We start from the raw sequence: 111,924 nt of genomic DNA on the forward strand, positions 1-111,924 counted from the left end.
TTGCGATGGTTTTTTTGAAACCGGCTTATCCATTTGGGATGTCGCCGCCGGCAGCTTGCTGGTCACCGAAGCAGGTGGCCTGATCGGCAACTTCACCGGCGAAGCCGACTTCCTGGAGCAACGCGAATGCCTGGCCGGCAACCCCCGCGCCTACGGGCAGCTGGTCAGCATCCTGGGTAAGTACAGTAAATTTGCCACCACCGAAAACAAAATGCTGGTCGATCAAGAAGCGAAAACCGACAACGATTCAGAAATCACCGACTAAATTTTTCCCAATAAAAAAGCCGCTACGCAAACGCTAGCGGCTTTTTTATTCTAGGCACTGCTGGGCTGCACAAGGCGCTTTCATCAGCCTCGGGGGCTGTTGAGACCCCTTTGGTTTCGCGAATCTGCATTTTTTGATTTTGTCTTGCTGTGCTGCTTGCCCGGTTTTGATTGTGGCTGCTGCAAATGCCCGTTTGCGGCACCCTCGCTATAGTTTTGCGGGGGAAGTGATGCCCCATTGCTCAAAAACAAAAAACCCCGCTATCTGACAGATAGCGGGGTTTTTATTTTATTTGGGGTGGCTGATGGGGCTCGAACCCACGACAACAGGAATCACAATCCTGGACTCTACCAACTGAGCTACAGCCACCGTAGAAAGATTGAATTATAGCGTGTTTTTTGGCACTTTTTAGAAATTGTTCACTTAAGGTTTGCTAATTTTGAATTGAACGTTGAATTTCTTCTTCAACATTTCGTAGTAGGCCGCGCCTTCGGCTTGGCTATGTAGTTGTTCATATTGAATTAAAGCCATCTCGGACAATTCTTTAGGCTTGTCTTCAGTGGGCAAAACAGCGTTGATCTTGGCAATCGCGTAGCCCGCAGCACCCAGATCCACACCGACAAAAGTGGGCAGCTGGCTGACCGGCGCCTGCAGTGCTGCAGCGATCACAGTGGGCGAAATATTGTGCGTTTCAGCGCGGGAGACTACGACCGGGGCCTGCAGCTGCTTACCCGCTTTGGTGGCATCTGCCTGCCAGGCAGCAAGCTCAGTCGCACCCTGTTTTTGGGCCAGCTTGGCAGCTTCTTGTGCAATGTACTGGGCACGCACCTGATCGCGCACTTCATCCAAGCCCAATTGTTTGGCCGGGGTATAGGCAACGATGCGTCCAGACACCAGCTGGCTGCTGCCGAACTCGACGGCGTCGGTATTGCGCTGGTTGCTCAAGCTGTCGCTGGAGAACAAGGCTTCTAAGAAGCGTTCGTTGTTCAGCGGTGCGACTGCGTTGGGCCCAGGGATGCGCTGCACATTGTCGGCACGCTGTATTGTCAAACCGAGTTTTTCAGCGGTGGGGCTCAGGCTTTCGGACTGTTCGTACACGCTGTTGGTAAAGTTTTCGGCTGCTTCTGCAAACTGGCGCTGGGCTTGCTGGTCTTTCAGGGCTTCTTCGATTTTGGGGCGCAGCGCGTCAAAAGAGGGAATCGCCGGCTCTTTCGTATCCGTCAGCTGAATGATGTGGTAGCCAAATTCGGTCTCCACTACGTCACTGATTTCGCCTTTGTTCAAGGAAAAAGCGATTTGTTCAAACTCTGGAACCATCGCACCACGGGCAAAAAAGCCCAAATCACCGCCCTGGGGAGCAGACCCTGGGTCTTGCGAATGGGCTTTGGCCACGCTGGCAAAGTTGGCCGGCTCGGCTTTGACTTGGGCCAGTAATTCATTGGCTTTGGCTTTGGCGGCCTCGCGCTCGGCGGCGGGCATGGTTTTGGGAGCGTTGATCAAGATATGGCTTGCGCGGCGCTCTTGTTGTACCCCGGCCAGGCGTGCGCCGTTTTCTTTGTAGTAGGTGCGCAAATCATCTTCATTGATGGTGATGCGTGCGCGCACTGCTGGCAAATCAAGCACCAAGTATTCAATGCTGGCTTGCTCGGCCTGCTCGTACTGGGTTTTGTGCTGCTCGTAATAGGCTTGCAGGTCCGCGTCGGTGGGCTGCACCTGGTCGCTGTAGCGGGCCGTATCAAACAACGCGAGTTGAATTTCACGGCGCTGCTGCAGTGCATCCAAAGCCAAATCAGCAATCGGCTGGGTGGCCAAGGCGGAATTCATCACCCCGCCCAGCACTTGGCCCAAAGAGATGTCTCGGCGCACGGAGGCTTCAAAGCCCTCTGGGGTCATGCCTTGGGCAGCCAAAAGATTGCGATAGCCTTCCGTATCCAAAGAGCCATCGGCCTTGCGCAGATTGGCAATAGCCGGGATTTTTTGCAATTCACGGGCTAACGTGGCATCGCTGGCAGCAAGGTGGAGTTTTTGTGCCGCCACCTGTAAGACGCGATCACGCACCAGCCGCTCCAGCGTGGCATAGCGGGCCTCAGGGGTATCCAATAGCTTGGCATCCAAGCCCGGCTGCTCTGCACGCAGGCGATCGGCTTCCATCCGGTGGGCATTGTCCCAATCGTCTTGGGTGATGTCTTTGCCATCCACCCGCGCGACGACGGGGCTGGAGCCAGAGAAGTAGTTGCTGTCAATTCCAACAAGAATAAACGAAGGGATGATGAGCAAAAACAGCAAAATCATCACAAATTTGGAGTGCTTGCGGATTGATTCCAGCATAGGCCATCTTTCTCAAACGGGCAGGAAGTAGTACTTGGACAAACTGCGGATTCTAACGCGGCCTTGTAGGCAGCCCCTGGCCCGGCGCCATGCCGGGCAGCAGCGGTGATTAGGCTTTGCGCTGCTGATCGGCCATGCAAGCCGCAGCGGTAAAGATGATGTCGGTCGAAGAGTTGAGCGCCGTTTCTGCCGAATCTTGCAGCACGCCAATGATGAAGCCCACGGCCACCACTTGCATGGCCACATCATTGGAAATGCCAAACAACGAGCAGGCCAAAGGAATGAGCAACAGCGAGCCGCCGGGCACCCCCGAGGCACCGCAAGCGCAAACGGCCGAGACCACACACAGCAAAAGCGCCGTAGGAACATCCACCACCATGCCCATGGTGTTCACAGCGGCCAGTGTCAGCACGCTGATGGTGATGGCCGCGCCTGCCATATTGATCGTGGCCCCCAGGGGGATGGCCACGCCGCTGGTGGTGGGATCCAGGTTCAGGCGCTGGGCAATCGCCAGATTGACCGGAATATTGGCGGCGGAACTGCGGGTAAAAAAGGCGGTTACGCCGCTTTCGCGCAGGCACATCAGCACCAGCGGGTAGGGATTGCGGCGAAGTTTCCACCACACGATGGCGGGATTAACCACCAGCGCAATAAACAGCATGCAGCCGATCAGCACCAGCAGCAAATGGGCATAACCGGCCAGCACTTGCGTACCGTTGGTGGCAATGGTCGAGGCCACCAGGCCAAAAATACCCACTGGGGCCAAACGAATGACAGCTTGAATGATCAAGGTGATGCCGTGTGAGAAATCGGTCATCACTTGGCGGGTGTGCTCCGCCCCTTGGCGCAGGGCAATGCCCATGCCAACGGCCCACACCAAAATGCCAATGTAGTTGGCGTGCAGCAGCGCATTGACGGGGTTGTCCACCATGTTCTTCAAAAGCTGTAGCAACACTTCGCTGATGCCACCCGGGGCGGTCATGCCGGTGGAGGCATCTTTGAGCACCAAGGTGGAGGGAAACGCCATGCTTGCGACCACGGCGACCATGGCCGCGCTCAAGGTGCCCACCAGGTACAGCCCCAAAATGGGCTTGAGCTGGGTGGTTTGGCCTGGCTGTTGGTTGCTGATGGCGGCAATCACCAAAATTAACACCAGGATTGGGGCCACCGCTTTCAGGGCCGAAATGAACAAAGTTCCCAGGATTTCGACGTGGACGGCCGCATCGGGCCAGACCAGGGCAAAGATGGTGCCCGCAACCAGGCTGATAACAATTTGCGTAACGAGGCTGGTGCGTTGCAGCCAGCCAAGCAAAGGACGGTGAAGCATGATGGGGGTGCCAATCAAAAAAAGCCCGCCCAACGGGTAGCCGGGCAGGTTTGAAAACAATCAAAACGCGCGAGTGTAGGGGGTAAGCGATGCCCTAAATATGGGTTGGCATATTTTTCTATGCCCTTGTCGGCAGGGCCACACCAAGGGAAAAATGCACGGGCAGCACCACCGCCAATCGGGGCAGGCCTGATAATCCGGCCCCTATGTCTTCCCCTAAAGTTCTGTTTGGCTTTCATGCCGTAGGCGTTCGCCTGAAAACTGCTCCACACACCATTGTGGAGGTCTATTACGAAGCGACCCGGCGCGATGCCCGCATGCGCCAATTTTTAGAGCGTGCCCGCGAGGCAGGCGTGCGCTTGATCGAGGCCGATGCCCTGCGCATTGCAAAATTGGCCGGTAGCCATGGCCACCAAGGCGTGGCTGCGCGGGTTGAAGCCCTGGCCCAGCAGCATTCACTGGATGATTTGCTGGATGACTTAGAAGCCCAAGGCGTGCGCAACCCCTTGCTGCTGGTGCTCGATGGCGTGACCGATCCGCACAACCTGGGCGCTTGCTTGCGCGTGGCCGATGGCGCTGGGGTGCATGCCGTGATTGCGCCCAAAGACCATGCGGCTGGCATCAACGCCACCGTGGCCAAGGTGGCCAGTGGGGCCACCGAGACCGTGCCCTACTTTATGGTGACCAATCTGGCGCGCACCTTGAATGAACTCAAAGAGCGCAACATTTGGATCATCGGCACCAGTGGCGATGCCCCACAAAGTTTGTTTCAGGCCGATTTCACCGGCCCCGTGGCCCTGGTGCTGGGGGCCGAGGGCGATGGCATGCGCCAACTCACCCGCAAAACCTGCGATGGCCTGATCCACATTCCCATGTGCGGCGCGGTGGAGAGCCTGAACGTCTCGGTCGCCAGCGGCGTGTGCTTGTACGAAGCGGTGCGCCAGCGCAGCGCAGCGGCTACCACCACAACCACAACCACCACGGCGGGCAGCGTTCAGCCCGCCCAAGCATAAAGGGCCACGCCATGCTGATGTACCCACACATCGACCCCGTGGCCTTGCAACTGGGGCCGCTGGCCGTGCACTGGTATGGGCTAACGTACCTGGCAGCGTTTGGCCTGTTCATGCTGCTGGGGCTGCGCCGCTTGCAGCACCCCGCGTTTGCCCACTTGCCCGCCAACCAGTCTTGGAGCCGCAAGGATGTGGAGGACATCCTCTTTCTCGGGGTGCTGGGGGTGATTGTTGGCGGGCGCTTGGGCTACTGTCTGTTTTACAAACCCGGTTATTACCTGAGCCATCCCCTGGAAATCTTTGCGGTCTGGACGGGGGGCATGAGCTTTCACGGCGGCCTGCTGGGTGTAATTGCTGCCATGCTGTGGTTTGCCCATTCGCGCCAGCGCCCGTGGCTGCAGGTGGCCGATTTTGTCGCGCCGTGTGTGCCCACCGGCTTGGCTGCAGGGCGCATTGGCAACTTTATCAATGGCGAGTTGTGGGGCCGCTTTAGCAGTGCTGACTTGCCCTGGGGCATGGTTTTTCCGCACAGCGGCAGCATGTTGCCGCGCCATCCTTCGCAGCTGTACCAGTTTTTGCTGGAAGGCTTGCTGCTGTTTGCCCTGCTGTGGTGGTATGCCAAAGGGCCGCGCAAAACCGGGCAGGTGGCCGCTGCGTTTTTAGTGGGCTACGGCAGCCTGCGCTTTGTGGCCGAGTACTTTCGCGAGCCCGATGATTTCCTGGGCCTGCTCTCGTTGGGCATGAGCATGGGGCAGTGGCTGTGCGTGCCCATGGTGCTGGCCGGGGTGGGTTTGTGGGTGTGGGCCAGTCGGTCACAAAAATAATAAGAGCTGCTGGCGCTTGTAGAGCCTGGTTTATTGATTGTTTTTTAATAATTGCGACTAAAAACAAGCGCCAACAGCTATCTTTTTAGGATAGCGCCCGCCCCACGCGGCCCAGGGCCTGCAGCGGGCCGGTCTGGCGAATCAATTCCACCTGCTCGGGCTGGCGCACATAAATCGTGCCGCCAAACGACAGGGCGTTGATCGACACCCCTTCAAAGTGCTCTTGGCTGCGCGGCACCAACAGCAGCCAACCGCTGCCCACCAGCATGTTGAACGACGGCAGCAAGCCATCCGCCCCGGGCACCAGCCCCAGGTCGGCACGCGCCTGGTGGTAGGCGGCCAGCATGGCGGCGGCGCTGGCGTTCTGGTCTGCACCCAGGCCGACATCCACCTTGAGCAAAGCGTGCGCCATGGGCAAGGCCGGGTGGCGGTACACCACGCCCGGTTGGGCATCGGCCGACAGGCCCGCCGCCAGTTGCGCCAGCGAGGCATTGCCGGGCTCGGCCGGCACCCATTGCACGTGTTTGTGGCGCTGGCTGGCCCCGGCCGGGGCACCGCCGTTGTAAAAACCCAAGCCGCCCAGGGTGCAGAGCAGCTGTGCCAGCACCTCAAAATCGCACAGCTCCAGCGGGGTGAGCTGCTCGGCAAAATCGCGCCGCGCCAGCACCAGGTGGTGCAAGCAGACGGGAAATTTATTCAGCACGATGGTGTGCTGCGTGCCGATAGGGCCCACGGTCAGGGCCGGATCGGGGTTTAAAAAGGGATTGAAATTGGGGTCGCGCGGGCCACCGGGCAAGATCACGGCATCGGCCCCGGCGGCAGGTGCTGGTGCAGTGGCCGGGGCGGCGGCTTTGGCAGCATCCTTGCGGGCCAGGGCTTCGGCCCAGCGCACGATAAAGCGCAAGCCGTTTTGCTCCACCACCGTTTCGCTGGTTTCCAGGGGGCTTAAATCGCCACTGGCCAAGGCACGGTCGGTTTTGCTGCGAATGGCATCGAGCAAGGCGGTCATAGCTGTCTCCTTCTTTGAATTACAAATTTATCGAATGATTCTAGGAAGCAAAATCCATCCCAATTTTTTGCTTTCCTAGCGTAAACCCTAGTGCAGCAACCCGCCTTGTCGGCCCTCCTGGCGCTGCCATCCCACGCGCTGGCTGCTGGAATCGAGCGCCCGCCCACCAGCCCACAGGCCGGGTCGATACAATTTGCCCGGTTTACGATATTGACCGCTGCCCAGCAGCCAAGGGCTTTTTTAGCATGAGCGAACAGACTATTACCATCCACCGCCAACGGCCCACTTCGGGCTCCAAAATCGTCACCCCGGAAGGCACCAAGGCGGTGCTCGATGGCATGAAGCCCAACGCCCTGGCTGCCATTGCCGATGCCGAGAAAAAGCCCGATTGGCTGCGCATCCGTGTGCCCAATGGGGCCAAATACGAAGCGGTGATGGACATTGTTCGCTCGCACAAACTGCACACGGTGTGCGCTGAATCCAAATGCCCCAACATCACCGAATGCTGGGGACGCGGCACGGCCACGCTGATGCTGATGGGCTCAGTCTGCACGCGGGCATGCAAGTTCTGCGCCGTCAATACCGGCAACCCACGCGGCTGGCTCGATCCCCAAGAGCCAGCCAACGTGGCCGATGCCGTGGCGCTGATGGGGCTGAAATACGTGGTGCTGACTTCGGTGGACCGCGATGACCTGGACGACCTGGGCGCAGGCCACTATGCCGCCTGCATTCGCGCCATTCATGAGCGCATGCCTGAGACTGCGATCGAAGCGCTCACGCCCGACTTCCAAGGCCGGCACCACCTGGTGGCCCAAGTGCTGGATGCCGGGCTGGCCACCTATGCCCAAAATTTAGAAACCGTGCAGCGCCTGACCCACCCCGTGCGCGACGCGCGGGCCAGCTACGAGGTCACGCTGGACGTGCTGAAATTTGCCAAAAGCTACGCGCCCCAGACCGTCACCAAGACCAGTCTGATGCTGGGCCTGGGCGAGACCGACGAAGAGGTGGTGCAGGCCCTGACCGACATCCGCGCCGCCAATGTGGACGTGGTCACCTTTGGCCAATACATGCGCCCCACAAAAAACCACCTGCCGGTGCAGCGCTTTGTCACCCCCGAGGAGTTCCTGCGCTACCGCGACATCGGCATGGATATGGGCTTTTTAGAAGTCGTCTCCGGCCCGCTGGTGCGCTCCAGCTACCGCGCCGAGCGTGTGCTGGAGCACAACAACGCCGGGCTGGATCTGAACGTGCTGCAAGGCCTGCGCGATTCGGCCACCAGCGCGATGCGTTGCTGATCTAGCCCAAACTTGTGCCGTTTTTCCACAGCCCGCAGCCACCCCAGGCCAGCGGGCTGTGCTGTAATTACCGCTCTACGGACGAAACAGGGGTGTCCCGCTGTTTGCAACAACAGCTGCGCGACTGAGAACATACCCTGGGGCCTGGCCCCCAAGACCCGATCCAGATCATGCTGGCGTGGGGAGTTTCTATCAGCAGGCGCCATTGCGCCCGGTTTTGTCCTGGTTTTGCCCTTGACATTCTGGAGCTGCACCCTGCCATGTTCACACTGACCAAACCCTCCCGCATCACCGTTTTAGGCGCTGGCCTGATGGGCCGCCTGCTGGCCCTGAGCCTGGCCCGCCAAGGCCACCAGGTCGAAGTGTTCGATGCCCACGGCCCCAGCGCCGACGGTGCTGCCGCCCCGGTGGCCGCCGCCATGCTGGCGCCGCTGGCCGAATCGGCGGTGACCGAACCCAACGTGGTGCGCATGGGCCAGCACAGCCTGGAGCGCTGGCCGCAGCTGCTGCACAGTCTGGCAACCCCGGTGTACTTTCAGCGCAACGGCACCCTCATCGTCTGGCACCGCCAAGATGGGCCCGAGGCCCAGCGCCTGGCCGGTCTATTCGACAAAAACTACCACCTCAACACCACCCTGCCGCGCCCCGAGCAACTCGATGCCCAGCGCCTGGCCGCCGTTGAGCCTGCGCTGCAAGGGCGCTTTCAGGCGGGCATCTTGCTGCCGGACGAGGGCCAGCTGGACAACCGCCAGCTGCTGCCCGCCCTGGTGGCCGAACTGCACACCCTGGGCGTGGCCCTGCACTGGCACAGCCCCAAAGAGCTGAGCGATTTTGCCCCCGGCCAACCCGGTCAGCCCGACCTGGTGCTGGACTGCCGGGGCCTGGGTGCCAGCACCGCCTGGCCGCAGCTGCGCGGCGTGCGCGGCGAGGTGATTCGCGTGCATGCGCCCGAAGTGACCCTGCAGCGCCCCACGCGCCTGATTCACCCGCGCTATTCGCTCTACATCGCACCCAAGGAAAACCACGTTTTCGTCATCGGTGCCACCGAGATCGAATCCAGCGATGCCGGCCCGGCCAGCCTGCGCTCGACGATGGAGCTGCTCAGCGCCCTCTACACCGTCCACAGCGGCTTTGCCGAGGCGCGCATCCTAGAACTAAACACCGGCCTGCGCCCCACCCTGCCAGACAACCTGCCCGCCCTGCGCTGGGTGGGCGAGCGCGTGCTGCAGGTCAATGGCCTGTACCGCCATGGCTTCATGATCAGCCCCACCATGCACGACATCACCCTGCAGGTACTGGCCGACGGCACCAGCCCTCTGGCCGCACAGATGCAGGTGCCGGTGCTGCAAGGCTAAACTTTGCCGTTATGCACATCCTGATCAACCAACAACCCGTGGTACTGGCCGCAGCCAGCGCCACCGTGGCCGATGCCCTGGCGCAGTGGAATGCCCAACCACCCTACGCGGTGGCGCTGAACACCCGCTTTGTGCCCAAAAGCCAGTACGCCCACCAACCCCTGCAAGAAGGGGATCGGCTGGAAGTGATTGCCCCGGTAACGGGAGGTTAAAACAATAGCTGCTTGCGCTTTTATTTATTTGCTTTCAGCCTATAAATAGTCTTAAACATAGATATATCGTACGCAAGCAGCTCTCAATTTAATGAATACCATGCCAGATACACCCTTGACCCTGTATGGCCAGTCCTTCAGCAGCCGCTTGCTGCTGGGCACCTCGCGCTACCCCTCGCCCGCCATTTTGGAAGCCGCCGTGCGCCGCGCCCAGCCGGCCATGGTCACCGCCGCGCTGCGCCGCCAGGGCAGCAACACCGCCCAGGTGCAAGATGCCGGGGCCAGCTTCTGGCAATTGCTCAAGCAGCTGAACGTGCCGGTACTGCCCAACACCGCCGGCTGCATGAGCCTGCAAGAAGCCATCACCACCGCACAAATGGCCCGCGAAGTGTTCGACACACCCTGGATCAAGCTGGAGCTGATCGGCGACGACTACACCCTGCAGCCCGACACGCTCAACCTGGTGCAGGCGGCGGACATCCTGATTAAGGATGGTTTCAAAGTGCTGCCCTACTGCACCGAAGACCTGGTGCTGTGCCAGCGCCTGGTCGATGTGGGCTGCCAAGCCGTCATGCCCTGGGCCGCGCCGATTGGCACGGGCCGTGGCCCGGCCAACCCCTACGCCATGCAGGTGCTGCGCGAGCGCCTGGACGTGCCGCTGATCGTTGATGCTGGCCTGGGCCGACCCAGCCACGCCTGCACGGTGATGGAGTGGGGCTTTGACGGCGTGCTGCTCAACACCGCCGTCGCCTTGGCGCAAGACCCCGTGGCCATGGCCGGTGCTTTTGCCGATGCCACCCAGGCCGGGCGCAACGCCTACCGCGCCGGGGCCATGGCCGAGCAAACCGCCGCCCAGCCCAGCACCCCCACCCTGGGCACCCCCTTCTGGCACCACGCATAGACCACACCGCATGAACGACGCATCCATCGCCACCCTACAGGCCGCCATCCTGGCCGCGCACCGCACCCGCTTTGCCGGGCAGGACGGCCTGCCCGCCCAGCCCACGCCCGCCACTGGCGGCAATGCTGACCCCATCTACCAGGCCGCCCTCAGCGCCTGCAGCCAGCTGGGCTTTATCGCCTGCGATGCCCACACCCTGGCGCTGGCCTGGCAGCGGCAAAGCCAGCGCCTGGGGGCGTTTGATGCCAGCCTCTGGCCCAGCCATGCGGCAGATTTCGGTCTGAGCGCCCCCGACCCGGCCCACGCCTTTGCCCCCTGCCCGCAGCAATTGGGCCTGTACGCCGTGCTGCCCGATGCCGACTGGGTCGGCCGCATGGCCCGCGCCGGTGTGCCCACGGTGCAACTGCGTTTTAAAAGCGACGACCCCACCGCCATCCACGCCCAGGTGCAGGCCGCCGTCGCTGCCGTGCAGGGCACAGGGGCCCGCTTGTTCATCAACGACCATTGGGAGGCGGCCCTGCACGCCGGTGCTTACGGCATCCACATCGGCCAAGAAGACCTCGATGCCCTGCCCGCCGGTGCGCTGCAGCGCATCCGCAGCAGCGGCACCCGCCTGGGCATCAGCACCCACGGCTATGCGGAAATGTGCAAAGCCCACGCGGTACACCCCAGCTACATCGCCCTGGGTGCCGTTTTTCCCACCACACTGAAAAAAATGGCCACCGCCCCGCAAGGCTTGGCCCGGCTGGCGGCCTACGCCCAGCTGCTGCGCGGCACGCCACTGGTGGCCATCGGCGGTATCGGTGCCGAGCAGTTCGCCGCCGTGCGCGCCACCGGCGTGGGCAGCATTGCCGTGGTGCGGGCGCTGGTGAACGCCCCCGACCCAGAGGCCGCCGCCACTTTGCTCAAGGAACAGTTCAGTACATACCCTTAATTTATTGCAACAAAAGCGACATGATTGGTCAAATCGTCAATGTTTTATGATGAAAAACATTCAATAAGACACTATCCGTGCAAACCGCAATAAAAGCCCGAAAGCAAACTCTTACAATGCCACGCACCCCCGCCCTTGCGATGGCAAGGGGGGATCACAGGAATCTTGTCCATCCAAGGAAGGTAAATTTATGAGCAAAAAACTGCTGGGGCTGGCCTTGTTGGCGGCCTGCACCTTTACCGCACAGGCCGCCGATCTCAAACCCCTGAAGGTGGCCATTGACCCCACCTACGAACCCTTTACCTTTAAAACCGCCGACGGCAAACCCACCGGGTTTGATGTGGACATTGCCGAAGCCCTGTGCGCCGAGATGAAGCGCAAGTGCGTCTTCGTCGAACAGGTGTGGGACAGCATGATCCCCGGCCTGCAAGCGCGCAAGTACGACATCATCGTCAGCTCCATGTCGATCACCGACGAGCGGCGCAAAGTGGTCGATTTCTCTGACCGCTACTACAAAACCCCCAGCGCCATCGTGGTGAAGAAGGGCACGGAATACACCGGCCCGGCCTCCCTCAAAGGCAAGTCCATCGGCGTGCTCAAAGGCAGCACCCAAGAGAAATGGGCCATGGGCGAATTGAAACCCGCTGGCGTGAACGTCGTGCCCTACGAAGCGCAAGACCAGGTGTACCTGGACATCAACGCTGGCCGCCTGGATGGCACTGTGGCCGACAAGGTGGAAGTACACGGCGGCTTCCTGCGCAAGCCCGAGGGCAAGGACTACGGCTACGTTGGCCCTGACCAGTACGACACCAAGTACTACGGCGATGGCATTGGCATTCCGGCCCGCAAAGGCCAAAAAGAGCTGATCGGCCAGATCAACGCGGCCATCAAAACCATCCGCGCCAATGGCACCTACGACAAAATCGCCAAAAAATACTTCGACTTTGACCCCTACGGCAACTAAGCCCGCTCTGCAGGCCTGATTTGCCGCTCTCACCAGCCCGCCCATTTGATTGCAAGTGGGCGGGCTCGCTGTTTTCTTAGCTGTACTGCGCATGAGCCATTACTACATTTCCATTTTGCAAGGGGCGCTGCTGACCGTGGCCGTCTCGCTGGCCTCGCTGCTGGTCTCTACCGTACTGGGTTTGCTGGGGGCCACTGCCAAGCTCTCGGGCCGCCGCCCCCTGGTCTGGCTGGCCACGCTGTACACCACCGTGGTGCGCGGCATCCCCGAGCTGGTGCTGATGCTGCTGGTCTTTTACGGTGCCGCCATCGGCATCAACAACCTGTTCGAGGCCATGGGCTCAGACTATGTGCTGGATTTGAACCCTTTCATCGCCGGTGTGGCCACCCTGGGTTTTATCTACGGGGCCTACATGACCGAGACCTTTCGCGCGGCCATCCTCTCGATCCCCAAGGGGCAGATGGAAGCAGCCTGGGCCTTTGGCATGGGGCCGGTGCGCACCTTTTTGCGCATCACCCTGCCGCAAATGGTGCGCTACGCCCTGCCCGGCTACACCAACAACTGGCTGGTGCTGATCAAGGCCACCGCCCTGGTCAGCCTGATCAGCCTGCACGACATGACCTATATGGCCAAGCAGGCCAGCGCCGCCACACGCGAGCCGTTTATCTTTTTAATGTTTGCCGCGGCCTTGTACCTGGTTTTCACCAGCGTCTCGCTCAGCGTGCTCAAGCGCATCAACGCCCGCTACAGCCTGGGCACCGAAAAAGTCCAACTCTAACCAAAGGAAGCATTCACCATGAGTTGGGAAATCATTTTCGAGACCGAACAACTGCTGGCCTTTTGGCACGGCCTGCTCACCACCTTATCGCTGCTGCTGTCCAGCCTGGGCATCGGCGCGGTGCTGGCCGTGGCCTGCGCCCTGGCATTGACCAACGGCCCTTGGGTGCTGCAAAAGCTGGTCGGCAGCTTTACCTATTTTGTGCGCGGCACGCCGCTGCTCATTCAGGTGTATTTGATTTATTACGGCCTGGCACAGCTCGATTGGATTCAAGAGCGCTGGGATGCCGTCTGGCCCTGGACGCACTTTAAAGAGCCCTTCTTCTGCGCCCTGCTGGCTTTTGCGCTGAACACCGGCGGCTACACCGCCGAAATGCTGGCCGGGGCCATCCGCGAGACCGACCCCGGCGAGGTCGAGGCCGCCCGCGCCATGGGCATGGGCCGCTGGCAGATCATGGCCCGCATCGTGCTGCCCAGCGCCATCCGCCGCACCCTGCCGCCCTACAGCAACGAGGTGGTGATGATGTTGCACTCCACCAGCCTGGCCAGCACCGTCCCGGCGCTGACCGACATCACCGCCGTGGCCAGCCAAATCTACTCGGACTACTACCTGCCGTTTGAGGCCTACCTGGCCGCCGCCGTCCTCTACCTGTGCGTGACCTTTGCCCTGATCGGCTTTTTCCGCCTCCTAGAAAAACGCTATCTGGCCTACCTGGCCCCACGCAGCAATTAAGTCTTTATTTCAGCCCATGACCGATACCACCGCCTTCAAACTCCAGGCCGAAAACATCCACAAAAGCTACGGCAGCAACCAAGTGCTCAAAGGCGTGACCCTGCATGCCCGCGCGGGCGACGTGATCAGCCTGATCGGCAGCTCCGGCTCTGGCAAATCGACCTTGCTGCGCTGCATCAACCTGCTGGAAAAGCCCCAACAAGGCCGCATCATCGTCGCCGGGGAAGAGCTGCAGCTCAAGGCCGGGCGCCATGGCGAGCTGGAGGCCGTTAACCCCAAGCAACTGCAGCGCCTGCGCACCAAGCTGGCCATGGTGTTCCAGCACTTCAACCTGTGGGCGCACAAAACCGTGCTGCAAAACATCATCGAAGCGCCCATCCACGTGCTGGGCCTGCCCAAAGACGAAGCCATCACCCGCGCCCGCAAATACCTGCAATTGGTTGGCCTGGAAGGGCGCGAAGACGTTTACCCTAACCACATGAGCGGCGGCCAGCAGCAGCGCGTGGCCATTGCCCGCGCCCTGGCGGTCGAGCCCGAGGTGATGCTGTTTGACGAGCCCACCAGCGCCCTCGATCCCGAACTGGTCGGCGAAGTGCTGCGCGTCATGCAGGTGCTGGCCCAGGAGGGGCGCACCATGGTCGTCGTCACCCACGAAATCGGCTTTGCCCGCGAAGTCTCCAACCACGTGGTCTTTTTGCACCAGGGCCTGATCGAAGAGCAAGGCGACCCCAAGCAGGTGCTCATTCACCCGCAAAGCGAGCGGCTGGCCAAGTTCTTATCGGGCAGCCTGAAGTAAAAGATAGCTGCTTGCGCTTGAATCAAAAAGGTCTCAGCCTGTTTAGCTGCTGAAATATTGATTTTTCGTGCGGAACAAGCTCTTTTTTATGAGGAAAATTTTTTCTTCTCGGCGCATTTTTTCTGGGAACTCTGGCCCCACCCCTCCCTCCAAAGCAGGCCCTAAGAACGTGTTCATGATCTCGAATGAAGGTGAGGGGGATGCGGTTCGGGATGGGTTGCGAGGCGCAAACCACAGCAATAGCTTGGCTATTGCGAGGATTTGCAACGACGCAGACCGCCCGAAGCCGCGCCCGCACACCCATGAGGAGATCGTGAACACGTTCTACATCCTCTCCAACCCCAAAGAAAGTAATCCGTATGACAACGACTTCCCTGCGTGCAACCGCCTCTGTCCTGGCCGTCACGATCGCAGCCTTTGCCATCCCTTCCGTTGCCCAAGCCAAACGCCTGGGGGGGGCGAAAAAGCCCATGGCACGCCCCGCAGCAGTCAGCAAAGCACCGACCAGCCCCGCAGCCCCTGCCGCTCCGGCCGCTGCCCAACGCCCGGCAGCCGCCACACCCGCCACACCCGCCACCCCGGCAGCACCGGCCAGCGCTGCGGCGGCCCCAGCGCCTGCCGCTACCGCAGCGGCTCCAGCGGCCAGCGCTGGCTCCGGCATGATGGGCACCGTTGCCGGCGCTGCAGTGGGTGCAGTGGTGGGCACCATGGCCGGCAATGCCTTGGCCAGCACCTTCCAAGGTGACAAGGCAGAAGACCCCAATGCCGCCGCCAAAGCCCAGGCTGCAGCCGATGCCAAAGCCGCCGAGGCCGAAGCCGCCGCCCTGCAGCAGTAACTCGAAGCCGCCCAGGCCAAAGCCGCCAGCGCACGCGCTGCAGCACAGTAAGTAAGCATCAAACTCCCAGTCGCGCGCTGCCCCCTTCCTGCCCGCATCCTGCCGGATGGCGCTGGCAGCGACGCAAAGCGGGGGGCGGGGGCCAGCGCCGCTACACCGGCAGCGCAACCCACTGCCCCTGCACCGCACACACCCGAATTCGCTGATCAAACACCGCCTCCAGTGCCGCATGGGTCACGGCATCATCGCTGGGCCCGTGGTGTACGAGCTGCCCGGCCTGCAAAATGATCAAGCAGTCAGATTGCAACGCCACCCCCAACTCATGCAACACGCTCACCACCGTGCCCCCTTGGGCAGCATGGCGGCGCACTGTGGCCATCCAGTCACTTTGGTGGGGGGGATCCAGATTGGCCAAAGGCTCATCCATCAGCAAAACCGGGGCCTGGGTGGCCAAAGCCCGGGCCAGCAGCACGCGCTGGCGCTCGCCACCGGAAAGCTCCCCCAAAGGCCGATCGCGCCAATCCCAGGCCTGGGTGGCCTGCAGCGCCTGGGCCACGGCCGCATGGTCGGCGGCACTGGGGGCCGCCAGCCAGTTTTGGTGCGGCAGGCGGCCCAGCATGGCCACGTCGTAACTGCTTAAGTCAGCGGGGGCGGCCTCGCCTTGGCCCAACCAGGCCAGCTGCCGGGCTTGGGCCTTGCGCGGCCACTGGGCCAGGGGCTGGCCCAGCAATTGCACCTGCCCCTGGGCCAGCGGTTGCAGCCCAGCCAAGGCGCGCAGCAACGTCGATTTGCCCGCACCATTGGGGCCCACAATGGCCGTCCATTGCCCGGCAAAAATCGCCGTATCCACCCGGTTCAAAATACATCTATTTTTGGCATTAACGCTGATAGATTCAGCGCTAATAGCTATCTTTTTCATGATGCCAAGTCCCGCATTCTGCGCTGGTACATCAGCACCAGCAGATAGCTACCCCCCAGCAAGGCGGTGACCACACCGACGGGCAACTCCTGGGGGGCCAGCAAGCCCCGCGCCAAAATATCCGCCGCCAACAGCAACGCCCCCCCCATGGCACTGGCCAGCACCACGCTGGTGCGGTGGGGCACCCGCACCAGGCTGCGCACCAAATGCGGCGCAGCCAGACCGACAAAAGCAATCAACCCCGTTTGCGCCACCGCCGTGCCCGTGGCCAGTGCCAGCACGGCCAGCAGCCCCAAGCGCATCGCCGTCAAAGGCAGGCCTAAACTGGCGGCCGTGGCCTCGCCCAGGGCCAAGCCATCCAAGGCCCGCGCCAGACTCCAGGCAGCGGCCAAACACAGCAGCCAGGCTGCGGCCATCACAGCGCACGCGGCCCAGCCGACCAATGCGGTGCTGCCCAGGCCAAAGGCTTTCATGGGCTGCAAAATCTCGGGGTAGCGCAGCTCCAACCCATCGCGCACCGCGCCCAGCACCACCCCCACCACCACCCCGGCCAGCAACAGGCGCAAGCCCTGCTGACTGCCTTGGGCCAAAACCAGCGCCAAAAACACCGCACCGGCAGCCCCCATAAACGCCATCCCCGTCATGCCCAGCCGCGGCAGCCACAGCAAGCCCAGCGGAGCACCACCGGCCAACAGCAAGGCCAGCGCTCCGCCCAACGCCGCCCCGGAAGCACTGCCCAGCAGGTACGGATCGGCCAAAGGGTTGCGAAACAATCCTTGCGCAACCGCTCCAGCCAAGCCCAGCAGCGCCCCGGCCAGCCAAGCCCCCAGCGTGCGCGGCAAGCGAATCTCCACAATGATTTGCTGGGCAATGGCATCGTGCGGCCAGCGCCACACCGCCTCCAGCCCGGTGCTGCCCACCGCCACCCCCATCACCAGCAACCCAAGGCTGAGCAGCAACAAAGCCAGCCCCAGCCAACGGGCGGCGGGCGCGGTGTTACAAAGAGGATGGCTTGGCATGGCGAGGGGCCTTGTCGATCAAACACTGGGCCAGCAGCTGCGCAGCCTGTGCCATGCGCGGGCCGGGGCGCACCAAAATATTGATTTGCTCCGCATCAAAACGGCAAATGCGCTGCTCGCGCACCGCGGGCAATTGCCCCCACCCAGGAAAAGGGGGCGCAGCGGCCGCGGCCGCGCCTTGAATCACCACTTGCGGGGCCGCACGCAGCACAAACTCGGGGCTCACCAAGGGGAAAGGCCCCATTTCTGCCGGCACCACATTGACCATGCCCATGCGGGTCAAAATTTCACCCAGATAAGAACTGGCCCCAGCGGCATACGGCCCTTGCCCCACTTCAACATACACGCGGGTGCCAGCAATCGTCGGTGGCAAGCGCTGCGCCACGCCATCCAGCCCTGCTTGCAGCCGCTGCCACAGTTGCGCCCCCGCTGCAGGCTGGTGGACCAAAGCGGCGATGGTGACGATCATGTGCTGCACCTCGGTCAGGTTTTGCGCATCCAGCACCACCGTGCGCACACCCAAAGCCCGCAAACGCTCCCCCACCGGGGTGGCACGCGACAGCAGCACCACATCGGGTTGCAGGGCGATGATGGCCTCCAGGCTCGGATCCAGGCCGCCCCCCACCTTGGGCACATGGGCGAGGGCCTCAGCCGGCCAGCTCGAATAGCGGTCTATGCCCACCAGGCGCTGGCACTGCTCTAAAGCGCACAGCACCTCGGTCAATGTCGGTTGCAAACTCACAATCCGCTGGGGAGCACGCTCCAGCGCAGGGGCCGTCTGGGCCTGAATTTGAAGCGGCAAGCCACTGCAAAACCATACAAGCCATAGCATGAACCGCTTTGCTGACATATTTTTAAGATTCATTCACTAGTTTTTATTGATTAAACAAGCGGTACGCGCTATTTTTTTAGAATATTGCACCACCACCAGGATTGTAGAAGCCCTGACCAATTCACCATCTGTTGCATTTGCTGCGCCGCACAAAAATCAGCGCAACGCCTACAATCGACCCCTGCATGACCACCACTTTTTCCCTTGACGATCTGGCCGCGCGTACCGAGGCCTTGCTCAGTCGCTACGAAGCGCTGGCGCACGCCCACACCGAGCTGCAGGCGCAACTCAACGCCACCCTCCAAGAGCGTGACTCGCTGCGCCTGCGCCTGCAAGCAGCCCGCGCCCGCATTGATACCTTGATCGCACAATTGCCCGTCAATCAAAGCACACACAGCGCTGACCAGGAGGAGGCATGAGCCAAGTTTCCGTAAAAATTTTGCAGCAAGACTATGTTTTAAGCTGCCCCGATGGGCAAGAAGCGGCCTTGCTCGAAGCCGTGGTCAAAGCCAACCAGGCCATGCAGCCCTTGTGTGAATTGGCCAAAGTGCGCACCCGCGAACAGGCTGCCGTGTTGGCGGCCGTGAACTTTGCCTTCCAAAACCAGGCCTTGCAAAAGCACATTCAGCAGCAGCTGCTGCAACCGCAGCCAACCCCCATCTGCACCGCACCCACCGCCGCCGAGCAGGCTCGCCTGAACGCCCTGGTTGAGCGCCTAGACCGGGTGCTGGCACCCTCACCAACAATTTAATTATTTTCTAAGCCCTGCCCCTGCAGGCTTGCTAAAATCGCGCCGTCTGCAATTCTGTCGGGCTTTATATTGCCTTGAACCAATGCTCATTGAGCACGGGCTTGGTACATTGCCTGGGGAGCGTGATCGTCTCGCGTCAGATGAACCCAACGCCAGGCTGCCCTCGCCCACCTGAACCCCCGGTTCAGGTTGACGGCCCGGTAGTTTTGCAGACACCTTATGCCTTCGGCCTTATGCGCAGGGCTGGCACCCGCCAACGCTTGGCTAGGTCGCACACCACAGCTCTGGCCCATGCACCGCATCCAGCCACAGCGCCCACAACGCAACCCCCACCAGCATCGCCCCCGCCGCCCGGGTGCCCCAATCGCTGCGCCAACGCCCCACGGTCCCTTGCAGCAAACGCCAAGCCAGCGGAGCCAGCCACAGCCACAGGCCCGACCCCACGCCAAAAGCCAGCATACTCAGCGCCCCAAAGCCAGGATTGGCCGCCAAGGCGGCGGTCAGCACTGCCGAATACAACAACCCGCATGGCAAAAGTGCCCAGGCCATACCCGCCAAAAAGCTACCACTGGGTTGCGTCACCAAAGGCTGCACTTTGCGCCACACAGCCCGCCCACCAGCCTCCAGCCAGCGCGGCTGTTGGCCCTGGAGCAGCATTAGCCCACCCCAAAACAAAATGGCCAAATGCATGCCCGTCCACACAGGGCGCAGCCAAGTGGTGGTGCTGGCCAGCCAGGCCATCTCGCCCATGGCCCAGGCGGCCAAAGCCCCCAAGGCGCTATAGCCGAGCAAACGCCCAACGTGAAAACTCAGCCACCGCCAACGCGATACGGCCTGGTCAGAAGCACCACCAGAGGCAACCAGCGCACAAGGCGCTGCGCACATGACAAGACAATGGGGCCCCCCTACGAGCCCCATGAATAAGGTTGTCCACAGTAAAGAGATCAGCATGGATCAGATGATCCGCGAAAAGCGCTCCCGACTGCGCGCGGCTTGCAAATAGCGGTCAAACACCAAGGCCACCCCACGGACAAAAAACCATCCCTTAGAAGTGACACGAATACAGTCATCCAACACTTCAACCAAGCCCTCTTCTTGCTGGCCGCGCAGCAACTCAAACTCAGCGGCAAAGTACTGCTTGCAATCAATCAGCCAGGCGTTGTTGATGGATTCAAACAACAGCTCGCCTTGGCACATGATGGCCATGATCACGGCGCGACGAATCAAGTCGTCTTTAGACAGCGCCAAACCACGCACAATGGGCAGCAAACCTTGGTCGATCAAATCGTAATACTCGTCCAAAGTTTTTGCATTTTGGCTGTAAGTGCCGCCAATGCGGCCAATGGCCGACACGCCCAAAGCAATCAAATCGCAATCGGGCTGGGTGCTATAGCCTTGAAAGTTGCGGTGCAAGCGCCCTTGGCGTTTGGCAATCGCCAAGGCATCGTCCGGCAGGGCGAAGTGGTCCATCCCCACGTACACATAACCTGCATCAATAAAGCTATCAATGGCCGCCGAGAGCATTTCCAGCTTGTCACCCGCTGTGGGCAAGTCAGGCCGCACAATGCGCCGCTGCGACTTGAAGCGCTCAGGCAAGTGGGCGTAGCCATACAAGGCAATGCGATCAGGCCGCAACTCGCCCACTTGCTCCAGCGTACGGGCAAAGGATTGCGGATTTTGTTTGGGCAGGCCGTAGATCAAATCGACGTTCAGCGATTTAAAACCGATTTTGCGGGCCGCCTCAACCAAGGCAAACACCTGTTCAGCCGGCTGAATGCGATGCACGGCTTGCTGCACATCAGAGTCAAAATCCTGCACGCCAAAGCTCAGGCGGTTCAGGCCAATATCCCATAGCACTTGCAAACGCTCAGGTGTGACCGTGCGGGGATCCACCTCAATCGAATATTCACCATCGGGGGCAAACTCAAAACGTGCCCGCAGTACCTGCATCAGGCTGACAAGCTCTTCATCGGACAAGAATGTCGGTGTTCCCCCCCCAAAATGCAGCTGACTCACCACCTGCCCACGCCCCAGGTGCTGCACATGCAAATCGAGCTCACGCTCCAGATACTGCAAGTACTTTGCCGCCCGATCATGGTGCTTGGTGATGATTTTGTTGCACGCGCAGTAGTAGCACAGCGATTCACAAAACGGGATGTGGATGTACAGCGACAGTGGCTGCACTGCCGTGGCAGATAGCACTTTGCGCTGCTGCAGCGCAACGATGTAATCTTTTTCGCGGAAGGCCTCAACAAAGCGGTCAGCCGTCGGGTAGGAGGTATAGCGTGGCCCTGGCACGTCATAACGGCGCAGCAAATCGGGCGTGACAATACTCATGGGCAATCTTCTCCTTGGTAAGCCCTTTATTTTCGGGTAAATAACCAAGCTACCGACTTGACGTGCGTCAATTATTTATTTAAAAAGAAACGGGTGATAATTTGACCTAAGTCAGCGCAGCACGGGCTTACCCCAAATGCCCCGTGTTTTTCTTTGTTTTCTCTCTTTGCCCCGGGCAACGGCGGTCTTGGCTCAATGACTCCTACCACTGCATCCATACAAGTTACCTGCTCCAATTGCAATCTGCGCGAACTGTGCATGCCCGTGGGCCTGGACTGCCAGCAAATGCAGCGCATTGAAGAGGTGGTCGCCACCCGGCGCAAGATCAAGCGTGGCGACATGCTGTTTCAAAACGGTGAAGATTTCACCTCGCTGTACGCCATTCGCACCGGATTTTTCAAAACCTGTGTCGCCACCGAGGACGGTCGCTACCAAGTCACCGGCTTTCAAATGGCGGGGGAAATCATTGGCTTGGATGGCATTGTTCACAATCACCACACCTGCGATGCGATTGCGCTAGAGAACGCCGAAGTGTGCGTGATGCCGTTTAACCGCATCGAAGAAATCTCCCGCGAAGTCACGGCGCTGCAATCACATGTGCACAAAGTCATGAGCCGTGAAATCGTGCGCGAGCACAGCGTCATGCTGCTGCTGGGCAGCATGCGGGCAGAGGAACGACTGGCCGCATTTATTTTGAATTTGGTGCAACGCCTGCATTCACGCGGTTTTTCTTCTTCGGAGCTGATTTTGCGCATGACGCGCGAAGAAATTGGCAGTTACCTGGGCCTCAAACTCGAAACTGTCAGCCGCACCTTCTCCAAATTTGTCGAAGATGGCATGGTGGAGGTCAAACAGCGCCATATCCGCATCCTCAACCAAGAGGCACTGCAGCGCTTGGTGAACAATTCCCGCGAAGGGCGCTGACCTGGCCCCTTGGCACCAGCCACCCAACATCCAATATTCAACCCCCAGGCCTGCGCAAAGGCCTGCTCTTTCCCAAACCTCTTGGCACTATCCAGCACCACGCAGGTGCAGCAAGCCTATAGTGCGCCCCCTATGCTACGACTTTCCAACTTTGGCCCCCACGCCCGCATGCTAGGCATGGTCATTCTGTGGGGGGCCTCCTGGCCCGCCGGGCGCATCGTGGCCCAGGCCATGCCGCCGCTGGCCGCTGCCAGCCTGCGCTTTGTGCTGGCGCTGCTGGTGTTGCTGCCGTGGATGTACCACAGTGGCGGTTTTGCACAACTTAAAAACTGGAGCACAAAGCGCTGGATGGGTATGGCTTTAGGCGGTTTTGTTGGGGTATTTGGCTATGCCAGCTTGTTCCTGTCGGGGCTGCAGTACCTGCCGGCGGGCAAGGCGGCCTTGCTGATCACCCTCAATCCGGTGGTCACGCTGCTGCTGGCGGTGTGGCTGTTCAAAGAACGGCTCAATGCCATCATCGGCCTGGGCATGACCATGGCGTTTTGCGGCGCCATCATCGTGATTTCCCAAGGCAACCCCTTGCACATTTTGCAGGGGCAGCTGGGCTTGGGCGAGTGGCTGATTCTGGGTTGTGTGGCCTGTTGGGTGGGCTACACCTTGCTGGGGCGCTGGGTGATGAATGGGGTGGATGCGCTCTCGGCCACGGCGGTGACGGCCAGCTTTGGCACGCTGTTTTTGATTGTGGCCAGCTTGCTGGTGGAAGGCCCTGCCGGAGTGCAAGCTGCCCTGCACAGCGGCTGGAGTGCCTGGGGGGCTTTGTTGTTCTTGGCCTTTGGTGCCACGGCCCTGGCCTATGCCTGGTTCTTTGATGGGGTCAAGCGCCTGGGTGCAGGCGCGGCAGCCGGCTACATCACCCTGGTGCCGGTGGTGGGGGTGGCGGTGTCGGCGCTGCTGCTGCACGAGGCACTGGATACCAGCCTGCTCATTGGCGGCACTTTGGCGGTGCTGGGCACCGCCATCATGCAACGCGGGCGGCGCTAAAAAAGCCCCAGCGCCACGAGCGGCTAGGCCTTTGCAGCCCTCGGGCATTTGCAGTGCATATAGCCCGCCACAGTGTAACCCAACACCGTGGTGCCCACAGCCCCCAGGCCAAAGACCAGGGCAATCAAAAACCAGTCGGCCGGGCCGCCTGCATCGGTAAAGCCCGAGGACGACACCTTGGCCATCACCACTAGGGCCAGCGCACCGCCGAGCAATCCTATTGCTTGAGCACCTACCATGCGCCTAGCAACGATTGTGCGCTCTTTGAATAGTAAAAATAAGAAGGCCAAAGTGCCTCCAGCTATCAAAATAATGAGCAACCACAGCAGCGGTGCGCCCAGCATCTCTTGAAAGACGTACCAGAAAATCAGCGGATCGAGTTCTTTCATGACGGGTTTCCTTCTTGGGGTTCGGGGTTCTGGGAATCAAGCCTGGCCACGCAGCATGCTGATGTAGGTGGGCTTGAGGGCCATGGTCTTCATGACCCAGCTGATCCACAGCTCCTCCAGCGGCGCAATGACCCCGGGGAAGGAGGGCGTGAGATTATTTTCGTAATCAAACTCCACCAGCATGGCCTGGCCTAGGCGGGTGATCAGGGGGCAGGAGGTGTAGCCGTTGTACAGCGCATCGGACTGCTTGCCCTGGATATCGGCCACCAAGTGATCGATGGCCACCGGCACCTGCCACTTCACGCTGGCCGCTGTCTTGCCCTTGGGCACGCCGGCAATGTCGCCCACACCAAAGACGTTGGGGTAGCGCACGTGGCGCAGCGTGCCCTTGTCCACCTCCATCCAGCCCTCGGCAGCCCAGTTGCCGCTTTGCCAGGGCAAAGGGCTGTTGCGCACGGCCTCTGGGGCCAGCATGGGCGGGATGATGTGAATGAAGTCCCAGTTCTGCTCTTCGGTACCCTCTTGGGTCTTGAAAGTGGCAATGCGTTTGCCAGGGTCAATGGCTGTCAGCACCCGGTGGTACTTAGTTTGGATGTTGCGCTCTTTGAACAGCATGCGCACCTTCTCCGAGACGATGGGCACGCTAAATAAGGCCGCGTTGTTCGAGAAATAAACAAACTCTGCCTTGCTGCGCCCGCCCTGGCGCGTGGCGCGGTCTTCGCTGAGAAAGGTGTATTTGAGCGGCGCACCGGCGCACTTCATCTCGGTGTCGGGGCGGGTGAACACACCGCGTCCGCCCTGGGTGGCAAACTGGCTCATCAAGCCCCAGGTGGCGGCTGCGGCATCCGGGCCGTTGTAGATGCTGCCAATGCCATGCTGGCCAATCAGGCCCGGCTCCATGCCTTCGATGCGGCCATATTCCAGCTGCAGGCCGGTGGCGACAATTAAAAAGTCATACGGCAGCACCTGGCCCGATTGCGTAACCACCTTGTTGCCCTCGGGGTCGATTTCGGCAACGCGCTCTTGCACCCACTGCACCCCAGAGGGCACGTAACTACCCGTTTGTGACACCACATAGTCCGCCGGTTTGATGCCCGCGCCCACCAGGGTAAAACCAGGCTGGTAATAGTGCTCTTTGCGCGCGTCCACCAGCGTAATTTGGGCACCCGACAACTGCTGCGCCAGACGCGAAGCCGCCGCCAACCCCGCCGCCCCGGCCCCGGCAATCACGATGCGGGCAGCCGTCTTGACCGGCTGTGCTGCCTGGGCCTGGGCACTGTGCGTGGCGCAAGCGGCGGCTGCACCCGCCGTCAGCAGCTTGAGCCAGTCTCGGCGGTTGAAGTTGTTGATGCGATCCATGCTTGTCTCCTGGAGTAAGAAGCGTCAATTAATTTATTCAAACACAATCTATTTTTAAATAAATTATAGAGTACTGACTGCCACCCTTGCCCAAAAAAACGCCAGGGTTTGCCCGCAGGGCCCTCACTGTCCCACGCCGTACGGCACAAAGCTGCTCTCATCGGTATTGACCCGCAGCGGCTTGCCCGTGAAGGGAAACGCCCGCTGCGGACAAGCGGTGCGCTCGCACACCTTGCAGCCCATGCCAATGGGGGTGGCCGCCTGCAGGTTGCGCAAATCCAGTCCCTTGGAATACACCAGCCGCTGCGCATGCTGCACATCGCAGCCCAGGCCAATGGCAAAGGTTTTGCCCGGCATGCCCCAACCGCGCCCTTCGTGGGTGATGCTGCGGGCAATCCACAAATACACGCGCCCATCGGGCATGCTGGCCAGCTGCGGCAGGATGCGCCCGGGCTGGGCGAAGGCCTCGTACACATTCCACAGCGGGCACGAGCCACCGGTCTTGGAAAAGTGAAAGTGCGTGGCCGACTGGCGCTTGCTGATGTTGCCCGCGCGATCGACGCGGATAAAGAAAAACGGCACCCCCGGCGCGTCCGAGCGCTGCAGGGTCGAGAGGCGGTGGCACACCATCTCGTAGCCCACGCCAAAGCGCTGGCCCAGCAGCTCAATGTCGTAGCCCAGGCTTTCGGCCGCCTGCAAAAACCGCCCATAGGGCAGGATCAGCGCCCCGGCCACGTAGTTGGCCAGGCCAATGCTGGCCAGGCGGCGCGTGGCCTCGTCTTGCCAGTGGTGGGTGGCCAGCAAGGTTTGCATTTGCGGCTGCAGCTCCAGCAGCGCCAGCTGCGTGGCCAATTGAAAGGCTTGCTGGCTGGGCTGTAAATCGGCCGACAGATGCAAGGTGCGGCTGGCGGCATCAAAGCGGCGCAGGGGGGCATCACCGGCTTCGCTGCGCAGCACAAACACGCCGTGCTGGTGGCGCAAATGCTGGGTCAGCCACTCGGGCAGCGCCCCGCCTTGGGCTTGGGCCTGCTGGGCCAGCGCCTCGGCGGCGCGATCCAGGCTGTCAAAGTAATTGCGGTGGGCAAAAAAGAAATCCCGCACGGCCTCAAACGGCATCTGGCCTGGGGGCAAGGCATCGTCCACCCAGCCCGGGGCTTCATCCATGCCAACGCGGCTGAGCCGATCGGCCAGGGTGTGCAACCGCTGGGTGTCCTGCTGATGCCGCCGGTGCAGGGCCAGCAGGGCTTGCGACAGCTGGGGCAACTTGGCCGCCAGCTCGCGCAGCTCGGCCTGCGGCACGGCGGGCAGATCCGGGACTGCGGCCACCGCATCGGACAGCTGGGCCACCAGCCGCGCCTGTTCGTCTTCGGAAAACTGCTGAATATCCACCCCCAGCACACGGTGGACTTTCAGCAGCACCGACACCGTAAACGGCCGCTGGTCTTGCTCCAACTGGTTCAAATAACTGGGCGAAATACCCAAGGCCTGCGCCAGCGCCACCTGCGTCATGCCGCGCTCTTGGCGCAGGGAGCGCAGGCGCACTCCCATAAAAATTTTGGACATCGTCGTACTTACTACGGTAGAAATTCGCAAAATTTGCAAATTAGCGACGTGCAATTTACTATGTTTTGCAAATTCAGTGTTTTAGAAGCGCCTGGTTTTGCGTAAATTGCAAATCAAGCTTGTGCAGCCTCCTCGGTCCATCCAGAAAGAAACCGCCTTTTATGAACCAAAACGCCTACCGCAAAACCCTGCCCGGCACTGCCGATGTGCAGTACTACGACACCCGCGCCGCCATTGATGCCATTGAGCCTGGCGCTTACGCTGGCCTGCCCTACACCAGCCGCATCCTGGCCGAACAACTGGTGCGCCGCTGCGATCCGGCCCTGCTGACCGATGCGCTCAAGCAGCTCATCTACCGCAAGCGCGATCTGGACTTTCCCTGGTACCCGGCCCGCGTGGTCTGCCACGACATCCTGGGCCAGACAGCGCTGGTCGATCTGGCCGGTCTGCGCGATGCCATTGCCGAGCAAGGCGGCGACCCGGCCCAGGTGAACCCGGTGGTGCCCACCCAGCTCATCGTCGATCACTCGCTGGCCGTGGAATACGCCGGCTTTGACCCCGATGCGTTCGAGAAAAACCGCGAAGTCGAAGAGCGCCGCAACGCCGACCGCTTCCACTTCATCGACTGGTGCAAAACCGCGTTCAAGAACGTGGACGTGATCCCTGCGGGCAACGGCATCATGCACCAGATCAATCTGGAAAAAATGAGCCCTGTCATCCAGTTGCGTGACGGCGTGGCCTTCCCCGACACCTGCGTGGGCACCGACAGCCACACCCCGCACGTCGATGCGCTGGGCGTGATCGCTGTGGGCGTGGGCGGCCTAGAGGCCGAAACCGTGATGCTGGGCCGCGCCAGCATGATGCGCCTGCCCGACATCGTTGGCGTGGAGCTGACCGGCCAGCGCCAGCCCGGCATCACCGCCACCGACATCGTGCTGGCGCTGACCGAATTCCTGCGCAAAGAGCGCGTAGTGGGCGCTTACGTGGAGTTTTTCGGCGAGGGTGCCGACAGCCTCTCCATTGGCGACCGGGCCACCATCTCCAACATGTGCCCCGAGTACGGTGCCACGGCGGCGATGTTCTACATCGACCAGCAAACCATTGACTACCTGAAACTCACCGGCCGCGAGCCTGAGCAGGTGGCCTTGGTCGAGCAATACGCCAAAGAAACCGGCCTGTGGGCCGATGCGCTGAAAACCGCCCAGTACGAGCGCGTGCTGCGCTTTGACCTCTCTACCGTGGTGCGCAACATGGCCGGCCCCAGCAACCCGCACCGCCGCCTGCCCACCAGCGACCTGGCCGAGCGCGGCATTGCCGATGCCGCCAAGCTGCAAGCGGGCAAGGGCGAAGAAGCCCAAGGCCTGATGCCCGATGGCGCGGTGATCATTGCCGCCATCACCAGCTGCACCAACACCAGCAACCCGCGCAACGTGGTCGCTGCTGCCCTGCTGGCCAAAAAGGCCAACGCCCTGGGCCTGGTGCGCAAACCGTGGGTGAAAACCTCGTTCGCCCCCGGCTCCAAAGTGGCCAAGCTGTACCTGGAAGACAGCGGCCTGCTGCCCGAGCTGGAAAAGCTGGGCTTTGGCATCGTCGCCTACGCCTGCACCACCTGCAACGGCATGAGCGGTGCGCTCGATCCCAAGATTCAGCAAGAAATCATCGACCGCGACCTGTACGCCACCGCCGTGCTCTCGGGCAACCGCAACTTTGACGGGCGCATTCACCCCTATGCCAAACAGGCCTTCCTGGCCTCGCCCCCGCTGGTCGTCGCCTACGCGTTGGCTGGCACAGTGCGCCTGGACATCGAGCAGGACGCGCTGGGCTTTGATGCCCAAGGCAAGCCCATCACCCTGAAAGACCTGTGGCCCAGCGATGCGGAGATTGATGCCATCGTTGCCGCCAGCGTCAAGCCCGAGCAATTCCACGCGGTGTACGAACCCATGTTCAGCATCCACCGCAGCAAAGGGGAAAAAACCTCGCCCCTGTACGCCTGGCGGCCCACCTCCACCTACATTCGCCGCCCGCCCTACTGGGATACCGAAGGCGTGGGCGCACTGGCCGCCTTCCCCCGCACCCTGAAAGGCATGCGCCCGCTGGCCATCCTGCCGGACAACATCACCACCGACCACCTGTCGCCGTCCAACGCCATCCTGCCCGACTCGGCTGCCGGTGAGTACCTGGCCAAGATGGGCCTGCCCGAGGAGGACTTCAACTCCTACGCCACCCACCGCGGCGATCACCTGACCGCCATGCGTGCCACCTTTGCCAACCCCAAGCTGTTCAACGAAATGGTGAAAAACCCGGACGGCACGGTCAAACAAGGCTCGCTGGCCCGCGTCGAACCCGAAGGCCAAGTCATGCGCATGTGGGAGGCGATTGAAACCTACATGAACCGCCGCCAGCCGCTGATCATCGTCGCCGGGGCCGACTACGGCCAAGGCTCCAGCCGCGACTGGGCCGCCAAGGGCGTGCGCCTGGCCGGGGTGGAAGCCATTGCGGCCGAAGGCTTTGAGCGCATCCACCGCACCAACCTGATCGGCATGGGCGTGCTGCCGCTGGAGTTCAAACCCGGCACCAACCGCAACACCTTGCAGCTGGATGGCACCGAAACCTATGACGTGGAAGGCGATCTGGCCCCACGCGCAGACATGACCCTGGTCATTCAGCGCAAAAACGGCGAAGTGGTGCGTGTGCCCATGACCTGCCGCCTGGATACGGCGGAAGAGGTATCCATCTACGAAGCGGGCGGCGTGCTGCAGCGCTTTGCGCAGGATTTCCTAGCTGGTACCGCTTAATACATAAGGGTTTCAAGGTATTAATGCCTTGAAACCCTTTATTTAACAGCGCAACAAGCTATGAAAGGTTCAATCTTTATGCCACAACCCCAACTTCGCATCCCTGCCACCTACATCCGGGGCGGCACCAGCAAGGGCGTGTTCTTTCGCCTGCAAGACCTGCCGCAAAGCTGCCAAGTGCCGGGCCGCGCGCGCGACCAGCTGTTTCAGCGCGTCATCGGCAGCCCCGACCCCTACAGCGCCCACATCGACGGCATGGGCGGCGCCACCTCCAGCACCAGCAAGTGCGTGATCCTGTCCAAAAGCACGCGCCCCGACCACGACGTGGACTACCTCTACGGGCAAGTGTCCATCAACACCGACTTTGTGGACTGGAGCGGCAACTGCGGCAACCTGTCCACCGCGGCGGGCGCGTTTGCCATCCACGCCGGGCTGGTCGATGCCAGCCGCATCCCAGGCAATGGCACGGGCAGCGGCACCTGCGTGGTGCGCATCTGGCAAGCCAACATTGGCAAAACCATCATTGCCCACGTACCCATCACCAACGGGCAGGTGCAAGAAACGGGCGATTTTGAGCTGGACGGCGTGACCTTCCCCGCTGCCGAGATCGTGCTCGAATTCATGGACCCCTCGGACGATGGCGACGACGGCGGCGCGATGTTCCCCACCGGCAACTTGGTCGATACGCTGGACGTGCCCGGCGTGGGCAGCTTTCCCGCCACCATGATCAGCGCCGGCATCCCCACCGTGTTCGTAAACGCAGCCGACATCGGCTACCAGGGCACCGAACTGCGCGAAGACATCAACAACGACCCCGCGCAGCTGGAGCGTTTTGAAAAAATCCGCGTCGCCGGGGCCCTGCGCATGGGCCTGATCCAAACCCCGGAAGAAGCCCTCAAGCGCCAGCACACGCCCAAGATTGCCTTTGTCAGCCCACCCAAGAGCTACACCGCCTCCAGCGGCAAAGCCATCGCAGCGGGCGATGTGGATTTGCTGGTGCGTGCCCTGTCCATGGGCAAGCTGCACCACGCCATGATGGGCACCTGCGCCGTGGCCATTGGCACCGCCGCCGCTGTGCCCGGCACGCTGGTGAATCTGGCCGCCGGTGGCGGTGAGCGCGAAGCCGTCCGTTTTGGCCACCCCTCGGGCACGCTGCGCGTGGGCGCAGAAGCCAAGCAGGTGAATGGCCAGTGGCAAGTGACCAAGGCGGTCATGAGCCGCAGCGCCCGCATCCTGATGGAAGGCTGGGTGCGCGTACCCGCCGAAACCCTCGAATAACCCCTTCTTTTCCCTTTCCCCTTTTTTCATTCCAAGGAGCGACACGATGACCACTGAACAAGCAGCCCCCACCTTCAAGCCCAAAAAGTCTGTGGCCCTGTCCGGCGTGACCGCTGGCAACACCGCGCTGTGTACCGTCGGCAAGACCGGCAACGACCTGCACTACCGTGGCTACGACATTCTGGAACTGGCCGACCAGTGCGAATTTGAAGAAGTGGCCCACCTGCTGGTCCACGGCAAGCTGCCCACCCGCGCAGAACTCAAGGGCTACAAAGCCAAGCTCAAGGCCCTGCGCGGCCTGCCTGCCAACGTCAAGGCGGCGCTGGAGCAGCTGCCCGCTTCCAGCCACCCCATGGACGTGATGCGCACCGGCGTGTCCGTGCTGGGCTGCACCCTGCCGGAAAAAGACGACCACAACATCGCTGGCGCGCGCGACATCGCCGACCGCCTGATGGCTTCGCTGGGCTCCATGCTGCTGTACTGGTACCACTTCAGCACCAATGGCCGCCGCATCGAAGTGGAAACCGACGACGACAGCATCGGCGGCCACTTCCTGCACCTGCTGCACGGTGCCAAGCCCGCCGACAGCTGGGTCAAGGCCATGAACATTTCGCTCAACCTGTACGCTGAGCACGAGTTCAACGCCTCCACCTTCACCTCGCGCGTGATTGCCGGCACGGGCAGCGATATGTACTCGGCCATCACCGGCGCGATTGGCGCGCTGCGCGGCCCCAAGCACGGCGGTGCCAACGAAGTGGCTTTTGAAATTCAAAAGCGCTACGACAACCCCGATGAAGCCGAAGCCGACATCCGTGCCCGCGTGGAGCGCAAGGAAGTGGTCATTGGCTTTGGTCACCCCGTGTACACCATCAGCGACCCGCGCAACGTGGTCATCAAAGGCGTGGCCAAGCAGCTGTCGGACGAGGCTGGCTCCACCAAGATGTACGACATCGCCGAGCGCCTGGAATCGGTCATGTGGGAAGTCAAAAAAATGTTCCCCAACCTGGACTGGTTCAGCGCCGTGAGCTACCACATGATGGGCGTGCCCACCGCCATGTTCACGCCGTTGTTTGTGATCGCCCGCACCAGCGGCTGGGCGGCGCACATCATCGAGCAGCGCATCGACAACAAGATCATCCGCCCCAGCGCCAACTACACCGGCCCGGACGATCTGAAGTTTGTGCCCATCGACGAGCGCAAGTAATCATTGAACAACGTAGCTGCTACCGCTAATAAATAAACGATTTCAGCCATAAAACATGCTGAAATCCTTATTTAGCAAGCGCAACAAGCTATTGAAACCATGAAGGCTGGCCCTCGCTATTTGGGGCCAGCTTTTTTCACTTGCACAGCAAAGGATTGTTATGAGCACCACCCAACAACAACTGCGCTCCCTGATCGCCCAACGCCGCGGCGTGATCGTGCCCGGCGCGTTCAACGCCATGTCCGCCCGCCTGGTGGCCGACATGGGCTTTGAAGCCATTTATGTGACCGGCGCTGGCGTGACCAATATGTGGTTTGGCCTGCCCGACCAAGGCTTTATGGGCCTGACCGACATCGCCGACCACACCGCCCGCATCCGCGACGCGGTAGAGGTGCCGCTGATCGTCGATGCCGACACCGGCTTTGGCAACGCGCTGAACACCTACCACGCCGTGCGCACCCTGGAGCGCGCCGGGGCCGACTGCATCCAGCTGGAAGACCAGGTCAGCCCCAAGCGCTGCGGCCACTTCAACGGCAAAGAAGTGATTGAAGCCAGCGAAATGATCGGCAAGATCAAGGCCGCGTGCGATGCACGCCGCAACAAGGGCACCATCATCATGGCCCGCACCGATGCCGCCGCTATCCACGGCTTTGACGCAGCGGTGGAACGCGCCCAGCAATACGCCGAGGCCGGTGCCGACCTGCTGTTTGTCGAAGCCGTCACCAGCGCCGAGCACATCGCCGCCCTGCCCCAGCGCCTGAAAACGCCCCAGCTGATGAACATGGTCATCGGCGGCAAAACGCCCATCACCAGCACCGAAGAGCTGGCCAAAATGGGCTACGGCATCGTGCTGTACGCCAACGCCGCCCTGCAAGGCGCGGTGGCCGGCATGCAACGCGCCCTGGGCGTGCTGAAAAACGAAGGCCACATCCAAGAAGACCCCAACCTGGTCGCACCGTTTGCCGAGCGCCAGCGTTTGGTCAACAAGCCCATCTGGGATGCGCTGGAGAAAAAATACCAGTAAAGTTCAGCCCCACACGGTTGTACCTTCCACGCGAAAACCGCCGCACCCGCTGGCGGTTTTTTTGCGCCCCTGGTTGGTTGCTTTCTTTTTTCACCCCCATTTTCCAGCGCCCCCATGAGCACTGTTCACCTGATTGACCACCCCCTCGTCCAGCACAAACTGACCCTGATGCGCCGCAAAGAAGCCAGCACCAACAGCTTTCGGCGCATGCTGGGCGAGCTGTCCACGCTGATGGCCTACGAGCTCACGCGCGACATGCCGCTGCAAGAGATCGAAATTGAAACCCCGCTGGAGACCACCACCGGCAAAGTCATCGACGGCAAAAAACTGGTGCTGGTGTCCATCCTGCGCGCGGGCAACGGCTTTTTGGACGGCATGCTCAACGTCGTGCCCGGCTCGCGCATCGGCCACATTGGCCTGTTTCGCGACCCGCAGACCCTGCAGCCGGTCGAGTACTACTACAAAATGCCCGACAAAATGTGCGAGCGCGATGCCATCGTCGTCGATCCCATGCTGGCCACGGGCAACTCGGCCGCCGCCGCCGTCAGCCACCTGAAAAACCGCAGCCAGCCCAAAAGCATCAAATTCATGTGCCTGCTGGCCGCCCCCGAGGGCATCGCCACGCTGCAGGCCGCCCACCCGGATGTGGACATCTACACCGCCGCCATCGACCGCCAGCTGGACGATCATGGCTACATCCTGCCCGGCCTGGGCGATGCGGGCGACCGCATTTTTGGCACCAAGTAAGCTATTTAAAATAGCGCCTTGCGCTTAAATAAGCTTAAAAATACTATCTAACCATCTAAAAGCACTCTGTGCCATTGCGCAGAGTGCTTCTTTATTTTTATCTGCCATGTCTGCTGAAATCACCGTCCTGCCCGAACTCAAAGCCTATATCGACCCCCTTACCCCGGATGAACACGATGCCCTGGAGCGCAGCATCCTGGCCGAAGGCTGCCGCGATGCCTTGGTGCTGTGGGGCAATATCTTGGTGGACGGGCACAACCGCTACGGCATTTGCCAAAAACATGGCCTGCCCTTTCAAACCGTGCAAAACACCCAGTTTGCGAGCATGGAAGACGTGCACCTGTGGATGATTGACCAGCACCTGGGCCGGCGCAGCGTCTCGGACTTTCAGCGCGGCGTGCTGGCCCTGCGCAAGCGCGAAATCATCGCCCAGCGCCGCGCCACCGCCGCCACCGCCGTGCAGCAAGCCACCCAGCACGACGCAGCCGACGACCCCACCGAGGCCAGCCAGGCCGCGCTGGCCAGCGTCCCCAAAGTGCCGGACCAGGCCCTGGACACCCGCGAAGCCCTAGCACGGGCCGCCCGCCTGTCTCCCGCCCAGGTCAAGCACATTGAAACCATCCAAGAAAAAGCCGCCCCCGAGCTGGTGGCTGCCATCAAAAATGGCGAACTCTCGCTCAGCACCGCCGCTGTGCTGGCCAAGCTGCCCGTGGCCGAGCAACAAACCGCCGCCCAAGACGGTGCCCAGGGCCTGAAAGAGGCCGCCAAGCGCATCCGCCAAGCCCAAAAAGTCGCCCGCCAAGAAAAAGCCAGCCAAGCCCTGAACCCAGCCGAGCACGATGATGCGCCACCCCACGCACCCGCCGACACCCAGGCCCTGCAAGCGCGCATCGCCACCTTGGAAGAAGAAAACCAGCGCCTGCGCCTGCAAGTGCAAACCCTGCAAGAGCTGCTGGCAGAGCAAGGCCAGTAACCCCCCGGTGCGCAGCATCCGCTACTAAATAAGGCTTTAGTTTTCCCTGCGCCTGCCGATAAAAGGGGCACCCTCTCTCACAAGCGCAGGAGAACACCATGGTTGCACCCACCGCCAGCCTGGCCCCAAGCCAACCCACCACCCCATCCCCCGCAGCCAACGATGCGCTGACCCAAGCCAAAGCGGCCAGCCAAAGCCGCCCCCAAGGCCAGCGCGACACGCTGAACGCCCAAATTTTGCAAGCATCGCTGCAAGTGTCACTGCAAGCGGGCAACAACAGCATGGCCTTGCTGTACCGCACCGCCATTGACGGCATCAACGAATATTTAGCTCCCGAACTGGGCCCCGATGCGATTGGCCAAGCCATGGGCCAGGACAACAGCCCCGAGGGCACCGCCAGCCGCATCTTGAGCATGTCCACCGCGTTTTTTGAAGCCTATGCCGCCCAGCACAAAGACGATGCACCCGAGGATGTCATCCGTAATTTTGTCGGGCTGATTCGCGGTGGTTTTGAACAAGGCTTCAACGAGGCCAGCGACATCCTGAATGGGCTGGGCGTACTGGGCGAAGGCAGCCCGATTGCCCAAGGCATCAACCAAACCTTTGAACTGGTGCAAAAAGGCTATGACGAATTTTTAGCCGCCAAACTGGCCGCGCTCACCCCAAAAGAGGCCCCAAAAGACACCCCCGAAGCGGCCCTCCGAGCCTAAGAACGTGTTCACGATCTCCTCATGGGTGTGCGGGCGCGGCTTCGGGCGGTCTGCGTCGTTGCAAATCCTCGCAATAGCCAAGCTATTGCTGTGGTTTGCGCCTCGCAACCCATCCCGAACCGCATCCCCCACACCTTCATCCGAGATCATGAACACGTTCTAAGCAACACCGCCGCACACCCTGCTGTGCTGCGTTGCAACCCCAAGCACCCCAAGCTGCCAGTTGGCCTGGGTGCTATTTTTTTTGCACCGTTTTCTTCCCCCCAAGAACCGTAGCAGCGAAGCAACATTTTTTAATCAATTGCACCCTTTTGACGCGCATTTTGTTGCCGCCCCAACTCTAGAGCTACTAAACTTGTAGCGTAATGACGCGCCACCACGGCGCAGCACTAGGAGAAGCACCCATGAGTTTGAAAGACAATATCGCCATTCATCAACTGTTTGACCAGCTAGAGCGCCGCTATGCCCTGCGCATTCTCTGGGCCTTGCGCGATGGCTACCCCCAAACCTTCCGCCTGCTGCAAGACAGCGTGGGCGGCATCACCCCCAACACCTTGAACACCCGCATCAAAGAACTGCGCGAAGCTGGCTTCATGGAGCACGGCAGCGATGGCTACACCGTCACCTTGCAGGGCCAAGACCTGCTCAAACGCCTGAACGACTTGCAGGCTTTTGCCAATCGTTGGGTCAAGAACAAAGACTAACCCCAGCGCTTCGACTTCCCTTTAGCCCCCTACACAACGACGAAAACGAAAGCATTTATGGCTCTGCAACAAACCGCCTCTGGCTTGCAATACGAAGACACCGTGACCGGCACGGGTGCCACCGCTGTGGCAGGTAAACAAGTCACCGTGCATTACACCGGCTGGCTGTACCAAAACGGGCAGCAAGGTGCCAAATTTGATTCCAGCAAAGACCGCAACGACCCCTTTGTGTTTGCCCTGGGCGCAGGCATGGTCATTCGCGGCTGGGACGAAGGCGTGCAAGGCATGCAAGTGGGTGGCCAGCGCACCTTGATCATCCCCCCTGAGCTGGGCTACGGCGCTTACGGTGCCGGTGGCGTCATTCCCCCCAACGCCACCCTCAAATTTGACGTAGAGCTGCTGGCGGTTTAAATCGCCAGTCCGGGAAGGCTGACCATAAAAAAGCGCTCCTATGAAAGGAGCGCTTTTTTTATCTGGCTTTATCTGGCAACACTGCCACCGCAGCTTGCCACTGCAGGGCCATGGCCTGGAATCTAACGGTAATACGCCTCCACCGTGCCTTTGAGCTTCATCAGCAAAGGCCGCCCTTTGCGATCCAGGGTTTTGCCGGCCGGCACCTTCACCCAGCCTTCGCTCACGCAGTACTCCTCCACATCTTGGCGCTCTTGGCCATTAAAACGAATCCCAACATCGTGCTCAAACACCGCCGCCACAAAGTGCGGGCTGCGGGGGTCTATCGACAAGTGATCGGGCAGTGCGGGGCGCTCAGTGGATTGCGTCATAACAAAAAAACAAAGAAAAGTTGCAAAGGCGCGATTGTAGAAAATTCCCTGAAACCCTTGATTGCCCAGCAGCACCACCCCTGCGCAGGCCCCAAACCCGCAACCCCCTTGTGCGCTTTGGTTTGGCGCATCTTGTTAAACGCTTTAAATCCGGTATATAATTTCAGTCTTGTCGGCGTGTAGCGCAGCCTGGTAGCGCACTTGCATGGGGTGCAAGGGGTCGCGAGTTCGAATCCCGCCACGCCGACCATTGATTCCAAAAGGCCAACATTTTAAAATGTTGGCCTTTTTTGTTTTTTACCTATTTTTTTGATTCGCCACGAAAGTTTTATTCCATGATTGAAGGCTTGATCACCGGACGCCTGACCACCGACCCCAGCGAGCGCACCGACCGCTTTGGCAAAACCTTCATGGTGGCCCGGATGCGTGCCACCGTCGGCGACGGCAACTTGCGCCCCAACGCAGCCGCCGAAATCCCCAGCAGCCTGTTTGTGAATGTTGTCGCCTTTGACCCCGTCCCCTGCAAACAGCTACTGGATTTGCAAGAGGGCGATGTGGTGTCCATCGTCGGCCCCCTCACGCCCAAAGTCTGGACAGACAAGCAAGGTGCCAGCTACCCCGCCTTGGATGTTGTGGCCTACCGGGTGCTGGCCGTCCCAACCCAAATACATAGCGCAGAATTTGCTTAAAGCACTTTTCTGCCAATCAAAGCTAAAAACAAAAAGCCCTTGGATTGAAACAATCCAAGGGCTTTTAAATTGGTCGGCGTGGCGGGATTCGAACTCGCGACCCCTTGCACCCCATGCAAGTGCGCTACCAGGCTGCGCTACACGCCGAAGCTGCGGATTATAGAGGGGAAAAACCCGCAATTTTACAAACTTGCCAAGTTTATGTGGCGGCGTGCATCAATTCCTTGCATTTTGCGCTGGCGTGGAAGGTCACCACCCGGCGGGCAGCAATCGGCACCAACTCCCCGGTGCGGGGATTGCGCCCTGGACGGGGGGCTTTTTCACGCACCTGGAAGTTGCCCAGACCCGAGAGTTTGACGTCTTCACCACGCACCAGGCTTTGACAAATCAGGTCAAAAAAGCCATCGACCACCATCTTGGCTTCGCGCTTGTTCATTCCCATTTGCTCAAACAGCAAATCGACCAATTCGGCCTTGGTCAAGGCACCGGCTTCAAAGTTTTCTTCCATCATCTTCATCCTCGCAGCTTGGCACCGAGTTGCTCGGCCAAGGCAGCAATTACCGCCTGCATGGCAGCATCAATATCGGCATCGGTCAAGGCTTCGGCCTGGCGGCCCAAGGTCAAGCGCACGGCCAAACTTTTCTCATCGTGTGCCAACGCACCGGCACTGGCGACTTCACCCGGTTTGAGCTTTTTCGGGCGGAAGACATCAAACAGCACCGCCGAGCGTAGCGTCTGCGCCGGCACCGCCGCATGCACGGCCGCCATCAGCTGGGCATGGGTCACGCTTTCTTTGACCACCACCGCAATGTCGCGCTCCACCGCCTGGTGCTTGGGCACCGGAGTAAATTGCGGCACCGGGCGCTGCAGCACGGCCTGCAGCGCCAGTTCAAACATCACTGGAGCCTGCGGCAAATCCCACTGCTGGCACCACTGGGGGTGCAACTCACCGACATGGCCAATTTCTTGCCCGGCCAGCACCACCCGGGCGCAACGGCCAGGGTGCATGGCGGGGTGTTCAGCGGGCTCAAACTGTGCTTGCAGCGGGGCCAGCAGCGCTTGCACGTCGCCTTTCACATCAAAGAAATCGACGCGGCCATCCTGCACCCCCCATTGCAGCGGCGCATTGCTGCCATAGGCCAACCCAGCCACCCGCATCGGCTGGTCAAAGCCTTTGATGGTGGTGTCAGATTCTTCAACCGCAGCATCTTTAAAAAACACCCGCCCCAGTTCAAACACGCGCACGCGCGCGGCTTTGCGATCGAGGTTGAACTTGAGCACCTGCAGCAAAGAACCCAACAAAGAGGAGCGCATCACGCTCAAATGGCTGGCAATGGGGTTCAATAACCGGATAGGGTCTTTATTGGCGGCCAGGGTTTGCTCCCACTTTTCTTCAACAAAGCTGAAGTTAATGGTTTCCTGGTAGCCCAAACCGGCCAGCAAATGGCGCACGGTAAACGGGCTGCGGCGGTTTTCGCTCAGCAGTTTGGGCGCAATCGGTGCCAGCGGTTTGCTGGTGGGCAATTGCTCGTAGCCGATCATGCGGGCCACTTCTTCGATCAAATCCTCTTCCAGATTGATGTCAAAGCGGAAGGTCGGCGCCATCACCGCCACCGCCTCGCTGCCCACGGCCACTGCGGGCAAGCCCAGGCCGTTCAACGCATCCAGGCACTGCTGCTGGGTCACTGGCATGCCAATCACTTTGGCGGCACGCGCCACGCGCAGCTGCACTTGCTTGGGCGCGGGCACGTTGGGCTGGACATCGGTAATCGGGCCACAGGTGGTGTCGGCGGTGCCGCAAATTTGCAGCACCAGCTCGGTAATGCGCTCAATCACCTGCACCGTGTGGGCCGGATCGACACCGCGCTCAAAACGGTGCCCGGCATCGGTCGAGAAATTAAAGCGGCGCGAGCGGCCGGCCACGGCCTTGGGCCACCAAAAAGCCGCTTCAATGTAGATGTTCTGCGTGCCATCCGACACCGCCGTGGCATCGCCCCCCATGATGCCGGCCAGCGATTCCAGGCCATTGGCATCGGCAATCACCCCCACCTGCGCATCCACCGTGACGGTATTACCGTTCAACAGCTTGAGCTGCTCACCGGCCTGCCCCCAGCGCACTTGCAGGCCGCCGTGGATTTTGTCGAGGTCAAAAATATGCGTCGGCTGGCCCAGCTCAAACATCACGTAGTTGGAAATATCCACCAGCGGCGCCACCGAGCGCTGGCCACAACGCGCCAGGCGATCAACCATCCACTGCGGCGTTTTGACTTGGGTATTGACACCGCGCACGATGCGGCCGGAAAAGCGGCCACACAGGTCAGGCGCTTGAATCTCTACCGGCAAACTGTCTTGGTGCCCCACACTAGCGTGTGAAAATTCAAGCGCCGTCAGGGGGGCCCCGGTCAGTGCCGACAGCTCACGGGCCACGCCGTAAACGCTCAGGCAGTGCGCCAGATTGGGCGTGAGTTTGAGGGTGAACAGCGTGTCGTCCAGATTCAGGTACTCGCGCAAGTTCTGGCCCAGCGGCGCATCCAGGGGCAGCTCCAGCAGGCCACTGGCATCCTCATCCACCCCCAGCTCTTTGGCCGAGCACAGCATGCCAAAGCTGGGCACGCCGCGCAGCTTGCCCACCTTGATTTTGAACGGCTTGCCGTCCGGCCCGGGCGGCAACTCGGCCCCCACGGTGGCGCAGGGCACCCGGATGCCGACGCGGGCATTGGGCGCACCGCAGACAATGCTGAGCAACTCAGGGCCGCCCACATCCACCTGGCACACCCGCAGACGGTCGGCATCCGGGTGTTGCACGGCTTCTTTGATCTCACCAACAACAATGCCGGTAAAGGGTGGAGCCACCGGGTCCAGCTCTTCCACCTCCAGACCAGCCATGGTCAAGGTATCGGCCAGGGCCTGGGTGCTCAGCGGAGGGTTGCAGTATTGGCGCAACCAAGATTCAGGAAACTGCATGTTTTTTTCCATCGCATGCGCCGAGGCAGCCTCAGCGCACAATCATTAAAAGATAGCTGTTACCGCTTTACTTATCAACATTTCAGGCTAAAAACAATCTGAAATATCCATATAGCAGCGCAAACAGCTCACTTTTTACTTATTAAATTGGGACAAGAAGCGGATATCGCCATCAAAGAACAGGCGCAAATCATTCACGCCATAGCGCAGCATGGTCAGGCGATCGGGTCCCATGCCAAAGGCAAAACCGATAAAGCGCTCGGGGTCTAAGCCCATGTTGCGCACCACATTGGGGTGCACCTGGCCGCTGCCGGCCACTTCCAGCCACTTGCCCGCCAAGGGGCCGCTTTGGAACTGGATGTCCACTTCGGCCGATGGCTCGGTGAACGGAAAAAAGCTCGGGCGAAAGCGCAGCACCAGGTCATCGCTTTCAAAAAACGTCTTGCAAAAATCGGTAAATACGACCTTCAGGTCTTTAAAACTCACATTCTCGCCAATCCACAAGCCTTCGCACTGATGGAACATGGGCGAGTGCGTAGCATCCGAATCCACACGGTAGGTGCGCCCGGGGGCAATCACACGAATCTCGGGCATGCCCTGCCCTGCATCGAGCTGGTTGCGGTAGCGCTTGACGTGCTGCACCGCATGGCGCACCTGCATCGGGCTGGTGTGCGTGCGCAGCAAATTCGGGGCCTGCGGCGTGCCGCCTTCGACATAAAACGTGTCGTGCATCGAACGCGCCGGGTGGTCTTCCGGGGTATTGAGCGCGGTGAAGTTGAACCAGTCAGACTCAATCTCTGGGCCCTCGGCCACTTCAAAGCCCATCGAGGCAAAAATCCCCTCAATGCGCTCCAAGGTCAGCGACACCGGGTGCAAGCCCCCTTGGCCACGTTGGCGGCCCGGCAAGGTGACATCCAGGCGCTCGGCCTGCAATTGCACCTGCAACTGGGCCTCAGCCAGGGCATTGCGGCGCTCGGTCAGGGCCGCTTCAATGGCCTGCTTGGTCACGTTGATGGCAGCGCCCCGGGTTTTCTTCTCTTCTACGGACAGCTGCGCCATGCCCTTCATCAGCTCGGTCATCTTGCCGGCTTTGCCCAAAAACTGGGCTTTGGCGTTTTCCAACTCAACAGGGGTAGCCGCCTGCGCGAACAACTCGCGGGCGCTGGCAACCAGGGAATCCAATTCGTTCATAGCGACTTTGACTTTGCTTGCGACCTTGCTGTCGCATTTTCAATACTTCAATATTCAAATACAACAAGGGCTAGTGCCTTTTCAAGCCCTAGCCCTTGCTGATAGTGCGTCAGTAGCTATTACTTTATAACTACCGATCGTGAACTCAAGCAGCCAGCTTGGCTTTTACTTGTTCCACGATGCTGCCAAAAGCAGCCTTGTCATGCACAGCGATGTCGGCCAGCATTTTGCGGTCGATGTCGATGGCAGCCTTTTTCAGGCCATTGGTGAACTGGCTGTAGGTCAGGCCCAATTCGCGTGCAGCCGCATTGATACGGGTGATCCACAGACGGCGGAACACGCGTTTCTTGTTGCGGCGGTCACGGTAAGCGTACTGACCGGCCTTCATCACCGCCTGTTTGGCGACGCGGAAGACATTACCGCGGCGGCCGCGGAAACCTTTGGCTTGAGCCAGAACTTTTTTGTGACGGGCACGGGCCGTTACACCACGTTTGACGCGAGGCATATGTTTACTCCTTGTTCGTCTAAAAAATTACAGGCCAGCCATGGGCATCATCTTGGCAATAGAGGCCACATCGGACTCATGCACATTGACGATGCCACGCAGGTTACGCTTGTTCTTGGTGGTCTTCTTGGTCAAGATGTGACGCTTGAAGGCTTGACCGCGCTTGACGGTGCCACCCGGACGGACGCGAAAACGTTTCTTCGCGCTGCTCTTGGTTTTCATTTTGGGCATTGAATGCTCCTGTTACTTGTGCTCGCAAGGCGTTTGCCACCACAGCAAAACTTGTTGGCCCCGAGTCACTTATTTACCCCAGAAAAAATCCAGGGCAATACAAAAGCTTGTCTGGGGCACAAAGTGCTTCAGACAAGCTCCTGCAATGGGGTAATTACTCTGCTTTTTCTGGTGCGCCTGCTTCAGCAGATTTGCCAGCTCCTGGCTTTTTACGTGCTGGGGCAATCATCATCACCATTTGGCGGCCTTCCAACTTGGGAAACTGCTCCACCTGGATGGAGTCGGCCAGATCGTCGCGCAAGCGGTTGAGCAAATCCAAGCCCAGCTGCTGGTGCGTAATCTCGCGGCCACGAAAGCGAAGCGTGATTTTACACTTATCGCCCTCCCCCAAAAAGCGTCGGATATTACGCAGTTTGATGTTGTAGTCACCATCATCCGTGCCGGGACGGAATTTCACTTCCTTGATCTCAACAACCGCTTGCTTGGCCTTGGCCTCGGCAGCCTTCTTCTGCTCTTGGTATTTAAACTTGCCATAGTCCATCAACCGGCATACCGGGGGGCTGGCTGTGGCAGCAATTTCAACCAAATCCACATCCAACTCACCGGCCGCACGCAGCGCCTCTTGCAAAGGCACGATGCCCAAGGCTTCGTTGTCCGGCCCCATCAGGCGGATTTCTGGTGCGGAGATTTCACGGTTCAAACGGTGCTTGCGCTCTTCACGCTGGCGACGATCACGAAATTCTGTAGCTATGGCTCTCACCCTAAAATTTAAACGCTACGAAAAGGGTAGCTTCCTACACACAAAGCACGCGGGACAAGCCCGCGTTAATACTTTTAAGCTTTATTGGCAATATCTTGGGCTAGCAAATCGATGAAGGCTTGCACACTCATCACGCCAAGATCTTTATTCCCTCGCGCCCGCACAGCAACGGTGCCAGCAGCTTTTTCTTTGTCGCCTGCGACCAAGATATAGGGAAGCTTTTGCAATGCATGTTCACGTATTTTATACGTGATCTTTTCATTGCGAAGGTCTGCGGCAATCTTGAGTGCATGATCTGGCAGTACTTTTTGCACTTTTGCGACAATTTCCTGCACGTAATCACTTTGCGCATCGGTGATATTGAGTACCGCCACTTGCTGCGGTGCCAGCCATACGGGCAAAGCACCCGCATGCTGCTCAATCAAAATTCCGATAAAACGCTCCATCGAACCCACAATGGCCCGGTGCAGCATCACGGGGCGATGGCGATTGCCGTCTTCGCCGACATACTCCGCATCCAAGCGCTCGGGCATAGAAAAATCGACTTGAATCGTGCCGCACTGCCACTGGCGGCCCAAGGCATCTTTCAAGGTGTACTCAATTTTGGGGCCATAAAAAGCGCCATCACCCACAGCAACTTGGTATTCACAGCCCGAGGCTTTCAGGCTATCAAACAGCGCCGCCTCTGCTTTGTCCCAGCTCTCGTCTGAGCCAATGCGCGCCTCAGGGCGGGTGGCCACCTTGTAAATAATGTCGGTAAAGCCAAAATCTTGGTACACCTTTTGCAGCAAACGCGTGAAATTGAGCACTTCTTGCTGCACTTGATCTTCCATACAGAAGATGTGCCCATCGTCCTGTGTGAATGCGCGTACACGCATGATGCCGTGCAAACCGCCCGTCGGTTCATTGCGGTGGCATTGGCCAAATTCACCCATGCGCAACGGCAATTCACGGTAGCTTTTAATGCCTTGCTTGAAGATCAGAATGTGCCCTGGGCAGTTCATCGGCTTGAGCGCGAAGTCGTGCTTTTCGCTCTCGGTCGTGAACATGTTGTCACGGTACTTGTCCCAGTGGCCGGTTTTTTCCCAGAGCGTACGATCCAGAATCTGCGGGCCTTTTACCTCTAAATAACCGTTATCACGGTACACACGGCGCATGTACTGCTCTACTTCTTGCCAAATTTGCCAACCTTTGGCATGCCAAAAAACGGTGCCGGGGGAATGCTCATCAATGTGAAATAAGTTCAGCTCTCGGCCCAGCTTGCGGTGATCGCGTTTTTCAGCTTCCTCAATGCGGGTGATGTAGGCTTGCAGATCTTTTTCATCGGCCCAAGCCGTACCATAAATGCGCTGCAGCTGCTCATTCTTGGCATCACCGCGCCAATAGGCACCGGCCAGCTTGGTGAGCTTGAAGACTTTCAAAAAGCGGGTATTGGGCACGTGTGGGCCCCGGCACATGTCCACGTATTCTTGGTGGTAGTACAAGCCCATTTGCGTTTCATTGGGCATGTCTTCCACCAAACGCAGTTTGTACGCTTCGCCGCGCTGCTCAAAAACTTTAATCACCTCGGCACGCGGTGTCATTTTTTTAACGACATCGTAGTCTTGGGCAATCAGCTCTTTCATCCGCGCTTCAATGGCCGCCACGTCTTCAGGGGTGAAGGGGCGCTCATACGAAATATCGTAGTAAAAACCTTCTTCAATCACTGGGCCAATCACCATCTTGGCGGTGGGGTACAGCTGCTTGACGGCATGGCCAATCAAGTGGGCACAGGAGTGGCGGATGATGTCCACCCCTTCTTGGTCCTTGGGGGTGATGATTTGCAGCGTGGCATCTTGCGCAATCACGTCGCAAGCATCCAGCAAGCGTCCATTGACACGGCCAGCGACGGTGTTTTTGGCTAAGCCGGCACCGATGGACTGGGCCACCTGCATGATCGTGACCGGCCCATCAAACTCGCGCACGGATCCGTCGGGAAGGGTAATTTTCAACATAACTTCGTTTTAACTTTTAAAAATTCAAGCCACGCAAACAATAAAAAAGCGCGGAACCAGTCCGCGCCTAAAAGAAAGAAGAGGGAAGCTTTTGGGATGCGCGAACTCTCTGGCCCTAGCGGCGAGCAGTGATTGACGTTGTAGTTCGCGGTGTCATAACCAATGATGCCTTTCTCGCCCTTGTAAATTAGAAAAAATATGATTTTAGCGACTTAAAGACAAACGGGCTTGCAAAGCAAGCCCGTTTCTTTTTCTGAGTGCTAAGTTTGTGACCTAGCTACCACAGTGCTTAGTGGAACTGTTCTTCTTCGGTCGAACCGGTCAGGGCCTTCACGCTGGAAGAGCCGCCTTGGATCACGGTGGTCACGTCGTCGAAATAGCCTGCGCCCACTTCTTGTTGGTGCGACACGAAGGTGTAGCCTTGTTCGCGGGCTGCAAATTCAGGCTCTTGCACCATGTTCACATAGTGCTTCATGCCTTCGCCACGGGCGTATGCGTGGGCGAACTGGAAGGTGTTGTACCAGTTGATATGGATACCAGCCAAAGTGATGAACTGGAACTTGTAACCCAGCGCCGACAGCTCTTCTTGGAACGAAGCGATTTGGCTGTCGTTGAGGTTTTTCTTCCAGTTGAACGAAGGCGAGCAGTTGTACGACAGCAGCTTGCCAGGGCAGGCAGCGTGTACAGCTTGGGCAAATTCACGGGCAAAGCCGATATCCGGCACACCCGTTTCACACCACACCAGATCGGCGTAGGGGGCGTAAGCCACACCACGGCTGATGGCTTGCTCCAGGCCATTTTTCACGCGGTAGAAGCCTTCTTGGGTGCGCTCGCCGGTAATGAAGGGACGGTCGTTGGCATCGCAATCGCTGGTCAGCAGGTTGGCGGCTTCAGCATCCGTGCGGGCCAGCACGATGGTGGGCACACCCATCACGTCAGCAGCGAAGCGGGCCGCCATCAGTTTTTCAACGGCTTCTTGGGTCGGCACCAGCACTTTGCCGCCCATGTGGCCACATTTTTTCACAGCGGCCAATTGGTCTTCAAAGTGAACACCAGCGGCGCCAGCAGCAATCATGTTCTTCATCAGTTCGAAAGCGTTCAACACGCCGCCGAAACCAGCCTCTGCATCGGCCACGATGGGCAGGAAGTAATCGACAAAACCTTCATCACCAGGATTGACACCACGGCCCCACTGAATTTCGTCAGCGCGTTTGAAGGTGTTGTTGATGCGACGCACCATAGTGGGCACCGAGTCGTAGGCATACAGCGACTGGTCGGGGTACATGGTTTCGGAAGTGTTACCGTCAGCGGCGACTTGCCAACCCGACAGGTACACAGCCTCCAGACCTGCTTTGGCTTGCTGCATGGCTTGGCCAGCGGTAATGGCACCAAAAGCGTTCACATAGCCTTTTTTCGCACCACCGTTAATTTTTTCCCACAGTTTTTCCGCACCACGCTGGGCCAGGGTGTGCTCAGGCTGCAGGCTGCCACGCAGACGCACTACGTCGGCAGCGCTGTAGTTGCGCTTGACGCTTTTCCAACGGGGATTTTGGGCCCAGTCTTTTTCCAGGGCGGCAATTTGTTGCTCACGGCTCAGTTGCTGATTCAGGGATTGAGGCATGTGTGATCTCCAGTTACAAAGTTGAAAAACCGTGGTGCTTGCTTGAACACCTTGGCATCTAATGTAAGTCTTATAGAAGAGTTAATCAATCTCTTATGTCTTATATAAGACAAATTTTTATTTCTTTAAAAAACAAGTAGTTAAAAAGTTCAATGTTGAATTTTTTCTAAAAACTGCAGGCTTTCGTGCGCATTTGCTGCAAAGCAACATTTTTTTATTTCACCCAATGCAATTCATTTTTTGTAATGTGAAATTTAGCAATGGATCGCTGCAGCACTGACCACGATGCCATCGGCATCGGCATAGAGCCAATCGCCTGGACGCACACGGACACCAGCAATCTGAATCGCCAAGTCGGCATGGCCCTGGTTGCGCTTTTGGGTGGGCATAGGGTTCAAACCCAGGGCCCGAATCCCCAGCTGTTCGGCATTGAGCTCGGCGACATCACGCACACAGCCCCACACCACAATCCCTGCCCAGCCATTGCGGGCAGCTGCAGCGGCCAAATTGCCGCCCACCAAAGCCTTGCGCAAAGAGCCCCCGCCATCGACCACCAACACGGCACCATCGCCTGGGCTATCGAGCGCTTGCTTGACCAAGGTGTTGTCCTCAAAGCACTGCACGGTGCGCACGGGGCCGGCAAAGTGCCCTACTGCACCGTAGTGCTGAAACACCGGGGGCAGCACGCGCACAGCATCTGAGGTGTCGTCTTTAAAGGCATCGCACAAATCGCAAGTAGCAAATTTCATGGTGAAAACTCCGGCTAATGAAATAAGGAGTGCTGCACGCTGCAGCACAAACCGGCGCATTGAACACCCGAAACAAGCTCACTGCCAACATTTGCTGCGCCTTCGCTGACAACAACACAACACTTCAGATGAAAAAGTCTGTCAGCTTGCTTGAAACCCATGTTTTTCCCATTAGCATCTGCACCACTTTGGTTGGCACCAGGGCCTGCCAATGCAACAAGACCCCGAAGGAATACACATGGCAACTGCAAAAAAAGCCAGCACCACCGCCACGGCTGCTGAACCCACTAAAAAACGCGCACCCAATCCCGCCTTCATGAAGCCACTGACTCCCGATGCAGCACTGGCTGCCGTGGTGGGAAAAGCCCCTCTGCCCCGCACCGAAATCGTCAGCAAACTGTGGGTTTACATCAAGGCCAACAACCTGCAAGACGCTGCCAACAAGCGCAACATCAACGCTGATGCCAAACTCAAGCCTATTTTTGGCAAAGACCAGGTCACCATGTTTGAACTGGCGGGCCTGATCGGCAAACACGTCACCAAATAAATACCTTGCTGCTAGAAAACGCCGACCTTGGTCGGCTTTTTTAATCCCCATTGCACACAAGGATTGTGCAAATGCGAAAGATTTACATTTACAATCACATCATCAGCAAAAAAGGATGCCGTGATGATTGTCTGTGTTTGCCGCCGTATTTCGGACCGCGAAATTGCTCGCTATGCCCATGCCGGGATCAGCTTTGACGATATCCAATTTGAGCTAGGGGTCGCCACCCAGTGCGGCTGCTGCGAAAGTACCGCCCGTGATCTGGTTGCGCAATGCCGCTCCCAAGCACCGGTTGCGGCCTTGCACAAAGCCATCGACACTCCAGCGCCCATGCTGTAACCAGCGACCTCTTCTGCGCTGCCCCAGCCAGAAGCCACCCTCTCCTCATGCGTTCTTTCGAATCTTCTGCCGCTCACTCTGCACGCTCCAAAGTGGCCGTTACGGCCATGGTCTTGGCCGTGCATGCGCTCGCACTTTGGGGATTGCAGCGCCTCCCTGGTGCCACGCCGGCCCCAATGGTTATTCCTGCGCAGGTGATCGCCACCTTTATTACGCCCGAGCCTGAACCCATCGTCATGCCTGAGCCCATGCCCCTGGCCCCGCCAGAGCCGGTGGTGCAACCCAAGCCTGTGCCCAAGCCACAGCCCAAACCGCAGCCCAAACCCAAACCGCAACCCCTGCCCAAGGCGGTTGCCAGCCCCGATCCAGCCCCGGCCACCGCGCCCACCGGCACGCTGGATCCAGAGCCAACCGCGCCCGCCACGCCAACACCTGCACCAACGGCGGCCCAGGCCAGCGCCACCACCGATGCGCCTGCGGCCATCGTCATGCCATCGAGCAGCGCGGCATACTTGAACAACCCCCGTCCAAGCTACCCCTCCATCAGCCGACGCATGGGCGAGCAAGGCAAAGTCATGCTGCGTGTTTTTGTCAATGCGCAAGGCCAGCCGGAGCAAATTCAAATCCAACAATCAAGCGGCTTTGACCGCCTGGACAAGGCGGCCGTTGATGCCGTACGGCGCTGGAAATTTACCCCCGGCTCACGCAATGGCGTGGCTGAAGCGATGTGGAACATCGTCCCTATTAATTTCGTACTCGAATAAAACCACCTGGAGTTTTCATGGAATCGCAATTTGGTATTGCCCACGTCTGGGCGCAGGGCGACTTTGTTTCCCGCAGCGTCGCAATTTTGCTGCTGCTGATGTCAGTGGCCTCGTGGGCAGTCATCATCATCAAAGCTTTGGCACTGGTAAAAATGAAAAAATACGCGAGCAAGGCCGAAGGCTTTTGGCACAGCGAAGACTTTGGCATTGCCCTGGACAAACTGGGGATGGAGGCCGACAACCCGTTTCGCACCATGGCCCTGGAAGGGCGTGAGGCCGTCGCCCACCACCGCAAGACCTGCGACCACTTGCACGACACGCTGGACATCAGCGACTGGATCACCCGCTCACTGCGCTACTGCGTCGATGGCTGCACGCAGCGCCTGCAGTCAGGCCTGTCGATCCTGGCCTCGGTGGGCTCAACAGCACCGTTTGTCGGGCTGTTTGGCACGGTGTGGGGCATCTACCATGCGCTGGTGGCCATTGGCATGTCGGGCCAGTCGTCCATCGACAAAGTCGCCGGCCCCGTGGGCGAGGCGCTGATCATGACCGCCTTTGGCCTGGCCGTGGCCATTCCTGCCGTGCTGGGCTACAACGCCTTGGTGCGCGGCAACAAAAAAATCATCAACGCCCTCAATAGCTTTGCCCACGACCTGCACGCCTATTTTGTGACCGGGGCACGCATCAGTTCTGAAAAACACGGCAGCGACAGCAACAAGGTGCTGCCGCTGAAAAAAGGGGCGTAAACCATGTCCTTTGGCACCCAAGATGACAGCGATGAGGTGATGAACGAAATCAACATGACCCCCCTGGTGGATGTGATGTTGGTACTGCTCATCATCTTCATCATCACCGTGCCGGTGATGAAAGACTCGGTCAATATCGACCTGCCCCGCGCCAGCAATGAGCCGGAATTGATCAAGCCCGAAACCATCAACCTCAGCATCAGCGCCGACGGGCAATACCACTGGAACAAAGAATCGGTCTCTGACGACGAGCTGGCCCGGCGCCTGCACGCCGAAGGTGGCAAAGAAAATCAGCCCGACCTGCACATTCGGGGCGACAAGGACGTGCGCTACGAGCGCGTAGCCCAGGCCATGGCCGCTGCGCAAAAGGCCGGCGTGCGCAAGATCGGCTTCGTCACCGATCCGGCACAGCCGTAAAACGGCCCCGGTAATCCCTCCCCACATCGCACGCAGCACAAAAAAAAACCCGCTAGCCATTCAAAGCTAGCGGGGTTTTTGCTTTTCTGTCAGCGCTGACGGGCGCTCAGATTAATCGCGGCTGGCGCGTTTGCGCTCGTGCTCTTTCAGGTGGCGCTTGCGCACGCGCAGGCTGGTGGGGGTGATTTCCAGCAACTCATCGTCGTCGATGAATTCCACACCGTACTCCAGCGACAGCTCAATCGGCGGGGTGATTTTGATGGCATCTTCCTTGCCGCTGACACGGAAGTTGGTCAGCTGCTTGGTGCGGGTGGCGTTCACCACCAGATCGTTGTCGCGGCTGTGGATACCGATAACCATGCCTTCGTACACGGCATCGCCCGCTTTCACAAACATGCGGCCCCGATCGTCCAGCTTACCCAGGGCGTAGGTGAAGATTTCACCATCGTCCATAGAAATCAGCACGCCATTTTTACGGCCACCAATTTCGCCTTTGTAGGGCTCGTAGCTATCAAAAATGTTGCTAATCAGGCCGGTACCACGGGTTAAATTCAAGAATTCATTGGTAAAACCAATCAGACCCCGGGCAGGAATGCGGTACTCCAGGCGCACACGGCCCCGGCCATCGGACTCCATGTTCACCAGCTCACCTTTGCGCTCGCCCAGGGCTTGCATCACGCCGCCTTGGTGGCTTTCTTCGATGTCGGCGGTGACCATTTCGATGGGCTCGCAACGCTCGCCATCAATCTCTTTGAACACCACGCGCGGCTTGGAGACGGCCAGCTCATAGCCTTCGCGGCGCATTTCTTCCAGCAAGATGGTCAGGTGCAGTTCACCCCGGCCCGAGACTTCAAAAATCCCGTCCTCATTGGTTTCTTTCACGCGCAGCGCCACGTTGGAGCGCAGCTCTTTTTGCAGGCGGTCCCAAATTTGGCGGCTGGTCACAAACTTGCCTTCGCGGCCGGCCAGCGGCGAGGTGTTCACGCAGAAGTTCATGGTCAGCGTGGGCTCGTCGATTTTGAGCATCGGCAGCGGCTGGGGGTTGGCCGGGTCGGTAATGGTTTCACCAATACCCACGTTGTCAATGCCGCTAATAAGCACGATTTCTGAGGGGCCCGCCTCGGTCACTTGCACGCGGTCCAGACCCTGAAACTTGTGGATCTGGTTGATGCGGCCTTTGTAGCTTTTGCCATCGGGGCCGGCCATGACCAGCACGTCTTGCCCGGCCTTCAAGGTGCCCTGGTTGATGCGGCCTACGCCGATACGGCCCACAAAGGTGGAGTAATCCAGCGCGGAAACCTGCATTTGCACCGGCGCAGAGGCATCGCCTTTGACGGCGGGCACATGCTCCAAGATGGTGTCGAACAGGGCCGACATATCGGGGCCCCATTGCTCGCCGGGCACACCTTCGGTTTTGCTCGACCAGCCGTTGATGCCCGAGGCATACACCACGGGAAAATCCAGCTGTTCGTCGGTCGCACCCAGCTTGTCAAACAGGTCAAAGGCGGCGTTGATCACTTTGTCGGGATTGGCGCCGGGCTTGTCCACCTTGTTCACCACCACGATGGGCTTTAGGCCCAGGGCCAGCGCCTTTTTGGTCACAAAGCGCGTTTGCGGCATGGGGCCTTCTTGCGAGTCGATCAGCAGCACCACGCCATCGACCATCGACAGCGCGCGCTCAACCTCACCGCCAAAGTCCGCGTGGCCGGGGGTGTCCAGGATGTTGATGTGGGTGTCTTTCCAGCGCACGGCACAGTTTTTGGCCAAGATGGTGATGCCACGCTCGCGCTCGATGGCGTGGTTGTCCATCACCGTGTCCACCACTTTTTCGTGGGCGGCAAAGGTGCCCGAGGAGCGCAGCAGCTGGTCCACCATGGTGGTCTTGCCGTGGTCCACGTGGGCAATGATGGCGATATTGCGAATTTGTATGCTCATAGTGTTGCTCAAAGTTCCAAAGGCCGCGTTTATGAGGGGCGCGACATCCCTTCCAGAATTTGTTGAATTTCCAGGGGGCTGAGTAACCGATCCGGTATCAGCTCTCCGGCATGAATGTGCCCCACACCCAATAAGGCGCGGGGCTGGTCTGCGTACACGGCCACCGCATCCGCGTCGGCCCAGGGGCCGCGGCGGCGCAGCCCGGTCAGGAAGCGGGCGGCATCCTCGGCCCCCAGGGTGATGGGGGTGTGCCCTTGCAGCAGGTGATCGGCGGGCAGCACATGGGCCAGCCGCGCATCGCCCTCTAAGGCCTCCAGCTGCGCCAGGGTGACGCACTGCGCCAGGCCCAGGCCGCCCGTCTCGGTGCGGCGCAGGCTGCGCAAGTGGGCACCACAGCCCAGGGCCTGGCCAATGTCTTCGGCCAGGGTGCGGATGTAGGTGCCTTTGCTGCAGGTTACTTCTATTTCAATAGCTGGTTGCGCAGATTCATCTTGCGTTTTGGCTATTTTCAATCCGTAAATAAAGATATCCCGTGCGGGGCGCTCTATCGTTTCTCCAGCACGGGCATATTCGTACAGGGCTTTGCCGTCTTTTTTCAAGGCGCTGTACATCGGCGGTATTTGGCGAATCGCCCCGGTGAATCGGGCCGCCACCGTGGCCAGGTTGTCGGCAGTGAGTTGGGCGGCATCGACCGCGCGCTCTTGCAGCACCGCCCCCTCGGCATCGGCCGTGGTGGTGGTTTGGCCCAGGCGGGCGATGGCGCGGTAGGTTTTGGGGGCATCGAGCTGCAGGGCGCTGAACTTGGTCGCCGCCCCAAAGCACAGCGGCAGCACGCCCGTGGCCAGCGGATCGAGCGTGCCTGTGTGGCCCGCTTTTTCGGCGCGCAGCAGCCATTTGACCTTTTGCAAGGCATCGTTGCTGGACAGGCCCAGGGGTTTATCGAGCAGCACCACCCCATGCACGGGGCGCCGCTGCACCCGGGTGCGAGGGGCAGTCATCGTGTCAGTCCTGTTCGGGGCCACGCGAAGCGACTGCCTTGGCGATCAAGGCGTTCATGTCGGCAGCGCGCTCCTGGGTGCGGTCGTAGATAAAGTGCAAGGTCGGCACGGTGTGGATGTGCAAACGCTTGAACAAGGCATTGCGCAAAAAGCCGGCACCTTGGTTCAGCGCCTCTTGCGTGGCATCGGGGTCGCCCACCAGCAGGCTGAAATACACCTTGGCGTGGGCGTAGTCGGGCGTGACCTGCACCGATTGCAGGGTCACCATGCCCACGCGCGGGTCTTTCAACTCGCGGGCAATCAACTCGGCCAGATCCCGCTGGATCTGGTCGGCGATTTTGAAGCTGCGCTGCGGCGCAGCGGGTTTTGGTTTTTTTGCCATTAAAAGAAGAGTTATTCGCGCTGATTTACAAAGGATTTTTAAGGATTTATACCTAAAAATCCTTTTACACCAAGCGGCAATAGCTATTAATTACAGAGTACGGGCAATCTCGCGGATCTCAAACACTTCCAACTGATCGCCTTCGCGAATGTCGTTGTAGTTCTTGAGTTTGATACCGCACTCAAAGCCTTCCTTGACCTCTTTGACATCGTCCTTCATACGGCGCAGCGATTCGATCTCGCCGGTGTAGATGACCACGTTGTCGCGCAGCAAGCGGAAATGCGCATGGCGCGTAACGTGGCCCTGCAGGATGTAGGAACCAGCCACCGTGCCGATCTTGGTGGCGACGAACACGGTGCGAATCTCGGCCAGGCCAATGATTTCTTCGCGCTGCTCGGGCGCCAGCATGCCGGACATGGCCGCTTTCACCTCTTCGACCGCGTCGTAGATGATGTTGTAGTAGCGGATATCGACATCGTTGCCTTCGGCCGTCTTGCGCGCTTGCACGTCGGCCCGCACGTTAAAGCCGATGATGATGGCCTTGGAGGCCAGCGCCAGGTTCACGTCCGATTCGCTGATGCCGCCCACGCCGGAGTACACCACCTGCACCTTGATCTCGTCGGTCGAGAGCTTGAGCAGCGAAGCGGCCAGTGCCTCTTGCGAGCCTTGCATATCGGCCTTGATGATCAGCGACAGGGTCTGCACATCGCCAGCGGTCATATCGGAGAACATGTTCTCCAGCTTGGCCGCTTGCTGCTTGGCCAGCTTGGTGTTGCGGAACTTGCCAGCGCGGTAGGTGGCCACTTCACGGGCACGGCGCTCATCCAGCATGACCATGAAGTCGTCACCGGCTTGCGGCACATCCGACAGGCCCTGAATTTCGACGGGAATGGACGGGCCCGCTTCTTTGGCGGTCTTGCCGTCTTCGTCCAGCATGGCGCGCACGCGGCCATAGGTTTGGCCGGCCAGCACAATGTCGCCCACCTTCAAGGTGCCCGACTGCACCAGCACCGTGGCCACCGGGCCGCGGCCCTTGTCCAGCTGGGCCTCGATCACCAGGCCCTTGGCGGCGGCATCGGCCGGGGCCTTCAGCTCCATCACCTCGGCTTGCAGCAGCACGTGCTCCAGCAGCTCGTCGATGCCCATACCGGTTTTGCTGGAGACGGCCACAAAGGGCGAATCACCACCGTATTCTTCCGGCACCACCTGCTCGGCCACCAGCTCTTGCTTGACCTTTTCAGGGTTGGCATCGGGTTTGTCGGCCTTGGTCAAGGCCACCACAATCGGCACCCCGGCGGCCTTGGCGTGCTTGATGGCTTCGCGCGTTTGCGGCATCACGCCGTCGTCCGAGGCACACACCAAGATCACGATGTCGGTCGATTTGGCACCACGGGCACGCATGGCGGTAAACGCCTCGTGGCCCGGGGTGTCCAGGAAGGTGACGATGCCGCGTGGCGTTTGCACGTGGTAGGCACCGATGTGCTGGGTAATACCACCGGCTTCGCCCGTGGCCACTTTGGTGCGGCGGATGTAGTCCAGCAGCGAGGTCTTGCCGTGGTCCACGTGGCCCATGACGGTCACCACCGGGGCACGCGGGAGCAGCTCGCCGGTGTACTGGGCGGCATCTTCTTCGCTGAAGGCTTCCGGATCGTCCAACGCCGCAATCTTGGCGGTGTGGCCCATTTCTTCGACCACGATCATCGCGGTGTCTTGGTCCAACGGCTGGTTGATGGTAACCATCTGGCCCATCTTCATCAGCACCTTGATCAGCTCAGACGCTTTCACGGCCATCTTGTGCGCCAGCTCGGCCACCGTGATGGTCTCGGGCACCGAAATTTCTAGGGCGCGGAACTCTTGCTGCACCACTTGCTGCTGCTCATGGCGGTCGTTGCCGCCACGGCGGCCACCACGGCCGCCCTTGTTGCCGCCCGCACGCCAGTTGCCACCGCGGTTGCCGCTGTTGGTGTCGCCACGGGTTTTGATTTCTTTTTTCTTGGCGCTGTCGTCACCCGCCCAGCTGGAAGACAGCTTGGCCGATTTCACCTCTTTGGCATCTTTGCGCACACCAGCGCCGGCCTCCGCAGGTTTGGCACCAGGGGCCGCTTTCTTGGCCCCAGCGGCCGTACTGGCCACGGCTTTTTTCGCCTCTTCGGGCTTTTCGACTTTTTCCGGCTTCTTGGCAACCAGCACTTTTTTCGGCGCGGCCATCATGGCGCGAATGGCTTCGGCCTCGGCCAGCGCCTTGCGGCGCCGATCCACCAGGTCTTTGGCGCGATCAGCCTCTTCCTTGGCACGTGCCTGGGCTTCTTGCTCGGCTTTCAGGCGGGCTTCTTCCTGCGCTTTGATGCGCTCGGCCGCGGCTGCAGCGGCCTCGGCCGCGGCTTCTTTTTTGGCTTCTTTGGCTTGGCGCAGCTTGGCCGTTTCGGCCTGGGCATAGGCGCGGGCACGCTCTTCGGCCTCGCGCTCTTTGCGCTCACGCTCTTGGCGTTCCTGGCGCTCTTGCACCAGCTGCGCTTCTTCCTTGGCAATCACCGCCACTTCTTGGCGGGCCTGCTCCTCGCGGCGCACCAGCTCTTGGTTCTCTTGCTCAGCCTGGACGGCCTGGGCCGCACGGGCCGCTACCTCGGCAGGGTCTTCGCGCTGGATAAACGTGCGCTTCTTGCGCACCTCCACCTGAATGGTGCGGGCTTTGCCTGTGGCATCGGCCTGCTTGATTTCGCTGGTGGAGCGCGTGGTCAGCGTAATTTTTTTACGCTCCCCGTCACCCACGCCGCTGGTGTTTTTCAAGTGGGCCAGCAATTGCTGTTTATCGCTATCGCTCAACGCATCACTCGCCGATTTTTTGGCCACGCCTGCTGCGCGCAATTGCTCAAGCAGGTCTTGGGGGGATTTATGGAGTTCTTTGGCAAACTCAGCCACGGTATTCAATGACATATCTTGTTCTTTCCTCCCTTTATTCCTGATCCTGGTTCTGCTCTTGGTTGAACCAGTGGGCACGCGCCTGCATGATCAGTGCGGTGGCCTCTTCAGCACTTTGGCCGGTCAGGTCGGTTAATTCATCAATGGCCAAGTCGGCCAAATCGTCCCGTGTGCGCACGCCGCCCTCGGCCAATTTGGCCAAGATTTCTGGTGTGACACCTTCCAGGGTGCGCAGGTCTTCGGCAACCTGCCCCACGCTTTCCTGCTGGGCAATTTCTTGGGTCAGCAGGGCATCTTTCGCGCGGGTGCGCAGCTCGGTGACGGTCTCCTCGTCGAAGGCTTCGATTTCCAGCATCTCGGCCAGCGGCACGTAGGCCACTTCTTCCAAGCTGTTAAAGCCTTCTTCGACCAGGATGTCGGCCAGCTCAGCATCGACATCGAGTTTTTCCATAAACAGCTTGCGGGCCGAATCAGTTTCCTCAGCCTGCTTTTGCGCCGATTCGGCAGCGTCCATGATGTTGATTTTCCAACCCGTCAGGTCCGAGGCCAAACGCACGTTCTGCCCGCCACGGCCAATGGCGATGGCCAGGTTTTCCTCATCCACCACCACATCCATGGCATGTTTTTCTTCGTCCACCACGATGGATTGGACATTGGCCGGGGCCAGCGCACCAATCACAAACTGGGCGGGGTCTTCACTCCACAGCACGATATCGACGCGCTCACCAGCCAACTCGGTGGTCACCGCATTCACGCGCGAACCGCGCACACCGACGCAGGTGCCGATGGGATCGACGCGCTTGTCGTGGCTGACGACGGCAATCTTGGCACGGCTGCCAGGATCGCGGGCACAGCTTTTGATCTCAAGCAGGCCTTGCTCGATCTCGGGCACTTCGTTGCGAAACAGCTCAATCATGAATTCCGGCGCAGCCCGCGACAGCACGATGGGCGCACCACGCAGGGTCAAATCCACTTCCATGATCATGGCGCGAACGCGGTCACCACTGCGCAGATTTTCTTTGGGGATCATTTCGCTGCGCCGCAAGCGCCCTTCGATGCGCCCCACTTCGACGATGATGTCGCCCTTGTCCATGCGCTTGACGGTGCCGGAAAAAATCTTTTCCCCCCGGGCCATGTACTCATCCAGCAGCATTTCGCGCTCGGCATCGCGGATCTTTTGCAAAATCACTTGCTTGGCGGTCATCGCGCCAATGCGCCCAATGGGCACGGATTCGACCTGCTCTTCAATGTAGTCGCCCACTTGCACGCCCGGCTGGCGCTCTTCGGCATCCATGAGCAATTCTTCGGCATCGGGGTTTTGCAGCCCGGCATCATTGGGGACGACCAACCAGCGGCGGAACGTGTCGTAGTGGCCCGAATCGCGGTCAATCGCCACGCGAATATCCACATCGCCACCAAACAGTTTTTTGCTTGCCTGGGCCAAGGCTTGCTCAACAGCGCCCAACACCACGTCGCGCTCGACATTTTTTTCACGCGAAATGGCTTCTACCAACATCAATAGTTCGCGATTCATGCGACCACACTCCTTCGTTCTTGCATCTATAGCGTGCACAGTGTTTGCCTGTGTGCACTTTTACTTTTCTGGCTCAACGCGCTGGCCGTTGGCTTAATGGCCCTTGGCTGCACGCCCTTTAAAACTGACGACGGGCGCCAAACGCGCCTCTTGCAATTCATCAAACACAAAACCCAGTGCCTGCAGTGGTGCAGGCTCGCGTTTTTTGCTCACGCGCTGGCCGGGCTTGACCGGCGGCTCATCACTCCAGACGATTTGCCAATGCTCGGCATCGACCCGTTCCAAGGTGCCGCGAAATTTTTTGCGGTTGGCATGCACCTGGCCTTGGGCCGCAGCACCAATCGGGGCCTTGAGGGTGATATCCACCAGCTGCCCAGCAAAGCGCTCAAAATCGACGGTATTGCGCAGCAAGCGATCAATTCCGGGGGAAGAGACTTCCAGGCGCTGGTAATCGACCCCATCAACTTCCAGAGCAAATTGCAGCTGGCGTGTGACTTTTTCACAGTCTTCGACCGTGATGAACGCCTCTGGTAAATCCGCTTCCCCTTCGGTGGGCGCAGTCCAAGGCAAATCAATCGTGATACGAAGCAATCCGCCGGCGGTGCGTTCAATCTCTACCAGGTCGTAGCCCAGTCCGGTTACCGTTTGTTCAACAATTTGCTGCAATGCCACTGCGTTGAAATCTTTCTCAATTTTTCTCGGTGAAAAACAAACGACCAAAAAAAACGGGCGGTGAAAACCCGCCCGTTTGGTCGTGAAGCGAAGATTATAGCTTGCAAACCATTGATCTGCAACGCCACACTGGGCTAATTCGCCTGCAACGCCGTGCTATTTTGCGTCCGCCAAACGGGGCCGCAACTGCTGCCACAGGGCGGCCACCGCTGCATTCACCCCGACAGGGGCGGCACCCTCGTTTTTGTAGGACTGCACCAGCCGGGCAAGCACGGCGATCTGCGGTGGCAACACACCCATAAAAACGGGCTGATCCCCCTGGGCAATGAGCAGCGTGGGGAAGGTTTCAATATCCCAGTCGCCCAGCAAATCGTCGTGCGCCTCAACATCCACCCACAGGTAGCGCTCTGCCGGGTCGGCCTGCTCCAGCCCCGCTTGGGCTAAAAAATCTGGCGCATAGGCCCGGCACGTGCTGCACCACTGCGCACACAAACACACGACATACCAGGTTGTTGTTTCTGCGGTTGCCTGCACACCCTCATCCTCATAAATAAAAAGCCCCGAACTTGCGCACGGGGCTTGCTCGCAGCGAACTGCTGGCAGCAGCTGGCGCTGCCGATGCTTAGCCGTGGCGTTTGCCCGGGTTCTTCTTGAAGCGGGTGTGCACACCACGCTCCAGGCTCACGCGCTGGCCACGGCCACCGGTGGGCACAGCGTAGCCATTGGGGGGAACGGGACGGGGGGTGCGCTTGCGATCAGCTTCAGTAACGATCTTATTGCCCATGACAATTTCTCCAAAGGAAAGAGGGGGTGAGTTGAAAAAACCCTGCATTCTTTCATACTCAAGCGCCATTGACAGCCAAGCCGCCGAAAATTCCCCCACCTTTACCCACCAGGCGCTGCGCTATGCCCACGCTTTGTGCCGCGTTCAGCATGCATTGCGGCGCTGTGCAGTGCGGCACTTAATCAATTAAGTGAGCATGCACCGCTTGTATTTATTAGATTAACAGGATAAAAGCTTACTTAATCTATTTAAATCAAGCGCAAACAGCTATTAAAAAATTTACAACATGGCTTGCACCAAGGCCTGGGTGTACGGGTGCTGGGGCGCATCGAGCACGGCATCGACGCTGCCGGACTCGACCACCGCGCCATCTTTCATCACCAGCACCTGGTGCGCCATGGCGCGCACCACTTCCATGTCGTGGGTGATGAGCAAATACGCCAGCCCCCGCTCATGCTGCAATTGCTGCAGCAGCGCCAGCACCTGTTTTTGAATGCGGGCATCCAGGGCGCTGGTCGGCTCATCGAGCACCAACACCTGCGGCTGCAAGATCAAGGCCCGCGCAATCGCCAGGCGCTGGCGCTGGCCGCCCGAGAACGCATGCGGGTAGCGCTGCAGCAGGCCGGGGAACTGGTGGCTGTGCAGCCCCACCTCGGCCAGCGCCTGCACCACCCTGTGGCGCCGTGCGCTGGCATCGAGCTGCGGCGCATGCACGCGCAGGCCCTCGCCCACAATCTCTTCCACCGTCAGGCGTGGCGACAGCGCCGAGAACGGATCTTGGAACACCACCTGCACACAGCGGCGCAACGCTTGGTTGGCGGGGGTGTTGCGCGTCGCCGGTTGCTGCCACGCTTGGCCATCCACGGCCAGCGTCCCTTGGCTGGGCAGCAGGCCCAGCACCGCCTGGGCCAGCGTGGATTTGCCCGAGCCCGACTCGCCCACCACAGCCAGCGTTTGCCCTTGGCGCAGCTGGAAATTGGCACCCTGCACGGCAACAAACTCACCCTTTTTGAACCAGCCGCGCAGCCCCGGCAAAGGGGTGGGATAGACCACGCGCAACTGCTCGGCGGCAATGTGCACGGGCGCATCGTCTGGCACCGGATGCACATGGCGCTGCGGCGTGCTGTCGAGCAACTGGCGCGTGTAGGGGTGCTGCGGGTTGGCAAACAAATGCGCGGTGTGGGCCTGCTCAACGATGTGGCCGTGCTGCATCACCGCCACGCGGTCGGCAAAGCGGCGCACCAGATGCAAGTCGTGCGTAATGAGCAGCACCGCCATACCGGTTTGGCGCTGCAAATCGCTGAGCAGCTCCAGCATCTGCGTGCGCAGCGCCACATCCAGCGCCGTGGTCGGCTCATCGGCCAGCAGCAGCTTGGGGCGGCTGGCCAGCGCCATGGCCAGCATGGCGCGCTGGCGTTGCCCACCCGAGAGCTGGTGCGGCCAGGCCTGCGCGCGCTGCGCAGGCTGCGCGATGCCGGTGGCCGCCAGCAGCTCAATGGCCTGCGCCCAGGCGGCTTTCACCGCCAGCCCTTGCTTGAGTTGCAGCACCTCGGCAATCTGCTGGCCAATGCGCATCAAGGGGTTGAGCGCGGTCATCGGCTCTTGAAAGATCATGGCCACATCGCTGCCACGCACACTGCGCAATGCATGCTCCGATAAGGTGAGCAGATCGCGCCCATCCAGCAAGGCTGAACCGCCAATTTGAGCCCCATCGAGCAAGCGCAGCAGGCTGAGCGCCGTGACCGACTTGCCCGAGCCGGACTCGCCCACCAGGGCCAGTTTCTCGCCCGCATGCAGGGCAAAACTCACGCCTTGCACCACGGGCTTGCCACCGAAGGCGACGTGCAGGTCTTGCACCTGCAGCAGGGGGGGGATTGCGGTAGAGATCGTTTCCGACATAGCTATCCGTTTTGGCTCTCAGGCCCTGGCAGCTTGCCCGATTGCTTTTCGATTTTCTTGTCCTCGGCTTTCACCCGGCGCTCCAGCTTTTTGATGTCTTCTTCTGGTGGCAGCTGCTCTGGTGCAATGCCGCGCTGGCCCAGCATGGCACGCACGCTTTGGTTGTTTTGCACATGCTCTTGGGTGATGGAGCGCTCGCCCAGCAGGTTGGCCTGCTGCACGTTGTGGTTGGTCATTTCGGTGGCCAAGTTCTTGGCCGCAATGGTCAACGTGGGCAAAAAGTCGGCCAACGGGCGCGTCTGCACGATGCCGTATTTGTCTTTCATCATCTGCGTGGTGTGGCCACCAAACAGGGCTGCATCGCCCCTGGCCCGAATGCGGCCAAACCCAGCATCGTCCACACCGCGTTCGTAGATGTTTTGCGACAGCGCCTTTTCCGATTCGCGCAGGCGGTCGCGTGCATCGAGCCTGGCTTGCAAACGCATACGGTCTTCAATCAGCTCTTGCTTGCGCGTTTGCACGGCAAAGTAACTTTGGGCAAAGGCAATGGCCTGCTTGCGCGGATCGCCGTTTTGGGCGATCAGGTAACAGGCATAGCGGGTGAGCATGAAGTCTTCGACAGCACGCTGGGCACCACTGCCCAAAGTGACCATTTTCGTGACGCCACGAAAATGGTCTGATTCGTTATAACCCGTTGATTTACAAGACTCTATAGCCCGATGAATGGCCGTAGTGAAGTTCTCCCAGCGGGCGTAACCCAGGGGCTCCATCAGGTCGCGGGCAAACCAGAACTCGATGCCCTCATCAGGCAGGCGCTGGCTGAGTTCGTTAAAGCGTGCGGTAAGTTGGGGAACGATGGTGTCGGTCATATGCAGTCTTTTTGAGGCTTCACCAAATCCAGCATGGCCTCAATCATCCACGGTGGAGTGAAGACTTCGCTGTGGTCTGCTACGCGTTGCTTCGATTTCACAAGATTCATGGTTTGAAACAAATAACTTATTAAAAAAAGAAGCATCTAGCGCTTGGACAGCAAGGGATAGATGCCAAAAACATCAAAAAAATAGTTTTTTCATTGCGCCTTTCTGGGATCGAGCGCATCGCGCAGGGCATCGCCCATGAAGGTCAGCAGCAGCAGCGTGAGCACCAGCACGCCAAAGGTGGAGAGCGAAATCCACCAGGCATCGACGTTGTTCTTGCCCTGGGCCAGCAGCTCGCCCAGGCTGGGGGTGCCGGGGGGCACGCCCAGGCCGAGGAAGTCCAGCGAGGTCAGCGCCAAAATGGCGGCGCTCATGCGAAACGGTAAAAACGTGACCACGGGTGTGAGGCTGTTGGGCAGGATGTGGCGCCAGATGATGGCGCCGTTGGACACGCCCAGCGCGCGTGCGGCTTTGACGTAATCGAGCTGGCGGTTGCGTAAAAACTCGGCGCGCACGTAGTCCGACAGGCCCATCCAGCCAAACAGCGACAGCAGCACCAGCAGCAAGCCAATGCTGGGCGAGAGCACCGCACTAAAAATAATGAGCAAATACAGCTCGGGCATGGAGCCCCAAATTTCAATAAAGCGCTGGAAGGCCAAGTCGGTCTTGCCACCAAAAAAACCCTGCACCGCCCCGGCCAGCACCCCCAGCACCACGCCAACGGCCGTCAGCGCCAGGGCAAACCAGGCACTGACACGAAAGCCGTAGAGCAGCTGCGCCAGCATGTCGCGCCCGCGCTCGTCGGTGCCCAGCCAATTGGCGCGGGACGGCGGCGCGGGGTTGGGCTGGGTGGCAAAGTAGTTGATGGTGTCCGCGCCGTAGCGGTTGGGGGCAAACAGCGCCCAATTGCCGTTTTGCTGCAGTTGCTGCTGGATAAACGGGTCAAGGTAATCGGTGGGCGTTTCAAAATCACCGCCAAAGGTGGTTTCTGGGTAGTCCTGCCACAGCGGGGTGTAGAGCTGGCCTTGGTAGCGCACCAACAGCGGGCGGTCATTGCTGATCAGTTCTGCGCCCAGACTGAGCAGCACCAGGGCCAGAAAGAGCCACAAACTCCAGCGCCCCAGCCGATTGTCAGCAAAGCGCCGCCAGGCACGGCGGGCAGGAGAAACTCCTATTTCAGTAGCTGCTAGCGCTTGTGGGGTAAGCGTTTCAGTCGAATTTGACACGAGGATCCACCCAGACGTAACACAGGTCAGAAATCAGCTTGGTCACCAGCCCAATCAAGGTGAACAGGTACAGCGTGCCCAGCACCACCGGGTAGTCGCGGCGGATAACACTTTCATAGCTGAGCAGGCCCAGGCCATCGAGAGAAAACAGCGTTTCAATCAGCAATGATCCGGTAAAAAAAGCGCCGATAAAGGCCGCCGGAAAGCCGGTGACGATGGGCAGCAGCGCATTGCGAAACACGTGGCGGTAGAGCACTTGGCGCTCGCTCAAGCCCTTGGCCCGGGCGGTGAGCACGTACTGCTTGCGGATTTCTTCCAAAAAAGCGTTTTTGGTCAGCATGGCGGTGACGGCAAAGCTGCCTGCCACCATGGCCAGCACGGGCAAGGTGATGTGCCACAGGTAATCCACCACCTTGCCCATGAGCGATAAATCGGCCCAGTGGCTGGAGGTGAGCCCGCGCAGCGGGAACCACTGCAACTGCCCGCCAAAAATCACCAGCAGCGCCAGCCCCAAAACAAACCCCGGAATGGCATAGCCCACCAAAATCACCAGCGTGGTGAGCAGATCAAAGCGCGAACCAGCCCGCACGGCCTTGGCAATGCCCAGGGGCACCGCCACCAGGTAGCTGATAAAAAAGGTCCACAACCCCAGGCTGGCCGAGACGGGTAGCTTTTCTTGGATGAGCTGCCAGACATCTTTGTTCTGAAAAAAGCTGCGCCCCAAGTCAAAGCGGGCAAACTGCCCCAGCATCTGCACAAAACGCTCGTGCGCCGGTTTGTCAAAGCCGTACAGGGCTTTGATTTCGGCCAAGCGCTGGGCATCCACGCCCTGGGCCCCACGGTAGGCCAGCCCCCCACCTTCCCCACCACCACCGCCCGCGCCGGCCTTGGCCTCGGCCAGGTACTGCTCAACCGGGCCGCCGGGGACAAATTGAATCACCACAAAGGTCAGCAGCAGCACCCCCAGCAACGTGGGCAGCATCAGCACAATGCGTTTGAGTATGTAGGCCAGCATGGTGGGGGATTATGGCGGAGGCGCATGCACACCAAGGCAGTGCCGCGCCTAGGAAAACCGGGCCAGCAAGGCGAATCAGGCCAAGCTTGGTATGCTTGGCCCCCACCGCATGCATGCTATGAACTCCGCCCCCACCATGAACCCTTTGCCAGCCCCATCCGCAACCCCAGGCCCTGACCTGGCGCAGCTGCTACAAACCGCTGTCGAGCAGGCATTCAATGCGGTGGTCATCACCAGTGCGGGCAGCGATGGTGCGGGCCCACTCATCACTTATTGCAACTCCGCGTTTTGCCGCATGACGGGCTATGCCCTCCCCGAGCTGCTGGGCCGTTCACCACGCATGCTGCAAGGCCCTAAAACCGACCCTCAGGTGCTGCAGCGGCTGCGCGAATGCTTGCAGCAAGGGCGGTTTTTTCAGGGCTCTACGGTGAATTACCGCAAGGACGGCAGCAGCTACTTGGTGGAGTGGAACATTTCCCCCGTGCGCGATGCCCAGGGCTAGGTGCAAGCCTATGTGTCAGTGCAACAGGACATCACGGCACGGGTGCGCGCTGAGCAGCGCCAGGCCTTGCTGGCACGCGCGCTGAACGCCACGCAAGATGCCGTGCTGATCGCCGATGAGCAGGCGCAGATTTTGTTCGTCAACCAGGCTTTTGAAGACCTGACGGGCTACCGCAGCGACGAGGTACTGGGACGTACGCCCAAATTTTTGCAATCGGGCGAACACCCCCCCGCTTTCTACAGCCAACTGCGCGATGCCTTGGCACGCGGTGACAGCTGCCAGACCACTTTTGCCAATCGGCGCAAAGACGGCAGCATCTACCACGCGGCGCAGACCATTACCCCGCTCAGGGACGAGGCCGGAGCCACCCAGCACTACGTCAGTGTGACCAAAGACGTGACTGAGCTGATAGCGCGCACCCAAGAGCTGCGCGAGCAGGCCCACCACGATGCGCTGACCGGCTTGCTCAACCGCCGCGCTGGCGAGCAGCAGCTAGAGCGCTGCCAGCGGACGGCACAAATCGAGTGCCAAAGTTATGCCTTGATCCTGGCCGATATCGACAACTTCAAGTCCATCAATGACCGCTTTGGCCACGATGAGGGCGACCGGGTGCTGCAGCGCTGCGCCACGCTGCTCAGCCGCAAGGTGCGCAGCGGCGATGCGCTGATCCGCTGGGGGGGCGAAGAGTTTTTGATTGTGCTGCCCGGTTGCAGATTAGAGGCCGCCCAAGAACTGGCCGAGCGCATCCGTGCCGCCATGGCGCAGGAGCAGGATGCCGTGGTGGGCAGCATCACGCTATCTTTGGGCGTAGGCGCATGGCAGCCGGGCGAATGCAGCTCCACGCTGCTGCGGCGCACCGACCAGGCGCTGTACCGCGCCAAAACCAGCGGCCGCAACCAAGTCGCCGTCGCGCCGTAGCGCTGGCGCCAGCGCGTGCGGCTTCAGTCCTCAGGCCAGTGGATGGCGGGCAGCTGCTCAAACGCGGGCTTGGCAAACAAATAGCCCTGAAAGTAGTGAATGCCCAGGGCGCGTAGCGTGCGGTATTCGGCCAGCGTTTCCACGCCTTCGGCAATCACTTCGATCGACAGCGCCTTGCACACGCCCAAAATGCCCTGCACGATGGCGTGGCGCACCGGGTTGGTGTCAATGTGGCGCACCAGCTCCATGTCGAGCTTGATGATGTCGGGTTGAAATTCTGCCAACAGGTTCAGGCCCGAGTAGCCCGCGCCAAAGTCGTCAATCGCGGTTTTGAAGCCGCGGCGCCGGTACTCTTGCAAGATGCGCTTGAGGTGGTCTTTGTCCACCACACGCTCGTTTTCGGTGATTTCAAAAATCAAGCGGTCGGTGGGGAATTGGTGCTGCTGCGCGGCTTCCAGCGTGGTGCGAATGCAGGCGGCAGGTTCGTACACCGCATTGGGCAAAAAGTTGATGCTGACGTGGCAGCCCATGCCCAGCTGGGCGGCCAGGCGCACGGCTTTGACGCGGCAAGCCTGGTCAAATTGGTAACGGTTGTCGTCGTTCACCTAGCCCAGGATGTGGGCCGCGCCACTGCCATCCAAGCCCCGCACCAGCGCTTCGTAGGCAAACACCTCGCGGCTGCGCACATCAATGATGGGCTGAAACGCCATGCTGAACTCGAGCGTCAGCGGCGGCCGATCCTGGCAAGCTTTGCAAGGCGCAAGAGAAGAAATGCGATGTGTAACCATTCGCGCATCGTACCGCAGGGCTACCCCGCCCAAGGCCTTGGAGGGCAGCGTGAACACCCCCCCATGGAGTAGGTGAACATTCACCAGGCTGGCAGTACGGGCCCGCCCTTGGCAAGTGCCTGCTGGTAAGCCGGGCGGGCCTGTATGCGCTGCAGGTAGGCGTGCAAATGCGGCCAGGTGCTGGCCGCAGCACCACGCGCCAGCGCGGCCTCGACGGCAAAGCTCATTTGAAAGTCGGCCAGGCTCAGGTGCTCGCCCGCAAACCAGCGGTGCTGTGCGAAGTGGTTTTCCATGAAGGCCAGCGCGGCCTGTACGTTGGGCTGGATCAGCTTTTCTTGCACGCCAGCGCACAAAGCCCGCGCCACGGGGCGCACGAAAAATGGCATGGGCTGGCGTGGGATGGAGTCAAACACCAGCTGCATCACCAGCCAGTTCATCAGCGAGCCTTCGGCGTAGTGCATCCAGAAACGGCACTGGCGATGCGCGGGCGTGCCGCGTGCGGGCTCCAGGTGCGCCAGCTGGGCAGGCGCCTGCGCACCGTAGCACTCGGCCAGGTATTCCAAAATGGCACCCGACTCGGCTACGACCAGCTCGCCATCGGTCAACACCGGCGACTTGCCCAGCGGATGGATTTTTTTCAACTCTGGCGGGGCCAGACGGGTGGCCGGATCGCGCTGATAGCGGCGCAGCTCGTAAGGCACGCCCAGCTCTTCTAGGAGCCACAAAATACGATGCGAGCGCGAAGTCTCAAGGTGGTGCAGGGTCAGCATGGTGGCGAAGGTGGCAAAGGGGTGGAGCCGGCCTGGCGCAGCCAGCGCATCAAGCGCCCGAGCACGGGCAGCTTTTCGTAGAGTTCTTCGGCGGTGTCCCAATAGTCGCGGTGCAGCGTCACGCGGCCTTGGGCATCGAAATGTACCAGCGTGCCGCCGTGGATGCACTGCGGCACCTGCGCACGCCAGCGCTTCATGCGAAAGTGAAACTCCCACTGCAAAAAGGCCTGCTGCCCCTGCGCCACGTGCTGGGTGACGACAAAGCGCGGCTGCTCCAGGCTTTCAAACATGTGGGCAAAGATGGCGCGGATGGCGGGCACGCCCTGCACATCGTTGAACGGGTCTTTGAAGCGTGCATCGGGGGCGTAGTAGTCGTCCAGCTGCGCCAGCCGGGCGGGGGTGAGCTGCTCGTAGAGCTGGGCCAGCCGGGCGGCAGCGGCTTGGGCATCGGGCACACCGGGCAGATGGGGCGAATCGGGCAAGTGCGTCATGCGTTACAGCCCCGTCATGCGGTGCACCAAAGGGAAGTACCAGCGGTACGGCAGCACGCGCAGCAGCTTGAGCCACAGGGTGAAGCGGCGCGGAAAGTGCAGCTCAAAATCACCCCGCTCCCAGCCGCGCAGCATGGCCTGGGCCGCCTGCTCCGGGGTGAGCAAGGCGGGCATGGTGAAGTCGTTTTGCCGCGTCAGCGGGGTATCGACAAAGCCAGGGTTCACCACGCTCACCCCCACCCCTTGCGGGCGCAAGTCCAAAAACAAGGTTTCGGCCAAGTTAATGAGCGCTGCCTTGGTCGGGCCATAGGCCAGGCTCTGCGGCAGACCGCGCCAACCCGCCACACTGGCCACCAGGCTCAGGTGCGGCGCGCGCCCGGCCTGGGCCGAGGCCAGCAGGCCCGGCACCACAGCGGCCAGCAGGTGCAGCGCTCCGGTCAGGTTCACTTGCTGGTGGCGCAGCAGCTCGGGCAGGGCCAGCGTGTCGGCGCGCATGGGGCTGTAGTGGCCCGCGCAGTAGCACACCAAATCCAGCGGCGCCTGCGCCTGCAGGTGATGGGCAGCGCGCTGCACTGCCTGGGCGTCGGTCACGTCCAGCACCAGGGCCTGGCTACCGGGGTGCTGCTGCACAAACGCATCCAGCAGCGCCTGCTGGCGTGCCGAGACGATCACCTGCGCGCCCTGGGCGTGCAATTGCGCGGCCACGGCGCGGCCAATGCCGCTGGAGGCACCCACCAGCCACACACGCTTGCCGCGCCAGTTGGGGATAGCAGGGTTCAGAGGCATGGCGCCACTCCTTACTGTTTGGTGAACGAGAGCAACACCTCGCCCAGGGTGACGCCAAATTTGCTCATGGTGGCGCGGTTGAGCAGCACCCGGTCATCAACCAAGAACATCCAATCGTCAAACTGCACCTCGTACTCCTTGCCATCCACCGGCAGGCGCAGGGTGTAGTTCCAGCGAAAGGCGTTGCCCGAGGTCTGGCCCTGGGCCTCGCCCACCACATCGTCGGCCCGCCCGGTGTAGCGGCCATCGGCATGCTTGGTCAGGCGCCAGATGCGCCGCTCGGTGCTGCCGTCGGAATAGGTAAACGCCTCGTCAAGCACGCCCTGGTTGCCCTCCCAATGGCAATCCATCACCACGGTAAAGCGGCGGGCCACTGCGCCATTGCGCTTTTGGAAAACGCCATGGGCCAGGACGCGGCCAGTGAAATAGCGATCCAGCTCCAGCAGCGGGCGCTCCTGGGCGTAGTCGGTCACTTGGGGGCTGGCACAGCCGGTGAGCACGGCCGTACCGGCAAGCAAGGTGAATAAAGCGCGGCGGCGGGTTTTCATGGGGCAACTCCTGGGTCAGGCAACAGCGGAAAGGGGCGAATCAACAAGCGGTAGAGCAACGCTGCGGCCAGCAGCTTGAGGGCGCAAGGCAGCAGCGCATAGGCCCAAGCCAGGCGCTGCAGCCCCTGGGCATCGAGGGTGCCGGGGCTGTAGCCCCCCCACTGCAACAGCGGCAGCGCAGCCCCAGCGGCGCACCACGCGCAACCAGCCCGGCATAGAGAGCGCCCCGCTGACAAAGTACAGCACCAGAAACAGCGCAATCTGCTCTTGCGTGGCCTGCAGACGGTCCTGGGCAAAAAACAACATCAACGCGGCCGGAATGGCGCTGGCAATGCCGTTGCAGACAAACACCGCCAGCAAACGGCGAAACGCCATTTCGCGCAGCGGCTGCCAAATGGCCGACCAGGGCAAGCGGGCTGGCACACCCTGCGCCAGCGCAGCCACCGGGCGCGGTGCCCACCACAGGGCCAGCCACCCCATCCACAACGCCAGGGCAAACACCCACAACATGGGCTGCGCACCCCAGGCCACCGACAGCGCACTGGCCATGACCACGCCGATCAGCCCCGGCCCTTCGCGCCAAGCCACCACATGGCTGCGCTGCACGGCATCGCCACCCAGGCGCACACCCCAGGCCTGGTGGGCAATGACCAACTGGCTGTGCGCCAAACAGGTCAGCAGCAGGCCCGCCACCATCCAGGCGGCCAGCGCCTGCGGCCCCTGCACCGCAGGAAAGAACAGCCCGGCCAAGCCCAGCAGCTGCACCAAGGCCGAGCCACCCGCCACCCACAGCACCATGCGCAGCGGCCCCTGGTACAGGTGGTCGCTCCAGCGGCCAAGCAAAGGTTCTGCCGCAGCGTCGAGCAGGCGCACCAGCATCAACAGCGCCCCCACGCTGGCCAGCGGCAAGCCCAAGGTGGTGGCGTAGTGGTGCGGCAACACCACATACAGCGGCAAGGCCACAAAGGCCAACGGCAACCCCAGCAAGCCATAGGCCGGGCCCGACCACCAGCGTGGCAACGGCCCAGTGTGTGCAGATGCAGAGGTAGCCAAGAACGTCATGGCGCTGTCGCTCCCGGGCTGCGGGCCAGCAAGGCACTGCGCAGGGCTGGCTCGGACGTTTGCGGTGCCAGCCAAATGCCAAAAAACAGGCGGGCCAGTTCAGCGTCGTCAATCATGGCCAGCTCCTGGTTGCCACGCCACAAGCGCATCCCCTGGCCCGGCTGGTACAGGCCCGTGAGCCGGTCGCCCGGCTGCACATCGGGGAGCACCTCTGCCAGACGCTGCTGCCAACGCTGTGCTTGGGTGGGTGGCACGCTGGCCTGGCGCTGCATTTCTTCGACCGAGCGCTGGGCAATCGCCGCACCGGTGAAAGCCCGGTGGTAGGTCAGCTCCAGCGCCAGCGGGTGCGCGCCAAAGCGGCTGGCCTCAAACCCGGGGCTGACCCACAGCCACGCGTCATAAATGCGCAAACCGAAAAAGCGCATCTGCCCCTCGCCCGCCAGCGTGGCACCGGCCAGCGACTGGTCCAGCCACTGCGGCGCGGCACCGCCCTCCTGCGCGGCCACGGGGTGCAGCAACGCCAGGGCCAGCGCCCCGCTGGCGGCGACGGCACGCAGCCAGGGTTTTAAGCATAAAAATGGGCTGAACGGCATATACAGCAAGCGCAAGCAGCTATTAATTAAATACTACCCACTCAAGCCCCAGGCAAGCGCGGTGCGGCACTTGCAGCACGCCCGGGCACACCTGGGCGGCGCTGGGTGCTGGCATAAGCGTTGCTGCTGGCCTCGGTCGCTTCCAACCCCAAGCGGAACACGCTCACAGTTTCGGCCAGTTGCGCGGCCTGCTGCTTGAGCGTCTGTGCCGCGGCGGCACTTTGCTCCACCAGGGCCGCGTTTTGCTGGGTAGAGCGGTCCAGGTGCGCCACGGCCTCGCCCACCTGGGCAATGCCGTCGGTTTGCTCGGCCGTGGCAGTGCTGATTTCAGCAATCAAACTGGCCACGCGCTGGGCCTGCTCAACGATGTCGGTCATGGTGGCCCCGGCATCCTCCACCAGGCGTGCGCCCTGCTCCACTTTGGCTACGCTGCCGTCAATCAGGCCCTTGATTTCCCGGGCCGCATCGGCACTGCGCCCAGCCAGGGCGCGCACTTCACCGGCCACCACGGCAAAGCCACGGCCTTGTTCGCCGGCACGTGCCGCTTCCACGGCCGCGTTGAGCGCCAGGATGTTGGTTTGGAAAGCAATCGAGTCGATCACGCCAATGATGTCGGCCATTTTGTGGCTGCTGGCCGTAATTTCCCCCATGGTGCTGACCACCTGGGCCACCACGGCACCGCCTTTGTGCGCGGCTTCGCTGGCCAGGGTCGCCACCTGGGTGGCTTGGCGGGCCGAATCGGCGTTGTGCTTGACCGAGGCGGTCATTTGCTCCATCGACGAGGCCGCGTTTTGCAAATTGGCCGCCTGCTCTTCGATGCGTTGCAGCAAACCGACGTTGCCCCCGGCAATTTCTTCCGAGCCCACGGTGACGGCGTTCGATGCCTGGCGCACTTGCCCCACCACGCTCGCCAAGCTGGCTTGCATGGCCCCTAGCGAGGCCAGCACGCTGCCCGGCTCGGCCTGGGCAGTACCGGGCACCGGTTGCAAATCGCCCTGGGCCACTTGGCTGGCCACTTCGGCCAGGGCCACGGGCTCGGCGCCCAACTGGCGCACGATGCTGCGCGCCACAGTCCAGGCCACGGCAGCGCTGAGCACCAGCGCCAGTGCCAGGGCGGTGAACATCACACTCAAAAAGCTATCCGCTTCTTGCATAGCACTATGGTTGGCCTCTTGAATGCGTGCTTCTTTGAAGTCGATGAGCTTGTTGATGGCTGCCAGCCACTGCACGTACTGCGGCTTGGCCTGCTGCCACAGCGTCTGAGCGGCTTGCGCGTCACCGGCCTGCACCTGCGCAATGATGGCCTGCGTGCTGGCCACGGCCTGGGCTTCAGCGCTGCGAATACCGGCATACAGCGGCGCCAGCTCAGGCGGCGCACCCACTCGGTTGATCAGTTTTTCCAGCGGTGTGGCCGACTGGGCGTAAAAATCGGCCAGCGCCGCGATGGTGGCAATTTCTTTGTCGCGCTCGGCAGGCGTGGGGCTGAGCACCACATCGCGCACGGCAATCGAGCGGTCGTGGGCCGAACCACGGAAGTTGATGGCGTAGCGCTGCACCTGCACGTGGATGTTGTTGTTGTCGCGCAGTGCTTGGTCAATGCGGCTGACTTTGACCACAGCCACCCCCGTGACCACGATCAGCAGCGCCAAAATCAAACCAAACCCGGCATACAGGCGGGCTGCGACGGTCATACGAGAAAAAAGCATGGAGAACTCCTAGGGAGAAAAGTTGGGCGAAAGCAGACTGAAAAGTACTCAAATCTATAGCAATGTGCCGCTGGATGCTGGGCGCTCTCCATCTTTGATCAAGGTGTACTGCACCACGTCAATACTGCGTGCATCAAACCCTGCTTCGCAATAGGCCAAATAGAACTCCCAGGTGCGCTGAAAGCGCGCATCAAAACCCTGGGCCTGCACCTTGCTGCGCTGCTGGATGAAACGCTGGTGCCAGCGGCGCAGGGTTTCGGCGTAGTCGCGGCCAAAGGCAAACTCCTCCACCACGCGCAAGCCCGCCGCTTGGGCAGCCGCACGAAAACGTGCCGGGCTGGGCAGGCAGCCGCCCGGGAAGATGTACTGCTGGATGAAGTCGCTGCCCTGCACGTAGCGCTCGAACAGCGCGTCATCAATCACGATGCTCTGGATGCACGCGCGCCCGCCTGGTTTCAGCAAACGCGCCACGGTGCCAAAGTAGCTGGGCCAGTAGGCCTGGCCCACGGCTTCGACCATTTCAATCGAGCAAATGGCGTCGAACGGCGCGTCTTGAATGTCGCGGTAGTCCTGCAGGCGCAAATCCACCTGCGGCGCCACACCCGCAGCCTGCATACGCTGCTGGCCCCAGGCCAGCTGTTCGGTGGACAGCGTCACGCCCGTCACCTGGGCCTGAAACTCACCGGCTGCCATTTCCGCCAGGGCGCCCCAGCCACAACCAATTTCCAGCACGCGCTGGCCAGGCTGCACAGCGGCGCTGTGCAAAGCGCGGCGCACTTTGGCGTGCTGGGCCTGGGTCAGGTCCCCCTGCAAATCGCCCTGGAACCAGGCGCTGGAGTAATTCATGCTCGGATCGAGCCAGAGCCGGTAGAAATCGTTGCCCAGGTCGTAGTGGGCGTGGATGTTGCGGCGGCTGCCCGCGCGGGTGTTGCGGTTGAGCAGATGGCGCAGGCGGTAAGCCAGCCGCCCCCACCAGCCGCCATACACCAGCGATTCGAGCGCGTGGCGGTTTTCCATCAGCAGGCGCAGCAGGTCGGCCAGGTGGGGCGTGCTCCAGTCTTGGGCAATGTAGCCTTCGGCCAGGCCAATGTCGCCCGAGCGCAGCACCGCAGCAAACACCTGCCAGTTGTGCAAACACATGCTGGCGTGCGGGTGCTGGCCACTGCCCAACTGCAACACCTGGCCATCGGGCAGCTCCAGGTGCAGCGTGCCGTGCTGCAGGCGCTGCAGCAGGCGCAGGCCCTGGCGTGCCGCAGCGGGCATGTTGGCAGGCAGCGAAAGCGCAGACGGTGAGGCAGTGGTGGTGTTCATGGTCAGAGGCTCGGCGTGGAGGGCGTGGAGGGCGTGGAGGGCGTAGCAGAGGTGGAAGGGGCAGAAGCTCGGGTCACGGGCTGGGCGGGCGGCGCGGGTTTGCGGTGGAAGGGGGCGCGCTTGGCCCACAGCAGCAGCGCGTGCCAGTGGATGCGAGCGATCACGCCCAGCGTGAGCAGCGGGTAATGCCACAGTGCGCGGCGGCGGCTGGCGGCGTCCAGCGGCTGCAAGCGCCCAGCCACGCCGGTGAGTACTAGCGGGCCTTGGGCATCGTCAAAGTCGATGCGCACCCGTGTGGAGTGCAGGCCCTGGGCACCGCCACGCTTGAACTCAAAGCGGTAGTCGCCCTCCACCGGGCAAAACGGCGATACATGGAACACCTTGCGCGCGCGCAGCTCCTGGCCGTACTGCGGTGCATCGAGCAAGTAGGCATGGCGCTCGCCAAAGGTGTTGTTCACCTCGGCCACGATGGCGCGCAGGCTGCCATCGGCGCGGTGGCAGTACCAAAAACTCACGGGCTTAAAGCTGTAGCCCAGCACGCGTGGGTAGCAATGCAGCCAGATTTCTCCATCCACACCGTCGATGCCCTCGCTGTGCAGCAACGCTTCCAGCCAGGCCAGGGCACCGCCTTGCTCGGGGCTGCGGCCATCGCCGTGGTCGGCATCGCGAAAGGCCAGCGCACCGGGCCGGTTCAGCGCCAGCACGCCTGCCGCTTCGGGTTGCGCGCGCAGCGTGCGCATGGGCAGCAGCAGAAAAAATGTTGGCACGATGAAACGGTGGCGGCGTGGGCGCAGCCGGGTGTGCCACACATGGCCAAAGCCAATGTGGGGCTGGTGGGCGGCCAGCGCAGGGGCAGGGGCGGTCATGCAGCCTCCCGGCGCTGCAGCTGCTGCAGCAACAAATCGGCGGCGCGGTAGCCCGACTGCAGGCCATCTTCATGAAAGCCATAGCCCGTCCAGGCACCGCAGTACCAGGTGCGCTGTGTGCCTTGCAGTTGGGGCACCTGGTCTTGCGCCGCAATGGCGGGCAGGTCGAACACGGGGTGGTCGTAGTCGAACTCGGCCAGCACTTTGTCACGCGCCATCGGGCGTGCTGGGTTGAGCGACACCAGCACCGGCTGCGCAAACGGCAAGGGCTGCAGGCGGTTGAGCCAGTAGTGCAGGCACACACGCGCCGATTCCTGCTGGCTGCTGGCAGCACGCTCGTAGTTCCAGGCCGCCCAGGCGCTGCGTCGGTTCGGCATCACGCTATCGTCGGTATGCAGCACGGCACGGTTGGGCTGGTAGCGGATGGCGCCCAGCACCTGGCTTTCTTGTGCCGTCGGTTGGGCCAGCAGACGCAGCGCCTGATCGCTGTGCACGGCCAGCACCACAGCGTCAAAGCGCTCGCTGTGGCCATCGGTATGCACCTGCACGCCAGCGGCATCGCGCACGATGCGCTGCACCGGCACGCCCAAACGCGCATCCAAACCGCGCAGCAGCTTGTCCACGTACTGGCGCGCACCACCGGCCACGGTGAACCATTGCGGCCGGTTGCTCACTTGGATGAGGCCATGGTTGTGGCAAAAACGGATCATGGTGGCCACCGGAAAGCGCAGCATTTGGTCGGTCGGGCAGCTCCAGATGCAGCCCAGCATGGGCAGGAAATACCAATCGCGAAAGGCCGTGCCAAAGCCGTGCTGCGCCAAAAAATTGCCCAGTGGCTGGGCCAGCGCCGCCTCTTCACCCGATTCGGCCAGGGTGGTACACAGTTGGTTAAAGCGCAGCAGCTCGCGCAACATGCCCCAAAAGCGCGGGCGCAGCAGGTTGCGCCGCTGGGCAAATACCGTGGCCAAGTTGGAACCGCTCCACTCCAGCGCCTGGGCCCCCAGCGCACCTGCGCCGGGCACCTGCACAGAAAACGACATGTCCGAATGGGCGCTGGGCACCTGCAGCTCATCGAGCAAAGCGATCAGGCCGGGATACGTGCGCTCGTTGAACACCAAAAAGCCCGTGTCCACACCATGGGTGACCGGCTGCCCCTGCGCATTGGGCAGCGTCACATCCACCGTGTGCGTGTGGCCACCAAAGTAGTTGCCGTCTTCAAACACGCTGACCCGTGCCTGTTGGCGCAACCGGTGGGCGGCGGCCAAACCCGAAATTCCCGAACCAATGACAGCAATTTTCATAGCGACTCGCAATCTGCAAACACCCGCCAGGGGCGCTGTGTGGGGCTGATAAGATGGCTACTGTACTAGACAAAAATAATTTTGTCCTAGACAATTTTAAAAAATCACAATTTTGTCCATGACACTCCCTGCACGGCTTCCCTTCCTCTTCTGTCCGCTTTACCCAAAGGCCACTGCATGAACACCCCTGCCTTCACCTCGACCGAAGCTGGTCTGCCCATTGCGGCTGTCGAACGAGAGACTGGATTGGCCAAAGACACTCTGCGTGTCTGGGAGAAGCGCTATGGTTTTCCGCAACCCCTGCGCGATGCCAGTGGCAACCGCATCTACCCTGCAGAGCAGGTGCAGCGGCTGCAATTGGTGCGCCGTCTGCTCGATGCTGGCCTGCGCCCCAGCAAGGTCGTGGGGCTGGATGCGGCAGCACTGACCCAGCTTTTGTCCCAACACAGCCAGGCCAGCAGCGCAAATTTGTCTAAGACAAACAGCACCACCCTGCCATCCCATCCCGCCGAGCTGTCGGCCCTGCTGGACACGATTGCCGCCCACGACCCCCAGGGGCTGCGCCATGCCCTGCACCACGCACAAATGCGCATGGGCCTGGGGCCGTTCATCACCGAACTGGTGGCCCCGCTCACGGTGGCCGTGGGCGAGGCGTGGGTGCAGGGGCGGTTTGAAATTTTTGAAGAACACCTGTACACCGAGGTCATAACCGGCGTGCTGCGCCAGGCGATTGCCTCGCTCGCTCCGCTGCATGGTTCGCCCCCGGCCTTGGGGCCCAAAGTGCTGCTCACCACCTTGCCGCAAGAGCTGCATGGCCTGGGCCTACTGATGGTGGAGGCGATGCTGGTGCTGGAGGGCTGCACTTGTGTGTCCCTGGGCACCCAAACGCCTTTGCTGGACGTGGTGCAGGCCGCCCAAGCGCACCGGGTGGATGTGGTGCTGCTGAGTTTTTCCGCCGCGCAAAACGGCCCCGTGGTGCTGGCCAACCTGCGCGAGCTGCGCGCGCAGCTGCCCTCCCGGATTGCGCTGTGGGTGGGCGGCTCCTGCCCCGCGCTGTACCACAAGCCGCTGGAAGGCATCACCGCCACGCTGCCACTGTCGGCGCTCAAGCCCCTGGTCCTGCAGTGGCGCAGTACCCATTCTTCCCTTTGACCCAGGAGACCACCATGGCCACTGCGCACCCCCCTGCCCCCTTTGCCCTCGCCCCTCTGGCCCCGCCGCGCAAGCAAACGCGGCCCTGGCTGGCGTGGTGCCCCAGGCGGCCCCTGCTGGCGTTGGCCCTGGCCCTGGTGGCGGGCTGTGGCAGCACCACGCCGCCCGCAGGGGTGACGGCGGTCACGCCGTTTTCGCTGGAGCGCTACCAGGGTCGTTGGTACGAGATTGCGCGGCTGGACCACGCGTTCGAACGTGGCATGAGCGATGTATCCGCCTTCTACACACCCCAGGCCGATGGCAGCGTGCGCGTGGTCAATCGTGGCTTTCACACCAAACAAAATCGCTGGAGTGAAGCCGTGGGCAAAGCCCTGTTCACGGGCGCGCCCACCACCGGCTCGCTCAAGGTGTCGTTTTTTGGTCCGTTTTATGGCGGTTACCACGTGGCTGCACTCGACCCCGATTACCGCTGGGCCTTGGTGCTGGGGCCTGATACCAGCTACGCCTGGATTTTGGCGCGCGACAAGACCCTCCCCCCCAACACCCAAGCCGCCATCGTGCAACGTGCCCAGGCCCTGGGCGTAAACACCGAGGCCTTCATCTGGGTAACGCACACGCGCACCGATCCTGCGGATGCCCGCTAACCCCTCTGCCATGACCACAACCATGACAACAACCGTGACCCACTCCCTTCCCCCAGCGGGCCTGCCGATTGCCATCGTGGGCGCAGGCCTGGCCGGGCTGACGTGTGCGCAGTTTCTGGCCCAGGCGGGCCACCGCGTGCACGTGTTTGACAAAAGCCGTGGCCCTTCGGGGCGCATGAGCACGCGCCGCAGCAGCGATGCCAGCACCGAGTGGCAGTGCGACCACGGCGCCCAGTACTTCACCGCGCGGGATACGCACTTTCGCGCCCAGGTGGCCGAGTGGGAGCACGCCGGCGCAGCCGCGCTGTGGCAAGGCCGCATCGGCACGCACGATGGCCAACGCTTTGTGCTGCACGACAGCGCCTTGCAGCGCTTTGTCGGCACCCCGCGCATGACCTCGCCCGCCGCGCACCTGGTGCGCCACATGGAGCAGCTGCCCCAGCCCGTGCGCTTTCAGTGGCAAACCACCGTGCAACCGCTGCAAGCCCCGACCGGTGCTGGCTGGCAGCTGCACAGCCCCGAGCATGGCCCCGAAGCGCAGCGCTACCAAGCCGTGCTGCTGGCCGTGCCTGCGCCCCAGGCTGCGCCCCTGCTGGAGGCGGTCACCCCCGAGGCCGCCACCCTGGCACGCAGCGCCCCCATGCGTGCCTGCTGGTCGGTCATGGTGCGCTGCCCGCAGCCGGTGCCCCTGCCCGTGGATGGCTGCTTTGTCGAGCACAGCCCCCTGCGCTGGATCGCACGCGACAGCAGCAAACCCGGGCGCAGCGGCCCCGAAACCTGGCTGCTGCACGCCAGCCACGCCTGGAGCGAGGCGCACGTACACGACGAGGCCGCCGCCGTCACCGCCGCCCTGCTGCAGGCGTTTGCCCAGCTGGGCGGCCCCGATCCGGCCAGCGTGCAGGCCACCGCCCACCGCTGGCTGTATGCCGACACCGCACCGCCGCTGCATGTGGATGGCTGGTGGCAGCCAGAGACCGGGCTGGGCCTGTGCGGCGACTGGCTGCACAACGGCACCGTAGAAGGCGCCTGGCTCAGTGGCCGCCATCTGGCCCAGCGCGTACACACCACGCTGGCAACGCGCACGGCATAAATCACGCCCCAGGACACAGGACGCCCCCCATGCACCGCAAACCCTACCTGCCCGAAAAGCCCTGCCAGTGCTGCGGCCGCCCCTTCACCTGGCGCAAAAAATGGGCCAAGGTGTGGGACGAGGTGAAGTACTGCTCCGAGCGCTGCCGCCGCCAGCGCAGTGCCACCCCCACGGCTGGCAGTGCCGGAGCCCAGCCATGAGCACGGTGCTGTTCTGGTTTCGCAACGACCTGCGCCTGCACGACCAGAGCGCACTGCACGCCGCCTGCCAGCTGGGCGCGCAGCACCTGTTGCCCGTGGTCTGCCTGCCCGATGTGCAAGCCACCACCGCCTGGGGCTTTGCCCGCATCGGCCCGCACCGCCGTGCCTGGCTGGCAAACACCATCCAAAACCTACTAAAAGGCTTACTGGATAAGCGCATACAGCTATTGATTTTGAATCAACCCGCCACCAGCGCCCTGCCTGCCCTAGCGCGCGCCGTCGGTGCCAGCACCATCGTCTGTGAAGACATTGCCGCCCCCGAGGAGCAGGCCGAGGTCGCCGCCCTGCGCGCCGCGGGCCTGCAGGTGCGCACCGTGTGGCACAGCAGCCTGCTGCACCCGCAGCACCTGCCCTGGCCGGTGCAGCGTCTGCCTGCGGTGTTCACGCCGTTTCGCCAGCAGATTGAACAGGTAGGGCTGCAACCCGCCGCGCCGCTGCCACCACCTGCCGCGTTACCCCCAGCGCCACCGGGTGTGCCCAACGCATGGCTGGACGATTCAGCACAGACCCTGGCAGCGTTGGCAGGAACGCCACCCGCCGCCGATGCACGCAGCGCCTTCCCCTATCTGCAAGGCGCTCTGCACGGCGGCGAAGCAGCCGCGCTGGCCCACCTGCAGCAGTATCTGGCGCGCGGACTGCCCCACAGCTACAAGCGCACGCGCAACGATCTGCTGGGGCTGGACTACTCCAGCAAATGGTCGCCCTGGCTGACCACGGGGGCGCTCTCGCCGCGCCAGGCCATGGCCCAGCTGCGGCAGTTTGAAGCCGAGCACGGTGCCAGCGATGGCAGCTACTGGCTGTGGTTTGAGCTGCTGTGGCGCGACTATTTCCGTTTTTTGCACCTGCAGCACGGCCCTGCGCTGTACCGGGCGCGCGGCCTGGGCCCAGCGCGGGCCACGCCGCACGATGACCAGCGCTTTGCCGCCTGGTGCGCCGGGCGCACTGGCCAGCCCCTGGTAGATGCCGCCATGCGCGAGCTGGCCGCCACCGGCTACCTCAGCAACCGCCTGCGCCAGGTGGCCGCCAGCTATTTGATCCACGACCTGGCCTGCGACTGGCGCGCTGGTGCCGCGTGGTTTGAGGCGCAGTTGCTCGACTACGACGTGTACAGCAACCAGGGCAACTGGCTGTACATCGCAGGCCGGGGCACCGACCCGCGCGGCGGCCGCCGCTTTGACCCCATCCAGCAGGCCGCCACCTACGACCCCGACGGGGCCTACCAACGCCTGTGGAGCCGCCCATGAACCCCACCACAACCCCGGCGCAGCTGCCACCCACCCTGCCCTCGCTGGCCACGGCTTACCGCGCCCTGGTCGTGGGTGCCACGGGGGCCATCGGCGCTGCCCTGGTGGCGCAACTGCAGGCCGACCCGCGCTGCGCGGCAGTCTGCGCCCTGAGCCGCCACAGCAACCCCGCCATCGACTTTGCTGCGCCCGACAGCATTGCCGCAGCCGCCCAGGCCCTGCGCCCGCTCGGCCCCTGGCACCTGATCGTGGTGGCCACCGGCATGCTCACCGGCCCCACCGGCGGCCCGGAAAAACGCCTGGCCGAGCTGAATGCCACGCATATGGCGGCCAGCTTCGCCACCAACACCATCGGCCCGGCCCTGGTGCTGGCGCACTTCGCACCGCTATTGGCCAAAGGCGAGCGCAGCCTGCTGGCGGTGCTGTCGGCCAAGGTGGGCAGCATCGGCGACAACCGCCTGGGCGGCTGGTACAGCTACCGCGCCTCCAAGGCCGCGCTGAACATGCTGCTCAAAACTGCGTCGATCGAAGTGGCCCGCACCCACCCGCAGGCCGTGCTGGCAGCCCTGCACCCGGGCACGGTGGATTCGGCCCTGTCGGCACCGTTTCGCGGCGCAGAAATTGGCCGACCTCCTACCGAGGCTGCGCGCGACCTGCTGGCCGTGCTGGACACACTGCAACCCGCAGACAGCGGCGGCTTCTGGGCCTACGATGGCCAGCGTCTGCCCTGGTAATTTTTTTGCCCCCCCCTTTCCCCACCTTTTTCCCACCGCACCAAGGAGAACCCCATGCGCATCCTGCTTACCGGCGGCACCGGCCTGATTGGCCAGGCCCTGTGCCAGCACTGGCAACGCCAAGGCCACGAGCTGTGGGTCTGGAGCCGCGACCCGCGCAAAGTGCAGCGCCTGTGCAGCGGCGCGCGCAGCGTGCAGCGGCTGGAAGAACTCAGCGCTGCCCAGCCCTTTAATGCCGTGGTGAACCTGGCCGGCGCACCCATTGCCGACCGGCCCTGGTCGGCAGCGCGCCGCGAACTGCTGTGGCGCAGCCGTGTGGAGCTGACGCGCCAGTTGGTGGACTGGATGGGCCAGCAGCCCACCGCACCGCGCGTGCTGCTGTCGGCCTCGGCCATCGGCTGGTATGGCGACCAGGGCGATACGCCGCTCACCGAAGCCAGCCCCCCTGGCGGCAAAGACTTTGGCAGCACCCTGTGCATGGCCTGGGAGCAAGAGGCCGAACGCGCCAGCACCCACGGCGTGCGCGTGGTACGGCTGCGCATTGCCCCCGTGCTGGCCCCTAAGGGCGGCATGCTGGCCCGCTTGGTGCCCCCGTTCAAACTGGGCCTGGGCGGGCGCCTGGGCAGCGGCCAGCAGTGGATGCCGTGGATTCATCTGGACGATCTGGTGGCCCTGTTCGACCACCTGCTGCAGCGCGACGACGCCCAGGGCGCCTTCAACGCCTGCGCCCCTGAGGTGGTGCGCAACAGCGACTTCACCCGCACGCTGGGCAAAGTGCTGCGCCGCCCCACCCTGCTGCCCGCACCGGCCTGGGCGCTGCGCCTGGCGCTGGGCGAGATGTCGGTGCTGCTGCTCGGCGGCCAGCACCTGCAGCCCCAGCGCACCCAGGCCAGCGGCTTTGACTGGCGCTACCCGCGCCTGGAGCCCGCGCTGACGGCGCTGCTGCGCTAGGCCACGGCCTTGGGTGTTGGGTGCTGGGAAGCCCTCAAGGCGCAGGCCTAAGAACGTGTTCACGATCTCCTCATGGGTGTGCGGGCGCGGCTTCGGGCGGTCTGCGTCGTTGCAAATCCTCGCAATAGCCAAGCTATTGCTGTGGTTTGCGCCTCGCAACCCATCCCGAACCGCATCCCCCACACCTTCATTCGAGACCATGAACACGTTCTTACGCGCTGAACTGTTGCCACAGGGCCAGTGCGTCGTGCAGCGCCCAGGGCGCAAAGCGCAGGATGAGCAGGTACAGCGTGCCCGTCCCGAAGGCGAAGAACAGCATGCGCTCAAACCAGCTGCCGGAGCGAAAGGTCAGCGGCAGGGAAAAGCGCTTCTTGAACGGCCACAACCACGGCACGCCGCCGTGGGTGGCGAAGTCGCCCAGCAGGTGGCTGAGGTAGCCCACCGCCACGCCCACACCGACCCAGTGCCAATGCCCGTGGTGGATCGCGTTCCACTGTGTCAGGGCTTGTTGCAGTGCCCAGACTACGCCCACCACAGCCAGCAGGCTGTGGGTGATGCCCCGGTGCCCAAAGATGGCCGACAGGGGCAGCGATAGCAAAGGCAGGCGCCGCCCCAGCCAGCTTTTAGGGTGATCGATGTCGGGCAGCAGGGCACCAATCAGGGCCCCCAGTAGCAACCAAACGGTGGGCACTGGCGGCACCTGCAGCCAGGCGACGGCCCCGGCCCCGGAAAACAAGCCGGCGGCCAAGTGGGTGGGCACCATCATGCGGCGGGTGGGCGCAAGCGCATGGGGAGGTGCACAGATGTCAGTGTGAGCGCAGCGCTCACAGGCCCAGCTTTTTTGCTACGTAGTCGGCATCCTTGTCGCCACGGCCCGAGAGGTTGAGCAGGATGTGGCAATCGGCGGGCAGCGTTGGGGCCACGCGCATGGCCCAGGCCACGGCGTGGGCGCTTTCCAGCGCGGGGATGATGCCTTCCACGCGCGATAGCTGCATGAAGGCGTTGAGCGTTTCCTGATCGTCTGCCGTTTCGTACTGCACGCGGCCCAGGTCTTTCAGGTAGCTGTGCTGCGGGCCAATACCGGGGTAGTCCAGGCCCGAGGCGATGCTGTGCACGGCGGCGGGCTGGCCGTCGGCATCTTCCAGCACGTAGCACTTCATGCCGTGAATTTCGCCAGGCTGGCCCATGGTCAAGGTGGCGGCGTGGCGGCCCGGTTTGTCGGTGCCTTCGCCGCCCGGCTCCACGCCGACCAGCTGCACGCTGGCGTCGTTCAAGAACGCGGTGAACATGCCCATGGCGTTGCTGCCGCCGCCCACGCAGGCAGTGACGCAATCGGGCAGCTTGCCGTGCTTGGCCAGGAACTGCTCGCGCGCTTCGCGGCCCACGATGGACTGGAAGTCGCGCACCATCATCGGGAAGGGGTGCGGGCCCACCACCGAGCCAATGGCGTAGAGGTAGTCGGTGGGGTTGGAGAGGTATTCCTCAAATGCGCTGTCCACCGCTTCCTTGAGCGTGGCGGCACCGCGTGTTACGGGCACCAGCTTGCAGCCCAGGATGCGCATCTTGGTGACGTTGGGGTGCTCTTTCTCGATATCGACCTGGCCCATGTGAATTTCGCAGGGAATGCCCACCAAGGCGCAGGCCGTGGCCAGCGCCACGCCGTGCTGGCCTGCGCCGGTTTCAGCGATCACCTTTTTCTTGCCCATGAATTTGGCCAGCAGCGCCTCGCCCAGGCAGTGGTTGATTTTGTGCGCCCCGGTGTGGTTGAGGTCTTCGCGCTTGAGGTGGATTTGCGCTCCGCCCAGTTGCTGCGACAGGCGGCGGGCGTGAAAAATGGGGCTGGGGCGGCCCACATAGTCGGCAAACAGCTGGGCCAATTCATCCTGAAAATCCTGCCGCTGGGTGATTTCAGCGTAGGCGGCGTTGATGGCATCCATGGCCTCTTTAAGGTGGGGCGGGACGAGCTGGCCGCCGTAGGGGCCAAAAAATCCCTGGGCATCGGGCATAGAGGCAAAAGAGGCGGGAGCGTTCATGGTGAGTCTCAAAGGCAAAGGAAAGACGAAAAGACAAAGGAAAGCCGTAAAGCGGACATTTTCCCTGTTTTTCTTACCATATTTTTGGAGTACTCCAGGCCGTGCTTTTGGGCTTTTCAATCCAGGGGAAACCAGATAGCCATTAACAGTGGTTTTTATTGACAATCATCGCCACTGGCGTGGCCAGTATTGCCAAAGTGCTGTGCCACAAGTACCGCGCTTTGGTGGCTATTCACACGCACGCAACCCGTGCAAGGAGATTACTCTATGACAGCGTTACGGCTGCACGTGCCCGAGCCTACCGGCCGGCCGGGCGGAAAAACCGATTTTTCCTACCTCATGGTCTCGCCCGCAGGCGCGGTGCGCAGGCCCCCCACAGACACCCCCGCTGCGCAAACCGCTGACCTGGCCACCAGCTTGGTGCGCGTTTTGGATGATGAGGGCAAGGCGCAAGGCCCTTGGGCCCCGGCCATCCACCCGGAGCGCCTGCGCCGAGGGCTCAAAGCCATGATGAAGACGCGCATCTTTGATGCCCGCATGGTGCTGGCCCAGCGGCAGAAAAAACTTTCTTTTTATATGCAGTGCCTGGGTGAGGAAGCCATCGCCGTGGCGCAGGCGGCCGCCTTGCAAGAGGGGGACATGCACTTTCCCACCTACCGCCAGCAGGGGCTGCTGCTCTCGCGCGACGACATCTCCATGGTCGAGCTGATGTGCCAGCTCATGAGCAACGTGCGCGACCCGAACAAGGGCCGCCAGTTGCCGGTGATGTATTCGTACAAGCGGGCCGGGTTTTTCTCCATCTCCGGCAACCTGGCCACCCAGGTGCCGCAAGCAGTGGGCTGGGCCATGGCCTCGGCCATCAAGGGCGATACCAAGATCGCCTCGGCCTGGATTGGCGACGGCTCCACGGCCGAGTCGGACTTTCACACCGCGCTGACCTTTGCCCACGTGTACAAGGCCCCCGTCATCGTGAACGTGGTGAACAACCAGTGGGCCATCTCCAGCTTCCAGTCGATTGCCGGGGGCGAGGGCACCACCTTTGCCCAGCGCGGTGTGGGGGTGGGCATTGCCTCGCTGCGCGTCGATGGCAACGACTTTTTGGCCGTGTACGCCGCCTCGCAATGGGCCGCAGAGCGTGCCCGCACGAATAACGGCCCGACGCTGATCGAGTGGGAAACCTACCGTGCCGGGCCGCATTCCACCTCGGACGACCCAAGCAAATACCGCCCGGCCGACGACTGGAAGCACTTCCCCCTGGGCGACCCGATCGAGCGCCTGAAACAACACCTCATCGTGATTGGCGAGTGGAGCGAGGAACAGCATGCGCAGGCCCAGCAGGAGTTGGAAGCTGAAGTGCTGGCCGCGCAAAAAGAGGCCGAAAGCTACGGCAGCCTGCTCGATGGCCGCGTGCCCAGCGCCGCGACCATTTTTGACGATGTCTATAAAGAAATGCCGGAGCACTTGCGCCGGCAGCGCCAGCAGATGGGGGTGTAAGCCATGAGCGAAATGACCAGCAACGCCGCCGCCCCGCAAGAGGCGCAGGCGGCTTCTTCCATGACCATGATCCAGGCGCTGCGCTCGGGTCTGGACGTGATGATGGCCAAGGACGACAACGTGATCGTCTATGGCGAGGACGTGGGCTACTTCGGCGGCGTGTTCCGCGTCACCGAAGGTTTGCAGAAAAAATACGGCAAAACGCGCTGCTTTGATGCGCCCATCTCAGAGGCCGGCATCGTCGGCACCGCCATTGGCATGGCCGCCTACGGCCTGCGCCCGGCCGTCGAGATCCAGTTTGCCGATTACGTGTACCCGGCATACGACCAGATCGTCTCCGAGCTGGCCCGCTTGCGCCACCGTTCGGCGGGCGACTTTTTTGCCCCCATCACCATCCGCATGCCCTGCGGCGGCGGCATCTACGGCGGGCAAACGCACAGCCAAAGCCCCGAGGCGGTGTTCACCCATGTGAGCGGTCTGCGCACCGTCATGCCCAGCAACCCGATTGATGCCAAGGGGCTGCTGATTGCCTCGATGGAGTGCGACGACCCGGTGATCTTCCTGGAGCCCAAGCGCCTGTACAACGGCCCCTTTGACGGCCACCACGACCGGCCGGTGCAGCCCTGGAACAAGCACGAGCTGGGCAAGGTGCCCGAAGGCTATTACACCGTGCCGCTGGACAAGGCGGCGATCTTTCGCCCCGGCAAGGCCGTCACCGTGCTGGCCTACGGCACCATGGTCTGGGTGGCCGAGTGCGCCGCGCGCGAAACCGGCATCGATGCCGAGGTGATTGACCTGCGCAGCCTGTGGCCGCTGGACCTGGACACCATCGTCGAATCGGTCAAAAAAACCGGCCGCTGTGTGGTCGTGCACGAGGCCACGCGCACCAGCGGCTTTGGTGCCGAGCTGGTGGCCCTGGTGCAAGAGCACTGCTTCTACCACTTGGAAGCGCCCATTGAGCGCGTGACGGGCTGGGACACCCCCTACCCGCACGCCCAAGAGTGGGCTTACTTTCCTGGCCCTGCCCGTGTGGGTGCGGCTTTGCAACGCGCAGTGGAGGCATAAAAAATGGGTATTTACGTTATTCGCGTGCCCGATATCGGCGAGGGCATTGCTGAGGTGGAACTGGTTGCCTGGCACGTCGCGCTGGGTGAAAACGTCAAGGAAGACCAGCCCGTGGCCGATGTCATGACCGACAAGGCCAGCGTGGAAATTCCCTGCCATGTGCATGGCAAAGTGATTGCCCTGGGCGCGGCCGTGGGGCAGATGATTTCGGTCGGTGCTGAGTTGATCCGCCTGGAAGTCGAGGGCGAAGGCAACTTAAAAGAAGATGCTGCACCGGCGCAAGCTACTGCACCAGCTACACAAATTGCAGCTGCTCCCGCAGAAAAATCAAAGCAATCAGATACAAAAGCATCTGAAAACATTGCAATACCAGCGGTACAAGCTCCTAAACAAGCATCTGTCCCGCCGGCCCGCCCTGCCGCCCACGCCCCCGTGGCCCAGGTCCGCAAGGAAGGGGAGCGCCCGCTGGCTGCGCCCTCGGTGCGCCGCCGCGCCCTGGACATGGGGGTGGACTTGCGCCTGGTACACGGCAGCGGCCCGGCCGGGCAGATTTCCCACGCCGACCTGGAAGCCTTTGCCGCTGGCCAGGGCCCGGTGCTGGGGGGCAACCCGCAGTATGTTGAGCGCCACGGCGAGGAGGTGATTCCCGTCATCGGCCTGCGCCGCAAGATTGCGCAGAAGATGCAGGAGGCCAAGCGCCGCATCCCGCACTTCAGCTATGTGGAAGAAGTGGACGTGACCGAGCTGGAGGCACTGCGCCAGCAGCTCAACAAAATCCACGGTGCTACGCGCGGCAAGCTCACGCTGCTGCCGTTTTTGGCCCGCGCTATGGTGCTGGCGCTGCGCCAGTTTCCGCAGATCAACGCCCGGTATGACGACGATGCCGGCGTGGTTACCCGCTTCGAAGCCGTCCACCTGGGCATTGCCGCGCAGACCGACGGCGGCCTGATGGTGCCCGTGCTGCGCCATGCCGAAAGCCTGGACCTGTGGGCCAGCGCCGCCGGTATCGCCCGCGTGGCCGAGGGGGCCAAAACCGGCAAGCTGGGCCGCGAGGAGCTGACCGGCTCCACCATCACCCTGACCAGCCTGGGGGCGCTGGGCGGCATCGTCAGCACCCCGGTGATCAACCATCCGGAGGTGGCCATCGTCGGCGTAAACCGCATGGTCGAGCGCCCCATGCTGAAAAACGGCCAGGTCGTGGCGCGGCAGCTGATGAACCTGTCCTCGTCCTTCGATCACCGCGTGGTCGATGGCATGGATGCGGCGCAATTCATCCAGGCCATCCGCGCCCTGCTGGAAACCCCGGCACTGCTGTTTATCGATTAACCGGGAGAGGATAAAAAGATGAAAGAAATTTCCACCAAACTGCTCGTCATCGGTGGCGGCCCCGGCGGCTACGTGGCCGCCATCCGCGCCGGGCAACTGGGCATTCCTACGGTGCTGGCCGAAGGGGCCAGCCTGGGCGGCACCTGTTTGAACATTGGCTGCATCCCGTCCAAGGCGCTGATCCATGCGGCGCAAGAGTTTGCGCACGCCCGCCAGTTCGGCGCGGGCACCTCGCCCCTGGGCATCAAGGTGGCCAATCCGCAGATCGACATTGCGCAAACCGTGCGCTGGAAGGATGGCATCGTCGCCCGCCTGTCTGGCGGTGTCGGGGCGCTGCTGCGCAAGGCCGGGGTGCAGGTGCAGCGCGGTTGGGCGCAGATTGAGGATGGCAAAACCGCCGTCATCACCCCGCACGACGGCGGTGAACCGGTGCGCGTGCGTTGCGAGCATCTGCTGCTGGCCACGGGTTCCGAGCCGGTGTCGCTGCCGTCCATGCCCTTTGGCAGCAATGGCGGAGCCATCTGGTCGTCCACCGATGCGCTCTCGCCCGATGTGCTGCCCAAGCGGCTGGTCGTGGTTGGCGCAGGCTATATCGGCCTGGAGCTGGGCATGGCCTACCGCAAGCTGGGCGTGGAAGTCACCGTGGTGGAAGCCGCCCAGCGCGTGCTGCCCAGCTACGACGAAGAACTGACCCAGCCCGTGCTGGAAGCCCTCAAGCGCAGCGGCGTAGTGCTGCACCTGGGCTGCAGCGTGGCCGGCTACGACGCGCAGCAGGGCGTGCATGTGCGCAATGCCCGGGCCGACGAATTTGCCCTGCCGGCCGAGCGCGTGCTGGTCGCCGTGGGCCGCCGCCCGCGCACCCAGGGCTTTGGCCTGGAAGGGCTGCAGCTGGACATGGCCGGGCGCTTTGTCGCGGTCGATGCGCATTGCCGCACCTCCATGCGCAATGTCTGGGCCATTGGCGACGTGACCGGCGAACCCATGCTGGCCCACCGCGCCATGGCCCAGGGCGAATGCGTGGCCGAGCAAATTGCCGGCAAGAACCGGCGCTTTGAGCCCATGGCCATCCCAGCCGTGTGCTTTACCGACCCCGAGGTGGTGGTGGTTGGCCAAACCCCGCCCCAGGCCGAGGCGGCGGGTGTGGAGGCCATCACCTCCACCTTCCCCTTCGCTGCCAATGGCCGGGCCATGACGCTGGAGGCCACCGGCGGCTTCGTGCGCGTCGTGGCCCGCAAGAGCGACCACCTCATCCTGGGCTGGCAAGCCGTCGGCCAAGGCGTAGCCGAACTGGTCGCCGCCTTTGCCCAATCCCTGGAAATGGGCGCGCGCCTGGAGGATGTGGCCCACACCATCCACGCCCACCCCACCCTGGGCGAAGCGGTGCAGGAAGCCGCGCTCAAGGCACTGGGCCAAGCGCTGCATATTTAGTGCCGTGCATGCGGGCTTAAGGCCATAAACAAACAGGCGCTGCGGGCAACCACAGCGCCTGTTTTTTTAGAACGTGTTCATGATCTCGAATGAAGGTGTGGGGGATGCGGTTCGGGATGGGTTGCGAGGCGCAAACCACAGCAATAGCTTGGCTATTGCGAGGATTTGCAACGACGCAGACCGCCCGAAGCCGCGCCCGCACACCCATGAGGAGATCGTGAACACGTTCTTAGTACCTGCCCGAAATCAACAGCCCCAACGGCCCGCGACGGGCGGGCGCCGAGCGCGCCGCCATCAACGCGCCCATGCAGGGCACGGCGGCAGACCTCATCAAGCTCAGCATGGTGGCGGTGCAAGCCGCGCTGGACGCGCAGGAGCGGGGCACCAAGATGATCATGCAGGTGCACGACGAACTGGTGTTCGAAGTGCCCGAGTCAGAGGTGGATTGGGTGCGCACCGAGGTGCCGCGCCTGATGGCCGATGTGGCCGCTCTCAAGGTGCCGTTGCTGGCCGAGGTGGGCTTTGGTCCCAACTGGGAAAAAGCGCACTGAGCTTCAAAAAAATCAATCAAAAACCCCTTCTCCGCAATGCGCAGAAGGTTTTTTTGCTATTGATTCATGAATTTTTGATGTGCGTTGATGGATGCACTTGCTGACTTGCATCAACATGTTTGCTTTTGAGGTGCCTTTAGCGTAAAAAATCATTGTGTGTATGAAATTGAACAGGGTAATCACTTAGAGTTGTCAGGCGTTGAGGGTTTTGAGTCATTTCACAATCGCTTGGAGGGATTTTCATGCTTGACAGATTTCGTCTGACGCATCGTGTATTTGTTGTGATGGGTGTGTTCTGGTTGATTTTTTTGGCGGTGGCGGCGCTGGGCTTCAATGGCATGAAGCAGGCACGGGATTCGATGGTGGCGATCCATGACGTGCGCATGCGCGCAACCGATGCACTGAGTGTGATGGTCCGCGGTTACCTGGACAACCGCATCCAGATCCTGATGTTGTTCCAGCACGACCCAGAAAGCCCTTTGGCCAAATTTCATGACCACAGCATCGACCTCCATTTCAACCAGATAGTCCAATCCCGACAGGTCAACACCGATGCATCCAAGGTCGTGGCGGACCGTGACATCGACGCTGAAGAGCGCGCACTGGTGGACGACATGCTGGCCAAACGCAAGGCGTGGCAGGGCCAGCGAGACAAGGTTCTGGACGCGCTCAAAAGCGGCTCCTTCGTCCCCGATGTCATGGCTGTTTACCTGGGCGCAGTCAAGCGTGAAGGCAACGCCTTTGAAGAGGCCATGGCGAAGTTGCGCACCTTCCAGGCGGACCGTGCCGCGCAGGAAACCCAGGCGGCCCAGGCGCGTTACGACCAAAGCAAGCTTGCGTTCATGCTGGCGGTGTTGCTGGGTGCCATACCCATGAGCATCGTCATGAACCTGACGCTGCAGCGCATGGGCAGGGGCTTCAGGCAGGCCAGATCGGCTGCATCAGCCATTGCGGCCAACGATTTGACGCAAGGCATTAACCCCACCGGGGCCGACGAAATAACCGAGCTGCTGACCGAGCTTCGCACCATGCAAGCCAACCTGCGCACGCTGTTGGGCACCGTCATGCGTGGCGCTGAATCGATCTCTGCCGCCTCGCATCAAGTGGCTGCGGGCTCAGTGGACTTGTCGGGCCGCACCGAGCAGCAAGCCAGCTCGCTGGAGGAAACAGCATCCGCCACCGAGCAATTGACGAGCAGCGTGGGGGCCAACGCCGACAGCGCCAAACAGGCGAACAAAATGGCCCACGATGCCTTCGAAGTGGCCAACAAAGGCGGTGACATGGTCAAGGGCGTGATCCGCACCATGGACGAAATCAACACCTCGTCACGCAAGATCGTGGACATCATTGCCGTGATCGACAGCATTGCTTTCCAGACCAACATCCTGGCCCTCAACGCGGCGGTGGAGGCGGCGCGGGCGGGCGAACAGGGGCGCGGGTTTGCCGTGGTGGCCTCGGAAGTGCGCACGCTGGCCCAACGCTCCGCCACCGCTGCGCATGAGATCAAGGCGCTGATCGGGGACTCTGTCAGCAAGGTCGAAAGCGGCACCATTCAGGTCGCAGAGACCGGTGCAACCATGCAAGATACCGTTGCAGCCATCGAAAAAGTGGCCCAAATTGTGAGCAACATTGCAGCCTCCAGTGCCGAGCAGGCCCAGGGTATCTCGCAAATCAACGATGCCCTGTCCATGATGGACGGCGTGACCCAGCAAAACGCCGCGCTGGTGGAAGAGTCGTCTGCTGCGTCGGCAGCCCTGAGCGAACAGTCCCATCGCCTCAAGCAGGCGGTGAGTGCGTTCAAACTCTGATGTTATTCATTTAATAGCAGTGCGCCAGCAAAGGCGGTAGATCGTAGTTGATGAAAGTTCAATACTGGGAAGACAGGCTTTGTTGCACAAGTCGGAAGGCAGACGAGATTACCCCAGCCCCAGACGCAGCTATGCCATGGCACCCACGGGCACCGTGCTCGGGCGCCCGAGTTGCGTGAAACGGTTGAGCAGAGCCACACGCACATGCAACTCCACCACCTGCCGCTCAAACGTGCGCGCCATCACCCGTTGGCCCAGGCGTTTGAAGCAGTGCATCTTCGTCTCCACCAGACTTCTGCGGTGATAGTCGCTCCACTTTTTCCAGATGCTGCGCCCCAATCTGTCACAGGCTCGCAGCGCTTCGTTGCGCGCATGCGCTCCCACCAGGGTCGCCTTCCACGTCTGGGCGTTCTTGCGCGGGGGGATCACCGCCTGCGCATTTCGCTGGGCAATCGCCGCATGGCACGCCTTGGTGTCGTAGGCACCGTCCCCACTGACGCTGGCAATCGGCTCATCGGGTGGTATCTGCTCCAGCAACTCGAGCAGCATGGGCGCATCGCCCACGCTGTTGTCGGTCACCTCGATGGCCCGGATCTCCAACGTGTGGGCATCAATACCCAGGTGCACCTTGCGCCACTGGCGCCGGTACTCGGCACCGTGCTTCTTGCGTTTCCATTCGCCTTCGCCAAGGAACTGAATGCCGGTGCTGTCCACCAGCAGTTCCAGTGCGGTGGTACTGGCTCGGTAGGGCAGTTGTACCTGCAAAGTCTTCTGGCGTCGGCACACGGTGCTGTAGTCGGGCACCCGCCAGTCCAGGCCTGCCAGACGCAGCAGGCTTTCAACCATGCCCAGGCTTTGACGCAGGGCCAGACCGAACAGGCACTTAGAACGTGGTGCCCCTCACTTCTTGAGCGGAATCGGTGTCTGCGCGGGCACGGGCACCACCGCAACGCTGTTCTGGGGCGAGCCTTCGATGAGTTTTTCAGAATACGTCAGGTACACCAGCGCGTTGCGCTTGGCATCCACTATGCGCACCACGCGCAGGCGCTTGAACAGGATGGACGTGCGCTCGCTAAACACCTCCTGCTGCTGGGGCAAAGGCCCCGCAGCAAACTGCACCGGCCCGGTGGCTGCGCAAGCGATCGAGGCCTCGGAGCGGTCTTCCGCCAGCCCCAGACTGCCCTTGATGCCCCCCGTGCGGGCACGCGAAACGTAGCAGCTCACGCCCTGCACGTGAGGGTCGTCGTAGGCCTCGACCACAATGTCGTGGTCGCGCCCCAGCCATTTGAAGGCGGTATCGACATCGCCAATTTTTTCGCCGCTGGCCGCCGCCCACGTCGGACACGCCAGCACAGCGGCCAGCAGCCAAGCGCGGTGCCTCATGTGCACAGTAGATAAATAGGGCATAGGGCGTGGCCTCCTTGTGTAAATTGCGAGGAACAATTGTAGAGTGCCCCCCGCGCCGCCTGCACCCCAAAACAGCCCCCACCGAAAGCCCCACGCCTTGCACCACCGACCACCGCACGCCCCCGCACAGCCATCTTTGCCAGCGCCCCGCGCTTCCTCCTGGCGCATAAATCTGGGCATTGCCGCCTTTTGGCTGGCCGCGCTGGGGGTGCTCTACATCGCTATGGAGCACTACTTGCAGCCCAACGCCGCAGTGGTCACGGCCAGTGGCAGCCTGCAGATCGAGCGCCACCGCGATGGGCATTTTTATGTGGATGGCAGCATCAATGGCCAGCCTGTGCGCTTTATGGTGGACACGGGGGCCACCTACATCACCATCACCGACACCCTGGCCCACAGCGCTGGTCTGCAAGGGGGCGAGGTGGTGCAGTTTCGCACCGCCAACGGCACACGCACCGGGCGGCTGGTGCGGGCACAGTCAATTGCCGTTGGGCCACTGCGGGTGAACAACCTCACCATCGGGATTGGCTACACCGGAAGCGATGCCCAAGCGGCCTTGCTGGGCCAGAATTTTTTACGCCAGTTTGATGTATCGATGCGGGGGAATGTGCTGGAGTTGCAGCCACGCTGACCGGCAGGAGCAGATAAATGCACCGCTGATGAGGCATACAAGGCCTGAGATGGCGTGCAGGCTTTGAGAGAGTTGGTGCGCGAGGCCGTGCAGTGCAACCAGCCTTTGCTGATGGGCGAATCACCCGAGCGCCAGGCGATTGCTTAAACAATTTAACGAAGCTGTTTGCGCTTGAATTGATTGGTTTTTAGATAGTTATTAAGCCAAAAGTATTAATAATAAAGCGCGTACAGCTATTTTTATGATAGCTTCAGGCAAACTTACTGCACCCGCACGGCATCAACCAGGTCTTTGAATTCATTCACATCTTCAAAACTGCGGTACACACTGGCAAAGCGGATGTAGGCCACTTTGTCCAGCTGGTGCAGCTCTTGCATCACCATCTCGCCAATGCGGCTGGAGGGCACTTCGCGCGAGGCGGCGCTGAGCAGCTGCTCTTCAACATGCTCAATCGCAGCATCAATGGCGGGCGCGGGCACCGGCCGTTTGCGCAGGGCCAGGGCCAGAGAATCACGCAGTTTGTTGCGGTTGTATTCGGTACGGCGGCCGTCTTTTTTGACCACCATCGGAAAGTTCACATCCGGTCGCTCGTAGGTGGTAAACCGTTTGGTGCAGGCGGAGCACTGGCGCCGCCTGCGGGTAAAGCTGCCATCCTCGGCCACGCGGGTTTCCATCACCTGGGTGTCCGGGTGATTGCAAAACGGGCATTTCATGGCGCTCTACCTTGTCCCTGGGCAGGGCTTAGTTGCTGTACACCGGGAAGCGGGCGGTCAGCTTGGCCACTTCGGCCCGCACGCGCGCCAGGTTGGCTTCGTCGTTCGGGGCTTCCAACACGTCAGCCACCAGGTTGGCGGTGATGCGGGCTTCTTCTTCCTTAAAGCCGCGCGTGGTCATGGCCGGGGTGCCGACACGGATGCCGCTGGTGACCATGGGTTTTTCAGGGTCGTTGGGGATGGAGTTTTTATTGATGGTGATGTGGGCAGCACCCAGGGCCGCTTCGGCCGCCTTGCCGGTGATGCCCTTGGAGCGCAGATCGACCAGCATGACGTGGCTTTCGGTGCGGCTGGAGACGATGCGCAGGCCACGCTCGATCAAGGTCTCGGCCACCACCTTGGCATTTTTCACCACTTGCTCTTGGTAGGCCTTGAACTCGGGGGTCAGGGCTTCTTTGAAGGCCACAGCCTTGCCGGCGATGACGTGCATCAGCGGGCCGCCTTGCAGGCCAGGGAAAATGGCGCTGTTCAGGGCTTTTTCGTGCTCGGCCTTCATCAGAATCACGCCGCCACGGGGGCCGCGCAGGCTTTTGTGCGTGGTGGTGGTGACCACATCGGCATGGGGCACGGGGTTGGGATAGACACCGGCGGCAATCAAGCCGGCGTAGTGGGCCATATCCACCCACAGGATGGCGCCGACTTCTTTGGCGATTTTGGCAAAGCGGGCAAAGTCAATTTCCAACGCATAGGCCGAAGCACCGGCAATCAGGATGCGCGGCTTGTGCTCGCGGGCCAAGGCTTCCATTTTGTCGTAGTCAATTTCTTCTTTGGCGTTCAGACCGTAGGAGACCACGTTGAACCACTTGCCCGACATGTTCAGCGGCATGCCGTGGGTCAGGTGACCGCCTTCGGCCAGGCTCATGCCCATGATGGTGTCGCCAGGCTTGGCAAAGGCCATGAGCACGGCCTGGTTGGCTTGCGAGCCGCTGTTGGGTTGCACGTTGGCCGCTTCAGCACCGAACAGTTGTTTAACGCGGTCGATGGCCAGTTGCTCGACCACATCCACATGCTCGCAGCCGCCGTAGTAGCGCTTGCCGGGGTAGCCTTCGGCGTATTTATTGGTCAGTTGCGAGCCTTGGGCTTCCATGACGGCGGGGGAGCAGTAGTTTTCGCTGGCGATCAGCTCAATGTGCTCTTGCTGGCGTTGGTTTTCGGCCTGGATGGCGGCAAATACTTCGGGATCGACAACTTGAACGGTATTGGAACGTTGGAACATAGTGTGAACGGCAGTTGCGGTGATGAGTCCCTTAGAACATCTCTAAGGGTTGCCCAGGCGAACGGCTAAAACACCCGAAGTGTGGCTCAGGCGGTACGCTCCCCGGTGGTTGGTGTGCGCCAAGGCACAAAACTGTTCCACATCAGCGTAGCTGGGTTGCATGCTTGCCCCGCCTTGCCTATCGCCAGTCGCGTACTCTGTAATTCTAGCTGCTCATAAAAGCAAAGCCGACATTGGTCGGCTTTATTGCGGGTGGCGTGCCCAGTCTAGCGACGGCGATATGCAAGCACGCTGCTACATATTGTCTGGATGGGTCGCACCAGGTGCCGCGTCGGCAGGCTGCGTGCTGGCCAGTGCCAGGGTTTGGGCAGCGCCAGCGGCAGGGGCTGCCGCAGTGGTTGTTGGTTGTGCCGGCGGCGCTGCGGGTGCGGCACGGCCTGCCACTTGGCGAATACGTTGGTATTCGGCCAGCACCTTGGCGCCATAGCCTCCATCAGAGGGCAAATTGGCTGCGCCAACGTAGTATTTCAAACCGCCTTCAATCGAGCCCGCACGGCGGATGTATTCCTTCAAAATTGCCACGCCCACGCGCATATTGCTCACCGGATCAAACGCGGCCAGATCGCCACCGAAATGTTCGTACTTTTCGGTGTGCACCCGGGTCATGACCTGCATCAGACCTTGGGCACCGACACTGCTTTGGGCAAACGGGTTAAAGCGCGATTCAATGGCCACCACAGCCAAGATCAAAGTGGGGTCAATCTTGTGCTGGCTGCCTTGGTTATAGGCTTCCGCCACCAGGGCCGCCATCGGTTCGGCCGCCACCTTGTACTTTTTGCTCAGCCAGTAGGCAATGGCGGCTTGCTCACGCGGCAGCGCTTTGGGATTGGTGGCCGTGGTGCGCTCAATGGCTTCAGGCTCAGAGGCAATAGAGCCTTCTGCCGCTGCATGTTGGCGCTCTTGCAACCAAGCGTGCAGCTGCGCTTCGCCAGCAGAACGCCAGTCGGGGCGCACGAGGAAAACCACGATCATGCACGCCACGGCAATGCCTAGCAGTGCCAGCGTATTACGAAAAATTTCAAGAAAGCCTTCCGTGGTATCGGAAAAAACTGAGCGCACAGCGGCGCCGAGGTTTCTTGACGGAGTCATAGCGGATCCTTTGCTTTCGGTTCGCACAGTCACGTTGGCAGCCCAGGTGCTTGTCACCTTGGATAAACCAATCTGTCTGAACCGGGAGTGGAGGGGGCTGCTTCTTCGCAAGAGATGCTCGGTTCAAGCACCATCTGGAAATAAGGCCATGGAGCAGCGTCAATAAAAAAGCCCTGGAGAAAACCAAGGCACGGTGCGCATTGTAAAAGTCTGCAAAATTACCAGTCAATGGTAAAAAAATATTTTTTTAGACAAAAAAGTTATTTCAAAACCTCTTGCATCGCCTGTTTTTTAGTGGTTTACCCTTGAGAAAAGAAATTTTTTGGCACAAAGCGTTGGCATTTGGCATGTGACTGGCTACATTGGAAGCGGGTGTTTTGCACCTGTTATTCGTTGGCTTGCAGCCACAGCGCTGGCCCTCCCAGCACTCAGCCCCTGTTTGGCAACCGGCTGCAACGGCGAATCCCAAGGGGTAATCATTACCCCGTGGCATGAAGGCACTACCCCCTTTTTGCCACTGCAGCGCAAGGTCTTGGACTTTGCCTAAAGCCCCACATGCAAAGCTTTTGGATGTGGGGCTTTTCCGTATCAGATGCCCCTGCAGCGGACATTTGTCGAAATAAGCTTGGGGGCTACGCGTTTCGGGGCGAAAATACCGCCCAAGCCGACACCGGTGCCTGCGCCTGCACTGGAATTTTTTAGAATACGCCCAGGATGGCTCCCCATCCTGGGCGACTCCTTTTTTACCGAAAATAAAGTTTTATTCAGCGCTATGTCTGACGCCATTGAAAATACCCCCAGCAGCGCCCCTGCAGCCGATATCCATCCTTTAGATACCCTGACCGGGGGCGCTTTCTCTGCCGAAACCTCGGGCGAGCGCGCTGCTTGCTTGCGCACTTGGCTGGCCTCCAATCCCAGCGCAGCGCAGTTGCAAGAAGTGCTCAAGGAGCTGGGCAACCGTGACAAAAGCGCCAGCCGCTTGCTGCGCGAGCGCTTGGATGAAATGCGCCGCACACAAGACCAAGATTTGATTGCCGATGAATGGGCCGCCAGCGCCCAAGCACTGCTGCAAGCAGAAAAGTTTTCGGCAGAACAAGCCGCCGTTTGGCAGCGCGATGCCGCCAAAGCCGGGGCTCCACTGTCGCGCGAACCCTTGGCCAGTTTAAAAATCCAGTTGCTCGAACGTGCCAAAAGCATTGAAGATTTGCAGCACAAAGTGCAAGTGCAGCGCGAGGTAGCAGTGCTTTTGGCCCAGCGCATTGAGGTGCTCTCCACCAAGCCTTGGAAAGACGCTGAAGCCGCACTGGACACCTTGCAATCGGATGTCACCCAATGGCGCCAGCAGGCACTGGCACTGCGCAGCGATGCCGGATGGATTTGCGTGCAAGAGCGCTTTACCAGCATCTTGCAAAGCTCGGAAGAGCAGTTGCTCTTGGTGTGGCAAGCTTTCTTGGATGCCCTGGCCGTCACCAAATTGGCAGCCGAAGATGGCAATGCGCCCTTGCCTGCCGTGCCTGTGTGGGCCGATGAAATTCGCATTGCCCGGGGCTTGCCTTCACAATTGATAGCAAGCCCCGCTGCTGCAACGCCGGTCAAACCCAACCCTGCTGCCAAACAGCAAGCAGCGCAAGCGGCACTTGCTCCTTTATTAGAAGCTTTGGCGACCGCCGCCCCAGAGGCAAAAGCCGCCGCCATTGCCCAAGTGCGCAGCGCTTTAAAACAGCATGGCCGCTGGCTCTCTGCTGACATGGCCCAACAGGTACACACCCAATTGCTGGCCGCTGGCGACAGCTTGGGCTGGCAGCCGCAACAGGCCGATACCCTGCGCCAGCAGCTGGTTGAGCAAGCGGTTGCGCTGGCCCAAAGCAGCCAGCCTGGGCGCAAGCTGCAAGATACTTTGCGCCAATTGCGTGACCAATGGCGGCAAATTGACCAAGGTGCTGCACCCAACCATGGCTTGTGGAAAAAATTTGACGAAGCCTGCACCCAAGTGCACCAGCAAGTGCAGCTGTGGCTGGGCAAAGCCCGGGCCCAATCGTCAGAAAACAAAGCCAGTCGCCAGGCCTTGATTGATGAAGTCAAAGCCTGGACGGCCGCCCAGCCTGCCACCCCGGACTGGAAAGAAACAGCCCGCGCCCTGCGCCAATTTGGCCAACGCTGGCGCGATGGTGGCCACATTGGAGAAAAACTGTTTGCCGAGCTGCAAACCGCCTGGAAAGAAGCCATCCATGCCGCCGAGGCTCCTTTAAAAGCTAAACAAAAAGAGAGCATCGCCCGCCGTGAAGCATTGATTTCTGAAGCAAAATCTTTGCAAGATGGCGGTGTATTTTCGGTAGATGCTATTAAATCTTTGCAGCACCAATGGCAAACCTTGGCCCAGGATGTGCCCTTGGATCGCAAACTTGAGCAAAAACTGTGGGATGCTTTCCGCGCCCCGCTCGATGCGCTGTTCGAGCGCAAATCGGCCGAACGCAGCCGTGCCCCAGCGCAAGCCCTCTCGGCCTACGACCGTGCGGTGGTCGATGCCGCGCAGGCGGTGCAGGCAGCCAATGCCAGCGGCGATGCCCAGCAGATTCGCGCAGCATTGCAGGCCTTGGAAGCCGCTAAACATGCCCAGCAAGCCCACACCGACGCTGCCGCAGCCCCTGCAGCAGCCAGCGAAGTGGCCCCTGCCGCCGCCAAACCCAGCACCGATCGCCCCGTTGTGGCGGTGCGTGGCGATGACCGGCCTGGCGCCAAAAAAGACACCACCGCCCCAGCAGGCCGTGAGGCACGTGGACCGCGCGACCGCCGTACTGAGCGCGGCTCCCGCCCCGACCGGGCGGAACGCCCCGAGCGCGGCCCCCGCCTGTCAGACGCTGCCTTTCGCGCCCAGCGCGATGCGGTGGATGCTGCCCAGCAGGCCCTGCGCAAACTGGCAGCCCAAGCGCACGGTGAAGCCGTGACGCAATTGCTGCAGGCCTGGGCACAGCGCGACGCAGCCGCCTTGCCCGCTGCCCAAGATCTGGGCAAATTGCCCGCCGCTGCGCGCACGGGATGGAGCCAAGCCTTAAGCGCCTCGGCCAAAGGCGATGCAGCGCAAGCCCTGCTGCGCCTGGAAGTGGCCGCCGACATCCCCACGCCAGCGCAACACCACAGCCAGCGCCGCATGCTGCAATTGCAGCTGCTCACCCAACGCAACGCGGCCATGCCCGCAGAGACCTGGGCGCAGGATGTGGCCACGGTATTGGCCTCGGCCCACGAAGAAGCCGCAGCACGGCGCTTGCAAAACGCCTTAAAAGTGCTGTTGCGCAAGTAAAGCGCTGCGCACACCCAAAACCGGTGTGCAAGTCTCCATGCCAGTCAGGCAAGTCCTGACTGGCATGGATGGGGCTGATATAGCTGAATTTAACTCAATAAAATCAACAAGTTAAAAACAACCTCACTCCCACTCGATGGTTGCAGGGGGCTTGGTGCTCACGTCGTAAGTCACGCGATTGATGCCCCGCACTTCGTTGATGATGCGGGCGGCGACTTTTTTCAGCAGGGGATAAGGCAATTCAGCTGAATCGGCGGTCATGAAATCGGTGGTTTGCACGGCACGCAGGGCAATCACGTAGTCATAGGTGCGCCCATCGCCCATCACTCCAACGGTTTTCACGGGCAGGAAGACTGCGAAGGCTTGGCTGGTCAGGTCGTACCAATTTTTACCAGTTTCGGGGTCCACCGTCGCACGCAGCTCTTCAATAAAGATGGCATCGGCACGGCGCAGCAAGTCAGCGTATTCCTTCTTCACTTCACCCAAAATTCGCACACCCAAGCCAGGCCCGGGGAAGGGGTGGCGATACACCATGGCGTGTGGCAGGCCCAGGGCAATGCCCAGCTCACGCACTTCATCTTTGAACAAATCGCGCAGGGGTTCGAGCAGTTTTAGCCCCAGTTGCTCAGGCAGACCCCCAACGTTGTGGTGGCTCTTGATGGTTACCGCTTTTTTACCGCCGGACTCAATCACATCCGGGTAAATCGTGCCTTGGGCCAAGAACGTAGCGCCTTTATGCGCTTGGCCACTGGCTTTGAGCTTGGCGGCCTCTTCCTTGAAAACATCGACAAACAGGCCACCAATAATTTTGCGCTTGGCCTCGGGTTCATTCACCCCGGCGAGTTTGCCCAAGAACAGGTCAGCAGCATCCACACGCACCACGTTGGCGTGCAGTTTGCCCGCGAACATTTCCATGACCATATCGCCTTCGTTCAGGCGCAGCAGGCCGTGATCAACAAACACGCAGGTGAGTTGATTGCCGATGGCACGGTGGATCAAGGCCGCTGCGACGCTGGAATCAACACCGCCTGACAGTCCCAAAATCACTTCTTCATCGCCGACTTGTTCGCGAATTTTTTTCACGGCTTCGTCGATATAGCTCCCCATGACCCAATCGGCCTGCGCAGCGCAAATGTCTAAAACAAAGCGGTTGAGCAAGGCTGTGCCTTGGACGGTGTGGGTGACCTCGGGGTGAAATTGCACAGCGTAGTAGCGGCGCTGCTCATCGGCCATACCGGCAATGGGGCAGGCGGCCGTGGAGGCCATGACCTTAAACCCAGGGGGCAAAGCGGTGACCTTGTCACCATGGCTCATCCACACTTTGAGCATGCCGTGACCTTCGGTGGTGGTGAAGTCGGCAATCCCTTGCAGCAAAGCGGTATGGCCATGGGCACGCACTTCGGCGTAGCCAAATTCACGGCTATGGCTGCCCTCGACCTTGCCACCGAGCTGATTGGCCATGGTCTGCATGCCGTAGCAAATGCCCAGCACAGGAACCCCCAACTCAAAGACGGCCTCTGGGGCTTTGTCGTCCACTTCATACACGCTGGCATGGCTGCCCGAGAGGATGATGCCTTTGAGGTGCCCATCGGCAGCAAACTGCCGCACCCAATCGCTGCTGACATCGCAAGGATGGACTTCGCAATACACGTGCGCTTCCCGAACCCGGCGGGCAATGAGCTGAGTGACTTGGGAACCAAAGTCCAAAATCAAAATTTTGTCATGTTGCATAGCAAGAGAAAATTAAACATTAAAAGAATAGCAATGGCCCGTTGTCCAGCAACGGGCAACGGGCCATTTCATTAAAAAAATCAGACCGGCGGCTCAATCCGCGCGGTAGTTAGGCGCTTCCTTGATGATTTGCACATCGTGGACGTGAGACTCACGGATACCGGCGGCTGTGATTTCTACAAATTCAGCCTTTTGGTTCATCTCGACAATGGTCTTGCAGCCGCAATAGCCCATGGCAGCACGCACGCCGCCGGCCATTTGGTACACGATGGAGACCATGGAGCCTTTGTAAGGGACGCGCCCCTCAATCCCCTCGGGCACCAGCTTGTCGGCATTGGGATTGCCCGTGGTCGATTCTTGAAAGTAGCGGTCGGCCGAGCCTTGCTGCATGGCTCCGATCGAGCCCATGCCCCGGTAGCTTTTGTAGCTGCGGCCTTGGTAAAGAATGACTTCACCTGGTGCCTCCTCGGTGCCAGCAAACATTCCGCCCATCATGATGGTGGAAGCCCCGGCGGCCAGCGCCTTGGCAATATCACCCGAGAAGCGGATACCGCCATCGGCAATCAAAGGCACGCCCGTGCCTTGCAAAGCTTGGGCAACATGGGAGATGGCCATGATCTGCGGCACCCCCACGCCAGCCACAATGCGCGTGGTGCAAATAGAGCCAGGGCCAATACCGACCTTGACGGCATCAGCACCGGCCTCAACCAAAGCCAGCGCCGCAGCGCCAGTGGCGATATTGCCGCCAATGACTTGAACTTGCGGGTAGTTTTGCTTGACCCAGCGCACGCGGTCAATCACGCCTTTGCTATGACCATGGGCCGTATCGACCACCAAAGCATCGACTCCGGCTTTGACCAGCAACTCAACACGCTCTTCGGTTCCTGCCCCCACCCCCACCGCTGCAGCAACACGCAGGCGGCCCGAGCTATCGCGGGCAGCATTCGGGAAGATGGTTTGCTTGTTAATGTCTTTAACGGTGATCAGGCCTTTGAGCTCAAACGCATCGTTGATGACCAGCAGGCGCTCCAGCTTGTGCTTGTTGAGCAAGGCTTTGGCCTCGGCGGGGCTGGTGCCGTCTTTTTCATTCACGGTAATCAGCTTTTCGCGCGGCGTCATGATTTGCTGAACCTTGACGTCGTAGCGCGTTTCAAAGCGCACATCACGGCTGGTCACGATGCCGACAACTTTGCCGCCATCGCATACCGGGAAGCCAGAAATACCCAGCTCTTCCGAGAGTTGCAACACTTGCAACACCGTGTGTTCAGGCGTGATGACCACAGGGTCATGCACCACGCCCGATTCATGGCGCTTGACCTTAGAGACTTCTGCCGCTTGCTCTTGGGCCGTCATGTTTTTATGAATGACCCCAATCCCCCCCTCTTGGGCAATGGCGATGGCCAGCCGCGCCTCAGTGACCGTATCCATAGCGGCGGATACCAAAGGCAGATTCAGCGTAATGTCGCGGGTGAACTGAGTGGCAAGGGTAACGTCCTTGGGAAGGACTTCGGAGTAGGCGGGAACGAGCAGGACATCGTCAAAAGTCAGTGCTTTTCCAAGAAGGCGCATAGGGTTGGCTCCAAAAGGCAAATTGTAGCCTTGGGTTTTCACCGTTGCAGGGAAGAAACAAAAAACCATAGTCACTGCAGCCAACCGGGCTACACTGGTGCGCTATGAAAACGCGTGCTTATTTCGCCCTGATAGCCCTTCTTGCAGGATTTACGGCCTCCACTGCCATTGCCCAATGGCAGTGGATTGATGAGCACGGTCGCAAAACTTTTAGCGATCGCCCACCACCGCCGCATATTCCAGAAAAAAATATTTTGAAATCGCCGGTGGTAGCCCGCACGGTCACGGCCGATACGCTGCCCAAGGCCGAGCTGCCTGAAGACAGCCAAGAAGAAACCGCCGAAAAAACAGCGGCCGATGCGCCACCCCAAACCCCTGATCCCCAAGCGGCCCAGCAGCTCAAGCAAGAAGCTGAGCGCAAAGCAGCCGAAGAAAAACAAAAACGCGAGGAGCAGGCCAAATTCATACAACAGCGCATGGAAAACTGCACCCGCGCCCAAACCGCTTTGCGCACACTCCAATCGGACGCGCAGATTGGGCACATTGGGCCCGATGGACAGCAAACCGTCATGAGCACGATGCAGCGCGAGCAAGAGACACGCCGCGTGCGCGATGTCATTGCCCGTGATTGCGGGCCACTGCCGAAAGAGACACCTTAAAGAGACACCTTAATCTGGCTAATAACCGGCCTTGCTATGCGGGCGACGCGCTGAGAACAAACCCGCCCCGCGAGCACCTTGCTGGGCAAACCGCTCCCGACGCGCCACTTTGGGATCTACCGTCAATGCACGGTACAACTCCACCCTATCGCCCGAGGTCAGCACCGTATCCAAGGTGCATGCACGCCCCCAAATGCCACAGCCAGCGGTCTCTGGCCACCCTAGCAAGGCGATTGCATCGGCCACCGTGGCGCAGGCTGGCAAGGTCAAGTCTGCTGTTTGCACATGGCCGGGCTGCACCGAGCGCCAAACCTGTACCCGCACCTTAGCCATAAACTTTCTCGGCACGTTGAATAAAAGCATCCACCATGCTGTTGGCAATGCGATCAAAAATCGGGCCTACCAGGGTTGCCAGCGCGACGCTGTCGAAGCCATAAACCAATTGCAATTCAACTTTGCACGCGCGTTGTGAGCCATCACCCACGGGATGAAATAACCAATTGCCTTCCAGCTTGGAAAATGGGCCTTTGACCAAGCGCATATTGATTTTGTGGTGGTCTTCGTAGGCATTGCGCGTCACAAAAGACTTGCGCAAACCGGCCATGGACATACCAATTTCGGCCGTCATGCCCTGCTCGCTCTCTTCCAGCACTTGGCTGTGCGAGCACCACGGCAAAAACTCTGGGTAGTGCGCCACATCCTGCACCAAGGCAAACATCTCTTGCGGGCTATACCAAATCAGTACTGATTTATTGACAGATTTCATGAATAAACAAACAAAGGCACCAGTGCAATCAGCATAACAAGCCTGTAGTAGAAGTGGGAGAAACTAGAATCCCAAGTTGAGCGAAAGCGCAATTGTAGAAAGAGCCCGAGTCCCTGCGGCGCTCTCGCTGGAAAGACCATGGCAAAGAAACCCAATTCCCCCTCCCGTATTGCTGAAAATAAAAAAGCAGCTTTTAACTATTTTTTTGAAGAACGCTATGAAGCCGGCATGGTTCTGCAAGGCTGGGAAGTCAAAGCGGTGCGCAGCGGCAAAGTGCAGCTTACCGATGGCTATGTAGTGATTAAAAATGGTGAATTATTTTTAATTGGCTGCTTGATCAATCCCTTAAAGACTGCCTCTACCCATGTGAATGCCGATGCCGCTCGCACCAAAAAGCTGCTGCTGCACAAAGATGAAATTCGCCGCCTGGTTGGCAAGGTAGAACAAAAAGGCTACACCCTGGTCCCACTGAACTTGCACTGGAAAGAAGGCTTGGTCAAATGTGAAATAGCTTTGGCCAAAGGCAAAGCCGAACACGATAAGCGCGACACCATTAAAGAACGCGAAGGAAAACGCGAGGTTGAACGGGCAATGAAGTCACGCCACCGCTAGCCAAGCAATGCAGTCCAGCGCCTGTTCAATCATCCAATAAACCACCCAAATCCTTCTTTTTTCCAACGCTTAACGGTAGCTTTGCACTGCAAAACCGCCTAGGAAAACCTGAGCAGACTGCTACACTTAGCGCTATTTTTTTGCTCTTGTGCATACCGTGACATCCCCCCAGCCCCCTCTTGCCCTGGCCTCAGGCATTGAACGCCTTCAGCTGAGCGAAGCACTCGCTTTGCTTGGCGATGGCGTGCGGGCGCAATTGCCAGATGCACACCTGCACCCCATCGACTATTTGCAAGCAATCATTGACGGCCTGTGCAATGTCTCGCTGCGCGATCCCTTGACTGGTGCCACCAATCGCCGCCACCTCATGACCGCCTTGGAAGGTGAGCTTGACCGGGTGGCCCGCTCGGGCGATGCCGCCTTGCTTTTAATGGTGGACATTGACCATTTCAAAGCCGTCAATGACACCTATGGCCACAACATTGGCGATTTGGCCCTGAAGCACATTGCCCTGCTGTTGCATCAATGTGTACGCCCCATGGACACCTTGGCCCGCTATGGCGGCGAAGAATTTGCCATTGTGCTGCCCGCCTGCCAACCGGCATACGGCAAGAATGTCGCTGACCGCATTCGTGAAATGGTCGCCAATGAGCCCTTTGCCATCAGCCCAAGCCAATCGCTGCCCATGACCGTGAGCATTGGCGGCGCTTACGCCTTGCAGTGGATTCGCAGCACCAGTGAATTATGGATAGAGCGCGCCGACCAGCAGCTCTACCACGCCAAAAATTTAGGACGAAACCGCGTGTGCATTGAACCCCAACCGGACAGCACGGTCACCGCAGAAGAAAAAGAACTGCTCTTTAGCGGCTTGGTGGCACCAGGCAGTGCCTACCCTGAAACCACCTCGATTTTCCAGGTAACGTCTAGTGAAAGCGATTAACCAATGAGTGACGTTGCATCCCCGCCCAACCACCATCCTGCAGGCGCTACCCCTGCCAAACGACCCAGTGCCCACCCCAACATCATTGCTGTGACCAGTGGCAAAGGGGGGGTCGGAAAAACCTTTGTCTCTGCCAACCTGGCGGCCGCTTTAACGCGCCAAGGCCTGCATGTGCTGGTGCTGGATGCTGATTTGGGACTGGCCAATTTGGATGTCGTCCTCAACCTCTACCCCAAAATCACGCTGCACGATGTATTCGTCGGACGCGCCAGTTTGCAAGAGGCCGTGGTCACGGCACCCGGTGGTTTCCATGTGCTCTTGGCCGGCTCTGGCATGGTCGAGTACTCCCGCCTCACGCCCGAGGTGCGCAACCAACTCATCCACACCATTGACACCTTGGCCCCCCATTACGATGTCGTTTTGCTGGACACTGGGGCGGGAATTTCTGATGTGGTGCTGTTCTCTTTGTCGCTGGCATCAGAAATCTTGATCGTGGCCACGCCCGAGCCCACCTCACTGACCGACGCTTACGCCGCCATGAAAGTGCTGGCCGCGCAGCAAAAGCGCCACAACATGCGCCTGGTGATCAACCAAGCGGCACGCCCGGGCGATGGCCGCGCCATTACCGGGCAATTGCAGCAAGTGCTCAACCGCTTTGTCAGCACCGAATCGGGACTGCCTATGCGCTTGATTCACATGGGCGACATCCCCTCCGACACCGCAGTGCGTGAGGCTGTCATGCGCCGCCAATTGCTACTACAGTCCAACCCCAATTGCCCGGCAGCCCTGGCAATTGCCCAGTTGGCCACCCGGGTCAAGTCCACCTTGCCCAAGCGTGAAGCGGTGTAAGCCTGAGCTGTGCCATGCCTGCGCCTTATTGCGGCCGGTTTGCTCCCTCGCCAACGGGCCCACTGCACGCAGGCTCGGTAGCGGCGGCCTTGGCCAGTTGGCTCGATGCCCGCGCCCACCAAGGGCGCTGGCTGGTGCGCATTGAAGACATTGACCCCCCACGCTGCCCTGCAGGCACAGACCAAATCATCTTGCAGCAACTGTCGGCCCTGGGGCTGCAGCCTGATGCCCCGCCCGTCTGGCAATCCCAACGCCAAACTGGCTATGAAAACGCGCTGGCACAACTCAAACGCGATGGCTGGACCTACCCCTGCAGCTGCACGCGCAAAGAGTTAGAACAGGCGTGGCAGGCCCAAGGGCTGGCACACACCCGCCACCAAGAGCGGCCCTATCCCGGCCTCTGCCGCACTGGACTGCATCAAAAATTAGAGCGCAGCACGCGCTTTCATCTTGAGAAATTTATAGAAAACTATAAAAAAATCCATTCAAATCAAGCGCAACAAGCTCCTTTCTTCATAGATTCAACCCATGGCGTGCACTGGCAGGATCGCCGCCAAGGCCCGCAAAGCCAGCATCCGGCCCAGGTTTGCGGTGATTTTGTCCTGCGCCGGGCCGATGGACTGTGGGCTTACCAATTGGCCGTCGTGGTCGATGATGCTGACCAAGGCATCACCCACGTCGTGCGTGGCGCTGATTTAAGCGACAACACCCCACGCCAGCTGCTGCTGCAAGCCGCCTTGGGGCTGCCACACCCCCAGTATTTGCACACCCCCTTGGTCACCTTGCCCAACGGCGAAAAACTCTCCAAACAACACGGCGCGCCTGCGGTCGATACGCAGCAGCCACTGGCCACCTTGCTGGCGGCCGCCCGTTTTTTAGGACTGCCAGCTCCCGCCAACCATTTTTCACAAATATGCTTGAGCGATGCCCTCCATCATTGGGTACAAGCTTGGCGTTCTCTTTACAATCAATAAGTGACTGAAAACAATACCCTCCCCCCCTCTGCCCCCCCCTTGCCCACAACCACCCCTGCCACCCCAGGCAGTGCTCCGGCCCATGTGGCACACCCCCAGACCGTGCGCAGCTTTGTGCGCCGCACAGGCCGCGTCACCACCGGCCAGGCCAAAGCTTTTGCTGAATTGGGCAGCACCTTTGTTCTGCCCTTCCAAACCGCGCCCTTGGACATGGTGGCGGCCTTTGGCCGCAGTGCCCCGGTGATTTTGGAAATTGGTTTTGGCATGGGCGAAGCCACCGCCCACATTGCCCAAGTGCGCCCGGATGACAACTTTTTATGCTGCGAGGTGCATGAGCCCGGCGTGGGCGCTTTGCTCAAGCGCATTGGTGAGCACAAGCTGGACAACATCCGCATCCTGCAACACGATGCCGTCGAAGTGCTAGCCCATATGCTGCCCGAAGGCAGCCTGCAGGGCATTCATGTTTTCTTTCCTGATCCGTGGCACAAAAAAAAGCACAACAAACGCCGCTTGATTCAAGCGCCGTTTTTAGCGAAGCTGGTCAGCCGGCTGGCCCCAGGGGGCTATATTCACTGCGCGACCGATTGGGAACCCTACGCGCAGCAAATGCTTGAAGTGCTCAGTGCTGAACCCCAATTGCGCAACAGCACCGACGGCTTTGCGCCGCGCCCCAGCTACCGTCCCACCACCAAATTTGAAAAACGCGGCCTGCGCTTGGGCCATGGGGTGTGGGATGTTATTTTTTTAAAACGGTAAGCCGCCGAGACAACGCGAGTAAAAGCCGCTATGGATATCCTGCAGAATTTGGTTCACATGACAGGGCAACGCGACCATTTGCGTTTGGAATTCTCTGTGCTCTCCACCCTGTTACAACTGCCCCATGTCACCCAAGTACGGGCCCTGGAAATTCACCCCTTTGAAGGCCAGCCCTGGGTGCGCCCCCGTACTTGGCTGCAAGATGGGCAGCTGGTCAATACCGATATTGATTTTCTGCATGACCCACAACGCAAGCCTTTGAGCACGTTGCCCACCTTGAACGCAGGCATGCTGCGCAAGCAAGAGCGCATTGCCATCACTACCGCCGATGGGCTGCACATTCTGTGGCTGCCGGTCTGGATGCGCGAACAGGCCCGGGTGTGCATTGAAATTACCCAATCGACTGAGTTTTCCACGCACGATCTGGATATTTTGCTGGCCATTTTTCAGGTGTACCAAAACTACCAAAGCCTGCTTGATTACAGCGAGCGCGATGCTTTGACCGGGCTGCTCAACCGCAAAACTTTTGACGAGCATCTGCACCGCTTTTCCAACACCACCAAGGCTGAGAACATGACCGAAATCCAGCCCTGGCTGGCGGTGATTGATATTGACCACTTCAAGCTGGTCAATGATCGCTACGGCCATCTGTTTGGTGATGAGGTGCTGATCTTGGTGGCCAATTTGCTGCGCTCTAACTTTGGCTCGCAGCACCGGGTGTTTCGCTTTGGCGGAGAAGAATTTGTCATCTTGCTGCAGCCCATGAGCCTGAGTGCCGTCTCGGAGGCCTTGGAGCATTTTCGCCAAGCCGTGCAGGATTATGAATTTCCGCAAATTGGCAAAATCACCGTCAGCCTGGGCTTTTCCGGGGCGCACATGCGCTCGCCATCGCCCACCGAGCTGCTCAGCCAGGCCAACGAGGCGCTGTACTACGCCAAGGAAAATGGCCGCAACCGCGTCTGCCACTACGAAACACTGCAAGCCTTAGGGGTGCTGAAAAAGCAAGAACAAATCACCCACGACGATGTCGAGTTGTTCTAAGCAGGTGTTAAGGCTGGCAGGCTTGGCACTTACCCTGCCGTGCTGTGCGCCCAGCCGGCATCCACCCACGAAGAGAGCAGCTGCAGCGCATCGTCACTGAGCTGCTGCACTTCGGCCGAGGACAACTGCCGGGTATCGGCCAGCTGGCGCATCAGTTCGGCATCGCGGCCTGCGGCCAGGTAGCTTTCGCCGTTGATGAAGATGTGCTGCGCGTCGTAAAGCATGCGGGTGCGCTGGTTCAGGCGCACGTTTTCGATCAGACCAAAGTCGTCGGCCGGCTCAAACCACACGCCAGGTTTGGGGTCGCTCAAGGTTTCGCCCAGGGCGCGTTCCAGCGCCAAGGGCTCGGCCAGGGCTTTTTCCAGCGCCTGGCGGGCAAAGTCCAGCAAGGCCGCAGGAATTTCGCCTGGGTGGGCCACCGCCGTTTGCTTGGGGTCTTTGTACACCACATCCTTGGGGCATTCATCGGGCGCATCGGACAGGCGCAGAAACAGTTCACGCGCCAGCTCGTCTTGTTTGGGAGAGCGAAAACCGACGGAGTACGTCATGCACTCGCCCTCGGCAATGCCGTCGTGCGCCCACATCGGGGGCAGGTAGAGCATGTCGCCGGGCTCCAGCACGTATTCTTCTTCGGGCTCGAAGTGGGTGAGGATTTTCAGCGGCACATCGGGCTGCAGGCTGAGGTTTTTTTGTCGCCCAATGCGCCAGCGGCGCTTGCCATGGGCTTGCAGCAAGAACACATCGTAGTTGTCAAAGTGTGGGCCAACGCCGCCTTGGTCGGTGGCAAAGCTGATCATCAGGTCATCAAGCCGTGCATCCGGAATAAAGCGAAACGGCTGCAGCAACTCGTGCGCGGCCTGCACGTGCAAATCCACGCCTTGCACCAGCACCGTCCAGCCCGGTTGTTTCAGCGCGGGCAAGCGCCGGCGCGAAAACGGGCCGTGCGCCAGGCTCCACTGCCCGCCGCCTTGCTGTTGCACCAGGCGCGATTCGACACCGTCTTGTCCCGCCAAGTCCAGCAGCTCGGAGCGGCTGAGCAGCGGCTTGAAACCGGGGATGGCCTGGCGCACCAGCAGGGGCTTTTTATGCCAGTAGGTGCGCATGAATTGGGCGGGGGAGATACCGCCAAGAAGAGCTAGAGGCGTACGTGTATCCATGATTTAAGCCATTAAAGTATAAAAAACTGTTTATTTAAAAGCGCGAGTAGCTCTTATTTTTAAGAAAATTCGCCCGAAAGATGCTGCGATTGTGCAACGCCTGCGCACGCCAGCGCTTGCGACAGCACAACAAAACCAGCGCTTGCCCCGGCTATCGGGGCTGCTCCTACAATCGCAGCCTTTTGCCAGAATGAAAGACTGCCGACCATGCACCCAGCGCACCCCACCGAAGTCAGCGAACAATGTGTTGTTGCCCTGA

The 111,924-nt window shown here is 60.8% G+C and carries 111 protein-coding genes, 3 tRNA genes, 3 pseudogenes and 1 riboswitch (2 of these 118 running past the window's edge); of the genes and pseudogenes, 58 read left to right on the forward strand and 59 right to left on the reverse strand.

Translation table 11 applies throughout. The features are described from left to right. Window positions 1-265, forward strand: partial view of an inositol monophosphatase family protein gene (locus ACFO24_RS12205; protein WP_377738595.1) — the final stretch only. Its footprint begins 611 nt before the window's first position; only the last 265 of its 876 coding nucleotides appear in the window; its start codon lies off the left edge, out of view; the stop codon is at window positions 263-265. Window positions 266-558: 293 nt separating this feature from the next. Here ACFO24_RS12205 and ACFO24_RS12210 read toward each other — a convergent pair. The 3 genes from ACFO24_RS12210 to sstT form a co-directional block, all read right to left on the reverse strand. Next, window positions 559-634: transfer RNA gene (locus ACFO24_RS12210), tRNA-His, on the reverse strand. A 54-nt stretch (window positions 635-688) separates the two neighbouring features. After that, window positions 689-2,593, reverse strand: a complete 1,905-nt coding sequence (locus ACFO24_RS12215; protein ID WP_377738596.1) for a SurA N-terminal domain-containing protein — start codon at window positions 2,591-2,593, stop codon at window positions 689-691. Window positions 2,594-2,702: 109 nt separating this feature from the next. After that, window positions 2,703-3,920, reverse strand: a complete 1,218-nt coding sequence (sstT, locus tag ACFO24_RS12220; RefSeq protein WP_377738597.1) for a serine/threonine transporter SstT — start codon at window positions 3,918-3,920, stop codon at window positions 2,703-2,705. A 206-nt stretch (window positions 3,921-4,126) separates the two neighbouring features. Here sstT and rlmB point away from each other — a divergent pair, with 206 nt between their 5' ends. Both rlmB and lgt read left to right on the forward strand, forming a co-directional pair. Continuing rightward, window positions 4,127-4,933: a 23S rRNA (guanosine(2251)-2'-O)-methyltransferase RlmB gene (rlmB, locus tag ACFO24_RS12225; RefSeq protein WP_207574201.1), complete on the forward strand. Its 807-nt coding sequence runs from the start codon at window positions 4,127-4,129 to the stop codon at window positions 4,931-4,933. Window positions 4,934-4,944: 11 nt separating this feature from the next. Continuing rightward, a complete protein-coding gene (gene lgt, locus ACFO24_RS12230; protein WP_377738598.1) occupies window positions 4,945-5,754 on the forward strand; it encodes a prolipoprotein diacylglyceryl transferase in 810 nt (269 codons plus the stop codon). An 85-nt stretch (window positions 5,755-5,839) separates the two neighbouring features. Here the strand turns inward: lgt and ACFO24_RS12235 are convergent, their stop codons facing one another. After that, a complete protein-coding gene (locus tag ACFO24_RS12235; protein ID WP_377738599.1) occupies window positions 5,840-6,763 on the reverse strand; it encodes an ATP adenylyltransferase family protein in 924 nt (307 codons plus the stop codon). Between the two features lie 245 nt (window positions 6,764-7,008). Here ACFO24_RS12235 and lipA point away from each other — a divergent pair, with 245 nt between their 5' ends. The 9 genes from lipA (at window position 7,009) to ACFO24_RS12280 (ending at window position 14,730) form a co-directional block, all read left to right on the forward strand. Continuing rightward, the gene (gene lipA, locus ACFO24_RS12240; RefSeq protein ID WP_377738600.1) at window positions 7,009-8,058 is read left to right on the forward strand and encodes a lipoyl synthase; all 1,050 of its coding nucleotides are present in this window, start codon (window positions 7,009-7,011) and stop codon (window positions 8,056-8,058) included. A 260-nt stretch (window positions 8,059-8,318) separates the two neighbouring features. After that, window positions 8,319-9,413, forward strand: coding sequence for an FAD-dependent oxidoreductase (locus ACFO24_RS12245; protein ID WP_377738601.1), 1,095 nt, complete (start codon window positions 8,319-8,321; stop codon window positions 9,411-9,413). Between the two features lie 11 nt (window positions 9,414-9,424). Further along, window positions 9,425-9,625 carry a sulfur carrier protein ThiS gene (gene thiS, locus ACFO24_RS12250; protein WP_207574196.1) on the forward strand — a complete coding sequence of 67 codons (201 nt, stop codon included), beginning with the start codon at window positions 9,425-9,427 and terminating at the stop codon, window positions 9,623-9,625. A gap of 91 nt (window positions 9,626-9,716) precedes the next feature. Beyond that, window positions 9,717-10,526: a thiazole synthase gene (locus tag ACFO24_RS12255; RefSeq protein ID WP_377738602.1), complete on the forward strand. Its 810-nt coding sequence runs from the start codon at window positions 9,717-9,719 to the stop codon at window positions 10,524-10,526. A gap of 10 nt (window positions 10,527-10,536) precedes the next feature. Beyond that, window positions 10,537-11,460: a thiamine phosphate synthase gene (locus ACFO24_RS12260; RefSeq protein WP_377738603.1), complete on the forward strand. Its 924-nt coding sequence runs from the start codon at window positions 10,537-10,539 to the stop codon at window positions 11,458-11,460. A gap of 190 nt (window positions 11,461-11,650) precedes the next feature. Then, window positions 11,651-12,424 carry a lysine/arginine/ornithine ABC transporter substrate-binding protein gene (locus ACFO24_RS12265; protein WP_377738604.1) on the forward strand — a complete coding sequence of 258 codons (774 nt, stop codon included), beginning with the start codon at window positions 11,651-11,653 and terminating at the stop codon, window positions 12,422-12,424. A gap of 91 nt (window positions 12,425-12,515) precedes the next feature. Next, window positions 12,516-13,202 carry an ABC transporter permease gene (locus tag ACFO24_RS12270; RefSeq protein ID WP_207574192.1) on the forward strand — a complete coding sequence of 229 codons (687 nt, stop codon included), beginning with the start codon at window positions 12,516-12,518 and terminating at the stop codon, window positions 13,200-13,202. A gap of 18 nt (window positions 13,203-13,220) precedes the next feature. Beyond that, the gene (locus ACFO24_RS12275; RefSeq protein ID WP_207574191.1) at window positions 13,221-13,934 is read left to right on the forward strand and encodes an ABC transporter permease; all 714 of its coding nucleotides are present in this window, start codon (window positions 13,221-13,223) and stop codon (window positions 13,932-13,934) included. 16 nt (window positions 13,935-13,950) lie between these two features. Beyond that, window positions 13,951-14,730 carry an ABC transporter ATP-binding protein gene (locus ACFO24_RS12280; RefSeq protein ID WP_377738605.1) on the forward strand — a complete coding sequence of 260 codons (780 nt, stop codon included), beginning with the start codon at window positions 13,951-13,953 and terminating at the stop codon, window positions 14,728-14,730. Between the two features lie 42 nt (window positions 14,731-14,772). On the opposite strand, the gene ACFO24_RS12285 is transcribed toward ACFO24_RS12280, so the two are convergent. Continuing rightward, the gene (locus ACFO24_RS12285; protein ID WP_377738606.1) at window positions 14,773-15,051 is read right to left on the reverse strand and encodes a hypothetical protein; all 279 of its coding nucleotides are present in this window, start codon (window positions 15,049-15,051) and stop codon (window positions 14,773-14,775) included. 38 nt (window positions 15,052-15,089) lie between these two features. Here ACFO24_RS12285 and ACFO24_RS12290 point away from each other — a divergent pair, with 38 nt between their 5' ends. Continuing rightward, window positions 15,090-15,566, forward strand: coding sequence for an ABC transporter substrate-binding protein (locus ACFO24_RS12290; RefSeq protein ID WP_377738607.1), 477 nt, complete (start codon window positions 15,090-15,092; stop codon window positions 15,564-15,566). A gap of 151 nt (window positions 15,567-15,717) precedes the next feature. Here the strand turns inward: ACFO24_RS12290 and ACFO24_RS12295 are convergent, their stop codons facing one another. From ACFO24_RS12295 to ACFO24_RS12305, 3 genes are read right to left on the reverse strand one after another with little or no spacing between them, the layout of a single operon-like run. Then, window positions 15,718-16,485, reverse strand: a complete 768-nt coding sequence (locus ACFO24_RS12295; protein WP_377738608.1) for an ABC transporter ATP-binding protein — start codon at window positions 16,483-16,485, stop codon at window positions 15,718-15,720. Further along, window positions 16,482-17,504, reverse strand: coding sequence for a FecCD family ABC transporter permease (locus ACFO24_RS12300; RefSeq protein WP_377738609.1), 1,023 nt, complete (start codon window positions 17,502-17,504; stop codon window positions 16,482-16,484). The genes ACFO24_RS12295 and ACFO24_RS12300 overlap by 4 nt, the downstream gene beginning before the upstream one ends. Then, window positions 17,482-18,306 carry an ABC transporter substrate-binding protein gene (locus ACFO24_RS12305; RefSeq protein WP_377738610.1) on the reverse strand — a complete coding sequence of 275 codons (825 nt, stop codon included), beginning with the start codon at window positions 18,304-18,306 and terminating at the stop codon, window positions 17,482-17,484. The genes ACFO24_RS12300 and ACFO24_RS12305 overlap by 23 nt, the downstream gene beginning before the upstream one ends. A gap of 215 nt (window positions 18,307-18,521) precedes the next feature. Here ACFO24_RS12305 and ACFO24_RS12310 point away from each other — a divergent pair, with 215 nt between their 5' ends. Then, the gene (locus tag ACFO24_RS12310) at window positions 18,522-18,755 is read left to right on the forward strand and encodes a DUF904 domain-containing protein (RefSeq protein ID WP_207574185.1); all 234 of its coding nucleotides are present in this window, start codon (window positions 18,522-18,524) and stop codon (window positions 18,753-18,755) included. Further along, window positions 18,752-19,087 (forward strand): cell division protein ZapA, encoded by a 336-nt coding sequence (locus tag ACFO24_RS12315; protein WP_377738611.1) that lies wholly within the window; start codon window positions 18,752-18,754, stop codon window positions 19,085-19,087. Before ACFO24_RS12310 ends, ACFO24_RS12315 begins: the two co-directional genes overlap by 4 nt. Before the next feature lie 264 nt (window positions 19,088-19,351). Here ACFO24_RS12315 and ACFO24_RS12320 read toward each other — a convergent pair whose 3' ends face one another. Next, window positions 19,352-20,038 carry a sulfite exporter TauE/SafE family protein gene (locus tag ACFO24_RS12320; RefSeq protein ID WP_377738612.1) on the reverse strand — a complete coding sequence of 229 codons (687 nt, stop codon included), beginning with the start codon at window positions 20,036-20,038 and terminating at the stop codon, window positions 19,352-19,354. A 3-nt stretch (window positions 20,039-20,041) separates the two neighbouring features. Continuing rightward, entirely contained in the window at window positions 20,042-21,424 is a 1,383-nt protein-coding gene (gene hemN / locus ACFO24_RS12325; RefSeq protein ID WP_377738614.1) for an oxygen-independent coproporphyrinogen III oxidase, read from the reverse strand. A gap of 195 nt (window positions 21,425-21,619) precedes the next feature. Between hemN and fnr the strand changes: the two genes are divergently transcribed. Further along, window positions 21,620-22,348, forward strand: coding sequence for a fumarate/nitrate reduction transcriptional regulator Fnr (gene fnr / locus ACFO24_RS12330; RefSeq protein WP_207574181.1), 729 nt, complete (start codon window positions 21,620-21,622; stop codon window positions 22,346-22,348). Window positions 22,349-22,480: 132 nt separating this feature from the next. Next, entirely contained in the window at window positions 22,481-23,389 is a 909-nt protein-coding gene (locus ACFO24_RS12335; RefSeq protein WP_377738615.1) for a DMT family transporter, read from the forward strand. A gap of 23 nt (window positions 23,390-23,412) precedes the next feature. Here the strand turns inward: ACFO24_RS12335 and ACFO24_RS12340 are convergent, their stop codons facing one another. The 3 genes from ACFO24_RS12340 to ACFO24_RS12350 all read right to left on the reverse strand — a co-directional run bounded on the left by ACFO24_RS12340 (window position 23,413) and on the right by ACFO24_RS12350 (window position 26,700). Continuing rightward, window positions 23,413-23,778 (reverse strand): DUF5368 domain-containing protein, encoded by a 366-nt coding sequence (locus ACFO24_RS12340; RefSeq protein ID WP_207574179.1) that lies wholly within the window; start codon window positions 23,776-23,778, stop codon window positions 23,413-23,415. 36 nt (window positions 23,779-23,814) lie between these two features. Beyond that, window positions 23,815-25,137: an NAD(P)/FAD-dependent oxidoreductase gene (locus ACFO24_RS12345; RefSeq protein WP_377738617.1), complete on the reverse strand. Its 1,323-nt coding sequence runs from the start codon at window positions 25,135-25,137 to the stop codon at window positions 23,815-23,817. 123 nt (window positions 25,138-25,260) lie between these two features. Then, window positions 25,261-26,700, reverse strand: a complete 1,440-nt coding sequence (locus ACFO24_RS12350; protein ID WP_207574178.1) for a short-chain fatty acyl-CoA regulator family protein — start codon at window positions 26,698-26,700, stop codon at window positions 25,261-25,263. Between the two features lie 161 nt (window positions 26,701-26,861). Between ACFO24_RS12350 and acnD the strand changes: the two genes are divergently transcribed. The 9 genes from acnD to ACFO24_RS12395 all read left to right on the forward strand — a co-directional run bounded on the left by acnD (window position 26,862) and on the right by ACFO24_RS12395 (window position 36,546). Beyond that, window positions 26,862-29,495 carry a Fe/S-dependent 2-methylisocitrate dehydratase AcnD gene (gene acnD / locus ACFO24_RS12355; RefSeq protein WP_377738618.1) on the forward strand — a complete coding sequence of 878 codons (2,634 nt, stop codon included), beginning with the start codon at window positions 26,862-26,864 and terminating at the stop codon, window positions 29,493-29,495. A gap of 78 nt (window positions 29,496-29,573) precedes the next feature. Then, on the forward strand, window positions 29,574-30,773 hold the full coding sequence (gene prpF / locus ACFO24_RS12360; RefSeq protein WP_377738619.1) for a 2-methylaconitate cis-trans isomerase PrpF: 1,200 nt from the start codon (window positions 29,574-29,576) through the stop codon (window positions 30,771-30,773). A gap of 46 nt (window positions 30,774-30,819) precedes the next feature. Continuing rightward, window positions 30,820-31,977, forward strand: coding sequence for a bifunctional 2-methylcitrate synthase/citrate synthase (gene prpC, locus ACFO24_RS12365; RefSeq protein ID WP_207574175.1), 1,158 nt, complete (start codon window positions 30,820-30,822; stop codon window positions 31,975-31,977). Between the two features lie 160 nt (window positions 31,978-32,137). Beyond that, a complete protein-coding gene (locus tag ACFO24_RS12370) occupies window positions 32,138-33,001 on the forward strand; it encodes an isocitrate lyase/PEP mutase family protein (protein ID WP_377738620.1) in 864 nt (287 codons plus the stop codon). Between the two features lie 114 nt (window positions 33,002-33,115). Next, window positions 33,116-33,748, forward strand: a complete 633-nt coding sequence (gene upp, locus ACFO24_RS12375; RefSeq protein ID WP_207574173.1) for a uracil phosphoribosyltransferase — start codon at window positions 33,116-33,118, stop codon at window positions 33,746-33,748. 106 nt (window positions 33,749-33,854) lie between these two features. Further along, window positions 33,855-34,721: a plasmid replication/partition related protein gene (locus ACFO24_RS12380; RefSeq protein ID WP_377738621.1), complete on the forward strand. Its 867-nt coding sequence runs from the start codon at window positions 33,855-33,857 to the stop codon at window positions 34,719-34,721. A gap of 98 nt (window positions 34,722-34,819) precedes the next feature. Then, entirely contained in the window at window positions 34,820-35,431 is a 612-nt protein-coding gene (locus tag ACFO24_RS12385) for a DUF5610 domain-containing protein (protein ID WP_377738622.1), read from the forward strand. A 404-nt stretch (window positions 35,432-35,835) separates the two neighbouring features. Continuing rightward, window positions 35,836-36,135, forward strand: a complete 300-nt coding sequence (locus tag ACFO24_RS12390) for a winged helix-turn-helix transcriptional regulator (protein ID WP_207574170.1) — start codon at window positions 35,836-35,838, stop codon at window positions 36,133-36,135. A gap of 57 nt (window positions 36,136-36,192) precedes the next feature. Next, window positions 36,193-36,546 (forward strand): FKBP-type peptidyl-prolyl cis-trans isomerase, encoded by a 354-nt coding sequence (locus tag ACFO24_RS12395; RefSeq protein WP_207574169.1) that lies wholly within the window; start codon window positions 36,193-36,195, stop codon window positions 36,544-36,546. Window positions 36,547-36,668: 122 nt separating this feature from the next. Here ACFO24_RS12395 and ACFO24_RS12400 read toward each other — a convergent pair whose 3' ends face one another. Next, window positions 36,669-36,917 (reverse strand): DUF3297 family protein, encoded by a 249-nt coding sequence (locus tag ACFO24_RS12400; RefSeq protein ID WP_377738623.1) that lies wholly within the window; start codon window positions 36,915-36,917, stop codon window positions 36,669-36,671. Window positions 36,918-37,090: 173 nt separating this feature from the next. On the opposite strand from ACFO24_RS12400, the gene ACFO24_RS12405 reads away from it, so the two are divergent. Together ACFO24_RS12405 and ACFO24_RS12410 are read left to right on the forward strand one after the other, a co-directional pair. After that, window positions 37,091-37,167: transfer RNA gene (locus ACFO24_RS12405), tRNA-Pro, on the forward strand. Window positions 37,168-37,252: 85 nt separating this feature from the next. Next, the gene (locus ACFO24_RS12410) at window positions 37,253-37,606 is read left to right on the forward strand and encodes a single-stranded DNA-binding protein (RefSeq protein ID WP_207574167.1); all 354 of its coding nucleotides are present in this window, start codon (window positions 37,253-37,255) and stop codon (window positions 37,604-37,606) included. Between the two features lie 70 nt (window positions 37,607-37,676). Here ACFO24_RS12410 and ACFO24_RS12415 read toward each other — a convergent pair. The 10 genes from ACFO24_RS12415 to rraA all read right to left on the reverse strand — a co-directional run bounded on the left by ACFO24_RS12415 (window position 37,677) and on the right by rraA (window position 47,621). Next, window positions 37,677-37,753 (reverse strand) — tRNA-Pro (locus ACFO24_RS12415). A gap of 52 nt (window positions 37,754-37,805) precedes the next feature. Then, a complete protein-coding gene (locus ACFO24_RS12420) occupies window positions 37,806-38,123 on the reverse strand; it encodes an integration host factor subunit alpha (protein WP_207574166.1) in 318 nt (105 codons plus the stop codon). Continuing rightward, window positions 38,120-40,570, reverse strand: a complete 2,451-nt coding sequence (pheT, locus tag ACFO24_RS12425; RefSeq protein ID WP_377738624.1) for a phenylalanine--tRNA ligase subunit beta — start codon at window positions 40,568-40,570, stop codon at window positions 38,120-38,122. The genes ACFO24_RS12420 and pheT overlap by 4 nt, the downstream gene beginning before the upstream one ends. A 135-nt stretch (window positions 40,571-40,705) precedes the next feature. Continuing rightward, window positions 40,706-41,761, reverse strand: coding sequence for a phenylalanine--tRNA ligase subunit alpha (gene pheS / locus ACFO24_RS12430; RefSeq protein WP_207574164.1), 1,056 nt, complete (start codon window positions 41,759-41,761; stop codon window positions 40,706-40,708). A 145-nt stretch (window positions 41,762-41,906) separates the two neighbouring features. After that, the gene (gene rplT, locus ACFO24_RS12435; RefSeq protein WP_207574163.1) at window positions 41,907-42,266 is read right to left on the reverse strand and encodes a 50S ribosomal protein L20; all 360 of its coding nucleotides are present in this window, start codon (window positions 42,264-42,266) and stop codon (window positions 41,907-41,909) included. A 27-nt stretch (window positions 42,267-42,293) separates the two neighbouring features. After that, window positions 42,294-42,497 (reverse strand): 50S ribosomal protein L35, encoded by a 204-nt coding sequence (rpmI, locus tag ACFO24_RS12440; RefSeq protein WP_207574162.1) that lies wholly within the window; start codon window positions 42,495-42,497, stop codon window positions 42,294-42,296. A gap of 154 nt (window positions 42,498-42,651) precedes the next feature. After that, window positions 42,652-43,257 carry a translation initiation factor IF-3 gene (infC, locus tag ACFO24_RS12445; protein ID WP_377738625.1) on the reverse strand — a complete coding sequence of 202 codons (606 nt, stop codon included), beginning with the start codon at window positions 43,255-43,257 and terminating at the stop codon, window positions 42,652-42,654. A 74-nt stretch (window positions 43,258-43,331) separates the two neighbouring features. Then, on the reverse strand, window positions 43,332-45,251 hold the full coding sequence (gene thrS / locus ACFO24_RS12450) for a threonine--tRNA ligase (protein ID WP_377738626.1): 1,920 nt from the start codon (window positions 45,249-45,251) through the stop codon (window positions 43,332-43,334). 289 nt (window positions 45,252-45,540) lie between these two features. After that, window positions 45,541-46,872 carry an isocitrate lyase gene (gene aceA / locus ACFO24_RS12455; protein ID WP_377738627.1) on the reverse strand — a complete coding sequence of 444 codons (1,332 nt, stop codon included), beginning with the start codon at window positions 46,870-46,872 and terminating at the stop codon, window positions 45,541-45,543. A 254-nt stretch (window positions 46,873-47,126) separates the two neighbouring features. Beyond that, window positions 47,127-47,621, reverse strand: a complete 495-nt coding sequence (gene rraA, locus ACFO24_RS12460) for a ribonuclease E activity regulator RraA (RefSeq protein WP_377738628.1) — start codon at window positions 47,619-47,621, stop codon at window positions 47,127-47,129. A 238-nt stretch (window positions 47,622-47,859) separates the two neighbouring features. Here rraA and ACFO24_RS12465 point away from each other — a divergent pair, with 238 nt between their 5' ends. The 5 genes from ACFO24_RS12465 (at window position 47,860) to ACFO24_RS12485 (ending at window position 50,434) form a co-directional block, all read left to right on the forward strand. After that, window positions 47,860-48,168 carry an SWIB/MDM2 domain-containing protein gene (locus ACFO24_RS12465; RefSeq protein WP_207574157.1) on the forward strand — a complete coding sequence of 103 codons (309 nt, stop codon included), beginning with the start codon at window positions 47,860-47,862 and terminating at the stop codon, window positions 48,166-48,168. 123 nt (window positions 48,169-48,291) lie between these two features. Further along, window positions 48,292-48,507, forward strand: coding sequence for a (2Fe-2S)-binding protein (locus ACFO24_RS12470; protein ID WP_377738630.1), 216 nt, complete (start codon window positions 48,292-48,294; stop codon window positions 48,505-48,507). 47 nt (window positions 48,508-48,554) lie between these two features. Then, a complete protein-coding gene (locus tag ACFO24_RS12475; protein ID WP_377738631.1) occupies window positions 48,555-49,271 on the forward strand; it encodes an energy transducer TonB in 717 nt (238 codons plus the stop codon). A gap of 17 nt (window positions 49,272-49,288) precedes the next feature. Next, on the forward strand, window positions 49,289-50,017 hold the full coding sequence (locus tag ACFO24_RS12480; RefSeq protein WP_377738632.1) for a MotA/TolQ/ExbB proton channel family protein: 729 nt from the start codon (window positions 49,289-49,291) through the stop codon (window positions 50,015-50,017). Between the two features lie 3 nt (window positions 50,018-50,020). After that, the gene (locus ACFO24_RS12485) at window positions 50,021-50,434 is read left to right on the forward strand and encodes an ExbD/TolR family protein (protein ID WP_377738633.1); all 414 of its coding nucleotides are present in this window, start codon (window positions 50,021-50,023) and stop codon (window positions 50,432-50,434) included. A 111-nt stretch (window positions 50,435-50,545) separates the two neighbouring features. On the opposite strand, the gene typA is transcribed toward ACFO24_RS12485, so the two are convergent. The 12 genes from typA to ACFO24_RS12545 all read right to left on the reverse strand — a co-directional run bounded on the left by typA (window position 50,546) and on the right by ACFO24_RS12545 (window position 64,715). Next, window positions 50,546-52,369 carry a translational GTPase TypA gene (gene typA, locus ACFO24_RS12490; RefSeq protein ID WP_377738635.1) on the reverse strand — a complete coding sequence of 608 codons (1,824 nt, stop codon included), beginning with the start codon at window positions 52,367-52,369 and terminating at the stop codon, window positions 50,546-50,548. Window positions 52,370-52,398: 29 nt separating this feature from the next. Next, on the reverse strand, window positions 52,399-53,367 hold the full coding sequence (truB, locus tag ACFO24_RS12495; protein ID WP_207574147.1) for a tRNA pseudouridine(55) synthase TruB: 969 nt from the start codon (window positions 53,365-53,367) through the stop codon (window positions 52,399-52,401). A 4-nt stretch (window positions 53,368-53,371) separates the two neighbouring features. Then, a complete protein-coding gene (rbfA, locus tag ACFO24_RS12500; RefSeq protein WP_377738636.1) occupies window positions 53,372-53,749 on the reverse strand; it encodes a 30S ribosome-binding factor RbfA in 378 nt (125 codons plus the stop codon). Window positions 53,750-53,839: 90 nt separating this feature from the next. Then, window positions 53,840-56,683, reverse strand: a complete 2,844-nt coding sequence (gene infB / locus ACFO24_RS12505; RefSeq protein ID WP_377738637.1) for a translation initiation factor IF-2 — start codon at window positions 56,681-56,683, stop codon at window positions 53,840-53,842. Between the two features lie 19 nt (window positions 56,684-56,702). Next, on the reverse strand, window positions 56,703-58,202 hold the full coding sequence (nusA, locus tag ACFO24_RS12510; RefSeq protein ID WP_207574144.1) for a transcription termination factor NusA: 1,500 nt from the start codon (window positions 58,200-58,202) through the stop codon (window positions 56,703-56,705). A 93-nt stretch (window positions 58,203-58,295) separates the two neighbouring features. Next, window positions 58,296-58,874: a ribosome maturation factor RimP gene (rimP, locus tag ACFO24_RS12515; RefSeq protein ID WP_207574143.1), complete on the reverse strand. Its 579-nt coding sequence runs from the start codon at window positions 58,872-58,874 to the stop codon at window positions 58,296-58,298. 156 nt (window positions 58,875-59,030) lie between these two features. After that, a complete protein-coding gene (locus ACFO24_RS12520) occupies window positions 59,031-59,408 on the reverse strand; it encodes a thioredoxin family protein (protein WP_377738638.1) in 378 nt (125 codons plus the stop codon). An 88-nt stretch (window positions 59,409-59,496) separates the two neighbouring features. Then, window positions 59,497-59,658, reverse strand: coding sequence for a hypothetical protein (locus ACFO24_RS12525; protein WP_207574141.1), 162 nt, complete (start codon window positions 59,656-59,658; stop codon window positions 59,497-59,499). A gap of 279 nt (window positions 59,659-59,937) precedes the next feature. Continuing rightward, a complete protein-coding gene (locus tag ACFO24_RS12530) occupies window positions 59,938-61,557 on the reverse strand; it encodes an ABC transporter ATP-binding protein (protein WP_377738639.1) in 1,620 nt (539 codons plus the stop codon). A gap of 2 nt (window positions 61,558-61,559) precedes the next feature. Further along, a complete protein-coding gene (gene dinD, locus ACFO24_RS12535; RefSeq protein ID WP_377738640.1) occupies window positions 61,560-62,426 on the reverse strand; it encodes a DNA damage-inducible protein D in 867 nt (288 codons plus the stop codon). A 200-nt stretch (window positions 62,427-62,626) separates the two neighbouring features. Next, on the reverse strand, window positions 62,627-63,700 hold the full coding sequence (locus ACFO24_RS12540) for an ABC transporter permease (RefSeq protein WP_377738641.1): 1,074 nt from the start codon (window positions 63,698-63,700) through the stop codon (window positions 62,627-62,629). Then, window positions 63,684-64,715: a microcin C ABC transporter permease YejB gene (locus ACFO24_RS12545; protein ID WP_377738642.1), complete on the reverse strand. Its 1,032-nt coding sequence runs from the start codon at window positions 64,713-64,715 to the stop codon at window positions 63,684-63,686. Before ACFO24_RS12545 ends, ACFO24_RS12540 begins: the two co-directional genes overlap by 17 nt. A gap of 136 nt (window positions 64,716-64,851) precedes the next feature. Here ACFO24_RS12545 and ACFO24_RS12550 point away from each other — a divergent pair, with 136 nt between their 5' ends. Both ACFO24_RS12550 and ACFO24_RS12555 read left to right on the forward strand, forming a co-directional pair. Continuing rightward, a complete protein-coding gene (locus tag ACFO24_RS12550; RefSeq protein ID WP_377738643.1) occupies window positions 64,852-65,217 on the forward strand; it encodes a PAS domain-containing protein in 366 nt (121 codons plus the stop codon). A gap of 12 nt (window positions 65,218-65,229) precedes the next feature. Further along, window positions 65,230-66,135: a sensor domain-containing diguanylate cyclase gene (locus tag ACFO24_RS12555; RefSeq protein ID WP_377738644.1), complete on the forward strand. Its 906-nt coding sequence runs from the start codon at window positions 65,230-65,232 to the stop codon at window positions 66,133-66,135. Window positions 66,136-66,158: 23 nt separating this feature from the next. Here the strand turns inward: ACFO24_RS12555 and ACFO24_RS12560 are convergent, their stop codons facing one another. The 11 genes and pseudogenes from ACFO24_RS12560 to ACFO24_RS12610 form a co-directional block, all read right to left on the reverse strand. Next, on the reverse strand, window positions 66,159-66,740 hold the full coding sequence (locus tag ACFO24_RS12560) for an EAL domain-containing protein (RefSeq protein WP_377738645.1): 582 nt from the start codon (window positions 66,738-66,740) through the stop codon (window positions 66,159-66,161). Between the two features lie 263 nt (window positions 66,741-67,003). After that, the gene (locus ACFO24_RS12565) at window positions 67,004-67,693 is read right to left on the reverse strand and encodes a glutathione S-transferase family protein (RefSeq protein ID WP_377738646.1); all 690 of its coding nucleotides are present in this window, start codon (window positions 67,691-67,693) and stop codon (window positions 67,004-67,006) included. After that, entirely contained in the window at window positions 67,687-68,184 is a 498-nt protein-coding gene (locus ACFO24_RS12570; protein ID WP_377738647.1) for a nuclear transport factor 2 family protein, read from the reverse strand. The genes ACFO24_RS12565 and ACFO24_RS12570 overlap by 7 nt, the downstream gene beginning before the upstream one ends. Window positions 68,185-68,187: 3 nt before the next feature. Next, window positions 68,188-68,970 (reverse strand): SDR family NAD(P)-dependent oxidoreductase, encoded by a 783-nt coding sequence (locus tag ACFO24_RS12575; RefSeq protein WP_377738648.1) that lies wholly within the window; start codon window positions 68,968-68,970, stop codon window positions 68,188-68,190. An 11-nt stretch (window positions 68,971-68,981) separates the two neighbouring features. Beyond that, complete coding sequence (locus ACFO24_RS12580; RefSeq protein ID WP_377738649.1) at window positions 68,982-69,518, reverse strand: DUF3833 domain-containing protein; 537 nt, start codon at window positions 69,516-69,518, stop codon at window positions 68,982-68,984. Then, a pseudogene (locus ACFO24_RS12585) lies at window positions 69,515-70,580 on the reverse strand (MFS transporter). The gene ACFO24_RS12580 and the pseudogene ACFO24_RS12585 overlap by 4 nt, the downstream one beginning before the upstream one ends. Next, a complete protein-coding gene (locus tag ACFO24_RS12590) occupies window positions 70,577-71,173 on the reverse strand; it encodes a chalcone isomerase family protein (RefSeq protein ID WP_377738650.1) in 597 nt (198 codons plus the stop codon). The pseudogene ACFO24_RS12585 and the gene ACFO24_RS12590 overlap by 4 nt, the downstream one beginning before the upstream one ends. 41 nt (window positions 71,174-71,214) lie before the next feature. Then, entirely contained in the window at window positions 71,215-72,879 is a 1,665-nt protein-coding gene (locus ACFO24_RS12595; protein WP_377738651.1) for a methyl-accepting chemotaxis protein, read from the reverse strand. 54 nt (window positions 72,880-72,933) lie between these two features. Beyond that, window positions 72,934-74,190, reverse strand: a complete 1,257-nt coding sequence (locus tag ACFO24_RS12600) for a class I SAM-dependent methyltransferase (protein WP_377738653.1) — start codon at window positions 74,188-74,190, stop codon at window positions 72,934-72,936. A 2-nt stretch (window positions 74,191-74,192) separates the two neighbouring features. Beyond that, on the reverse strand, window positions 74,193-75,056 hold the full coding sequence (locus ACFO24_RS12605; RefSeq protein ID WP_377738655.1) for a DUF1365 domain-containing protein: 864 nt from the start codon (window positions 75,054-75,056) through the stop codon (window positions 74,193-74,195). Then, complete coding sequence (locus ACFO24_RS12610) at window positions 75,053-76,357, reverse strand: NAD(P)/FAD-dependent oxidoreductase (protein WP_377738656.1); 1,305 nt, start codon at window positions 76,355-76,357, stop codon at window positions 75,053-75,055. Before ACFO24_RS12610 ends, ACFO24_RS12605 begins: the two co-directional genes overlap by 4 nt. 177 nt (window positions 76,358-76,534) lie before the next feature. Here ACFO24_RS12610 and ACFO24_RS12615 point away from each other — a divergent pair, with 177 nt between their 5' ends. From ACFO24_RS12615 to ACFO24_RS12645, 7 genes are read left to right on the forward strand one after another with little or no spacing between them, the layout of a single operon-like run. Next, window positions 76,535-77,509 carry a MerR family transcriptional regulator gene (locus ACFO24_RS12615; protein WP_377738657.1) on the forward strand — a complete coding sequence of 325 codons (975 nt, stop codon included), beginning with the start codon at window positions 76,535-76,537 and terminating at the stop codon, window positions 77,507-77,509. A gap of 14 nt (window positions 77,510-77,523) precedes the next feature. Further along, complete coding sequence (locus tag ACFO24_RS12620) at window positions 77,524-78,153, forward strand: lipocalin family protein (RefSeq protein WP_377738658.1); 630 nt, start codon at window positions 77,524-77,526, stop codon at window positions 78,151-78,153. Between the two features lie 10 nt (window positions 78,154-78,163). Beyond that, the gene (locus ACFO24_RS12625) at window positions 78,164-79,243 is read left to right on the forward strand and encodes an NAD(P)/FAD-dependent oxidoreductase (RefSeq protein ID WP_377738659.1); all 1,080 of its coding nucleotides are present in this window, start codon (window positions 78,164-78,166) and stop codon (window positions 79,241-79,243) included. A 29-nt stretch (window positions 79,244-79,272) separates the two neighbouring features. Beyond that, complete coding sequence (locus tag ACFO24_RS12630; RefSeq protein WP_377738660.1) at window positions 79,273-79,443, forward strand: DUF2256 domain-containing protein; 171 nt, start codon at window positions 79,273-79,275, stop codon at window positions 79,441-79,443. Further along, window positions 79,440-80,747 carry a DASH family cryptochrome gene (locus ACFO24_RS12635; protein ID WP_377738662.1) on the forward strand — a complete coding sequence of 436 codons (1,308 nt, stop codon included), beginning with the start codon at window positions 79,440-79,442 and terminating at the stop codon, window positions 80,745-80,747. The genes ACFO24_RS12630 and ACFO24_RS12635 overlap by 4 nt, the downstream gene beginning before the upstream one ends. Next, complete coding sequence (locus ACFO24_RS12640; RefSeq protein ID WP_377738663.1) at window positions 80,744-81,481, forward strand: SDR family NAD(P)-dependent oxidoreductase; 738 nt, start codon at window positions 80,744-80,746, stop codon at window positions 81,479-81,481. Before ACFO24_RS12635 ends, ACFO24_RS12640 begins: the two co-directional genes overlap by 4 nt. 54 nt (window positions 81,482-81,535) lie before the next feature. Beyond that, the gene (locus ACFO24_RS12645; protein ID WP_377738664.1) at window positions 81,536-82,432 is read left to right on the forward strand and encodes a TIGR01777 family oxidoreductase; all 897 of its coding nucleotides are present in this window, start codon (window positions 81,536-81,538) and stop codon (window positions 82,430-82,432) included. 211 nt (window positions 82,433-82,643) lie between these two features. Here ACFO24_RS12645 and ACFO24_RS12650 read toward each other — a convergent pair whose 3' ends face one another. Further along, entirely contained in the window at window positions 82,644-83,198 is a 555-nt protein-coding gene (locus ACFO24_RS12650) for a metal-dependent hydrolase (RefSeq protein ID WP_377738665.1), read from the reverse strand. A gap of 58 nt (window positions 83,199-83,256) precedes the next feature. Continuing rightward, on the reverse strand, window positions 83,257-84,465 hold the full coding sequence (trpB, locus tag ACFO24_RS12655) for a tryptophan synthase subunit beta (RefSeq protein ID WP_377738666.1): 1,209 nt from the start codon (window positions 84,463-84,465) through the stop codon (window positions 83,257-83,259). Between the two features lie 267 nt (window positions 84,466-84,732). Here trpB and ACFO24_RS12660 point away from each other — a divergent pair, with 267 nt between their 5' ends. The 6 genes and pseudogenes from ACFO24_RS12660 (at window position 84,733) to ACFO24_RS12685 (ending at window position 92,137) form a co-directional block, all read left to right on the forward strand. Beyond that, window positions 84,733-85,959 carry a 3-methyl-2-oxobutanoate dehydrogenase (2-methylpropanoyl-transferring) subunit alpha gene (locus ACFO24_RS12660; RefSeq protein WP_377738667.1) on the forward strand — a complete coding sequence of 409 codons (1,227 nt, stop codon included), beginning with the start codon at window positions 84,733-84,735 and terminating at the stop codon, window positions 85,957-85,959. 12 nt (window positions 85,960-85,971) lie between these two features. Beyond that, entirely contained in the window at window positions 85,972-87,024 is a 1,053-nt protein-coding gene (locus ACFO24_RS12665) for an alpha-ketoacid dehydrogenase subunit beta (RefSeq protein WP_377738733.1), read from the forward strand. A 3-nt stretch (window positions 87,025-87,027) separates the two neighbouring features. Beyond that, window positions 87,028-88,350, forward strand: coding sequence for a dihydrolipoamide acetyltransferase family protein (locus ACFO24_RS12670; RefSeq protein WP_377738668.1), 1,323 nt, complete (start codon window positions 87,028-87,030; stop codon window positions 88,348-88,350). Between the two features lie 18 nt (window positions 88,351-88,368). Next, window positions 88,369-89,778 (forward strand): dihydrolipoyl dehydrogenase, encoded by a 1,410-nt coding sequence (lpdA, locus tag ACFO24_RS12675; protein ID WP_377738670.1) that lies wholly within the window; start codon window positions 88,369-88,371, stop codon window positions 89,776-89,778. A 233-nt stretch (window positions 89,779-90,011) separates the two neighbouring features. Beyond that, window positions 90,012-90,329, forward strand: a pseudogene (locus ACFO24_RS12680) (DNA polymerase); the annotation flags it as partial. A 242-nt stretch (window positions 90,330-90,571) separates the two neighbouring features. Beyond that, window positions 90,572-92,137 carry a methyl-accepting chemotaxis protein gene (locus ACFO24_RS12685; protein WP_377738671.1) on the forward strand — a complete coding sequence of 522 codons (1,566 nt, stop codon included), beginning with the start codon at window positions 90,572-90,574 and terminating at the stop codon, window positions 92,135-92,137. 129 nt (window positions 92,138-92,266) lie between these two features. Here the strand turns inward: ACFO24_RS12685 and ACFO24_RS12690 are convergent. After that, window positions 92,267-93,022, reverse strand: a pseudogene (locus ACFO24_RS12690) (IS5 family transposase); the annotation flags it as partial. 15 nt (window positions 93,023-93,037) lie between these two features. Next, a complete protein-coding gene (locus ACFO24_RS12695; protein WP_207575949.1) occupies window positions 93,038-93,520 on the reverse strand; it encodes a CreA family protein in 483 nt (160 codons plus the stop codon). A gap of 121 nt (window positions 93,521-93,641) precedes the next feature. Here ACFO24_RS12695 and ACFO24_RS12700 point away from each other — a divergent pair, with 121 nt between their 5' ends. After that, window positions 93,642-94,175 carry a retropepsin-like aspartic protease family protein gene (locus ACFO24_RS12700; protein ID WP_377738672.1) on the forward strand — a complete coding sequence of 178 codons (534 nt, stop codon included), beginning with the start codon at window positions 93,642-93,644 and terminating at the stop codon, window positions 94,173-94,175. Between the two features lie 260 nt (window positions 94,176-94,435). Here ACFO24_RS12700 and nrdR read toward each other — a convergent pair whose 3' ends face one another. The 3 genes from nrdR to ACFO24_RS12715 form a co-directional block, all read right to left on the reverse strand. Further along, window positions 94,436-94,888 (reverse strand): transcriptional regulator NrdR, encoded by a 453-nt coding sequence (gene nrdR, locus ACFO24_RS12705; protein ID WP_207575938.1) that lies wholly within the window; start codon window positions 94,886-94,888, stop codon window positions 94,436-94,438. Between the two features lie 28 nt (window positions 94,889-94,916). Continuing rightward, window positions 94,917-96,164, reverse strand: a complete 1,248-nt coding sequence (glyA, locus tag ACFO24_RS12710) for a serine hydroxymethyltransferase (RefSeq protein ID WP_377738673.1) — start codon at window positions 96,162-96,164, stop codon at window positions 94,917-94,919. Window positions 96,165-96,208: 44 nt separating this feature from the next. Continuing rightward, window positions 96,209-96,366: riboswitch (ZMP/ZTP riboswitch) on the reverse strand. A 92-nt stretch (window positions 96,367-96,458) separates the two neighbouring features. Beyond that, a complete protein-coding gene (locus tag ACFO24_RS12715; RefSeq protein ID WP_377738674.1) occupies window positions 96,459-97,313 on the reverse strand; it encodes a lytic transglycosylase domain-containing protein in 855 nt (284 codons plus the stop codon). Between the two features lie 772 nt (window positions 97,314-98,085). Here ACFO24_RS12715 and ACFO24_RS12720 point away from each other — a divergent pair. After that, complete coding sequence (locus tag ACFO24_RS12720; RefSeq protein ID WP_377738675.1) at window positions 98,086-100,611, forward strand: DUF349 domain-containing protein; 2,526 nt, start codon at window positions 98,086-98,088, stop codon at window positions 100,609-100,611. Window positions 100,612-100,734: 123 nt separating this feature from the next. Here the strand turns inward: ACFO24_RS12720 and guaA are convergent, their stop codons facing one another. Together guaA and guaB are read right to left on the reverse strand one after the other, a co-directional pair. Further along, window positions 100,735-102,342 (reverse strand): glutamine-hydrolyzing GMP synthase, encoded by a 1,608-nt coding sequence (guaA, locus tag ACFO24_RS12725; RefSeq protein WP_207575934.1) that lies wholly within the window; start codon window positions 102,340-102,342, stop codon window positions 100,735-100,737. Window positions 102,343-102,435: 93 nt separating this feature from the next. After that, the gene (guaB, locus tag ACFO24_RS12730) at window positions 102,436-103,911 is read right to left on the reverse strand and encodes an IMP dehydrogenase (protein ID WP_377738676.1); all 1,476 of its coding nucleotides are present in this window, start codon (window positions 103,909-103,911) and stop codon (window positions 102,436-102,438) included. Between the two features lie 104 nt (window positions 103,912-104,015). On the opposite strand from guaB, the gene ACFO24_RS12735 reads away from it, so the two are divergent. Continuing rightward, window positions 104,016-104,570 (forward strand): DUF4124 domain-containing protein, encoded by a 555-nt coding sequence (locus tag ACFO24_RS12735; protein WP_207575932.1) that lies wholly within the window; start codon window positions 104,016-104,018, stop codon window positions 104,568-104,570. Window positions 104,571-104,588: 18 nt separating this feature from the next. Here ACFO24_RS12735 and ACFO24_RS12740 read toward each other — a convergent pair whose 3' ends face one another. Then, window positions 104,589-104,903, reverse strand: a complete 315-nt coding sequence (locus tag ACFO24_RS12740) for an RnfH family protein (RefSeq protein WP_377738677.1) — start codon at window positions 104,901-104,903, stop codon at window positions 104,589-104,591. Next, window positions 104,896-105,336: a type II toxin-antitoxin system RatA family toxin gene (locus ACFO24_RS12745; RefSeq protein ID WP_377738678.1), complete on the reverse strand. Its 441-nt coding sequence runs from the start codon at window positions 105,334-105,336 to the stop codon at window positions 104,896-104,898. The genes ACFO24_RS12740 and ACFO24_RS12745 overlap by 8 nt, the downstream gene beginning before the upstream one ends. A gap of 138 nt (window positions 105,337-105,474) precedes the next feature. Between ACFO24_RS12745 and smpB the strand changes: the two genes are divergently transcribed. The 6 genes from smpB (at window position 105,475) to ACFO24_RS12775 (ending at window position 110,508) form a co-directional block, all read left to right on the forward strand. Then, window positions 105,475-105,948, forward strand: a complete 474-nt coding sequence (gene smpB / locus ACFO24_RS12750; protein WP_377738680.1) for an SsrA-binding protein SmpB — start codon at window positions 105,475-105,477, stop codon at window positions 105,946-105,948. 148 nt (window positions 105,949-106,096) lie between these two features. Then, a complete protein-coding gene (locus tag ACFO24_RS12755; protein WP_377738681.1) occupies window positions 106,097-106,888 on the forward strand; it encodes a GGDEF domain-containing protein in 792 nt (263 codons plus the stop codon). A gap of 3 nt (window positions 106,889-106,891) precedes the next feature. After that, window positions 106,892-107,737: a MinD/ParA family protein gene (locus ACFO24_RS12760; protein WP_377738682.1), complete on the forward strand. Its 846-nt coding sequence runs from the start codon at window positions 106,892-106,894 to the stop codon at window positions 107,735-107,737. Window positions 107,738-107,751: 14 nt separating this feature from the next. Continuing rightward, a complete protein-coding gene (gene gluQRS, locus ACFO24_RS12765; RefSeq protein WP_377738683.1) occupies window positions 107,752-108,711 on the forward strand; it encodes a tRNA glutamyl-Q(34) synthetase GluQRS in 960 nt (319 codons plus the stop codon). A 39-nt stretch (window positions 108,712-108,750) separates the two neighbouring features. Next, entirely contained in the window at window positions 108,751-109,467 is a 717-nt protein-coding gene (gene trmB / locus ACFO24_RS12770) for a tRNA (guanosine(46)-N7)-methyltransferase TrmB (RefSeq protein WP_377738684.1), read from the forward strand. Between the two features lie 30 nt (window positions 109,468-109,497). Beyond that, entirely contained in the window at window positions 109,498-110,508 is a 1,011-nt protein-coding gene (locus tag ACFO24_RS12775) for a GGDEF domain-containing protein (RefSeq protein WP_377738685.1), read from the forward strand. Between the two features lie 29 nt (window positions 110,509-110,537). Here ACFO24_RS12775 and ACFO24_RS12780 read toward each other — a convergent pair whose 3' ends face one another. Then, a complete protein-coding gene (locus ACFO24_RS12780) occupies window positions 110,538-111,665 on the reverse strand; it encodes a cupin domain-containing protein (RefSeq protein ID WP_207575478.1) in 1,128 nt (375 codons plus the stop codon). Window positions 111,666-111,872: 207 nt separating this feature from the next. Here ACFO24_RS12780 and ACFO24_RS12785 point away from each other — a divergent pair, with 207 nt between their 5' ends. Next, on the forward strand, window positions 111,873-111,924 hold the start of the coding sequence (locus ACFO24_RS12785; RefSeq protein ID WP_377738686.1) for an FKBP-type peptidyl-prolyl cis-trans isomerase. Its footprint extends 494 nt past the window's final position; the window shows 52 of its 546 coding nt (coding positions 1-52); the start codon lies at window positions 111,873-111,875; its stop codon lies beyond the right edge, outside the window.

This window comes from Comamonas denitrificans (genome assembly GCF_042654745.1).
Classification (GTDB): domain Bacteria; phylum Pseudomonadota; class Gammaproteobacteria; order Burkholderiales; family Burkholderiaceae_C; genus Comamonas; species Comamonas denitrificans.

Coding starts and splice junctions, on each gene's coding strand:
- lpdA (WP_377738670.1), top strand. CDS start 88,369: ATGAAAGAAATTTCCACCAAACTGCTCGTCATCGGTGGCGGCCCCGGC.
- ACFO24_RS12620 (WP_377738658.1), top strand. CDS start 77,524: ATGGCCACTGCGCACCCCCCTGCCCCCTTTGCCCTCGCCCCTCTGGCC.
- thrS (WP_377738626.1), bottom strand. CDS start 45,251: ATGTTGAAAATTACCCTTCCCGACGGATCCGTGCGCGAGTTTGATGGG.
- ACFO24_RS12745 (WP_377738678.1), bottom strand. CDS start 105,336: ATGAAATCTGTCAATAAATCAGTACTGATTTGGTATAGCCCGCAAGAG.
- ACFO24_RS12420 (WP_207574166.1), bottom strand. CDS start 38,123: ATGAAGATGATGGAAGAAAACTTTGAAGCCGGTGCCTTGACCAAGGCC.
- acnD (WP_377738618.1), top strand. CDS start 26,862: ATGAACCAAAACGCCTACCGCAAAACCCTGCCCGGCACTGCCGATGTG.
- ACFO24_RS12570 (WP_377738647.1), bottom strand. CDS start 68,184: ATGACGCACTTGCCCGATTCGCCCCATCTGCCCGGTGTGCCCGATGCC.
- ACFO24_RS12400 (WP_377738623.1), bottom strand. CDS start 36,917: ATGACGCAATCCACTGAGCGCCCCGCACTGCCCGATCACTTGTCGATA.
- typA (WP_377738635.1), bottom strand. CDS start 52,369: ATGAGCATACAAATTCGCAATATCGCCATCATTGCCCACGTGGACCAC.
- ACFO24_RS12465 (WP_207574157.1), top strand. CDS start 47,860: ATGGCAACTGCAAAAAAAGCCAGCACCACCGCCACGGCTGCTGAACCC.
- ACFO24_RS12550 (WP_377738643.1), top strand. CDS start 64,852: ATGAACCCTTTGCCAGCCCCATCCGCAACCCCAGGCCCTGACCTGGCG.
- ACFO24_RS12590 (WP_377738650.1), bottom strand. CDS start 71,173: ATGCCGTTCAGCCCATTTTTATGCTTAAAACCCTGGCTGCGTGCCGTC.
- guaA (WP_207575934.1), bottom strand. CDS start 102,342: ATGCAACATGACAAAATTTTGATTTTGGACTTTGGTTCCCAAGTCACT.
- ACFO24_RS12595 (WP_377738651.1), bottom strand. CDS start 72,879: ATGCTTTTTTCTCGTATGACCGTCGCAGCCCGCCTGTATGCCGGGTTT.
- ACFO24_RS12235 (WP_377738599.1), bottom strand. CDS start 6,763: ATGACCGCCTTGCTCGATGCCATTCGCAGCAAAACCGACCGTGCCTTG.
- ACFO24_RS12670 (WP_377738668.1), top strand. CDS start 87,028: ATGGGTATTTACGTTATTCGCGTGCCCGATATCGGCGAGGGCATTGCT.
- ACFO24_RS12295 (WP_377738608.1), bottom strand. CDS start 16,485: ATGAAAAAGATAGCTATTAGCGCTGAATCTATCAGCGTTAATGCCAAA.
- ACFO24_RS12625 (WP_377738659.1), top strand. CDS start 78,164: ATGACCACAACCATGACAACAACCGTGACCCACTCCCTTCCCCCAGCG.
- ACFO24_RS12350 (WP_207574178.1), bottom strand. CDS start 26,700: ATGTCCAAAATTTTTATGGGAGTGCGCCTGCGCTCCCTGCGCCAAGAG.
- ACFO24_RS12575 (WP_377738648.1), bottom strand. CDS start 68,970: ATGCCTCTGAACCCTGCTATCCCCAACTGGCGCGGCAAGCGTGTGTGG.
- dinD (WP_377738640.1), bottom strand. CDS start 62,426: ATGACCGACACCATCGTTCCCCAACTTACCGCACGCTTTAACGAACTC.
- ACFO24_RS12695 (WP_207575949.1), bottom strand. CDS start 93,520: ATGAGGCACCGCGCTTGGCTGCTGGCCGCTGTGCTGGCGTGTCCGACG.
- ACFO24_RS12530 (WP_377738639.1), bottom strand. CDS start 61,557: ATGTCGGAAACGATCTCTACCGCAATCCCCCCCCTGCTGCAGGTGCAA.
- ACFO24_RS12740 (WP_377738677.1), bottom strand. CDS start 104,903: ATGGCTAAGGTGCGGGTACAGGTTTGGCGCTCGGTGCAGCCCGGCCAT.
- aceA (WP_377738627.1), bottom strand. CDS start 46,872: ATGCCTCAATCCCTGAATCAGCAACTGAGCCGTGAGCAACAAATTGCC.
- ACFO24_RS12275 (WP_207574191.1), top strand. CDS start 13,221: ATGAGTTGGGAAATCATTTTCGAGACCGAACAACTGCTGGCCTTTTGG.
- ACFO24_RS12385 (WP_377738622.1), top strand. CDS start 34,820: ATGGTTGCACCCACCGCCAGCCTGGCCCCAAGCCAACCCACCACCCCA.
- glyA (WP_377738673.1), bottom strand. CDS start 96,164: ATGTTCCAACGTTCCAATACCGTTCAAGTTGTCGATCCCGAAGTATTT.
- ACFO24_RS12480 (WP_377738632.1), top strand. CDS start 49,289: ATGGAATCGCAATTTGGTATTGCCCACGTCTGGGCGCAGGGCGACTTT.
- ACFO24_RS12760 (WP_377738682.1), top strand. CDS start 106,892: ATGAGTGACGTTGCATCCCCGCCCAACCACCATCCTGCAGGCGCTACC.
- ACFO24_RS12600 (WP_377738653.1), bottom strand. CDS start 74,190: ATGAACACCACCACTGCCTCACCGTCTGCGCTTTCGCTGCCTGCCAAC.
- prpF (WP_377738619.1), top strand. CDS start 29,574: ATGCCACAACCCCAACTTCGCATCCCTGCCACCTACATCCGGGGCGGC.
- ACFO24_RS12635 (WP_377738662.1), top strand. CDS start 79,440: ATGAGCACGGTGCTGTTCTGGTTTCGCAACGACCTGCGCCTGCACGAC.
- pheT (WP_377738624.1), bottom strand. CDS start 40,570: ATGCAGTTTCCTGAATCTTGGTTGCGCCAATACTGCAACCCTCCGCTG.
- rbfA (WP_377738636.1), bottom strand. CDS start 53,749: ATGGCAAAAAAACCAAAACCCGCTGCGCCGCAGCGCAGCTTCAAAATC.
- ACFO24_RS12265 (WP_377738604.1), top strand. CDS start 11,651: ATGAGCAAAAAACTGCTGGGGCTGGCCTTGTTGGCGGCCTGCACCTTT.
- ACFO24_RS12380 (WP_377738621.1), top strand. CDS start 33,855: ATGTCTGCTGAAATCACCGTCCTGCCCGAACTCAAAGCCTATATCGAC.
- rplT (WP_207574163.1), bottom strand. CDS start 42,266: ATGCCTCGCGTCAAACGTGGTGTAACGGCCCGTGCCCGTCACAAAAAA.
- ACFO24_RS12640 (WP_377738663.1), top strand. CDS start 80,744: ATGAACCCCACCACAACCCCGGCGCAGCTGCCACCCACCCTGCCCTCG.
- ACFO24_RS12485 (WP_377738633.1), top strand. CDS start 50,021: ATGTCCTTTGGCACCCAAGATGACAGCGATGAGGTGATGAACGAAATC.
- hemN (WP_377738614.1), bottom strand. CDS start 21,424: ATGAGTATTGTCACGCCCGATTTGCTGCGCCGTTATGACGTGCCAGGG.
- ACFO24_RS12685 (WP_377738671.1), top strand. CDS start 90,572: ATGCTTGACAGATTTCGTCTGACGCATCGTGTATTTGTTGTGATGGGT.
- ACFO24_RS12310 (WP_207574185.1), top strand. CDS start 18,522: ATGACCACCACTTTTTCCCTTGACGATCTGGCCGCGCGTACCGAGGCC.
- ACFO24_RS12270 (WP_207574192.1), top strand. CDS start 12,516: ATGAGCCATTACTACATTTCCATTTTGCAAGGGGCGCTGCTGACCGTG.
- smpB (WP_377738680.1), top strand. CDS start 105,475: ATGGCAAAGAAACCCAATTCCCCCTCCCGTATTGCTGAAAATAAAAAA.
- ACFO24_RS12610 (WP_377738656.1), bottom strand. CDS start 76,357: ATGAAAATTGCTGTCATTGGTTCGGGAATTTCGGGTTTGGCCGCCGCC.
- ACFO24_RS12580 (WP_377738649.1), bottom strand. CDS start 69,518: ATGAAAACCCGCCGCCGCGCTTTATTCACCTTGCTTGCCGGTACGGCC.
- ACFO24_RS12280 (WP_377738605.1), top strand. CDS start 13,951: ATGACCGATACCACCGCCTTCAAACTCCAGGCCGAAAACATCCACAAA.
- ACFO24_RS12720 (WP_377738675.1), top strand. CDS start 98,086: ATGTCTGACGCCATTGAAAATACCCCCAGCAGCGCCCCTGCAGCCGAT.
- ACFO24_RS12410 (WP_207574167.1), top strand. CDS start 37,253: ATGATTGAAGGCTTGATCACCGGACGCCTGACCACCGACCCCAGCGAG.
- ACFO24_RS12665 (WP_377738733.1), top strand. CDS start 85,972: ATGACCAGCAACGCCGCCGCCCCGCAAGAGGCGCAGGCGGCTTCTTCC.
- upp (WP_207574173.1), top strand. CDS start 33,116: ATGAGCACTGTTCACCTGATTGACCACCCCCTCGTCCAGCACAAACTG.
- ACFO24_RS12775 (WP_377738685.1), top strand. CDS start 109,498: ATGGATATCCTGCAGAATTTGGTTCACATGACAGGGCAACGCGACCAT.
- ACFO24_RS12470 (WP_377738630.1), top strand. CDS start 48,292: ATGATTGTCTGTGTTTGCCGCCGTATTTCGGACCGCGAAATTGCTCGC.
- ACFO24_RS12605 (WP_377738655.1), bottom strand. CDS start 75,056: ATGACCGCCCCTGCCCCTGCGCTGGCCGCCCACCAGCCCCACATTGGC.
- lgt (WP_377738598.1), top strand. CDS start 4,945: ATGCTGATGTACCCACACATCGACCCCGTGGCCTTGCAACTGGGGCCG.
- rlmB (WP_207574201.1), top strand. CDS start 4,127: ATGTCTTCCCCTAAAGTTCTGTTTGGCTTTCATGCCGTAGGCGTTCGC.
- ACFO24_RS12715 (WP_377738674.1), bottom strand. CDS start 97,313: ATGACTCCGTCAAGAAACCTCGGCGCCGCTGTGCGCTCAGTTTTTTCC.
- ACFO24_RS12525 (WP_207574141.1), bottom strand. CDS start 59,658: ATGGGCAATAAGATCGTTACTGAAGCTGATCGCAAGCGCACCCCCCGT.
- ACFO24_RS12260 (WP_377738603.1), top strand. CDS start 10,537: ATGAACGACGCATCCATCGCCACCCTACAGGCCGCCATCCTGGCCGCG.
- ACFO24_RS12290 (WP_377738607.1), top strand. CDS start 15,090: ATGACAACGACTTCCCTGCGTGCAACCGCCTCTGTCCTGGCCGTCACG.
- lipA (WP_377738600.1), top strand. CDS start 7,009: ATGAGCGAACAGACTATTACCATCCACCGCCAACGGCCCACTTCGGGC.
- ACFO24_RS12780 (WP_207575478.1), bottom strand. CDS start 111,665: ATGGATACACGTACGCCTCTAGCTCTTCTTGGCGGTATCTCCCCCGCC.
- guaB (WP_377738676.1), bottom strand. CDS start 103,911: ATGCGCCTTCTTGGAAAAGCACTGACTTTTGACGATGTCCTGCTCGTT.
- prpC (WP_207574175.1), top strand. CDS start 30,820: ATGACCACTGAACAAGCAGCCCCCACCTTCAAGCCCAAAAAGTCTGTG.
- ACFO24_RS12245 (WP_377738601.1), top strand. CDS start 8,319: ATGTTCACACTGACCAAACCCTCCCGCATCACCGTTTTAGGCGCTGGC.
- fnr (WP_207574181.1), top strand. CDS start 21,620: ATGACTCCTACCACTGCATCCATACAAGTTACCTGCTCCAATTGCAAT.
- trpB (WP_377738666.1), bottom strand. CDS start 84,465: ATGAACGCTCCCGCCTCTTTTGCCTCTATGCCCGATGCCCAGGGATTT.
- truB (WP_207574147.1), bottom strand. CDS start 53,367: ATGACTGCCCCTCGCACCCGGGTGCAGCGGCGCCCCGTGCATGGGGTG.
- infB (WP_377738637.1), bottom strand. CDS start 56,683: ATGTCATTGAATACCGTGGCTGAGTTTGCCAAAGAACTCCATAAATCC.
- rraA (WP_377738628.1), bottom strand. CDS start 47,621: ATGAAATTTGCTACTTGCGATTTGTGCGATGCCTTTAAAGACGACACC.
- ACFO24_RS12370 (WP_377738620.1), top strand. CDS start 32,138: ATGAGCACCACCCAACAACAACTGCGCTCCCTGATCGCCCAACGCCGC.
- nrdR (WP_207575938.1), bottom strand. CDS start 94,888: ATGAAATGCCCGTTTTGCAATCACCCGGACACCCAGGTGATGGAAACC.
- ACFO24_RS12660 (WP_377738667.1), top strand. CDS start 84,733: ATGACAGCGTTACGGCTGCACGTGCCCGAGCCTACCGGCCGGCCGGGC.
- ACFO24_RS12390 (WP_207574170.1), top strand. CDS start 35,836: ATGAGTTTGAAAGACAATATCGCCATTCATCAACTGTTTGACCAGCTA.
- ACFO24_RS12645 (WP_377738664.1), top strand. CDS start 81,536: ATGCGCATCCTGCTTACCGGCGGCACCGGCCTGATTGGCCAGGCCCTG.
- pheS (WP_207574164.1), bottom strand. CDS start 41,761: ATGAACGAATTGGATTCCCTGGTTGCCAGCGCCCGCGAGTTGTTCGCG.
- ACFO24_RS12335 (WP_377738615.1), top strand. CDS start 22,481: ATGCTACGACTTTCCAACTTTGGCCCCCACGCCCGCATGCTAGGCATG.
- ACFO24_RS12395 (WP_207574169.1), top strand. CDS start 36,193: ATGGCTCTGCAACAAACCGCCTCTGGCTTGCAATACGAAGACACCGTG.
- ACFO24_RS12320 (WP_377738612.1), bottom strand. CDS start 20,038: ATGCTGATCTCTTTACTGTGGACAACCTTATTCATGGGGCTCGTAGGG.
- ACFO24_RS12735 (WP_207575932.1), top strand. CDS start 104,016: ATGAAAACGCGTGCTTATTTCGCCCTGATAGCCCTTCTTGCAGGATTT.
- gluQRS (WP_377738683.1), top strand. CDS start 107,752: ATGCCTGCGCCTTATTGCGGCCGGTTTGCTCCCTCGCCAACGGGCCCA.
- ACFO24_RS12615 (WP_377738657.1), top strand. CDS start 76,535: ATGAACACCCCTGCCTTCACCTCGACCGAAGCTGGTCTGCCCATTGCG.
- ACFO24_RS12215 (WP_377738596.1), bottom strand. CDS start 2,593: ATGCTGGAATCAATCCGCAAGCACTCCAAATTTGTGATGATTTTGCTG.
- nusA (WP_207574144.1), bottom strand. CDS start 58,202: ATGAATCGCGAACTATTGATGTTGGTAGAAGCCATTTCGCGTGAAAAA.
- ACFO24_RS12315 (WP_377738611.1), top strand. CDS start 18,752: ATGAGCCAAGTTTCCGTAAAAATTTTGCAGCAAGACTATGTTTTAAGC.
- ACFO24_RS12630 (WP_377738660.1), top strand. CDS start 79,273: ATGCACCGCAAACCCTACCTGCCCGAAAAGCCCTGCCAGTGCTGCGGC.
- ACFO24_RS12345 (WP_377738617.1), bottom strand. CDS start 25,137: ATGGATCGCATCAACAACTTCAACCGCCGAGACTGGCTCAAGCTGCTG.
- ACFO24_RS12650 (WP_377738665.1), bottom strand. CDS start 83,198: ATGATGGTGCCCACCCACTTGGCCGCCGGCTTGTTTTCCGGGGCCGGG.
- thiS (WP_207574196.1), top strand. CDS start 9,425: ATGCACATCCTGATCAACCAACAACCCGTGGTACTGGCCGCAGCCAGC.
- ACFO24_RS12565 (WP_377738646.1), bottom strand. CDS start 67,693: ATGCTGACCCTGCACCACCTTGAGACTTCGCGCTCGCATCGTATTTTG.
- ACFO24_RS12340 (WP_207574179.1), bottom strand. CDS start 23,778: ATGAAAGAACTCGATCCGCTGATTTTCTGGTACGTCTTTCAAGAGATG.
- rpmI (WP_207574162.1), bottom strand. CDS start 42,497: ATGCCCAAAATGAAAACCAAGAGCAGCGCGAAGAAACGTTTTCGCGTC.
- ACFO24_RS12475 (WP_377738631.1), top strand. CDS start 48,555: ATGCGTTCTTTCGAATCTTCTGCCGCTCACTCTGCACGCTCCAAAGTG.
- ACFO24_RS12300 (WP_377738609.1), bottom strand. CDS start 17,504: ATGCCAAGCCATCCTCTTTGTAACACCGCGCCCGCCGCCCGTTGGCTG.
- ACFO24_RS12545 (WP_377738642.1), bottom strand. CDS start 64,715: ATGCTGGCCTACATACTCAAACGCATTGTGCTGATGCTGCCCACGTTG.
- ACFO24_RS12255 (WP_377738602.1), top strand. CDS start 9,717: ATGAATACCATGCCAGATACACCCTTGACCCTGTATGGCCAGTCCTTC.
- sstT (WP_377738597.1), bottom strand. CDS start 3,920: ATGCTTCACCGTCCTTTGCTTGGCTGGCTGCAACGCACCAGCCTCGTT.